We start from the raw sequence: 115,343 nt of genomic DNA, 5'->3' as shown, positions 1-115,343 counted from the left end.
GCTACCGGGTGAATACCAAAGCGCACTTTGATCCCACGGGCTTGCAGTTTTGCCGTAATTTCCGCAACGGGGTACTGAGCTTGTGCAACCGCCATACCATAGCCAGGGGTGATGATAACCGAGCTAGCATTTTTCAGCAGGTCGGCCACTTCTTCCGCTGTAGTTTCACGGTATTCGCCCATCTCTTCGGCATCACCAGTAGAAGAGCCATCAGTACCAAAGCCGCCGGCAATCACGCTAATAAACGAACGGTTCATCGCTTTACACATGATGTACGACAGGATCGCACCGGAAGAACCGACTAATGCACCGGTTACAATCAACAGGTCGTTGCTGAGCATGAAACCTGCTGCTGCTGCGGCCCAACCGGAGTAGGAGTTCAGCATCGAGACCACCACTGGCATGTCTGCACCCCCAATGGATGCAACCAAGTGCCAGCCGAAGCCCAAAGCAATCAAGGTCATCAATAGCAGTGCGACCACTTGCAGCGCGACGCTATCGGTTCTGACAAACAGAATCATCAGCAAGAATGAAACAACCAGCACGACCAAGTTCAACTTATGGCGTTGTGGCAGCATCAGCGGCTTGGAGGAGATAATCCCACGTAATTTACCGAAGGCAACAATAGAACCGGTGAAGGTCACCGCACCGATAAAGATCCCCAAGAACACTTCGGTCAGGTGAATATTCACCATCACCGCATCCATGACCACTGGGCCATGATCCAGATAGCTGTTAAAGCCAACCAGAACCGCCGCCAGACCCACGAAGCTGTGTAAGATAGCCACCAGTTCCGGCATTTCAGTCATTTCGACTTTCTTCGCCAGATAAATACCGATTGCCCCACCAATCACCATAGCAATGATAATCCAAGCAACATTGCCTGAGTCTGGCCCCAGAATGGTCGCGATAAGCGCGATGGCCATACCGGTCACACCAAAGGTGTTACCTTGTTTGGATGTTTCGTGGCGCGACAGCCCAGCCAAACTGAAAATAAATAGAATCGCAGCAACTATGTACGCAGCTGTAACAAGACCACTAGACATCAGTTACTCCTTTATTTTTGTATGACACTGTTTTCATCAGCAAAATTTTTTTAATCAACATTTTCATCAACTCAGCTTTACCCGCCTGCACTTTCGGCAAGCCCGGCTTTATATAAACCTAGTTTTTACGGAACATTTTCAGCATGCGCTGGGTGACGGTAAAGCCACCAAAAATGTTGATGCTGGCAATCAATACGGCAATAAAGGATAAGAAACTTACCCAGCCACCGTGGCCAATCTGCAACAATGCGCCCACCACGATAATGCCCGAGATTGCGTTAGTGACTGACATCAGCGGCGTATGCAGCGCATGGCTGACATTCCACACCACGTAATAGCCAACAACACAGGCCAATGCAAAGACCGTAAAGTGAGATAAAAATTCTTTCGGCGCGACATTTGCCAACCAGCCAAACAGTACGATGGCCAGAGCCATAATGATGTATTTAGGCCATGGCGATGACGGCTTAACCTCTTCTTTCACCAATGGCGCGGCTTTCGCTGCCTGAGGCTGTGCCGAAACCTGAATTGGCGGTGCCGGCCAGGTTATTTCACCGGTTTTAACCACGGTAACACCGCGAATTACGGTATCTTCAAAATCAATGTCGATCTCGCCGTTTTTCTCTTTGCAGAGTAATTTCAGCAAGTTAACTAGGTTTGTACCGTAAAGCTGGGATGACTGGGTCGGTAAACGGCTGGGTAAATCAGTATAACCAATGATTTTCACGCCATTTTCAGTGACAGTGACTTTATCGGCTACCGTCAGTTCACAGTTACCACCGGTCTGCGCTGCCAGATCGACAATCACGCTGCCCGACTTCATCGAGGCCACCATCTCTTTGGTGATCAGCCGTGGTGCAGGTTTACCGGGAATCAATGCCGTGGTGACGATGATATCTACTTCAGCCGCTTGTGCTGCAAACAGCTCCATTTCAGCTTTGATAAAGGCTTCAGACATCACCTTGGCGTAGCCGTCACCACTGCCCGCTTCTTCTTCAAAATCCAGCTCGAGGAATTCAGCCCCCATACTCTGAACTTGTTCTTTCACTTCCGGACGGGTGTCAAAGGCACGAACAATCGCCCCTAAGCTCCCGGCGGCACCAATGGCGGCCAACCCCGCAACACCGGCACCAATAATGACAACTTTTGCCGGTGGAACCTTACCGGCGGCGGTAATTTGCCCGGTAAAGAAGCGGCCAAATTCGTGTGCGGCTTCAACAATGGCGCGATAGCCCGCAATGTTAGCCATTGAGCTCAGCGCATCCATGGATTGGGCGCGAGAAATGCGCGGTACTGAATCCATTGCTAATACAGTGACTTGACGCTCTGCCAGCTTTTGCAGCAATTCAGGGTTCTGAGCCGGCCAGATAAAGCTGACCAAAGTGCTCCCCTCACGCATCAGGGCAATTTCTTCCTCAAGGGGGGCATTCACTTTGAGGATAAGGTCGGATTGCCACACATCGGTGGTATCCGTAATGGTGGCACCCGCTTCCAGGTATGCCGCATCGTCAAAACTGGCTAAATGGCCAGCTCCGCTTTCAATCGCCACGGTGAAGCCTAATTTCAGCAATTGTTCTACCGTTTTCGGCGTTGCTGCAACACGGGCTTCATTGGCCAACCGCTCTCTTGGTACACCAATACGCATAATGTTCCCTTTTTACCTGTCTTTGATGATGAGTATTGTCATACCCTGCATATTTGAAGCTGCAGGGGTGTTAGCTGCTCTCTTGCTCCCGAATCACTGACCTACGTCAGCTCACCGAGATTTATTCGTTTGCTGCCTACCCACTGTTTCAAATACTTTGGGTAATTGCCCTATGATAAAAACCTGCTTCGCTATAGCTCCCTATAACCTACTGAAAATGTGACTGATGATCCATATCTGTGTGCGCAACAGACGCAGTTTTTTCACTAAAACTGGCAGGTGGAAAGAACTCTGTATAATTCACTATAGAAAGAATAATTACTAGCGGCTTGTCCTGCAACTTTGCGCCAAAATAATAAGTTTTCTCAATGTGGTACAACCCAGTCACCGCGCGGGATTAAGTTAGAAAAATGTAAATAATCAGCACTTATGACGTTAAAGCCATTATTCGTAAAGCTTATATCGATTCTTAATGTAAAGTACCGGGCGGCTGAACTTCATAATTCATATACTAAGTCATATAAATTGCGGAGACACTCGCCATTATTACATGTAATAATCATCTGCTATTCTGTTACACATCAATTGTTCCGCACGTATCAACGTTAATGCGCAAGGCGAAAGGATTTTTTATGAAGCTGAAATACACGATCATCGCATCGGCATTGCTATCACTCACCGCGCTTTCTGCTGCACATGCGGCAAAAGAACTCGCTCCAGAGCAAGCAGCAGCCATCAAGCCCTTTGATCGCATTACTATTACTGGCCGGTTTAATGCAATCAATGAAGCAGCTGATGCGGTATCCCGCCGTGCTGATAAATTGGGCGCAGACTCTTTCTATATCCAAGATATCAACAGCAACAATAATGGCGGCAACTGGCGTGTAACGGCCGATGTTTATCATAATGATGCACCGGAAGTGAGCAAAGAGACCCAGTATCGCGTCTTTAATGGTGTTAAAGAATTACCAAAAACAGAAGCCTACGCGTTGCAACCTTATGACACTGTTTCTGTCAGCGGTTTCTTCCGTAGCCAACCTGATATCAGTGACGCCATTTCCAAAGCAGCAAAAGAGAAAGGCGCTTACTCCTTCTTCATCGTGCGTCAGGTCGATGCCAACCAAGGTGGCAACCAGTTCGTGACGGCCTATGTCTATAAAGAAGATGCAGCCAAACGTGTGGTACAAAGCCCGGATGTGATTCCTGCGGATTCAGATGCGGGTCGTGCTGCGCTGGCAGCCGGTGGCGCAGCTGCAGCGAATGTTGAAATTCCGGGTGTGGCCTCTTCAGGTACACCGAGTGCTGATGTTGGCCGTTTCTTTGAAACCCAATCATCAACTGGTAAACGTTACACCGTAACGCTGCCAGATGGCACTCAGATTCAAGAATTGAATAACACCACTGCCGCGCAGATGGTGCCGTTTGATTCTGTTAGCTTCACTGGTCACTTTAACAGCATGACGGATGTCTCTCACGAAGTCGCCAAACGTGCGGCGGCAAAAGGGGCTAAGTACTACCACGTGACTCGCCAATGGCAGAATAAAAGCGGCGGTAACTTGAGCGTGAGTGCTGACCTGTTCAAATAAATTTGTTTGAATAATCATCAAAAGGGCAGCCATTAGCTGCCCTTTTGTTATTGGCTCGTAATATACCCGCCGTTGATGAGCGTTGATTGAATAATTTTTTGCCGAAATCGCATAACCAATCATTGCATGATCGCTTCCCACTCCGTAAAATCTTCCAAAAATTTTGGGGCTATTATCTGTCAGGTCTTGATATATTCGCCTCATATAATGCTGCTTAAAAGCCAGTAACCATTCATTAATACTCTAAAAACCAGGATCCACAATTGGAAAAAAAACTCGGCCTGACTGCGCTAACTGCGCTGGTCCTCAGCTCTATGCTGGGTGCAGGTGTCTTCAGCTTGCCGCAAAATATGGCTGAAGTTGCCAGCCCGGCAGCCTTGCTCATTGGCTGGAGTATTACCGGCGTGGGGATCATTTTCCTGGCGTTTGCGATGTTGTTATTAACGCGCCTGCGCCCTGATCTGGATGGTGGAATATTCACCTATGCCAAAGAGGGTTTTGGCGACCTTATCGGCTTTTTCTCGGCTTGGGGCTACTGGCTGTGTGCGGTGATTGCCAACGTCTCTTACTTAGTGATTGTTTTTGCCGCCTTGAGTTTCTTTACCGATAAATCGGGCAGCGTTATCTTTGGTGAAGGAAATACCTGGCAGGCATTATTGGGGGCATCTTTCCTGCTGTGGTTGGTGCATGCTCTGGTGTTACGCGGCGTGCAAACTGCCGCCAGTATCAATCTGGCCGCCACATTGGCGAAACTACTCCCTATTGGTGGTTTTATTGTTCTGGCGGGTTTCGCCTTCAGCCTCGATACCTTCAGTTTTGATTTTACCGGTATTGCGCTGCACACCCCAGTATGGCAGCAAGTGAAAGACACTATGCTGATCACCTTGTGGGTCTTTATTGGTGTAGAGGGCGCCGTGGTGGTGTCTGCCAGAGCACGGAATAAAAAAGATGTTGGGCGCGCTACCATGCTGGCGGTGCTCTCCGCACTCAGTGTTTACCTGCTCATTACGTTATTGTCCCTTGGGGTGGTGCCTCGCGCTGAATTGGCTGGCATGCGTAACCCTTCGATGGCCGGTATTATGGTTGAGATGATGGGGTCTTGGGGGGAAGTTATTATTGCCACCGGGCTGATTATTTCTGTTTGCGGCGCATACCTGAGCTGGACCATTATGGCAGCAGAAGTGCCAATGGTTGCTGCTAACCACGGCGCATTCCCTAAAATATTCCGCCATCACAATCAACACAATGCTCCGGCCAAATCCCTGTGGTTGACCAACTGTGCGGTACAAGTGGCACTGATCCTTATCTGGCTGACCGGCAGTAATTACAATACTTTGCTGACGATCGCATCAGAAATGATCCTGGTGCCCTACTTTCTGGTTGGCGCATTTCTGTTTAAAGTGGCGTTAAAACGTCAGGATTGGCGGTTGATTGTGGTAGCCGCTGGTGCTTGCTTATATGGCTTGTGGCTGATTTATGCTGCGGGATTATTATACCTGTTGCTCTCTGTCCTGCTATACGCACCAGGACTGGCGGTATTCATTTATGCACGTAAAGGGCATGAAGGGCTACGGCTACTCAATACGTTGGAACGTGCGGCTATCTGCCTGGTGTTAATCGCCACTATCCCGGCAACCTGGCTCGCAATGCAATGAGTTGAAAATAGTAGCGAAATAAATATCTCAAATGGACAGGCCAGTTAAACGAGTTTGTCCATTTGAATATTTTGTTAACACCGCTAGTAATTTTCTGTTCCCAAGATGTCCACAGATAAGCATTCGCCCTTCTGACTCAGCCCCATCGACTGCGGAAATTTTTGCTTAATTTCTCCGAGTTGCGCGGTTTCCAAAGCATAAGGCAACTGAATATCCAGCGCGGTTATGCCCTGCAGCTCCGCTAGTCGAATCAAGCGAACAATATTCGTTTCATCACTAAGTTGGGTTGATAAAACCTGTAGAGCCAAGGCCGTAAGCCGCTCTTGCGGGGTTCTCTCCAATTCAGTTTGCGATTTTACCACCATCCCAAAAATCGGCATAACACCATAAATAGCATCAAGAAAACTCCAACGTTTTTTGCAAGAAGCGGCCAAAAATTCCGTGTAATCGAAGCAGACTTTCTCACTGTGCGCTGGCACACCAATGTGTTCGCCACTCATCCCTCAGTCCTTAGCTGATCGATACAGCTATTCATTAATCATAGATATTGATATATAAACGATGGGCGCAACCAGATAGAGATGACGATATAATCACTTACATTAATATAATGAAATGATTTGCCCGTTGTCTAGCAATCACTCACTAGCATTAATAACAAGTAGAATAAGTAACGTGCATAGTATTGCTGCCAACAGCGCGCTATGCTGAATTCCGGCCCTTTTATAAACTGAAAAACATGACCAAAATAGTTTTTGTAGAAGACGACCCGGAGGTCGGAAAGCTGATTGCAGCCTATCTGGGCAAGCATGACATCGATGTGTATGTAGAACCACGCGGTGATACAGCGCAAGCGGTTATTGAAGATCAACAGCCTGACCTGGTGTTGCTCGATATCATGTTGCCTGGAAAAGATGGGATGACATTGTGTCGCGACTTGCGACCAAGTTATGACGGCCCCATCGTGCTGTTGACCTCACTGGACAGTGATATGAACCATATTCTCTCTCTGGAGATGGGGGCCAATGACTATATCCTGAAAACCACACCGCCAGCGGTATTGTTAGCCCGCTTACGTTTGCATCTCCGTCAGCACAATCAGCAGCAGACTAAAGAGACTATCAGCCCGCCACTCACCAGCTATAACGCGATTCATTTCGGCTTACTTTGCATTGACCCAGTCAATCGGCAGGTCAATCTCAGTGATGAAGAGATTACGTTATCCACCTCTGACTTTGATCTGCTATGGGAGTTGGCAACACATGCTGGCATCATAATGGATCGCGAGGCACTCTTGAAAAACTTGCGCGGCGTCAGTTATGACGGGATGGACCGCAGCATCGATGTCGCTATTTCGCGTTTGCGCCGCAAACTCTATGACAATGCTCTTGAGCCTTTCCGCATCAAAACCGTGCGCAATAAAGGGTACTTGTTCGCCCCGAATGCATGGGAGTCTGTGCAGCAATGAGGAAGCTATTTATTCAGTTTTTCTTATTGCTATTCGTCTGTTTTTTGGTGATGGCGATGTTAGTCGGGCTGGTTTATAAAGTCACCGCAGAGCGCGCTGGGCGTCAGTCACTCGATGATTTGATGAAAAGCTCGCTGTCTTTAATGCGCAGTGAGTTACGCGAGATCCCGCTAAAAGACTGGAACAAAACCATCGCCACATTAGATTTAAATCTTTCTTTCCAATTACATATCGAGCCACTCGATAAACGTGACCTTGGCGAGCGGCTGAATAAGCGCCTACGGGCAGGCGAAATCATTGCGCTGGATGATGAATATACATTCCTGCAACGAATACCTCGCAGCCATTATGTCCTCGCGGTAGGCCCAGTCCCCTATCTATTTTATCTGCATCAGATGCGTTTGCTCGATTTAGCCTTACTCATTCTGATTGGCATGTCTTTAGCTTTACCCGTATTCCTCTGGATGCGCCCCCACTGGAAAGATTTACTTAAACTGGAAAATGCGGCCCAGCGCTTGGGGGCGGGTCATCTTGATGAGCGAACACATTTTGATCCCACGTCTAGCTTAAGCCGCCTGGGGGTCGCCTTTAACCAAATGGCAGACAATATCAGCACCTTGATTGTCAGTAAAAAGCTGCTGATTGATGGGATTGCACATGAGTTGCGCACCCCACTAGTTCGCCTACGCTATCGTTTAGCAATGAGTGATAATCTGACTGAAAGTGAACAACAGGCTTTGAATCATGATATTGGCCAGTTGGAAGCTCTGATCGACGAACTTCTCACTTATGCTCGTCTGGACCGCCCGCAAGTCTCCCTAAATCTTGAACCCATAGATCTGCCGGGCTGGTTAACCACAAAGGTTATGGATATGCGCTTGATTCATAGTGAGCGCGAGATTGAACTGGATATCCCCCATCACGGGGATTTTGGTGCGGTTGACCTGCGTCTGATGGAGCGCGTTCTGGATAATTTAGTCAATAACGCCCTACGTTACTCCACCAAACGACTGCGGGTTGGGTTATGGTTTGATGGCGATAACGCCTGTTTGCAAGTTGAAGATGACGGGCCAGGTATCCCACTGGAAGAAAGAGCTCGAGTTTTCGAGCCATTTGTTCGCCTCGACCCAAGCCGAGATCGCGCCACCGGTGGCTGTGGCCTGGGATTGGCTATTGTTCACTCCATTGCACTGGCTTATCAAGGCAGTATCTCTGTCGATGCCAGTTCATTAGGTGGTGCCAGCTTCAGATTCTGTTGGCCGGTAAAAAGTCTTTACTCACTGTCTACTGACCCAGATAGTCTTAATTAATTGCCACCAATGACATAAGTTGGCATATCAGATTTATGGAGTGTTCTATGACTAATGCTTATCAGCACCTGCGCACCACTTTCACTCGCCTTTCCCGTTTTGAGCATTTGTCGGCTATTGCCGGATGGGATATGCAAACCATGATGCCCGCCAAAGGTAACCTTGCTCGCTCAGAGGCTATGGCTGAGTTAAATGTACTGCAACATCAGATTCTAACCGCCAAACAGGTCGGTGAGTGGCTGCAACAAGCCGAGCAAGAAACACTCAATGACATTGAGCGGGCGAATGTGCGTGAAATGCGCCGCCATTACAATAATGCGGTGTTATTGCCAGAAGCACTGGTTGAAGCCAAATCACTGGCAGGAGCGCGCTGTGAACATGCCTGGCGGCAACAACGTATCGCCAATGATTGGAATGGCTTTGCAGAAAATCTGCGTGAAGTGGTCAAACTCAGCCGCGAAGAAGCGGCAATTCGCGCACAGGCCGCGGGTACATCGCGCTATGATGCCTTACTGAATTTATATGAACCGGGGACGAACAGCGCCGATCTGGACCGTATCTTTGGCGATCTTAAGCAGTGGTTACCTGAGTTATTACAGCAAGTCACCGCCAAACAAGCCAATGAACGTTGCCTGATCCCACAAGGGCCATTTGACCTAGAAAAACAGCGCCAGCTTGGCTTGAATGTGATGAAAGTACTGGGTTTTGACTTTGACGGCGGGCGCGTTGATGTCAGTGTGCATCCATTCTGTGGCGGTGTTCCCCAAGATGTACGCATTACTACCCGTTATAATGAGCAAGAGTTCCTCAGTTCATTAATGGGCATTGTGCATGAAACCGGCCATGCCCGTTACGAGCAAAACCTTCCCCGTGAATGGTTAGGCCAACCAATATCACATGCTCGCTCGACAGCAATTCACGAATCGCAAAGCTTGCTGTTTGAGATGCAATTAGCGCGCAGTGAGGAATTTCTACAAATTGTTCGCCCGCTGGTTATCCAACAATTTGGTGAACAGCCTGCTTTTGCCGAGCAAAATTTTGTGGCTCTCAATCAACGTGTCAAAACTGGCTTTATCCGGGTTGATGCTGACGAAGTCAGCTATCCTGCGCATGTCATTTTGCGCTATGAGATTGAAAAGGCATTAATTAGCGGTGAAATAGAGGTAGAAGATATTCCCGCGATCTGGAATGAGAAAATGCAGCAATATCTCGGGATTAGCACTGAAGGCAACTACCGTAATGGATGTATGCAAGATATTCACTGGACGGATGGCGCCTTTGGGTATTTCCCTACTTATACACTAGGCGCTATGTACGCCGCCCAATTATTCCAAACTGCCCGCAGCTCAATTCCTGACTTAGATAAAAATATTGCCAATGGCGACCTTAGCGCCCTATTCACTTGGTTGCAGCAGAATATCTGGCAACACGGTAGCCGCTATTTAACCGCCGAACTGATCACTAAAGCTACAGGTGAACCACTTAATCCGCGCTTTTTCCGTCAGCATCTAGAACGGCGTTATTTATAATCTGCTTTTGCACACAAACTAAACCTCAAAATACTGCCCTCACCCTGAGCGGCAGTATTCCTCTGCCAAGCTTAGATCCCAGCGTAATACCCAATTGGCACATGGCTAAAGAGTGCCGTTTTTTAACTCACAGCATACTGTATGTTGTAACTAAAGTTTGAGGTTTAAATAGAGTGAGAGATATATCGAGCGACTGATTACCGAGAACAATCAGCTCTGTACAATCGGTTACAAGCCGAAACCAATGACTCACGGAAGCTATTCATCATTTACTCTATTCTCATTACAACGACCCAACGGGGCCGATATACAAACAGAACACTGAGGAATAAATCATGAAAACAGTATTAGCTCTGATTGTTGCTGCAACTCTGGGTATGTCATCTGTCGCCTTCGCCGCAGACACTGTTGCACCGCCAGCAGCACCGATGGCAACTGCACCGGCTGCACATAGTGCTCCAGCTAAAACTATGCACCACAAAAAAGATAAAAAATCGATGAAGTCAGATTCGATGAAAAAAATGGATAAAGCCGCGCCAATGCAAAAAGCTCAGGCAGCCAAAAAACACCATAAAAAAGCAACACACAGTAAATCTGCACCGGCAGCAGTCCCTGCCGCAAAGTAGCAGCCTCTAGCTAAATAAAGCTGGAGCCAGCTCTCCACGATTGACTGTAACAGCTGATTCACTCAACACCCGGTTTTCCGGGTGTTTTTTATCAGGAGTGCTGAAAATGCTGCGTCGCTACTTATTTGAAATCACTTTAGCTACATTAGTTATTTGCGGTGTGATCACATTATTTTTTTATTTATAGTACCAGTGGCTGGTGCCGCGCTAAAATTATTGAAAAATCAATTATCGACAATGTTCCACACGGCTAATTATGTCTATAGTTAGCGATAGTGGGATTCATGATGAGCCGTTTAATCAACAGTTTTCAACTGTGTGTTGATAGATAACCTCTTGGTCGGTAAATAAAGGCAAGGCTAACTATTTATGCGTTTATCTTCATTATTGCTATTAAGTTTTTTACCTCTTTCTACCGCTATTGCCGCCCCTCCGACTGATACACAAGCTGCTGATAGCAGTGCTGCGGATCAAACAACCCTATTTTTTGGTAAAGATGACCGTACAGTCGTAACCGATAGTACCGAATGGCCATGGCAAGCCATTGGGCAAGTTGAAACCGCTAGCGGCAATCTTTGTACCGCCACGTTAATCTCCCCTCACCTTGCGCTCACTGCTGGTCATTGCGTATTAGCTCCGCCAGGGAAGATTGATCGCGCCATTGCCTTACGGTTTATTTCCCATAATGGCCATTGGAAATATCAAACATCTCATTTGGAAACTCTGGTCGATGCTAAGTTAGGTAAGAAACTTAAACCTGATGGTGACGGCTGGATAGTTCCGCCGGCCGCCGCTGCTTATGACTTTGCTCTTATTCGGCTAACCAATGCAAAAAGTATTCCGATCAAGCCGCTGCCATTATGGGATGGCACTGCTAATGAGCTGACACAAGCACTGAAGCAAGTTAATCGAAAAATAACGCAGGCAGGTTATCCACTTGATCACCTAGACACACTATACAGCCATGAGAATTGCCTGATTACTGGCTGGGCGCAGCAAGGCGTACTTTCACACCAATGCGATACTTTACCGGGCGATAGTGGCTCACCCTTACTGCTGAAAGATGGCGAGAACTGGTCTTTGATTGCCATTCAAAGTTCAGCTCCCGCCGCGAAGGACCGCTATCTTGCAGATAACCGCGCTTTAGCCGTTACTGCTATTAGAGATCGGTTAAAAGCACTGGCAAATAAAGTCACTAAGAAAGCCAAATAGAAAATTAAGCCACAAGGTTCAATATTCAATATTCAATATTCAACACCTGATTATTCTTTATTAACACTGTGGGGCTTTTGATTAAATTTAAACACAAAAGTCCCACCGAGTGCGGCGGCATATCGGCTTAATGTTGTCAGGTTTGGTGAAATGATGCCTTTCTCCATACGGCTGATATTTTGCTTCTTCAGCCCTGCGCGTTGGGCGACCTCTTCCTGTGTGAGATGGCATTGCTGACGGGCAGCTTTCAGCTCCGTCATCATCGCTTGCCGAATCTGTATATCTGAATAAGCTTCACTGACCTGAGGATGAGTTAAAGCCGCTGCTTTAACTTCAGCAAAAGGAATAATGTCAAAATCATCTTGTTTTTTCATGGCTGCAATCTCCGTTTGAGTTCCTTCATGCGCTGATAGGCCAACATCAGTGTCCTTCTTGGGGTCTTTTGCGTTTTCTTCTGCAAAATATGAATGACATAAACTTGTCGCTCAGCTTGATAAAAGAAAAAACCGCGCCCTACCCCCTCCTTTGCACTGACCCGCAGTTCTTTCAGGCCTCGCCCGATATCGCGAACTACTGGCTCTCTCAACTCATGTCCATATGCTTCAAGCTCATCCATGGCCTTAATCAAAGCCGCCTGTATACCTGCCGGTAATTTGAATAACTCTCGCTGCGACAACCGCAACAAATTAATCTTATACATAAGCAATCCTTGCTCTGAAAAAACTCTATCAAACTCACCAAATGTAATCAAACATGGTGACCCACAATCAGACAAACTTTGAACAACCCGCCCAATTGCCAAGACAGATATACCTGTAGTCAAAGACTCCAGGCAATAATGAAGCGGCGGGATGTGGGAGTTAATTAGTGACTCTCGATCGGCTTCGCAGAAGAGTTGAAACTCTTCATCGATTACATAGCAAAAATATAAATAACAATTGATAAATCATATGGATGTCGAGACAAACAGGGATTTAAGGGGAAAAGGGAGTGAAGCAAAGCTCCGCACGAAAAACAGTTATGTCTCAGCGCGGAGCGGTGCTAATTAGGCAGAAAGCTGTTCCATTGTTTGCAAAATACGCTTGTCGGAAATCGGATATGGTGTCCCTAATTGCTGAGCAAATAAGCTGACACGCAACTCTTCAATCATCCAGCGGACTTCTTTAACATCTTCATCTTGCTGACGTTTTGGCGGTAGCTTACTGAGCCATTGCTGCCACATCTGCTGCACATGTTCAACGCGTTGCATTTGTGCGCGGTCGCGATGAGGATCCACCGCCAGTTTTTCCATCCGGCGCTCAATCGCTTGTAAATAACGTAATGTATCCGGTAACCGCTTCCAGCCATTATTGGTGACGAAACCGCGATAAATCAGGCCCCCAAGTTGGGCTTTGATATCGGAAAGCGCTAAGGCCTGCGAGATATCGACCCGGCCTTTCAGCCGCTTATTAATACTGAATACCGTGGTAAGGATCTGCTCAACTTGCTTGGCAATATCGACCACAGTTTCATTCAGCTCGGCACGGACTTTTTCTTGTAGCCGAGCAAAATCAGCTTCTTGCCACACTGGGCCGCCATTTTGGGCGACCAGTTTATCCACCCCGCAAGCGATGCAATCATCAATTAAATCCATCACTTTGCCATACGTATTAAAATAGAGGCCGAGTTTGGATTTATTCGGCAACTTTTCATGCAAATACCTAATCGGAGAGGGAATATTCAGCAGCAATAAGCGCCGAGTTCCTTGCCACATGGCCTGTTGTTGCTGAGATTCTGTATCAAACAAACGAATAGCTACACTGTCTTTTTCGTCCACCAGGGCCGGATAAGCTTTGACTTCATATCCACCACGGCGCTGTTCATAGCATTCAGGCAAAGAGCCGAAGCTCCAGATATGCAAACCATTTTGTTCGATACCATCGTCAGCAACCGCAGAGAGCGTCTCCTGCACTTTCTCTTGTAGTTGCAACTTCAAGGCAGCAAGATCTTTGCCTTCACGTAGCGTTCGATTTTTGTCATCCAGCACCCGGAATGTCATCTTCAGGTGGTCTGGTACCTGCTCCCATTGCCAACTTTCACGTGACACCGTCACGCCAGTCATGCGACGAAGCTCGCGCTCTAAGGCATCTAGCAGCCCTGTTTCCAGTGGTGTTGCCCGTGCCAGAAAAGCTTCCGCATAATTAGGCGCAGGAACAAAGTTGCGGCGAACTGGTTTGGGCAATGACTTGATCAGTGCCACCACTAATTCGCGGCGAATCCCGGGGATCTGCCAGTCGAAGCCCTGCTCCTGAACCTGATTGAGAATAGGCAATGGAATATGCACCGTAACCCCATCGGCATCAGTACCCGGTTCAAATTGATAGGAAAGCCGTAACTTTAGTGAGCCTTGATACCAAAAATTTGGGTAATCCAGTGGGTTAACTTTGTTAGCGCCATCCTTGATAAGCATGGTTTTTTCAAAGTTAAGCAACTCGGGTTGGGTTTGACTGGTTTTCTTCCACCAGCTATCAAAATGACGCGCTGAAATAACATCGCGACCAATACGCTGATCATAGAAATTAAACAGTGTCTCATCATCAACCAGAATGTCGCGCCGGCGGGATTTGTGCTCCAGTTCTTCCACTTCGGCCAATAGTTTCAAATTGGCGCGGAAGAAAGCATGGCGCGTTTGCCAATCCCCTTCGACTAATCCATGACGGATAAACAACTCGCGACACAGTGGCGGGTCAATCGGGCCATAGTTTATTTTGCGCTCAGTCACAATCGGCAAGCCAAATAAGGTGACTTTCTCACTGGCCATCACCGCCCCTTGCGCTTTCTCCCAATGGGGATCGCTATAATGGTGTTTAACCAGATGCTGCGCCAAAGGTTCAATCCACTCTGGCTCAATGCGAGCCGCAATGCGGCCCCACAAACGGCTGGTTTCAACCAATTCTGCGACCATGCTCCATTTCGGCGGTTTTTTAAATAAGCCGGACCCGGGGAAGATAGCGAATCGGGCATTGCGCGCACCGGTATATTCTTGCTTATCAACATCTTTCTGACCGATATGAGATAGCAAGCCGGTCAGTATTGCGGTATGCACACTGCGATAATCCGCCGCGACACTGTTGACCGGGATTCCTAGCTCTTTCACGACCTGACGCAGCTGAGTATAGATATCCTGCCATTCGCGTACCCGCAGATAGTTCAGAAAATCGCTGCGGCATAACTTACGAAATTGTGCCGATGACAGCTCTTTTTGCTGCTCTTTCAGGTAATCCCACAAGTTAACAAACGCCAGGAAATCAGAATCTTTGTCGGCAAAGCGGCGATGTTTCTCATCAGAGGCTTGCTGTTTATCCATTGGCCGCTCACGCGGATCCTGAATAGATAACGCCGAGGTGATAATCATCAACTCCCGCACACTGCCACTTTTCTGTGCTTCAAGCACCATGCGCGCCAGACGAGGATCGACCGGCAATTGCGCCAACTGGCGGCCTAGTGGTGTTAATTGCTGATGACCATTATCCGCCGTTTGTATCGCTCCTAACTCTTCCAGCAGCCGCACACCATCTTGAATATTGCGTTTATCCGGCGCTTCCACAAATGGGAATGCAGCTATATCCCCCAGACCTAATGAGGTCATTTGCAGGATAACTGACGCCAAATTAGTGCGCAGAATCTCAGGATCGGTAAATTCAGGGCGTGAGAGAAAATCCTGCTCAGAATAAAGACGGATACAAATACCGTCCGACACACGACCACAGCGGCCTTTACGTTGATTAGCCGAGGCTTGAGAAACGGGCTCAATTGGCAACCGCTGGACTTTGGTGCGGAAACTATAGCGGCTGATACGCGCCGTGCCGGGATCGATAACATACTTGATGCCGGGTACAGTCAGCGAGGTTTCTGCGACGTTGGTCGCCAGCACAATACGCCGCCCGTGATGTGACTGAAACACCCTATTCTGCTCACTATTTGACAAGCGAGCATAGAGCGGCAGCACTTCGGTATGCGGCAGGTTCTGTTTTGTCAGCGCATCCGCGGTATCGCGAATCTCACGCTCACCGCTCATAAATATCAGAATATCACCGGGGCTCTCATGGCTCAGTTCATCTACCGCATCAAAAATAGCCTGCAACTGATCGCGCTCAACATCGTCGGCATCATCCACTATCGGGCGATAGCGCACTTCCACCGGATAAGTACGGCCTGAAACTTCGATAATCGGTGCATTATTGAAATGTTTAGAGAAGCGCTCGGGATCAATGGTAGCCGACGTAATAATGACTTTAAGATCAGGGCGTTTGGGTAATAATTCACGCAAATAGCCCAAAATAAAATCAATGTTCAGGCTGCGTTCATGCGCTTCATCGATAATTAAGGTGTCATATTGCATCAGCAGACGATCTTGCTGAATTTCAGCCAGCAGAATACCGTCGGTCATTAACTTAACCAGCGTATTCTCGCCAACCTGATCGTTAAAACGGACTTTATAGCCGACACAACCGCCAAGGGAAGTGTCCAATTCATCAGCAATACGGTTCGCTACCGTCCGAGCCGCCAGACGCCGTGGCTGGGTATGGCCGATGACCCCTTTAACACCACGCCCCAGCTCCAAACAGATTTTCGGCAACTGCGTGGTTTTACCCGACCCGGTCTCACCGGCGACGATAACCACTTGGTGGTCGCGGATAGCATCATAAATATCTTGTTTCTTCTGACTGACCGGCAAATTTTCAGGATAAGTGATGGTCGGACAAGCCGCTCGACGGCTGACAACCCGCTGCATCGCCGTGGCTATTTCAGCCTCGATTTCACGGGTAATGGCTTCTATAGCCTCAGGATTATTGACTTTTCGTGCGCCTTGCAGCCGACGCCGCATACGCTGTTGGTCACGGAGCATCAACTCACCGAGTTGGGAAGATAATGCTGCGAGTGAAGATTTCACGTTCAGTGTTCCTTGTTACGATGCGGCTGCACTCAAGGTATCAGCCCAATGATTTGATACTATGGATTTGATTAGCCGGTGTTTTTTATTAATAGACGGTAATTTTGACCTGCTAACGCTCTGTAAGAAATCCATAGCTTTTAATGATATAAACCTTACCGGATATGGTAACACAGACAGAGTTTGCCCCGTAACCCAACCGATATTGGCTCGCTGATTATCCTCATTCAATAAAATCGAACAAAGAACGCAAAATATTGCGCTATCACTGATAGAAAAATATGAATAAAGTGTATTCCATTGAAAGGGCGTATCGCCTAAGTCTCTGTTACCTTTTAAGGAATTACGATGAGCAAAGTTCTGGTCCTGAAATCAAGCATCCTGGCAACTTATTCACAGTCTAACCAACTGGCTGATTTTTTTGTTGAACAATGGCAAGCCGCCCACGCTGATGATGAAATCACGGTTCGTGACTTAGCCGCTCAACCGATTCCGGTATTAGATGGTGAACTGGTTGGTGCTTTGCGCCCTTCAGATGCAGCCCTGACGCCGCGTCAACAAGAAGCTCTGGCACTCTCTGATGAGCTGATTGCTGAATTGCAGGCCAATGACGTGATTGTCATGGCAGCACCTATGTACAACTTCAACATCCCGACGCAGTTGAAGAACTATTTTGACCTGATTGCCCGTGCTGGCGTGACTTTCCGTTACACCGAGAAAGGCCCGGAAGGTCTGGTTACTGGCAAACGCGCCATTATTCTGACCAGCCGTGGCGGCATCCATAAAGATACCCCAACTGACTTGGTGGTGCCTTACCTGCGTCTGTTCCTGGGCTTTATCGGGATTACCGATGTGGAGTTCGTGTTCGCAGAAGGTATTGCTTATGGTCCTGAAATGGCGACCAAAGCACAGGCAGATGCCAAAGAGTTATTGGCTCAGGTGGTTAGCGCTTAATTAGCCAATGTAAATAAACACTTAACTTTCGCGCACTGGCGGGTGTCTCCGCTAATGCGCGACTGAAATGACCTTGTATTACCCTCGTTTTACCCACTCGTTCATTTATTCAAGATAGTGTTTGTATTCAGCGCACCTTAGGGTGCGCTTTTTTTATGCTCTGGCAGCGGGCTCCTGCGCTAACAACGCCATGGCACTCTCTTCATCAGTCACTAATCCATTCACCCAATGGCCGCTGAGCACCGCTTTAATAGCCTGATGTTTCTCCTTACCCCCCGCAATGGCAATAACCGGCTTCTCTGGCTGAATACGCAGACTGGCGCTGGTCAAACGCTTATCTAATTCGTAGCTCACGCGTTGACCATTAATATCGATAAAGTTGCCCAGCATTTCTGCCACCACATTCGATCCCAGCAACGCATCAACATCAAGCTCGGAGATAAAACCATCTTTATGCAGTGGACAGTGATACCCCATGGAGCCGATACCGATAAACGTGACATCCGCTTGCGCGGCTTTCTCTGTCACCGTGCGATAAATACGGTGATTGCACCACAGGTCACGATCTGCGGCACTGTCGGCAAACAGTGGCGCGGGCAAAATAAAATAGCGCCCTTGGGTTTTCTCCGCCATCCACAGCGGAACGTCATAGCGGGTACAAGAACCATCAGCAGCAATCGCCCCGATAAGTGAAACGCAGCTGTGCTGCGGGCGCTCAAAATCAGGTAACTCGTCGATAGCCGCTTTCAAGCTACGCCCTGAACCGACACCAATAACCAGTGGCTGCTCTTGGCGTAAAAATTGCGCCATAACCTCGGCGCCCGCCACGGCGACAGCCCGCAGAATACCGGCGCTGTCCATTCCCAAACTGGGCACCACCTGACATTGATGCAAACCATACTGCTTTTGCAGTTGATCCGCTAACGCCATACAGCGGCCAACCGGATGAGCAATGTTGACACTGATTAGCCCATTATCAATCGCACAAGCCACCAGCCGCTGCGCAACCTGACGCGACACACCCAACGCATCAGCAATTTCATGCTGAGTCTGCCCGGCAACGTAATACATCCAGGCCGCTCTGGCCGCCTGATCCAATTTTTTATCACTCTTATGCATGGGATTATCTACGTGGATATCTGCGTGTGAAGTCACCATGTTAATCATTTTACGCCGCTCTTTGGCAGATTTTTATCTCTGCTGTCATTTATGTGAGCTAAAGCCCAACTAAAGGGCAAAAGTTACACTAATCTATCGCAATTAGAGCAAATGCCCCACTAAAGGGCTTATGCCCAAGATTTATCTTAACGCCTACTGTGATTGCGGAGAACATAATGAATACTGAGCTGAACTCAACCCCTGCTGTATGGCTACATATTGGCGCTGGCTCCTTCCATCGTGCCCATCAGGCCTGGTATTTACACCGTTTGCGGGCCATGGGAGATAACCGCTGGTCAATTGCGCTGGCTAATATTCGTGACGATGCCGCCCCTTTGTTAGCAGCACTCGCCGCACAAGATGGCGAATACACGCTGGAAACGGTCACCCCCGCCGGTGAGCGCCAGTACGAGAAAATCACCTCGCTGCGTAACATCATCCCGTGGGATAAAGAACTGAGTCATCTCGTGGAACAAGGTAGCCGACCAGAAACCCGCGTGATCTCCTTTACCGTCACCGAAGGCGGCTACTACCTAGATAACCAATTTAACCTGCAACAAGATAACGCTGATATTCAGGCCGATCTTAATGGTGATTGCCGGACAATTTACGGCGCGGTCAGCCGCATTTTATTGCAACGACAACAAATGCAGAGCGGCCCGGTGACACTGCTGAATTGCGATAACCTGCGCCACAATGGCGAGCGTTTCCGCCATTGCCTGCTGGAATTTCTTGCCCTGCGCGACCAGCAAAGCCTGCTGAGTTGGGCAACCAGCCAGACTCGCAGCCCCAATACCATGGTCGATCGCATTACCCCACGCCCCTCTGATGACATCGCCCCACGCGTATTGGCGCAAACCGGTTTTGCCGACCAAGTGCCCGTGATGGGGGAATCATTTATCCAGTGGGTGATTGAAGATGATTTTATTGCTGGCCGCCCGGCACTGGAGCAGGTTGGCGTAGAGATGGTGGCGTCCGTATTGCCATATGAAGAGGCCAAGATCCGCATTCTCAATGCCAGTCACAGCTGTATTGCCTGGGCCGGCACCTTGATGGGGCAAAGCTATATTCATGAAAGTACGCAAACCGAGGCTATTCGCCAGATGGCTTATGACTATGTCACTCAGGACGTCATTCCATCTCTCTCACCTAGCCCATTAGATTTAGCCAATTATCGTGATGTGGTGTTGGACCGCTTCAGTAACCCGTATATCCGTGACACTAACCAACGCGTCGCCGCTGATGGTTTCTCCAAAATTCCCGGATTTATCACCCCGACTTTAATGGAGTGCTACCAACGAGGCGATATACCAGCCGCCACAGCCATGCTGCCCGCCCTGTTCTTTGTCTTTATGGAGAGCTGGCATCAAGGCACCCTGCCATATGAATACCAGGACGGAATGCTGGATGCTTCTGCCGTTCACGCCATGTTCCAGTCAACCGACCCGGTCGGCCTGTTTGCCCGCGACAGCAAACTGTTTGGCCCTCTCGCCAGTGATCGTCAGTTTGAGCAGTTATTACGCCAATCCATTGACCGGGTAAATGCCTGGCTGGTAGCGAACCGTTAATTATCGATGAGGAATGGCTATGTATCTTGGACTTGACTTAGGCACATCAGAAATTAAGGCCGTGGTAATTGATGATCGGGGGCAAATTCTGGCCAGTGAGGGCGAGCCGCTCACGGTTCAACGCCCACATCCACTGTGGTCAGAGCAAAATCCAACTGACTGGTGGCAAGCCACACAGCGCGTAATGGCTCGTCTGCGCCATAAAATTCCGCAACGCTGGGGGGAAATTCTCGCCATTGGTCTATCTGGCCAAATGCACGGCGCAGTCTTGCTCAACCGAGAAGACCGCATCTTACGCCCGGCCATTTTATGGAATGATGCCCGCTGCGCCGAGGAGTGTGAGGAACTGACACGCAATGCGCCACAGCTACATCAAATTGCCGGAAATCTGGCGATGCCCGGTTTTACCGCGCCTAAGCTGCTGTGGGTGGCTCGCCATGAGCCAGAGATTTTCTCGCAGTTGGCAACTGTATTGCTACCCAAAGACTATCTTCGCTGGATGATGAGTGGCGATAAGGTCAGCGACATGTCTGACTCTGCCGGCACGCTGTGGCTGGATGTAGCAAAGCGCGATTGGTCTGACTCCCTGCTAGCAGCCTGCGGATTATCACGCGATATGATGCCAAGGTTGATTGAAGGTAATGAACCCAGTGGTTATCTGAAAGCTGATATTGCTCGCGAATGGGGTTTATCCGATAGAGTCGTGATTGCGGGTGGTGGTGGTGATAATGCTGCCAGTGCCGTCGGGATTGGTGCTATCAATCCTGGTGATGGTTTTATCTCGTTGGGGACATCCGGCGTATTGTTCGCCGTCAATGATTGTTACCGCCCGAATCCCCAATCAGCCGTTCACGCCTTTTGTCATGCTCTGCCACACCGCTGGCATCAAATGAGTGTGATGCTAACCGCCGCCAGTGCCCTGCGCTGGTTATGCCAACTGCTGGGTACCAATGAAACCACCTTGCTGTCAGAAGTGGCCCAACTTAGCCGGTCAGAGCAGCGGTTGGCCCCCATTTTCCTGCCTTATCTCTCCGGGGAAAGAACGCCGCATAATGACCCATTAGCTACGGGTGCATTCCATGGCATGACCCATGCGACCGACCGGGCAGCATTAGGCTATGCGGTGCTGGAAGGTGTCACTTTCGGTATCACGGATGGCTTAAGAGTCTTGCAAGCAGCCGGAACCCAACTCACTCAAGCCTCGCTGATTGGTGGCGGTGCTCGCAGCCTGTGGTGGGGGCAACTGATGGCTGACACCCTTAATTTGCCTATCGTCACCCACAGTGGCGGAGAAGCAGGCGGGGCTTTAGGCGCGGCGCGCTTAGGGTGGTTGGCGGCAGGTGGCGATGAGTTGCGAGTTTGCACTAAGCCGCCAATCGATCAGCGGTTTATTCCTGATATTAACCGGCAGGATGCCTTATTTTCCCGCCTGGAGCGCTTCCGGTTGCTGTATCAACAGCAAAAACAGCTACGCCAATCATTACTACAATAAAAACCTATTAGCTGTCCCTACAAACCTGTTTCTATCAACAACAAGCTAGCGCTGATGCGCCAAAGGAACTTGCCATGCAAAAAAAACCTACCCACTGGTTTGGTTTGCCGATGAATTTGTTCTGGGGTTACGTTGCCATTGCCATTTTTATGAGCGGTGATGGCTTTGAAATGGCCTTTTTATCCAAACACATCACGGATATGGGCTTCTCCCCAGCACAGTCAGCCTTCGTATTTACGCTCTATGGACTGGCCGCCGCGATAGCCGCCTGGAGTTCGGGTGTTGTTGCTGAAATCATTACACCACAACGCGCCATGCGGATTGGTTTTATCCTTTGGGTCGTCATGCACTGCCTGTTTATGGTGTTTGGTTTAGGGATCAAAAGTTATCCGCTAATGCTGTTGTTCTACGGTATCCGTGGTTTGGCATATCCATTATTTATCTATTCGTTTGTTATGCTTATCGTGCAAAACGTACCTAAGCAACAGCTCTCTTCGGCCATGGGCTGGTTTTGGGCGATGTATTCCATCGGGATTGGGGTGATAGGCAGTTATTTGCCAAGCTTTACCATCCCAATGATTGGCGAAACCGGTACTTTATGGTTTGCCATTGTGTGGGTTACGGTTGGCGGCATGATGGCGCTGATACTGCTGCGCAATGTCGGCACCGCCAGCCCCAAGGCCTCGCTCTCTAACAAAGAGAAAGTAAAAGAACTGTCGCGCGCAGTGACGATTTTATTTACCAATAAGAATATTTTCTTATCCTGCCTAATCCGCATCATCAACACGTTATCGCTGTTTGGCTTCGCCGTGATTATGCCGATCCTGTTTGTTGGCAGACTCGGTTTTACTATGTCCGAATGGCTACAAATCTGGGCTGTATTCTTCTTCGTGACTATTTTCACCAATATTATGTGGGGGATTTTGGGCGAAAAGATTGGCTGGATGCGGCAAGTGCGCTGGTTCGGTTGCATTGGTTGCGCCCTTTCCAGCCTGGCGTTTTACTATATTCCGATGCACTTCGGCCATAATTTCTGGGCGGCACTGATCCCGGCGGTGATGCTAGGGATAACCGTCGCCGCCTTTGTTCCAATGACCGCCGTGTTCCCAGTGTTGGAACCGGAGCACAAAGGGGCTGCTATTTCGATTTATAACCTGTCTGCCGGCCTGAGTAACTTTGCCGCTCCGGCGATAGCCTCTCTGGTGTTGCCATTCTTCGATATCGTGGGTGTAGTGTGGGTTTATACCGCCCTCTATCTGATTGCCGCAGTGCTGACCCTGATTGTCAAAGTGGAGCAACCGGGCCACGTCGATACTTATTATCGCCCAGAGTCACTCAATAGCATTAATGGTCATCCTGCGGCTGTCAGCTTACAAGTTGAGCGCTAACAGCACTATTTTTTGATCGAATGTAACCGTCTCCGCCATAAAAAAACGCCCGTTTCATGCGGGCGCTTTTTATCAATTGGATGAGGTCGGTACAGTAATGATCAGCGCTGCATCCATTGACCATTAATTCCGCGCACATATTCACCCGCTGCCGCACGGTTAACCAGCTTTTGCCCCGCCAGTTTGGCAACATCCTCGGTTGAGATATGATTTTTCTGCGCCACTTCTTGGTATTTCTCTGCTCTGGCGATATTGATTTGCTCCACCAGCGCCAACGTTTCAGCGTCTTTTTTCACCGGAGCTAAATAGCCGCTCAGTGTTTCTCCTACCCGGCCTTGCTGCTTGGCCTGTTCTAAGGTCAGCGCCAATACCCCCGAGCTAAACAACAAACTGCCACTCAGTACCACAAAGGCCAGAATCGCGTTAATCAACCGTTGCTTGCCACCAACCCAGCCTGAAGTTTGCTTTTTCATCGTGGCTCCTTAGAATAGATTGGATTGATTTTTAAGTAAATTTTCTACGTCTTTATCCACTCGGATCTGGATTTCATGCTCGATTTTGACGTTCATATTGATAGTGATAGGTTTTTCTGGCGTTGCTACCTCAAGGCGTAAACAGCCACTGAGCAGGAAAATGCCCAACACTATTGCCACACGTTCCCATGTTAAGATCTTCATTCCTTCGCCCTCGCCGGTATTGCTGTTGGTTGTAACGAGATAGTGGGTTTTAGCGAAATATTTTGCTGTAACCACTCTTGTAAATTGTCACCAAAACGCAGGCTACGCCAGAGTTGGAACACATTTTCCTCGTGTCGATAATTCAATACTATCTCTCGTTTTGAGTTTTTCTGCGTATTTACCCCATGGATCTTCGAGCGTAACGTCAATTGGCCCAAATTATCCAGATCCACCGTGGCATAAGATTGATAAATTTCCATATAGCGTAACCAGTCAATCGCCGCACCGGCAACAAAATTACTGTCACTGATTGAATTGGCCAAATCCTGATCCAAACGCAGTGTCACCATACCCTGATTGGCAAACCAGCCGTTACGCACCAGCCACTGCGGGTTATTAAGATACAGGGGCAATTCGCCGTTCACTTTACCCGACATGGCAAACTGCTTAGGTTGCAGCACGGTAAATAGCTCACTTAAGTCGATGGCGGTTAATTTCAGCACCGCCGCATCATGTTGCGGTAAACGCAAAGCAGATAAACTCAAATGGCCTTGCAGAATATCCATGCCAACATTACTTAAGGTCAATGGGGCATCTTCTGAATAAGGGTAAGTCCCTTGAAGGTCGGCGGTAATATTCTGCATTGTAAACAAGTTAGTCACCGAGGCAATGCGCAGCATAACCGGCTCTTTGGCCCCTAACTGCCAACGGTGATTTTGCAAGCGATACGACATGACGAAATCCAGCCCACTCAACTCGCCCTCTTTCAGCCACATCCCGCCATTCTTCACCACCCAATGCCCACCCGCCGTGAATCCTTGTTCACGGGCCGCAGAGAAGGCAGCTTGGGCATAAAGCTCCCCATCACGCAGCTTAATTCCTAACTCCGGCGCAATCAGCGGCTGGAAAACCGTTAGTGACTGTTTCGGCCACCAGCCCTCACCACGTAGACGCTCACCATCCCAACGCCCGCGCAGTGGAATGGGCCCAATGTTCTTGGCCTGTAATTTCCCCTGCCACAAGAAACTGTCCGGGCTCTGGCCATTGAGTTGCAGTGACAATAAAGCAGGAGGCAGATACCCGCCGCCATCACTGAACGCCACTTTTTTCGCGCCTAGCTCCAACCCGGCAATAAAGGCCGGATGATGGTTATCTCGCTGCCAGGTCAAGGGTTTCACCAAGGTCAACCGTGGCGCTTCAACCTTGACTAGCCCATATTGCAGATGGTCAAAACCGGTCGATAACTTCTCGAGCGTGATAAGCGTCCCCCGCCAATTCCCGGTGCCGCCCATATCCCAACGCGCAGCCAGTGGTGGTAGACGACCATTGCCCCAATAGCGCCATTGCCAGAGACCTTTATCAGGCCAAAACTCTTGCGCCTGGCCATCAAGATGGAGATTGAAATCACCCCAATAGCTGTCCTGTGCATCCACAATAGCTTGTAACCGGCCAGTCACACCGGCGGCGGTGACCTTGACACCCGCTAACGGCCAGCGGGCATCTCTGATGCGCAATTCCGGTGTCACATTACCATGCGCACGCAACAGTGCCCCCGGATGGAGAACCCATGTCGGGTTCAATACTGAACCACTCAGTAGCCCGGGAATAGTGGCATTGAGTATCATATGCTCCAGATTAGCTTGCCCACTGAGCTGAAACTTTAAATTGCTGTTGATCATGCTCAGATTACCCGGCCCGAGTGTCAGCACAGCATTACCTTTGCCACTTTTTCCCGAGGTTATCACGTTGATTCGGGCATCAATCGAGGTCTGATCCAGCCCCTGATCCCAATCATGCAAAGTGAGATTAATGCCACCACTTAAAGGCTGCTGAGCATATGGCCACTGCCATTGCCCAGCAGTAATCTGAATTTGATTGGGAGTGATGTGCCAGGGCAGCCGCGCCAGCGGAGTGTCATCGCCGCGCTCAGTGAGTGTCAGAACGCCCTGCAGCTGCGCCCAGCTCAAATTTAATAATAGCGGCTTAGACAGATAACCGGTCGTCAAGACACCGTCGAGCGCCCCCTGCTCTGGCCATTCATCCAGTGACAGGGGGATTTTGATTTTGCCACTCAGTTCAAATGGCTGCGGAGTGCCGGGCACTGCAATAGAGAATTGGTGCAGACTCAGCTGTTGCTGTTCATCCAAAGTGGCAGCAAAACTCAATTGTGGCCCTTGATAATGTAACTCTTGCAGCAATTTTTTCGGGTCGGGCGAGGTCAGCGTCAGTTTGCCAGCATATTGTTGCCACGGCGTAATTTGCAGATTGGCGATGTTCAAATCCAATACGGATAACTGCTGTTGCCAATTTGCCAAATCTTGCGCAGCGCTGTCGCCACTAACCGGTAATTGGCTAAGGCAAGCGGTATCCAAGGCAACCTGATTAGCGCCTAATAGCCAGCGGCCCTGATGATAACCTACACTCAATTGCTCAATATTAGCGAGCGTGCAATTTTGCACCTGATAGCGCAATTGGGGGACACGCAATGCGCCATCACGCCAAACCGGCGAGCTGGATAAAATAAGCTGGCTCCCCGCGGGCAGCCAATACTGTGCAATTTTGGGTAACCACTGCGGCAGGGTTTTCCATAATATCATCAGAGAAACTGCGCTGATTAATAACAACCAACCCACTATTTTTGCGCATTTAGCCATGACTTGCCTTGTTTTATACCCTACACGTCGTCCAGTGTGCTTTAATCTGTGCAGCTTAAAGTACTGCAAGATACCATAATCAATAACTCTGCCCTTGTGATATGCCTAGAACTGCTGCCATTGAAAAGCGGAATAAAAACCTTACCTCATTGGCATAGGAATGTTACAAGCGCCCCATTCACTTATTATTGTGGCAAATTGTATGATTTATTCAAATCTGTTAGATTGATCACAATATTTTAGCGGAGTAATCATGATGAAATTAGCCGTTTACAGTACTAAACAGTATGACCGCAAATACCTCGAATTGGTCAACAAAGATTTTGGCTTTGAATTAGAGTTTTTCGATTTTCTGTTGAGCCCAAAAACAGCAAAAATGGCTGTGGGTTGTGATGCTGTCTGCATTTTCGTCAATGATGATGGCTGCCGCGCGACATTAGAAGAGCTGAAAGATGCCGGTGTTAAAATTTTGGCATTGCGCTGTGCTGGCTTCAATAACGTGGATTTGGATGCAGCGAAAGAGCTAGGTATTCAAGTGGTTCGCGTTCCGGCCTATTCTCCAGAAGCGGTGGCGGAACATACTGTCGGTATGATGATGAGCCTTAACCGTCGCATTCACCGTGCCTATCAACGTACCCGTGATGCCAACTTCTCGCTTGAAGGTTTGATTGGCTTCAACATGCATAACCGCACGGCGGGGATTATCGGTACCGGTAAAATTGGTGTGGCAACCATGCGAATCTTGAAAGGTTTCGGTATGCGTCTGCTGGCCTTTGACCCGTATCCAAGTGAGCAAGCACTGGAGCTGGGTGCTGAATATGTTGATCTTAAAACCTTATATGCTGAATCTGATGTTATCTCGCTGCATTGCCCGATGACACCGGAAAATCATCATTTGCTCAATAAACAAGCGTTTGATCAAATGAAGAATGGCGTGATGATCATCAATACCAGCCGTGGTGGTTTGATTGATTCGACGGCGGCGATTGAAGCGCTGAAACAGCAAAAAATTGGCTCCCTCGGCATGGATGTCTATGAAAACGAACGTGACTTGTTCTTTGAAGACAAATCCAACGATGTCATTCAGGATGACGTTTTCCGCCGTCTGTCTTCTTGCCACAACGTATTATTTACCGGGCATCAGGCGTTCCTGACCGAAGAAGCGCTGACCAGTATTTCTGCAACAACCATGCAGAATATTGCTCAATTGGTAAAGGGTGAACATTGCCCGAATATCATTTCGGCCTGAGATTAAAAGAGCAGCACGGTAATACCTAATAATCTGGAGTTGCAGGTGGGCAGCAAGTGAATCAGCCGCCTGCAACTTCAAGGCCGAAAGCGATTAACGTGCCGGACACGCACCGCGCATTAATGCCCACTCTTCGCAACGTTTGCCGTCAGGTAACTGGCACATCCCCACACTGCCACCATTAAGTTGTTTAGCAACCGTCAAGACGCCCCCGGCATTGGCACAATTCACTGCCGCTGGATTCGACATATTAAGATTATGGTGAACATTGGCACTGGTGGCTTGTTGTACCGGTTCATAGGCATCATTATTATTTATGGCGGTATCCGTGGGATCATTGCTGCTGCAAGCGGCTAAAAAAAGCACAGCACCACCCACTAACCAAGATAATACTTTCATTCTTTTGCTCCGGCATGAGAAGTATATAGCGTTATATTTGGTTTATATAATATCTGTTATAATTAAAACACAACATAAATAAGCAAAAATGCACTAATTTAATTTAGCGCAGATCACCGTCAGCCGCCGAATTATCACGTTACTTTAGTGCTCGAGTTAAATAAAAATAATCAAAGCAATATTAATCAGAGTGTAAATCAAACACCTACAGTCTGAACGAAATACAATGGGAATAATTATGATCACTGATTTACTGCTACGAATTGCCTTGGCAGGTGCATTAGGCGGGCTAATTGGTATTGAGCGTCAATTACGTTCCAAAGAAGCGGGATTGCGCACCCATATTTTAGTGGGGATCGGCAGTGCCATGTTTATGATTGTGTCGAAATATGGCTTTGAGGATTTACTGACATTAGATCACGTCAGTTTTGACCCCAGCCGTGTCGCAGCACAGGTCGTCAGCGGTATGGGGTTCCTTGGTGCCGGGACCATTATGATTCAAAAACAGATGGTTAAAGGGCTGACAACCGCCGCAGGGATGTGGGTGACTGCCGCCATTGGTCTGGTGATTGGTAGTGGCCTGTACCAGATTGGCATTTATGGCACCCTGATGACACTGGTGGTGCTGGAGATCTTCCGTCAATTAAGCAACCGCCTGCTGGGTCAGCATCATTATGTCTATATCAAACTGTTACCGCAGAGCGTACCCCGCCTTTTGGTCGCCCTGGAGCAATTGCGTCTACGCCCGATTAACCTGTCGGTGACCCAAAAACCCGAACAGAGTGATGCGTGCTGCGAATTGACGATGGAAGTGACATTGTCACCCAGGAAAAGCTTGGACAAGGTGTATGCCACATTATTGGCCATTGAGGGCATACAGCAGTTAGATATTAAATAGCGGGATTGGCCACTGTCAGCCAGACTGGTTTGAAGGTAATAATAATGTGCCAACTTTCCGCGTTATCTTTTGATGGTGATAACGCGGAAAGCGGATGCGTACTCCCCGCATCCACTACCGATAATTAATGCATCGGTGTCTTGGACAGTAAGTTAATCACCAATACGCCAGCAATAATCAACGTCATACCGGCGATTGCGGCCCAATCCAGTTTCTGCTGATACATAAATGTGGCGGCAACTGAGACTAAAACAATGCCTAACCCTGACCAGATGGCGTAAGCAATCCCCAATGGCATGGTTTTTACTACCTGCGATAACCCCCAAAAGGCAACCCCATAACCAATAACCACCACCACTGAAGGCACCAAACGAGTAAAGCCATCCGAGGCTTTTAGCATGGTTGTTGCCACCACTTCAGCCACAATTGCCATCATTAAATACATGAAACCATTCATTATCACTCTCACATTTCAGTATTGAGGCGACATTATGCCCACTCATCATTAAATGTTCATTAAATCTATTTGTACTTCACAATTATTTCACAAACCAACTTAAACCCAGCGCAATATTTGCTCGCCATCATTGCTAACAAAATCTAATTACAGTCATAAATAGTTTTCTAATTGTAATAATTATTATCTGATAGTCACGATATAGCCTATCCCCAGCGAATTCCTTATTCCAGCATAAACATCGCCACACAAATGCGATAACTGGCAAAAATACTCTCTGCTAGAATTTCTCTATTAGTTCAAATAGCCAAATAGACCCAATAAATTTCAATATGCAGAAAGGCTGATTCGCTGCATGACAAGCAATGTGAAGGTATAAATTAATGATTACAACTGACGGTAACAGTGCAGTAGCTTCTGTGGCCTATCGTGCCAGTGAAGTTATCGCTATCTACCCCATTACGCCAAGCTCTACCATGGCTGAACAAGCCGATGCCTGGTCTGGTGACGGTAAAGTCAATATTTGGGGCGACGTTCCCCGCGTAGTTGAAATGCAGTCGGAAGGCGGTGCCATCGCCACCGTGCATGGTGCCTTGCAAACTGGGGCGCTATCAACCTCATTTACCTCTTCGCAGGGCTTATTGTTGATGATCCCCACGCTGTATAAATTGGCGGGCGAACTGACACCATTTGTCCTCCATGTGGCGGCTCGAACCATTGCCACTCACGCACTGTCTATTTTTGGCGACCACTCCGATGTCATGGCTGTACGCCAGACCGGTTGTGCCATGTTATGTGCCAGCAGTGTGCAGGAAGCGCAAGATTTCGCCCTGATTTCACAGGTAGCGACCCTCAATAGCCGCATTCCATTTATTCATTTCTTTGATGGTTTTCGCACCTCACATGAAATTAATAAAATCGTGCCGCTTAGCGACGATACATTGCGTCAGTTACTGCCGCAAAAAGGGATTGATGACCATCGTAGCCGTGCTTTGTCGCCAGATCATCCGGTGGTGCGCGGCACCTCAGCCAACCCTGATACCTATTTCCAGTCTCGTGAAGCGACAAATCCTTGGTACAACAATACCTATCAGCATGTTGCTGATGCCATGCAAGCATTTGCCGCCGCCACCGGGCGTGAATATAAACCATTTGAATACTATGGCCATCCACAAGCTGAGCGCATCATTATCTTAATGGGATCAGCGATTGGCACCTGCGAAGAGGTTATTGACACTTTGCTGACTCGCGGTGAGAAAGTCGGTGTGCTGAAAGTACGGTTATTCCGCCCCTTCTCCGCAGAACATTTTTTGCGTGTTTTGCCGCCATCGGTGAGTAAAATTGCAGTATTGGATCGCACCAAAGAGCCCGGCGCATTGGCGGAACCACTCTATCTGGATGTGATGACCGCGCTGGCCGAAGCCTATAGCCGTGGCGAACGAGCAACCTTACCGAAAGTGATTGGTGGCCGCTATGGTTTGTCTTCTAAAGAATTTGGCCCGGATTGCGTACTGGCGGTATTCAACGAATTGTCATTAGACTTGCCGCGCCCGCGCTTTACCGTGGGTATTTTCGATGATGTCACCGGTCTTTCATTGCCGCTAACGGATGAGAAAATCGAGCAGCGCGCCACCCTCGAGGCCTTGTTCTACGGCCTTGGCAGTGACGGTTCGGTTTCCGCGACCAAAAATAACATTAAGATTATCGGTAACAGTACCGCGCTGTATGCGCAGGGTTACTTTGTTTATGACTCCAAAAAGGCCGGTGGTTTGACGGTCTCACACTTGCGCGTCAGTGAAACACCGATTAATTCAGCCTATCTGGTCAGCCAGGCCGATTTTGTCGGCTGCCATCAGTTACAGTTTATTGATACTTACCAAATGGCCGAGCGGCTAAAACCCGGCGGTATCTTCCTGATTAATACCCCTTTCAGCGCCGACGAAATGTGGCAACGTTTGCCCCAAGAAGTCCAAGCGGTATTGCACCAGCGTAACGCCCGTCTGTTTGTCATTAATGCCGCGAAAATTGCGCGCGAGTGCAAGCTAGGCGCTCGCATCAATACCGTCATGCAGATGGCGTTCTTCCATCTGACACAAATATTGCCCACGGCAATGGCGCTGGAGCAATTACGGGCAGCGATTGACCGCAGTTACAGCAATAAAGGGTCAGAAATTGTCACCCGCAACTGGCAAGCACTGGATGCTACCCTTGATGCGTTGGTAGAGATCCCGCTGCAACCGATTGATGAAAACAGCCCGATGCGCCCGCCGATCGTCTCCGACCAGGCACCGGACTTTGTTAAAACCGTGACCGCAACCATGCTGGCGGGTTTAGGGGATGCATTACCCGTCTCCGCCTTCCCACCGGATGGCACTTGGCCGGTGGGCACAACTCAGTGGGAAAAACGCAATATTGCTGAAGACATTCCTATCTGGCAGCCTGACCTCTGTACCCAATGCAACCATTGTGTTGCCGCCTGCCCTCATTCAGCCATTCGCGCCAAAGTGGTGCCACCACAAGCCATGGCTGGCGCACCCGATAGTTTGCAGTCGCTGGATGTAAAAGCACGCGATATGCGCGGGCAGAAATATGTTTTGCAAGTAGCACCAGAGGACTGCACCGGCTGTAACCTGTGTTATGAGGTCTGCCCGGCGAAAGATCGCCAAAACCCAGAAATTAGAGCCATTAATATGAGGCCGCGGCTGGAACATCTGGTGGCAGAAAAAGCCCACTATGATTTCTTCCTCAAATTGCCGGAAATCGATAAAACTCAGATGGAACGGATTGATATTCGCACCTCTCAGCTGATATCACCGCTATTTGAATACTCTGGCGCTTGTTCTGGTTGTGGTGAAACGCCATATATTAAATTGCTGACCCAGTTGTATGGCGACCGTCTGTTAATTGCGAATGCCACCGGTTGCTCGTCAATCTATGGTGGTAACCTGCCAACCACGCCTTACACCACCAATGCAGAGGGGCGTGGCCCGGCTTGGGCAAACTCACTATTCGAGGATAACGCCGAGTTCGGTTTGGGCTTCCGCCTAACTGTCGATCAACATCGCCAGCGCGTTATTCGTTTAATCACTCAACTGGCGCCGCAACTGCCGTCAGAACTGGTCAGCCAACTGCTTGAGCAACAGGCAACACCTGAAGTTCGCCGTGAGCAAGTCACGCAACTGCGCCAGATTTTGCGGGAAATCCCGGGCAATGATGCTCAGCAATTAGCTACTGATGCCGATTATTTGGTGGATAAATCTATTTGGCTGATTGGTGGTGATGGCTGGGCCTATGACATCGGCTTTGGAGGTCTTGACCATGTCCTCAGCTTGACCGAAAACGTCAATGTGCTGGTGCTGGATACCCAGTGTTACTCCAACACCGGTGGGCAGCAATCCAAAGCAACACCTTTAGGTGCGGTAACTAAATTTGGCGAACACGGTAAACGTAAGGCACGCAAAGATTTAGGTGTCAGCATGATGATGTATGGCCATGTCTATGTGGCGCAGATTTCATTAGGTGCCCAGCTCAATCAGACGGTGAAAGCCATTCAAGAGGCTGAAGCTTATCCAGGCCCGTCCCTGATCATTGCTTACAGTCCTTGTGAAGAGCACGGTTATGATCTTGCCTATAGCCATGATCAAATGAAGCAATTAACCGCCACTGGCTTCTGGCCACTGTATCGCTTCGATCCGCGTCGCGCCGATGAAGGTAAAGTGGCGCTAGCGCTGGACTCCCGCCCACCCAACAGCGACCTGACCACCACACTGTTGAATGAGCAGCGCTTCCGCCGGCTCAATACCCAAGAGCCAGAAGTGGCGGCGCAACTGTATGCCGCAGCGGAAAAAGACCTGAAAAAACGCTATGACTTCTTAAGTTTGTTGGCCGGTAAGGCGGATAAAGCGCCAACAGAGTAATAGATTCGTGCGTGCCCCCACAAGCCAGTCGGTTTTTACTGACTGGCTTTTTATATTGTGACTATTTTTATTCCTCTTCATTTTAAAGTTGAAATTTCGCCGTGTTAAATAAAATGCTAACTTAGCATCAGTTAAAAATTTAACGTATTATTTTTATATGCATATCAAACTGATGACACTACTTAATATTATTTAAAATACCCTTTCAATGATAAGGAATACTTTATGCAGACCTGGATGTCTCATCTTAGCGATTCAATGTTATTAAGCCAAATATCCATACCTGGGACGCATGATTCGGCATCATTTAATATAAATGTTTCTGGTGCTGGTTTTACTCAAACTCAGTCATGGAACATTAAAGAGCAGCTTGATAACGGCGTGAGGTTTTTGGATGCCAGATGCCGTCTTATTGAGGATGTATTCACTATGCATCATGGGGCGGTCTTTCTAAAACAACAATTTGGCGACATGCTTAAAACCTGTGTTGATTTTTTAATTCGCCACCCTACTGAGTTCATTATTTTATCGGTTAAACAAGAGCATACAGCAGAGAACAGCATTACACAATTTCATGAAGTCATGCAGAAACGCTATGTTAAACAATATAGTAATCTATTTTATTTACAGAATAAAATACCTAGGCTTAACGAAGTCAGAGGGAAAATAGTTCTGCTACGGCGTTATTCTGGTGGCGACATTGGCATTAATGCGAATCCGTGGAAAGACGATACCACCTTTAAAATTAAAAATAGCGGTTTCAATATCCATGTCCAAGATCATTATGCTGGCTATAACGCATTAAATATAAATTTTAAAAGGAAATTTGTAGCCGCTTTACTCTCAGAAGCAAAAAATAAACGTCCTCAGGATTTGTTTATTAATTTTATCAGTGTATCGGGATTATTAATGCCGTATACCGGCGCTGCCGGTCATCATTTAATTGATGGCATGAACGTCTGGGTATGCAAGCAATACCGCGAGAAACAAACAATGGGCATTATTGTTGCTGACTTTGTCGATGTTGACGATGGGGACATTATTAAAACAGTCATAAATTCAAATATTTTTGTATAAGCGACTCTTCAGCCCTTCGCTAAAAAAGACTGACTCATAAATTAAAATACTAATATATACGCTTATTGAATGATAAACTTGTGCCATAGCGACAGTGCACCATTATGCCCCAACTGGATATGAGTCAAGAATAAATGCAAGAGAAACAAGTAGTTAATCAAAAAGAACAATACAATTTGAATAAATTGCACAAGCGCCTGCGCCGCAATGTCGGTCAGGCGATTGCTGATTTTAATATGATTGAAGAAGGCGACCGCGTGATGGTTTGCCTCTCTGGTGGTAAAGACAGCTATACCATGCTGGATATTTTGCAGAGTCTGCAAAAAAGTGCCCCAATTAATTTCACTCTGATTGCGGTCAATTTGGACCAGAAGCAGCCGGGGTTCCCTGAAGATATCCTGCCAGCTTACCTGGACAAGCAAGGTGTGGAATATAAGATTGTTGAAGAGAACACCTACGGGATCGTCAAAGAGATTATTCCTGAAGGGAAAACCACCTGCTCACTGTGTTCGCGTCTGCGTCGTGGCATTTTATACCGCACCGCCAGTGAACTGGGGGCAACCAAGATAGCCCTTGGTCATCATCGCGATGATATTTTGCAGACTCTGTTCCTGAACATGTTCTATGGCGGAAAATTAAAAGGTATGCCGCCCAAGCTGATGAGCGATGATGGCAAGCATGTGGTCATTCGCCCACTGGCCTACTGTCGTGAAAAAGATATTGAACGTTTCGCTGTTGCCAGAGAGTATCCGATTATTCCTTGTAACTTATGCGGCTCGCAACCTAACCTGCAACGTCAGGTAATCAAAGATATGCTGCGTGACTGGGATAAGCAGTATCCAGGGCGCATTGAAACCATGTTTAGCGCCATGCAAAATGTGGTACCGTCGCACTTAAATGACCATAAGCTGTTTGATTTTAAAAGCATTACTCATAATAGCGAAGTGGTGGATGGCGGTGATTTGGCTTTTGATCGCGAAGAATTACCCCTACAACCTGTTGGTTGGCAGCCCGAAGATGATGAAGAGAGTGAAAAACAGCCTCTGATTCGTCTTGATGTGCTAGAAATCAAATAAAGCGCGGATAGCTATCGCCTCGTTCCCTCCATGGTTCAGAGGCGAGTTCTCTTGTTTGTTTTAACTGCTGTTTTGCCAAAAAAAACATAAAAAAATGCCGATGTTGAGACAACATCGGCATCGTAACAATTATGTGCTATGCAGTAATTCAAAATAAAAGTATTACAAATATGGAGCGCAACGCCCATCGCTTGACGTTGCATTCACCTGCAAAGTGATAATGCCTGAGTCATAACCGCTGAATCTTGATATGGCTCAATTTTGCAGTGATTAACCCCTGCTCTGGCATACTCTTTTACTCACCTGTCTAGCACCCATTAGAGCCATTTACTGCGCTTTAACCACCAAGCAACAACCACCACCAAAACCACTAACATCATGCAGAATGTAGCGAAACCAAAAGAGTAGGTATTGCCGGGAATGCCGCCAAGGTTGACGCCAAATAGCCCGGTCAGAAAGGTAGTCGGCAAAAATACCATGGCCAATAGTGACATGGTATAGGTTCGCCGGTTCATAGCATCCGCCATTAACGAGCTAATTTCGTCGGACAACACTGCCGTGCGCGCAATGCTAGAGTCTAAATCCTCTAAACCACGCCCTAAACGCTCAGAAATTTCCTGCATTCGGCGGCGATCATCATCACTCATCCACGGCAAGCGCTCACTGGCCAGCCGGGAAAAAACATCACGCTGAGGTGCCATATAGCGGCGCAACACAATCAACTGTTTACGGAGCAGCGCCATCTGCCCGCGCTGCGGAATTTTTTGTTCCAGCAAATCATCTTCAAGATCGATAATTTTGTCATGCAGATCCTCGATAAACTCACTGGTATGGTCCGTCAGACCATCAACAATTTCCACCAGCCAATTGCCACTGTCTATCGGGCCAGTGCCACTTTGTAAGTCATTAAGTACATCATCGATGGAGTAAACTTTGCGGTGCCGGGTCGAGACGATTAACTTGTCTGTCATATAAACCCGGATAGTGACTAACTGATCTGGGCGGGCATCATTATTAAAATTAATACCTCGCAGAGTTATCATGGTGCCATCGCCCAAGCGAGTGACCTTAGGGCGGACACTCTCGCCAGCCAGCCCATCACGAACTACCTCTGGCAATAATGGGGTATTTTGCAGCCAAGCGGCACTTTCCGGGTAGGTGTAATCCAGATGCAACCAGCAAGGTTGCTGCGCAGTGGCGACAGCATCAGTGCTGATGGATGTCACTCCCCCTTTACCATCGAGCTGATAGGCATAAACTGCATCCGAGACTTGCAGTGCTTTCCCTTCGACTACATCCACGACAACATCCTCTATTTCGGCATTTATCATGCAATTAGCTCAGTGTAGCGCTAGCAACCTGATCTTTAAAGCCGATGTCCGCGGATAGCCGCTACCCCGAGTAAAATAGCGACTATTCGGCAAGAATTATCATCGATAACAGCTGAGCCTAATATATTCATCAAGATTCGTGGCATGAAAATATTGCCATTAAACCGATATAGTTAAGGATACATAAGGATAAAGTCAGCAGGCGCCGCTCAGGCTTTGAGGTACAATTTTCACTAGTTACCACGTTGTATATTCAAGGAATATTGATTATGGAAATCAGCTTCATTACGTTAATGAAAGCATTAATTGGTGGCGCGGGAGCAGGGTTTGCACTAACTGGGGGCTTATCATTTTTAGTCCCTGCATTGACGGTTACGGCTTCCCTTGCATTCACATTTGCAGCAATTGGAGGCGTACTCATAGCTGGTGCCTATCTGGGCAAAGTTTTGGTGAACTAAATTGGAGCTACTCTCCCCCCACTGGTACTCACCACAGACAACCGATGAGTTGACCAAGTTTTACTGTATTATCTGTATCTCTTACATGCTAATACATATTATTTGGGATTGTATTTCAAAAAAGACGCCACCATTTGCATTAGAAAATCTGCAATACAAACTTAATGAGTTATATTCATCATCAACTTTTGCGACCAGTTCATTCTTTTTTGTGATGATTATTGATATAAAGAATCCATTGAGATCTTCAGATGCTTTTATTTTTCCATTAATCGTGGCGTCATTGACTGGATTTATGATTTCCATCTCTGCTATTGTACCTAAGCGGCATAACATAAAATAGCCTTATATTCTTTACATCCTTAATTAACTATTGAATATAAAAAGCCACCGGTTAATACCAGCGGCTTATTTATTACGATAAAATTAATGTTTGATGATGTACATAGTGTGACTATATGCCACATCTTCAGGGTTAGTAATAGGATAGCCTTTTACCCATGGCTTAATTAAGCGTCCATTAGTGAATTGATATATTGGTGCTATCGGCACTTGCTCTGCAATAATTTGTTCGGCTTTATTATAGTCATCACTTAATGCTTTAGGGTTAGTCTGTTTACCCGCTTCACTCAATAAGCGGTCATAATCTGCACTGTTAAATTTGGCAATATTACCGCTGTGAGTAGATGTCAGCAGTGATAGAAATGTCGATGGCTCATTGTAATCCCCCACCCATGATGCACGAACCACATCAAAATTCCCGGTATTACGGCTATCAATGTATGTCTTCCATTCCTGGTTAATCATATTGACATCCACACCCAAGGTTTTCTTCCACATGGAGGCAATAGCAATAGCCAATTTCTGATTATTATCAGAGGTATTATACAACAGTGATAATTTTAGTGGTTTATCAGGGCCATAGCCTGCAGCATGTAATAGTGCTTTAGCTTGAGCATTTAATTCTTCCTGATCTTGCTGCTGCAACAAGTTCGCCACAGGGTGATAGCCCGCAGTAACGTCAGGCGTAAAGTGATAGGCTGGTTTCTCTCCGGTACCTAATACTTTTTCCGCAATAATTTTACGATCTATGGCATAAGATAGCGCTTTGCGCACTCGCACATCATTTGTTGGCGCACGCTGCGTATTGAATGCGTAATAATAAGTCCCTAATTGATCCGGTGTATAAACCTGCCCCGGAATATCTTTTAATAATTTTTGATATAAATTTTTCGGGAAGGACTCTGTAATATCAATGTCACCCGCTTGATAACGTTTAGTGGCATTGGCTTCCTGATTAATGGGAATAAACGTCACTTTAGTCAGCACAGTATGAGCATGGTCCCAATAATGGTTATTGGGGACTAACACTAACTTTTCATTCACTACCCTATCTTGTAATTTAAATGCACCATTTCCAACCAGATTACCCACTTTAGTCCAATCATTACCATATTTTTCAATTACAGTAGCGGGGACTGGGAATAAACTGAAGTTTGCCGTCAGGCTTGGGAAATAAGGTACCGGCTTGCTGAGTTTAACTTTAAGCGTATATTTATCAACCGCACTGACCCCAAGAGTCTCTGGTGGCATTTTCCCCGCAATAATCTGTTGCGCATTTTCCATTCCTGCCAGTTCTGCAAACCAGGCAAAAGGAGATAAACTTTTAGGGTCCACCAAACGACGCCAACTATAAACAAAATCTTGCGCCGTTACCGGTTCGCCATTGGACCATTTCGCATCTTTGCGTAAGGTAAATATATACGTTTGGTTATCTGCTGTTTGCCACTTTGCCGCCACGCCCGGAATTATTTGGCCGTGCGCATCTTGATTAACCAACCCCTCGAACAAATCTCTGGCAACCTGAGCCTCTATTAACCCGACCGCTTTCATCGGATCGAGGGAGGCTGGTTCATCTTTAATATGACGAACAATTTCTTGTTTTTCAGCCAGTACGGTGCCTGCAGGGACATCAGCAGCATTGGCTGCGCCCAGCGCTGTGCCAACTAATGCGGCACACAATGCATAACGGAAATAGCGCATAATTGATAACCTTTTCGTTGTTCCATTTCAGCGAAAGTGCAAAAGTCTAATAAGCATAAACTAGCAGATTAAACATCATAATAACGGCCGTCGAATACTCGATTTAGTGGCCATCTAATGCAGCCACAACCCAGCGCTACAATCACCAGCCAAATTTAACTTTCATCTTTTTTGAATCATTACCCAGTTTATTACCAAATATCTTATCTTATTGATTCAAAGTAATAATGTTAGATGCTATGTTGAATGTAATATAAATATATGCGAAATAACAGAGATTATCATGAGCCAACTTCGCCCCCGCACAGCACGGGGAAATCTGGTTACGCCAGGGAAACACTACGGCACATCCCTACTGGGAGCACCACTGCTTTATTTCCCTGCACTCAATCCATCAGTTGATACCGGCTTGATTATTGCTGGCACTCATGGTGATGAAAGTGCGGCAATTGTGGCCCTCTCCTGTGCATTGCGCAGCATCTCGCCACTACAGCAGCGCCATCACGTAGTCTTGGCGGTGAATCCTGACGGCTGCCAACTGGGGCTACGTGCCAATGCCAATGGCGTTGATCTTAATCGTAATTTTCCAGCTAAAAATTGGCAGGCCGGAGATACCGTCTATCGCTGGAATAGCGTAGCTGATGCACGCGACGTGGTGTTATCGACCGGGGAATACGCCAGTTCAGAACCGGAAACTCAAGCTTTGTGCACATTAATTGACCAGCTTTCCCCCAGTTGGGTCGTCTCATTTCATGAGCCGCTGGCCTGTATCGAAGATCCCGACAGTTCAGAGCTGGGAGCATGGCTCGCCGACAATTTTGAATTGCCACTGGTCACCAGTGTTGGCTACGCCACGCCGGGTTCATTTGGCAGTTGGTGTGCTGAGCGCAACTTACCTTGTATTACCGCGGAGTTGCCACCAATCTCAGCCGATGCAGCCAGTGAATGTTATCTGGCCGCATTGATTGATTTACTGACACTGACGGATTAAACCGATAAATCGATAGCCCCCGTAGAGAAGTGTAAGCCGTCATCGACATCGCGTTCCAACCAGGTTGGGCCGTCCAGATCGACAAAACGAGCGGCGGGTGCCAGTGGTAATGCGGCGCGGATCGCCCGTGACGTGCACAACATACAACCGAGCATAATGGCAAATCCCATCGATTTTGCCTGCTCGGCTAATAGCAACGCCTCAGTTAACCCGCCACTTTTATCCAGTTTGATGTTAACCATGTCGTAGCGACCAACCAGACCGGCTAAGTCAACCCGTGTATGACAGCTTTCATCGGCACAAATAGGCAGTGGATGGATAAAATTCTCCAATGATTCGTCCTTACCTGCGGGCAGTGGTTGCTCTAACATTGCCACGCCTAAATCTGCTAATAACTGGCAACGAGCCGCTAAGCCCTCTGGCTGCCAAGCTTCATTGGCATCGACGATTAAGGTCACTTCAGGGGCGGCACTGCGAATAGCGACTAAACGTTCAGCAATAAGATGGTCATCCAGCTTGATTTTTAATAGTTTAGCGCCAAGACGTGTTAATGCACTGGCACTGTATGCCATGGCTTCCGGCGTACCAATGCTGACAGTCTGGGCCATGGAAATTGCAGGGATCGCAGGGATATGGGCCCGCTGCCATAAACTTTGCTGATTCTGTAAGCACTCCAGTTGCCATAACGCGCAATCTACCGCATTCCTTGCCGCCCCGGCTGGCAAGAGCTGCTGCAGCTCCTCGCGTGAAATACCATATTCTATCGCACTTACCACCAGCGCCAACTGAGCCATCACCGAAGATTCACTTTCACCATAATGCGGATATGGCGTACATTCACCCAATGCACGGATACCCTCTTCCTCAATCTCGACCACCACAACTTTGGCTTCAGTACGGCTTCCGCGTGAAATAACAAACGCGGAGTGAAGAGGCCAGGCCTCAGGATAACAACGCATGGTTCTCATAAGGGTTCCTCGGCAGAATTCAGGCTTTGGCGTCAAGTGCGAGGACTTAACGTCAGTAAAATCTCAATTATTTGGCAAATTTCTCATATCCAAGCTGCCATTGTTACCTTAAACTGAACTTCGTGTTACACATCTGTAAAATGGAGCAAATAATGACACAGACAGTACATTTCCAAGGCAATCCAGTGACCGTTACCGGTCAACTGCCACAACCGGGCGATAAAGCTAAAGACTTTACTTTGGTAGCGAAAGATTTATCTGATGTTGCATTGAGCAGCTTCGTTGGCAAACGTAAAGTCCTGAACATCTTCCCGAGTATCGATACCGGTGTTTGTGCCGCATCCGTACGTAAATTCAACCAACTGGCTGGCGAACTTGAGAACACCGTCGTTCTTTGTATCTCCTCTGACCTGCCATTTGCTCAATCACGTTTTTGCGGTGCTGAAGGCCTGAGCAACGTTGTTACGCTGTCAACTTTACGTGGCGCAGAGTTCAAACAAGCTTACGGTGTAGCCATTACTGAAGGCCCATTGGCGGGTTTGACCGCACGCGCTGTCGTGGTTCTGGATGGTCAGGACAACGTGATCTACAGTGAGTTGGTTAACGAAATCACTACCGAACCAAACTATGATGCTGCTCTGGCGGCACTGAAGTAACCATCACGCCTTTGGTTTCATTAAAACTGAAGTCATGATGCAAACGGCTGACCCATTAGGTTCAGCCGTTTTTTTATCGCCACCGACGCTATTGTCTTTTTACTGAACGTTATGTGGCTTTAGCTATATCGCTAGCGAGCCAGCAACTTACTCTTCTTCACTTTCATCACTAGCAACTCGCTTACTGCTCAAGCCATATTCACGTAGCTTATTCGCAATGGCGGTGTGAGAAACCCCCAACCGTTTGGCCAGCTTACGTGTACTAGGATAATTGCGATAAAGGCGAGTCAAAACAGAGCGTTCGAAACGTTTGCTGATGTCATCAAGTGAGCCATCGAGAACTTCATCCCCAAGCGCAGCTTCAACTTCGAACTCCGGTAAAATGATATCTTGCGGCCGTAACTCAGACCCTTCCAACTGAGTCAGGGCGCGGTAGATAGCATTTTTCAACTGCCGCACGTTGCCAGGCCAGCCATAATTCGTCAGGAAGCTACTCAGTTCAGGGGCCAATTTGGGCCGCGGCACGCCTTGTTCGTCGGAAAAACGCGCCACAAACATCGCCGTCAGCGGCATGATGTCGGCCTGACGCTCACGCAATGGTGGCAAAGTGATGGTCAATACATTGAGGCGATAATATAAATCCTCACGGAATTCACCACGCTGTACCAACTCCACTAAATTCTTTTGTGTCGCGCAAATAACCCGCACATCGACATGCACCTCGTGCTCCTCCCCAACCCGGCGGAAAGTCCCGTCATTAAGGAAGCGCAACAATTTGATTTGCATGCGAGGCGACATTTCGCCGATTTCATCCAGCAGCACCGAGCCGCCATTAGCCTGCTCAAAGAAGCCCTTTTTGCCCTCAATGGCATTAGGATAAGCTCCCGCGGCATAGCCAAATAGCTCGCTTTCTACCACATCATCTGGCATCGACGCACAGTTTAAGCCGAGGAATGGCATTTTCCCGCGCGGGCTGCGCAGATGGCAGGCGCGCGCTAATAAGTCTTTGCCGGTGCCGGTATCCCCCACGAGCAATAAAGGTGCATCCAGCATGGCCAATTTACGTGCTTGTTCAAGTACCTGACGCATCTTCGTGCTGGTCGCAACAATCTGTTTAAATTCAGTATCGTCATTAACCGATAAAATTTGCAGCTGTTTGCCCATGCGCGCGGTGGATTTTAACATCACCACGGCCCCCACGGTCTGGCTCTGCTGATTTTCATCTTCAAGCTGAATCGGGGTGATTTCCATCAGGTAATCCTGATTATTGATCAACACCCGTTCAGTATGAGGCGCGGTTTCGCCCTCTTCAAACCAGCGGGCAAAGTTATACCCACCCAGCAAACCACCGGCCGTTTTATGGCGGATTTTCTCTTCATTAAGGGAAAATAACTCGCGAGCGGCAGGGTTGGCTAACTCAAGATTACCTTTCAAATCGATAGAAAATACAGGCTCGGGCATGGACTCAAGCAATGCCCGCAGCGAACGGTGTTCGCGCTCTGACGGCATGAAAGAGACGGTTCGGACATCAGTGACACCTTCAATGCGCCGAATATCCATCATTAAGGCGCTAAATACACTGAAGTCCAGTTGGGAGAAGTTCAGGTAAATGCGGCCAATCGGATCAATTTCGATCCCCCGTAAATCAATGCTGCGTAAAACCAAGAGATCAAGTAACTCTCTGGTGAGACCGAGTCGGTCTTCGCAAAAAACTTCCAAGCGCATCAGTATCGACCTTATATATGGCAGGTGCGGAATATCTGTCATGATAATACCCTGTCCCCCCGTGCTGATGAAGCAGTCTGTCAGCAAAAGTTGACAGGAATCGGCTTTTTGTTGTTTTTTTTGCTCGATAAAGCACAGAAAGGAAATATCATCAGCGCCTATAGCCGAACTATATAGCGGCATATTAGTTTTTATTCTAATAATTCAGAATAATATAATGCTTAATCGTGTCAAGCTCTTCGTCAAGCGCGAGTGACACTTTGCTTTGTATCGGCCAACTGGCTATAGTAGAGGTAGCCAATTGACCGAGGAGGTTACATGAGAGCATATCACCCAGCCCCAGCGACCAAAACAGACGCGCTATGGCGTGAGATTGGCTTGCCCGCCAGCCGCGGTCCTGTGTTGGTAGATAGCATCAAAATGGGTTTTTCTGTTGATGTTATCGACAGTATTCATCTATGGGCATCAATACCTAAAGCCGAAATATTACGTGCAACCGGGATTCCCAGCCGCAGCCTCACCCGCCGACGCACTCATGATGGTCGTTTTACCCCCGAAGAGAGTGAGCGAATTGCGCGTTTTGTCCGCGTAATGGATGCAGCCGTTGATTTGTTCGGTGGTGATAAAAACCGTGCCATCACCTGGATGTCGACCCCAATCAAAGGCTTGGGTCAGCGCAGCCCTGATTCTTTGCTGGAAACAGAAACCGGTGCACTGGAAGTTTGTGATTTAATTGGCCGGCTAGAGCACGGCGTATTTTCATAGTAGAAAGGACCGAGCTTTACGCATCGGGTACAGGGATAAGTAGTATTCTAACAGGGTGATTTTGCTATGAATGACCGCCTGATGGGCCGTTACTGATGATTTTCTACCGCATTGTGATGCGCCATTATCTGGCGTCAACCTGGACTGGCTACGGGGCAGAAATCTATGGCGGTCGCTGGAACCACAAGGGACATGCGGCTATCTACTTAGCCAGCAGTGTGTCGCTAGCGATGCTGGAAACCTTAGTGCATATTCAGGATAGCTCAACATTGAGTGAGTTCGAGCTATTCCAGATTGAGATAGATGACAGCAATATCATGTTGCTACAGCCGCAGGACTGGCCAACTGACTGGCGCAGTGATCCGGCACCGGTAGCCACAATGGATATTGGCACCGAATGGCTGGAGTCAGAATCATCACTTGGATTACTGGTTCCCTCTACTCTGGTGCCATCAGAAAATAACCTGCTGGTTAACCCTCGCCACCAAGACTTTCAAGCTTGCCTGACCAGTGTCAAGCCGCTCTCTTTTTCCTTTGACTCACGCCTAAAATAGTCTTCACAACCAAGGGTTAACGCTTATCACGGCTGACTAATCTTATCTTTTTTGGGCAAGGTGTTTTTCAGTTGGCTAATCAACTGGCGGCGGAAATCACCTAACTTAGGTTTATCCTCCCCCAACCAAGGTAATGGGCGACACAGTTCCATAGCTTTGATACCCAGTCTGGCCGTCAGCAACCCCGCCCCAATGCCTTGGGCAGCACGGGCTGATAGACGCGCAGCCAGATCCTGAGACAGCCAATCCATACCCACTTCACGCACCAATTCTGAAGCACCGGCAAAAGCAATGTTCAGCAGCACCAGGCGGAACAGCCTAATGCGGCTGAAATATCCCAGTTCAATGCCATACAAAGCCGCAATACGATTAATTAACCTGATATTACGCCAGGCAATAAAGGCCATATCCACCAGCGCTAATGGGCTAACGGCTATCATCAATGCGGATTCAGCAGCATAGCGGCTGATTTCGGCCCGCGCCTGATTATCCAGAGCTGGCTGTACCAATTTGGCATAAAGTTCAACGACTTCACGATCGTTATGGGTTTCATGCAGCGACGCTTGCCAGCGCTGTAATGCCGGATGCCCTTGATCCAGCCCAGCCTGACGTGCCAGTTTTTCACAAAACGCCCGCCCCTGACCAATCCCGTGGCTAACCAGCAGTTCGCGCGCGATATCACGTTCTTCAGCCCGTTGACGCAGCCGGTATAAGCGCCGCCATTCCGTCACTACCGAGCCAACGCCCGCCAACACAATCAGCCCCCCGGCAGTGGTAGCCCCCAGCGCTATCCAATCTTGTTGCTGCCAGGCTTGGTTAACCCATTGCACTGACTGAGCAATCACACTGACACCAAATAGCGCCACGCCGGCAGTGACCATTTTACGCCACAGACTACGTTTAGGTTTCAGTGCCGCATTAACTAGCCCTTCAACTCGGCCTTCTTCATTTTCTGCATCTAATTCCGGGGTGGCAGGATAGAAATTCTCGCTAGCTTGCTGGCTGAAATCCTGCGCCGCTTTTAATACCGGTTCATCCAGTGGTTGCAATGGCTGTTCAAAATCGATTCGAGGCTTTAACGGCTCGTTCATCGCAATTTATCTCCCAATAAAAATTCCATCACCGCATCAAGACGAATATGAGGCAATGGGCTGTCCACATTGACCGCCTGCGGGCGAAACTCATCAAAATGGAAGCCTTGCTGCTGCCAAAAAGCCGGGCCCGGTAAACGGGCTGGAACATCGCCGGGAAACACCGTCAGCGGCATACCATCACTCAGACGATGGCCCCGTAACGCCGGTATTTTCTGCCCTTGATGCTCGACAATGCCGCTCTCTGTTGCTTGTACCGAGGCCAACCCGACACAATCCATGCTAATCCCTTCGAAAGCCGCATTCTGCCAAGCTTCTTGCACCAGTTGCTGGAGCAAAGAAACCAAATTGGCATGTTGATCTGCCGTGACATGGTCAGCTTTGGTTGCCGCGAACATCAACTTATCAATACATGGTGAGAATAGGCGGCGGAATAAAGTACGCTTCCCATAATGGAAACTCTGCATCAATTGTGTCAGCGCCAAACGCATATCATTGAATGCCTGCGGCCCGCTGTTCAGGGGTTGCAAGCAGTCCACCAGCACGATTTGCCGGTCAAAACGCACAAAATGCTCTTTATAGAAACCTTTCACCACCGAGTTGCAATAATAGTTAAAACGAGCGCGTAACATCCCCAAATTGGAGTGTTTATCTGCTTGAGCTAACCGAGATTCACCTAGGCTGTTGACATCCGGCCATGGGAAAAACTGTAATGCAGGTGCGCCCGCCATATCGCCGGGTAACACAAATCGCCCTGGCTGAATAAAATGCAGCCCTTCATTTTTGCAACGAATCAGATAATCGGTATAGGCTTGTGCAATCGCTGCCAGTTGATTTTCGTCTGCCGGTGCCAGTGGATCACACTGCTGGCACAGTGCCAGCCAAGGCTCGGCCCACTTGGCACGATCACCTTGTAACAGCCCCGCCATCTGGCGCGACCAGCTTAAATAGTCCTGCTCCAGCATCGGCAAATCGAGTAACCATTCACCCGGATAATCGACAATTTCCAGATACAGCGTCGAAGTCTCTTTAAAGTGACGCAGCAACGAATCGCCAGAGCGAAAACGCAGCGCCAGACGAATTTCGCTGACGCCACGGGTGGGGGTTGGCCAGTTTGGCGGCGTGCCATATAAAGAGGCCAGCCCTTCATCATAAGTAAAACGTTGGATACCCAAGTCACGTTGCGGCACCCGTTTTACGCCGAGTAACCGCTCCTCGCGGACAGCAGAAAACAGCGGCAAACGCGCACCACTGTGGACATGAAGTAATTGATTCACTAACGAAGTGATAAAGGCGGTTTTCCCGCTGCGGCTCAGGCCGGTTACCGCTAACCGCAGATGACGGTCCATCCCACGGTTAACCAAAGACGTAATTTCATTTTGCAGTCGTTTCATGCTTCTCCTTGGCAAATTGGCCCGCAGCGGCCCCCATCGCCCGTTTTAACATAGGCTCCAGCATCATCAACAGCAACCAACGTAGGGGCTTACGGCTGACATTTTTTACTATCAAGCCTGCGGCACCGGCGGGGCCATAGGTCAGTGCGACAGTAAAAATAATTTTAGCTATTGTCGTTAATACTACACCGGCTCGCGTGCGGGCGAGGTTTTTGTTCATCTTCTTCCCCTCCGGCAAGCCGAAATTGGGATGACTCATCCCGTGATATTACAACTGACGAAAACGGCTGCGCACCCCGAAGGTCTCGGATGTGACATAGCGCTCGACCTGACGCAGACGCTGCTCACCTGCCCCCAACTCATACTCGAGCTGATCGAGAAGCTGCCTTGGCGTTGCTTCACGATGTTCGCTGAAACTGCTGGCGGGAGCCGGTTCCAACATAAAAGTCAGTACGATGTAGGCCACAATGGTAAACACGAACAGGCCGAAAAATAGTGATAAAACCACCATCACCCGAATCAAGCGTACCGGTATATCAAAATAGTGCGCCAAACCCGCACAGACCCCTTTGATCATGCCCTCTTCCGGTACCCGGTACAGTTTTTTGCTGCTGAGCCCATTAGCCATTATGACTGCCTCCAATCTGGATGCTGCGCATCAAGAATTTCTTCTAATGTCTGGATACGTTCGCGCATCCGGCGAGCATCATCAGTGAGTTGTGATAGGCGCTGCATATCCTGATGGCTGAGTTGAGCACCGCTTTGTTGGCGATTGCTGTAATGCAGCCATAACCAAATTGGTGCTACAAACAGCACAAAAATTGTCAGCGGTATGGCAAGAAACAGGATACTCATTCATTCCCCTTAATCATCTTTGCTAGCGGTTTTCCGCGTTTTATCATGGCAGGTCGTCGTTCGTTATCCCATCTGACGACCTGCACTGTGGTAGTAACATTACTCAGCTGAATTCATTTTTGCTTTCAGGGCAGCCAGTTGGTTGCTGATTTCGTCATCCGCTTTCAGCTCGGCAAATTGGCTTTCCAGTGATTTTTGTTTGCCAATCCCCACAGTTTCAGCCTCGGCTTCCATGTGGTCAATACGCCGCTCAAACTGCTCAAAACGCGCCATCGCCTCATCAAGTTTGCCACTGTCCAGTTGACGGCGAACATCACGGGATGATGCCGCAGCCTGATGGCGCAAGGTCAATGCCTGCTGTCTGGCGCGCGTTTCGGTCAGTTTGCTTTCCAGCTCGGTAATTTCATGCTTCATGCGGTCCAGTGTTTCATCCACTGTCGCCACTTCACGGGTTAGCGTGTCAATCAATGCCGCTACTTTCTGTTTTTCAATCAGTGCCGCACGTGCCAAATCTTCTTTATCTTTGCGCAGGGCCAGCTCGGCTTTATCCTGCCACTCTTGCTGCTGACTTTCGCTGTGATCAATGCGGCGCAGCAGCTGTTTTTTCTCTGCCAATGCGCGGGCCGATGTTGAGCGAATCTCAACCAGCGTATCTTCCATTTCCTGAATCATCAGCCGTACCAATTTCTGCGGGTCTTCGGCTTTATCCAGTAATGTATTGATGTTGGCGTTCACGATATCGGCGAAACGAGAAAAAATACCCATAATTTACATCCTCTTTTAACTTATTGGCTCTTTGAAATAGTGGCGTCTGATGACGCCTTGGCAGATAACTGTCTGGCAATAACACATTTCTTTCTTGGGTTAACTACAATCAAGAGTCGTGCCAACTTTTCACTAAAGTTAATGGACTGAAAAATAACAAAAAAAATTTTTGACTGTTTTAGGATAGAATGTAGATTAATAATTTTAACCAACTATTGGCGAATTTCACCATGAGTGAGCAATTAGAAAACCTGTTAGGCGAAGCAAACTCGTTTGTTGAGGTGCTGGAGCAAGTTTCTGGGCTGGCAAAGCTGAATAAGCCGGTATTGGTAATTGGCGAACGAGGGACCGGTAAAGAGCTTATTGCCCACCGCCTGCACTACTTATCCAATCGTTGGCAGGGGCCATTTATTTCGCTTAACTGTGCTGCCCTCAATGAAAACTTACTCGATTCTGAGTTGTTTGGTCATGAGGCCGGGGCTTTTACCGGGGCGCAAAAACGCCATTTGGGCCGTTTTGAACGGGCGGACGGCGGCACCCTGTTCTTGGATGAACTGGCAACCGCGCCGATGTTAGTGCAGGAGAAGTTATTGCGTGTGATTGAATATGGCCATCTGGAGCGCGTGGGGGGTAGCCAACCATTGCAGGTGGATGTGCGGCTGGTGTGCGCCACTAATGATAATTTGCCGGCGTTAGCGGCAGCAGGTAAATTCCGCGCCGATTTGCTCGACCGCCTCGCCTTTGATGTGGTGCAGTTGCCGCCTTTGCGCGAGCGCCAGCAAGATATCATGTTGCTGGCCGAGCACTTTGCCATTCAGATGTGCCGCGAATTAGGTCTGCCTCTTTTCCCTGGATTTACACCACTGGCGCAAGCCGAGTTATTGGAATACCGCTGGCCCGGTAATGTGCGTGAGCTTAAAAATGTGGTCGAGCGCTCGGTATATCGTCACGGCGACAGCAGCCAGCCACTGGGGAATATTATTATCAATCCCTTTGCCAGCCGCTTGGGTACTGAAAATGAGGCTATTGCGCATCATGATACCCATGGGGTGGCCGACTCATCGTCAGAGTTACCCACTCTTCCTATCGATCTTAAACAGTGGCTGCATAGCCGTGAACAACAGATGTTAAAGCACGCGCTAGAACAGGCGCGATTTAATCAACGTAAGGCGGCGAGTCTGCTGGGTCTGACATACCATCAATTACGCGGCATGCTAAAAAAACATGCCATGCTGGCAGGAGAAAATGATCAGCAGTAAAGGCGAGATTAGCTGGATAGCTTTATAGCAGGCAAAAAAAAGGCCAGCACCCGAGCTGGCTTAAAAAACACTGGAAGCAATGTGAGCAATGTCGTGCTTTTCTGTCAAAAGCCTAAAATCACTGACTTTATCCCGAAGAGCAAAATGATGATAATAGTTATCAATAGCACTTGCAAACACTTTGTTGAGAATTTTTCTCATTCCCATACTGATTCTGATGGAATTATGTGCAGCGAATACCCGAAATCCCCTCTCTGCTTGTTATGCCGCTATGATTTCCTATTGAGGAAACAATAATTTGCTTTTTATTTCACTCAATTGCTGTAATAAGCAGCAGATGGCGTATTTGTTGCTCTCAATGAATAGTTGTTTTGCTCAATGGATTGGGGGGCGTGCCAGATTACGGTACACTAAGAACATTGCTTACTGACTGCGAAAGCGTATATGCGTGCTTTACTGATTTGGATGCTGTCGCTGGCTTGCCTTGCGACTCCCGCGCTGGCGCAACCTGCCCCAGCCGCCGAACCCACTCAACCACTGCCGGATATCCGTCAGCGTGGTTTTGTTTATTGTGTCAGCGGGATACTCAATACCTTTAACCCACAGATGGCCAGCAGCGGATTAACAGTCGATACCTTGGCTGCTCAGCTTTATGACCGGCTGCTGGATGTCGACCCTTATACCTATCGGTTAATCCCGGAGTTAGCCGAAAGCTGGCAAGTGCTGGATAACGGCGCGACTTATCGTTTTCATTTACGCAAAGATGTCCCTTTCCAGACCACCGACTGGTTCTCTCCCACTCGGAAGATGAATGCCGATGATGTAGTGTTCAGTTTTCAGCGCGTGTTTGACCCGCAGCACCCCTACCATGACGTCAATGGCGGCGAATATCCCTATTTTGACAGTTTGCAATTTGCCGATGCAGTACAAAGTGTCAAAAAACTGGATGACTATACGGTTGAATTTAAACTAAAAGCGCCCGACGCCTCCTTCCTGTGGCATTTAGCAACCCATTATGCGCCGGTGCTGTCGGCCGAATATGCCGATGTCTTAACTAAAAAGGGGCGACAGGAGCAGATCGACCGCGAGCCTGTGGGTACCGGTCCATTCTTATTGAATGAATATCGCTCTGGTCAATATATCCGGTTATTCCGCAATAGTGCCTATTGGAAAGGTTTGCCGCGCATGCCTCAGGTGGTGATTGACTTAGGTGCCGGTGGCACTGGCCGTCTCTCTAAATTACTGACCGGTGAGTGTGACGTGCTGGCTTATCCCGCGGCCAGCCAGTTATCTATTTTACGTGATGACCCGCGCTTGCGGCTGACACTGCGCCCGGGGATGAATGTCGCCTATCTGGCCTTCAACACCCGTAAACCGCCACTCAATAACCAGCGCGTGCGCCAGGCCATAGCTTTATCTATTAATAACCAGCGTTTGATGCAATCTATCTATTACGGCACCGCCGAGACGGCAGCATCTATCTTGCCGCGCGCATCATGGGCTTATGATAGCCAAGCTCAAGTCACTGAATACAATCCGGAAAAAGCCAAGGAAATACTCAAAGAGCTGGGTATCACTAAGCTGCAACTCAATTTATGGGTACCTACCGCGTCGCAATCCTACAACCCTAGCCCATTAAAAACGGCGGAGCTAATTCAGGCGGATTTAGCACAGGTGGGAATTAGCGTGAATATTGTGCCGGTCGAGGGCCGTTTCCAAGAGGCGCGGCTGATGGAGATGAGTCACGACCTGACGCTATCTGGCTGGTCAACCGACAGTAATGACCCAGACAGTTTCTTCCGCCCATTATTAAGCTGTGCAGCAATTCGTTCGCAAACAAACTATGCTCACTGGTGTAACCCGGAGTTTGATGATCTGCTGCAAAAAGCATTACGTTCCCAGCAATTGTCGGCACGTATTGATTATTATCAGCAAGCCCAGCGTATTCTGGAGCAACAGTTGCCGCTGCTGCCATTGGCATCATCCTTGCGGTTACAAGCATACCGCTATGATATTAAAGGTTTGGTACTCAGTCCGTTTGGCAATTCTTCTTTTGCTGGCGTGTTCCGCGAGAGCGATGAGGGCAAAAAGCCATGATCATCTTCACCTTACGGCGCTTATTACTGCTAATGATAACTCTGTTTATGTTGTCGCTGGTCAGTTTTAGTTTGAGCTACTTTACCCCTCATGCGCCCTTAAATGGCGCAGCGCTGCTGGATGCCTATCGTTTCTATTTCAGTAGCTTGTTGCAGTGGGATTTCGGCGTTTCCAGCATTAATGGTCAGCCTATCAGTGAGCAGCTACGCGAAGCTTTCCCAGCCACCATGGAGCTGTGTGTTTTAGCCTTTACCCTGGCGCTGTTTGTCGGCATTCCGTTGGGCATTATTGCCGGGGTGATGCGCGGCAAATTTGCTGATATCGCCATCAGTTCTATTGCTCTCATCGGCTTCTCAATTCCCGTGTTTTGGCTGGCGCTGTTATTGATGCTGTTCTTTTCGCTGCATTTGGGATGGCTACCGGTATCAGGGCGTTTTGATCTGCTCTATCAGGTAAAACCGGTCACCGGGCTGGCATTAGTCGATGCCTGGCTCTCACCCTCACCTTATCGTAAAGAGATGATGCTCAGTGCGCTTCAGCATATGATCTTGCCCATCACCGCACTGGCGGTGGCTCCTACCACCGAAGTTATCCGCCTGATGCGCACCAGCACCGATGATGTTATCGGGCAAAATTATATCAAAGCGGCAGCCACCCGTGGCTTATCAAGATTCACCATTATTCGCCGCCACGTGCTGCATAATGCGCTGCCGCCGATTATCCCGAAATTAGGATTACAATTCTCAACCATGCTGACACTGGCGATGATAACCGAAGTGGTCTTTAACTGGCCGGGGTTGGGCCGTTGGCTGATTAACGCCATTCGTCAGCAAGATTACGCCGCTATCTCTGCCGGTGTGATGGTGGTGGGTTCGTTGGTCATCGTCATTAACGTCCTGTCAGATATTCTGGGCGCAATGATGACGCCGCTAAAGCATAAGGAATGGTATGCCCTTCGATAATGTCTACCGCGAGAAGAAAATGCCCAGCCCGTTGCTGTATACCTGGCGGCTGTTCTATTCTGATGGCTTGGCGATGGTGGGTTTCTACGGGGTTGTTGGCCTGTTGTTGCTGTGTGTGCTGGGCAGTACATTGGCCCCCTATGCCCTCGACCAACAGTTTTTAGGTTATCAATTACTGCCACCCTCTTGGTCTCGCTATGGCAATGTCTCTTTCTTCCTTGGCACTGACGATTTAGGCCGCGATATATTAAGCCGCTTATTGGCGGGTACAGCCTCTACTTATGGCTCCGCGCTGCTCGTCACTGTCGCCGCAGCACTGTGTGGCGTGGTGCTCGGTGTCTTTGCCGGTATTACTCATGGCTTCCGCTCCGCGATCCTGAATCATATTCTGGATACCTTGCTCTCTATTCCTTCATTACTGCTGGCTATCATTGTTGTGGCCTTTGTCGGCCCGAGTTTAGAGCATGCCATGTTCGCCGTGTGGCTAGCATTATTACCGCGAATGGTTCGGACTATTTATAGCGCTGTTCATGATGAGTTGGATAAAGAGTATGTGATTGCGGCCCGTCTGGACGGCGCTTCCACTCCGCATATTCTGGCCTATGCCATTTTGCCCAATATTGCCTCGGTGTTAGTGACGGAGTTTACCCGCGCCCTTTCGATGGCCATTTTGGATATCGCCGCCTTGGGCTTTCTCGATTTAGGCGCGCAGTTACCTTCGCCGGAATGGGGTGCCATGCTGGGTGATTCACTGGATTTAGTCTATGTTGCCCCTTGGACGGTGATGCTGCCCGGCGGTGCCATTTTAGTGAGTGTGTTGTTGGTAAACCTGTTAGGTGATGGTATGCGCCGAGCGATTAATGCGGGGGTGGAATAATGCCGTTACTTGATATTCGTAACCTCACTATTGAATTTATGACCTCTGAGGGCATGGTAAAGGCGGTTGACCGCATTAGCATTACTCTGACAGAGGGGGAAGTCCGTGGATTAGTGGGTGAATCTGGCTCAGGTAAGAGTTTGATTGCCAAAGCTATCTGCGGAGTCAGCAAAGATAACTGGCGCATCACCGCAGACCGTTTTCGTTTTGACGATATTGACCTGCTGCAATTGACCCCACGTGAGCGGCGTAAGGTGATCGGCCATAATATTTCGATGATTTTCCAAGAGCCGCAATCTTGTCTGGACCCTTCCGAAAGTATTGGCCGACAACTACAGCAAGCCATCCCCGGCTGGACGTATAAAGGCCGCTGGTGGCAGCGATTTCATTGGCGTCAACGGCGCGCGATAGAGTTGCTGCACCGGGTGGGGATCAAAGACCACAAAGATATTATGCGCAGCTACCCTTATGAGCTGACCGAGGGTGAATGCCAAAAAGTTATGATTGCTATCGCTCTGGCAAACCAGCCACGGCTGCTGATCGCCGATGAACCGACCAATGCGATGGAACCGACCACCCAGGCACAAATTTTCCGCCTGCTGGCGCGGCTGAATCAGAACAACAACACCACTATTTTGCTCATTAGCCATGATTTGCAGATGATGAGCAAATGGGCGACCCGGGTTAATGTGCTGTATTGCGGTCAAACCGTGGAAAGTGCCGTTTGTGAAGATCTGCTGGCGGCCCCGCATCATCCCTATACTCAAGCCTTGATCCGCGCCATGCCCGATTTTGGTCGTTCTTTGCCACATAAAAGCCGCTTGAATACTTTGCCGGGAGCCATTCCATCACTGGAGCATTTGCCGATCGGCTGTCGTCTGGGGCCACGTTGCCCGTATGCACAAAAAACCTGCATTGAAACGCCGCGCTTGCGATTGGTTAAAAACCACGCCTTTGCCTGCCACTTCCCCTTAAATTTGGAGGAGCAATAATGGCCGAGACGCTGCTCGAAGTCCGTAACCTGAGCAAAACCTTCCGCTATCGCACCGGGTTATTTCGCCGCCAACATGTAGAGGCGGTTAAATCCGTCAGTTTTACCTTACGTGAGGGACAAACACTGGCGGTTATTGGTGAGAATGGCTCGGGTAAATCCACACTGGCGAAGATGCTATCAGGCATGATTGAACCGACTGACGGTGAGTTGCTCATTGACGACCATCGTCTGGTTTATGGTGATTACGCCTATCGTAGTCAACGTATCCGTATGATTTTCCAAGACCCTAGCACCTCACTGAATCCGCGCCAACGTATTGGTCAACTGCTGGATGCGCCACTGAAGCTGAACACGGATTTAGACTCAGCCGCCCGTGAGCAGCGCATTTATCAGACTTTACGTCAGGTGGGGCTGTTACCTGATCACGCTAATTACTATCCTCATATGTTGGCTTCAGGCCAGAAGCAGCGTATCGCGCTGGCGCGGGCACTCATTTTGCAACCCAAAGTGATTGTTGCCGATGAAGCGCTAGCCTCACTGGATATGTCCATGCGCTCGCAGATTATTAATCTGATGCTGGAGTTACAGGAAAAGCACGGAATATCTTATATTTATGTGACTCAGCACTTAGGCATGATGAAGCATATCAGTGACCAAGTGATTGTGATGCATGAAGGGGAAGTAGTGGAACGTGGCAGCACCGCTGAAGTGTTGGCGGCGCCGCTGCATGACCTGACCAAACGCTTAATTGCCAGCCATTTTGGTGAAGCATTGACCGCCGATGCCTGGCGGCGGGATTCCGGCAATTTTTAATACTGCCACGCGACGAATTCTGCGTGGAGAGGCCTCAATACAGTACCGGCTCAATATCGCGCCCGGTTAATGTACACAAAAGGATTATTGCTATGGGTTTTCTTACCGGCAAACGCATTCTGATAACAGGTGTCGCCAGCAAATTATCAATTGCTTATGGCATTGCCCAGTCCATGCACCGCGAAGGGGCTGAATTGGCCTTCACCTATCAGAATGACAAATTAAAAGGTCGCGTTGAAGAGTTTGCGGCGGCACTCGGTTCCAAACTGATTTTCCCTTGCGACGTCGCGCAGGATGAGAGTATTGAGCAGCTGTTTACTGACTTAGGCCAAGCTTGGCCGAAATTTGATGGTTTCGTGCACTCGATTGGTTTTGCTCCAGCGGATCAGTTAAAAGGTGACTATATTGATGCCGTCACCCGCGAAGGTTTTGGCATTGCGCACGACATCAGCTCATACAGTTTTGTCGCTATGGCAAAAGCTTGCCGTACCATGCTCAACCCGAACGCGGCCCTGCTGACCCTGACCTATCTGGGTGCTGAACGTGCTATTCCAAACTATAACGTAATGGGCTTGGCAAAAGCCTCTCTGGAAGCCAACGTGCGCTATATGGCTAATGCGATGGGGCCAGAAGGCATTCGTGTCAATGGCATTTCTGCGGGGCCAATTCGCACACTGGCAGCTTCGGGTATTGATAGCTTCCGTAAAATGCTGGCACATTGTGAAGCGGTAACCCCTATTCGTCGCACCGTCACCATTGAAGATGTCGGTAATCCGGCCGCATTCCTGTGTTCCGATTTAGCCGCAGGCATCACCGGTGAAATCCTGCATGTTGATGGCGGTTTCAGTATTGCGGCAATGAATGAGTTGAACCTGAAGAAACCAGAGTAATCGCCCACCACCGGCTAAGTAAGGTCACGCCCCGCTTTGTCATCCGCGACCTATCCGGCGCGGATTTTTTCTATTTTCCTCATCCATTAGTCAATTACTGACTAACGTAACAACATTTTTGTTATATATAATAATATGTTATTACTTTTGGTTATGGATTATGGTTTAACATTATTTTATCTCGCAAACCCAATCAGCAATGATATCCACTGTGTTCACTCCTCAAAACAACAGGATATATTGCCGATGTCGAATCCTTGCACTTTGCATTGCTCCCAGCCAGATACCGCACTAATCCGCTACTCACATCCGGCCGGTCATTCAGTTGTGATTACCCCACTGCTGCCTTTCACACTGGCATGTTGCTGCCCCTAACGGAGGTCACTATGGTGCAATTTAGACGCCACGATAATGCCCATTGGTATCATGAAACTCAACGTAGCGGCGGGAGCCTCGCGGCGTCAGCCAGCGATGAAAGTTACTGTGCTAATAGTAGTAATATCAGCAACCGCCACCATGATGAGAACACCACTGAGCAAGGTATTTTTCTGCTCGGCCTAGCCGAGAGTGTTCCCGCCGTACTAGATGACGCATTGCAGCATCACGCCCTTATCTTACGGGCTTCAGATGCGATGTATCAGGCGCTTTTCCCGGCGATTGTCGAGCCAGATCACGACCATCGATTCTCGCTCTATGACCGACTAAGTAGCGCATTGACCGTCGCGCAGGTGACCGGCGTTCAACGTTTGTGCAGCCACTATGCCGCGCGTCTCACCCCGCTTTCCAGCCCGGATGCATCGCGGGAAAGCAATATGCGGCTAACACAAATTACCCAATATGCTCGCCAACTCGCCAGCCAGCCGACCTTAATCGATAGGCACGCACTGCAACAATTAGCCGACGTAGGCTTGAGCAACGCAGATATTATTGTTTTATCGCAGGTAATTGGTTTTGTGGGTTATCAGGCCCGAGTCGTAGCCGGTTTTTCGGCTCAGGCCGGCTATCCGACTGTCATGTTGCCCGGTTTCCCGCGCATGGAAGATGCCAGCGCAAGTCAGTTACCGGAGATTGACTCTCTATGGCAAGGTTGGTTGCCGGGATTAACAGCAACAGCGACTGAAGAGCCACAGGTTAATCCTGAGCTGACACTGAACCAATTATTGGCACTCCACCCACTCAGTTCACATGCTTATCATGCGATTACCGCGCAGGCTCAAAACCTTCAGTTAGTGACCGTCGATTCAGCTGCCACGGCTTGGCAACAGTGGATAGCACTGGTCAGTGGCCGGATCAACGGCAGCCGCTACTGTCAGGCGCGTCATCAACACCATTTGCAGCAATGGGCCGGGAATTCATCATTACTGGCGGCGCTACAGGCCGGGATTGATTGCGCGCTGGCAAGCCAAGCAGATAAGCAAATCACCCACCAGCTTATTTATGTTACTGCCGAATTGACCCGCGCACCGGAACGTTTTAGCCCGCAGCACGTCAGCCCATTGCTCGCCCTTGGCATCAGCAATGAACAATTACTGAGTATTATCTTTAACGTGGCAACCGCAGGCTGGACCAACCGCCTCCGCCACACGTTAGGGCAAGCCGTTTGATGCTCATCCATACTGCTGGTCATCAAGCTTCGTGAGTCGCTAGCCACGCGTGGGCAACATCAAAGAAATGCTGAGCCAGTGGTGTGACTCGCCCTGGCTCAGCCACGACCACGGCGGCATGTCGGCTCATCTTAGGAATATCCACTGGCCGCCGCTGTAGTGCTGGCGACATATCCGGCAACAAACTGCCCTGAGGGAACAACCCGCAGCCCAGCCCGACAAAAACACCTTGTAACAACTGGAAAATTGAGGTGCTTTCCAGCCGGGCATGCAATGACAGCCCCGCATCGCGAAAGCTGTTATCCATATAGCGGCGAAAATAGCGGCTAGGCTCCGTTAAACAGAGTGGTAAGGCGGCTGTTTGCGCCAATGTCAGCGGCTCAGTACCAACCAAATCAGGGAAATGCTCGGGATGAAACACCACATCAACACCGCTATCAACTAAAGGCTGAACCTGAAAATGCAATTCTTTCAATGTGTTCAGTTCAAAAAAGCCAATGCCGACATCCACTGAGTGACCGGTCAACGCCTCGAGCAGCTGATCCGCACTTAATACTGAAACCCGATAGTCCAGATGGGGATAGTGCTCGCTGGCGCTTTTCAGCAAACGCGCCAGTGAAATACTGCATTGTGGCACCACACCAATACGCAGCGTGCCATTTAACCCATTTTTGAGTGACTCAACTTCTAGTTTTAGCCCTTGATAGACCGAGACAATCTCCCGCGCCCAAGCTAAAACACGCTCACCTTCCGCCGTAAATCCTTCAAAGTTATTGCCACGGTTTATCAGGGCCACTCCCAGCTCCCGCTCCAGATTTTTCAAGCGCATCGACAGTGTCGGCTGACTAACGAAGCTGGCTTCAGCCGCGCGGCCAAAGTGTTTTTCGCGCTCTAAATTACAGAGATAGATAAGCTGTTTGATATCCATACAATACTCAGATTTTTACGATTACCGGCAGTATATCATTGTGCTCGCACCCTATGTTTTGCCCTTGGGGTGCTTTTAGGTGAAAAAATTTACACAACTCTCTGATCCAGATCCCAGTTTAACTCGCGGCTCAGGTTTTTACCTGGTTAACATTTAAGCTAACTTTGGATAATTTCAGACTTTTCCATATAAGCACAATATTGGTTTGGTTATTCACATACAGATAACTATATGAACCATAAATTAGCCAAATAGCAGAATATATCACTAAATAAAATCAGTTCAGCTTTTAATCAAAACAAAAATTCGCCAAACAGCCAAAACATAAACGTTAATACTGCATAACATTTGTAACATGGTTACATCGAACTGAGAGGGATATATGTAACAGAACATTACAAAAGCCTTGTCTCGTTGACAAAGATAGTGAACATTAACCGCCGCCAAACATCTTATAACAACGCAAAAGGATGCCATCCGCGCATTCACTTTTGTATTTCCTGTCATTTATGGCCGGTAGTGAAAAACAGAGGTTTCTCGTGTCAACAGCAAACAGCAATCAACAACCACCAAACAGTGAACAGCCCGAAAACATCAGCATGAATGCTTTCAAGCAGCCGAAAGCGTTCTATCTGATCTTTTCTATAGAGCTTTGGGAACGTTTTGGTTATTACGGCCTGCAAGGGATCATGGCCGTTTATCTGGTCAAAATGCTCGGGATGAGCGAAGCCGATTCCATCACGTTATTCTCTTCCTTCAGCGCACTGGTTTATGGCTTTGTGGCCATCGGTGGCTGGTTAGGTGATAAGGTTCTCGGCGCGAAACGTGTCATCGTGCTCGGCGCACTGACATTGGCTGTGGGCTATACCATGATCGCCTACTCGGGTCATGACATTTTCTGGGTTTATCTGGGCATGGCGACCATTGCTGTTGGTAATGGTTTGTTTAAAGCTAACCCATCCTCCCTGCTCTCAACCTGCTATAACAAAGACGACCCGCGTTTGGACGGTGCATTCACCATGTACTATATGTCCGTCAATATCGGTTCGTTCTTCTCTATGCTGGCAACACCATGGTTAGCCGCTAAATATGGTTGGAGCGTGGCATTCTCTCTCAGCGTAGTGGGGATGTTGATCACTCTGGTGAACTTCTGGTTCTGCCGTAAGTGGGTGAAAAACCAAGGTTCTAAACCTGACTTTGCACCATTGCAGTTTAAAAAATTACTGATGGTACTGATTGGCGTGGTTGCATTGGTTACCCTGTCTAGCTGGTTGTTACATAACCAAATTGTGGCGCGCTGGGCACTGGCACTGGTTTCACTGGGCATTATCTTTATCTTTGCCAAAGAGACGTTTTCTCTGCACGGGACAGCACGTCGCCGAATGATTGTGGCGTTCCTGTTGATGCTGGAAGCCGTGGTGTTCTTTGTGCTGTATAGCCAAATGCCAACCTCACTGAACTTCTTTGCTATTCACAACGTTGAGCATTCAATCTTTGGCATTGCTTTTGAACCAGAACAATATCAGGCACTGAACCCATTCTGGATCATGGTTGCCAGCCCAATATTGGCCGCTATCTATAATAAAATGGGCGACCGCCTGCCAATGCCACATAAGTTTGCTTTCGGCATGGTGCTTTGTTCTGCGGCATTCCTGGTCTTGCCATGGGGCGCAAGCTTCGCTAACGAGCACGGTATCGTCTCCGTCAACTGGCTGATTCTGAGCTATGCACTGCAAAGTATCGGTGAATTAATGATTTCTGGCCTCGGTCTGGCGATGGTTGCACAGCTGGTTCCTCAGCGTTTAATGGGCTTCATCATGGGGTCATGGTTCCTGACCACTGCGGCGGCAGCCCTGATCGCCGGTAAAGTCGCGGCATTGACCGCTGTACCAAGTGATATCACCGACGCCCATGCATCACTGGCTATCTACAGCCACGTGTTTATGCAGATTGGTATTGTCACCGCCGTCATCGCCGTACTGATGATGCTGACTGCGCCAAAACTGTATCGCATGACATTGGCACCGAGTGACAGCAAGAAAGCCACCCCGGTAACAGCAGCATAATTATCTGACTAACTAACAGCGCTCCTCTGGGGCGCTGTTTTTATTTTTACGCTTGCCAACGACGTTCCTACGCCAAACTGGAAATTTCCATCCTCCCACCTAATATTTCCTAAACACTGCCCCTGCTCAATCCTTTAAGTGACAACCATCCATTTAGAAAATACATTTGGTCTATAACAAGATTTTTTACTCACCTCTGAGGGTATCGATGAAGACTGCATTGCTTAGCAAAACAAAACTCCGCCAAACATTACTGGCGCTGTCAGTTGTCGGGGCCAGCACTCTGGCTCTCAGCCTGCCGACGATCAGTAGCGCCGCAGCGCCCGCCCAGCAGCAAACACAGGTTCCCGGCTACTACCGGATGGCATTAGGGGATTTTGAAGTCACGGCTATCTATGACGGTTATATAAAACTGGGCACTAATCTGCTGAAAGATATCAGCGAAAAAGATATCCAAACGCTGCTCTCCAGTATGTTTATTGATAGCACTAACGGCGTGCAGACAGCGGTAAATGCTTTCTTGATTAACACCGGCAGTCACTTGGTGTTAGTTGATGCTGGCGCGGCACAATGTTTCGGGCCGACACTCGGGGTAGTGGTGGATAATATTCGCGCCGCAGGTTATCAGCCGGAACAGATTGATACCGTGCTACTGACTCACCTGCACCCCGACCATGCTTGTGGCATCAACAATCAAGGCAAAGCCGTGTTCCCCAACGCCACGGTCTATGTGTCAAAAGGGGATGCGGATTTTTGGTTGAATAAAGACGTCGCCAGTAAGGCACCACCAGAGCACCGCCCAATGTTTGAAAAATCAATGGAGTCGGTTGCCCCTTATGTCGCCAATAATAAGTTAAAAATATACACGGCGGGTGAAACCCTACTCCCTGGCGTCAAAGTGGTGCCGACTCCGGGCCATACACCGGGCCATACCTCATATCTTTTCTCTTCAAAAGGTGACAATTTGCTGGTTTGGGGGGATATCGTGCACAGTCACTCCATTCAATTCGCACATCCGAATGTCTCTTTAGAGTTTGATTCTGATAGCAAACAGGCCATTGCAACCCGCAAAGCCATTTTTGCTGAAGCCGCGAAAGACAAACTGTGGGTAGCCGGTGCTCATCTTCCGTTCCCTGGCCTCGGCCATGTTCGGGCTGATAAAGTCGGTTACACTTGGGTGCCAGTGGAATACAGCCCACTGATTGAGAAAAAATAAAGCAATACGGCTTAATCCGCTGAGATTAAAAACCGCCTTTCACTCTTGGGCGGTTTTTTTCAAGTTGATCATGGGCAACTTAGTTATCTGACCATACCGCCAATTGATAACCATCTGGATCGGTAAAGTGGAAACGTCGTCCACCTGGAAAAGCAAAAATAGGCACCACAATTGGCGCACCCGCCGCTACCAGACGTTTTTGCGTCTGTTCTAAATTATCTGCATACAGAATAATTAGCGGCCCGCCATTAGGCTGAACCTCACTTAAGGTAGTAAAACCCCCAGTCAACCGGCCATCAGTAAACTCACAGTATCCCGGCCCGTAATCAGTAAACTGCCAGTTGAAAACCGTGCCATAAAACGCCTTCGAACGGGCAATGTCACTGACAGCAAACTCTATGTTGTCGATCCGACTATCATTTCCCTGAATACCCATTAGCTGCTCCTGTGGTGAGTTCATTGATATGGTTAATGACCTATCTTAGGTATTTAAGCTATTGATGTCTGCAATCCTCTCCCACTTGTGCGTGAACAGCATCACATTATGACAGTGTAAAAAACGAACTATACTGATCTTAGGTCGTGTGGCATTAAACCCCATCCCCCAGTGCTATGGGGATGATATTTGTCTGTTATTCGCGGCCGGTAGCGGGCAAGGAGGTGACTTATGATCAACCATGTATGGGGGCTTCTGACCCATCCCAGTCAGGAATTGCAGCAAATCAAGCATGAAGGTGAAAGTGTCCAGCACCTGTATGCTCATCACGTACTGTTGATGGCCGCTATTCCGGTGATTTGCGCGTTTATCGGCACCACGCAAGTGGGCTGGAATTTCGGTGATGGCCAGAGCATAAAACTGACACCCCTTACCGCGCTCTATTCCGCCATTATTTTCTATGTTTTGATCCTGGCCGCCGTCGCCCTGATGGGCCGCGTGATTTACTGGATGGCGCGCCGCTATGAAAGCCGCCCCAGTTGGCAAAGTTGTACCCTGTTCGCCGGTTATGCCGCGACACCGATGTTTTTAGCGGGTGTGGTGGCCCTCTACCCTATTATTTGGCTGTGTTTGCTGGTGGGGATTGTGGCACTTTGCTATGCCGGTTATCTGATGTATCTGGGGATCCCTACCTTCTTGAATATTGACCGACAAGAGGGATTTATCTTCTCCGGCTCCACCTTTGCCATTGGCGTTTTAGTATTAGAGTTACTCCTTGGCCTGACCGTTCTACTGTGGGGCTACGGTTCACGATTGCTATAGCCAATAGGCTTCGCACTCGCTTTTTCTTCACTCCTGGTCTTGCTACTACTACCCGCTTTGCGAAATTTTTCGTAAAGCGGGGTTCTTTATTTCCTATTTGAAACCGTTAACAGGCTTTTATGGTAATTAATGTCGCCTGGATCGCAATCTCTTACATCCCCGTACAGCATAAGGTTGTACACTGTGTAGGACTGATGCAAACAAGGCAAAAAAAATGAAAAAGCTGACATTAAAAGAAATGACCGAAAGTGAGCAACGTGACGTCAAAACGCAACTCGATAAAGCCAGGATCAATTTAGGAAGGGCATTAACCAATTCAGAACAAAATAAAGTCAAAGACGAAGCAATAGAAAAAATCATGCACGCCAGAGAACAAGTCGCCAAGTTAACCCGCGTCGAAAGAAAAACCAAAAAAACAGCACCAAGCACCACCACTTTTAGCTGGTCAGCATCGATCAGCACCCGTCCACCACGGTAATTAATTTCCACTGACAGAAATTAGCTGTCATGGATGACCTACAGCGGGGAAGTCCTCTCCGCTGCGGGCACTTTATTTCTTGCACCACATTGATTTCTATTCCCACTGTTATTTTCCGCATAATTATCTTACGTCGCTAGCTGCATTTTTCTCTCGTCTGCCTTAGGATTAAGGAAGCTTTTTTCTTTCAGTGCTCTATTAAGGAGTTTGTGATGAAATTGTTCTATAAACCCGGTGCCTGTTCTTTATCTCCGCATATCGTATTACGTGAAGCAGGATTGGACTTCAGTATTGAAAGCGTCGATCTGGCGACCAAAAAGACTGAAACGGGTGAAGACTATTTAAGCATCAATCCCAAAGGACAGGTCCCCGCGCTGCTGCTGGATGATGGTAGCCTGCTAACTGAAGGTGTGGCTATCGTGCAATATTTGGCGGATAAAGTGCCAGATCGCCATCTGATTGCCCCATCAGGTACCCTTTCCCGCTACCATGCCATTGAGTGGTTAAACTTCGTTGCGACTGAATTACATAAAGGTTTCAGCCCACTGTTTAATTCAAAAACACCTGAAGAGTATAAAGCGATTGCTCGTGAGCGGCTAGATAAGCAATTCAGTTATGTCGATAGCGTATTAGCACAGCATGATTATCTGTTAGGCAAAAAATTCAGTGTAGCTGACGCTTATCTATTTACCGTCACCCGCTGGGCCAATGCGTTGAAGCTTGAAATTAAGCAACGCAGCCATTTAGATAAATTTATGGCACGAGTGGCTGAACGCCCAGCAGTAAAAGCGGCATTAGCCGCCGAAGACGCGAAGAAATAAGAGATTAAATTAAGAGCAGCGCCCCTCTTTAAGGGGCGCTTGATATAAATGGCAGCTTATCTACCCAATAGATTTCGTATTGCAGCAAGGCGGCAACTGAACGAATCCACTGGAGCTTAGTTCACTAAGTCACTGGGATGAGTGCACGTAGCTAACAACTCTGCGACTTCAAATACTAAGGGGATTGGCGGTGAACTGGCATGACGGATTAACAATAGCATCCTGCGCTGCAACCACCTGAAGCTCATACTCACCCATTGCCTGAGTTTTCAGCATCACTTCATATACTGCCGCCGTCACATGCTCGAGCGCCTTATCCAGTGGCTCGCCTTTAAGCAGATTGACCAACAATAAACCACTGGTCAAATCACCGACACCCACCGGCTGACGAGCGCCAAAGTCCACCAGCGGGCGGCTAATGTGCCATGCCTCATCAGCGGTAACTAAGAGCATTTCAAAGCAATCAGCATGATAACCTGCTCGGCTCAGGTGCTTAACCAATACAATTTTTGGCCCTTTAGCACAAAGCTCGCGGGCAACGTTAACCGCCTGCTCGACATTCTCTACTCGCACACCGCTGAGTTGCTCAAGTTCAAGCAGATTGGGGGCAATAATATCACTGGCGGGTAATGCCTCTTTGCAGAAGAACTCAGCCACACCGGGAGCAACAATACAGCCCTTCTCAGGATGCCCCATCACCGGATCGCAGAAATACCAGGCTGCTGGATTGGCCTGTTTTACTTGCGCCACTGCCGCCAAAATATGGCCGCCTTGCTCGGGGGAACCAATATAACCACTCAATACGGCATCACAATCTTTCAGCCGATCAATATTGGCAATGCCTTGGACAATTTCAGTTAAATGGCTGGCGGGCATCACACATCCGGTCCAGTGACCATATTGTGTATGATTGGAAAACTGGACAGTATTCAGCGGCCAGACATTAACCCCCATCCGGCGCATAGGAAATTCAGCAGCGCTATTCCCTGCATGACCAAAAACAACGTGTGATTGAATCGAAAGTATATTTTTCATGGTACGGCCTAAAGTTAAGGGCGCTTAAAAAAAATAAGGGACATTTCTGCCCCTTATCTTATTTCATTCTTATAACCAGCTAATCAGGCAATAATGTTTTTTGCCACGGCGCAATAAGGTATAGCGGCCGAATAGGCGATCAGCATCAGTGAAAGTATATTCTGGATCTGACTGCTTCTCACCATTGATAGCAACGGCATTAGAGTTAATCATCGTGCGTGCCTGACCGCGGGACGGCACCAGCTCGGCATTCACCAGCGCTTGCTGCAAATCTGCATCGCGGCTCAGCTCAATCGTCGGCATCCCATCTTGTGCCAACTGGGCAAAGTCAGCCTCGGTCATGTCATGCAGATTGCCTGAGAACAAGCTATCGGTAATACGTTTGGCCGCTGCCAGACCTTCAGCACCATGGACCATAGCGGTCACATTTTCGGCCAGCACATACTGCGCCCGTGGTGCTTTGCCACTGTTTTTATCTTCTTCTTCCAGCGCATTAATCTCTTCCATGCTCATGAAAGTAAAGAATTTCAGGAAGCGATAAACATCAGCATCCGCAGTATTAATCCAGAATTGATAGAATTTGTACGGACTGGTTTTCTGCGGATCAAGCCATACTGCGCCACCTTCGGTCTTACCGAACTTGGTGCCATCTGCTTTAGTGATCAACGGCACGGTCAGACCATAAGCCTGCTGCTGGTGAAGACGACGAGTCAAATCGATACCTGAGGTAATGTTGCCCCACTGGTCCGAACCGCCAATTTGCAGGACTACGCCGTGAGCTTTGTTCAAGCAGGCGAAATCGTATGCTTGCAACAAGTTGTATGAAAACTCAGTGAATGAAATACCGCTGTCATCACGATTCAAGCGCTGTTTCACCGCTTCTTTATTAATCATCTGATTAACGGAGAAGTGTTTGCCGATGTCGCGCAGGAAAGTCAGCACGTTCATGCCACCAAACCAGTCATAGTTATTCGCGGCAATCGCACTGTTTTCACCGCAATCAAAATCCAGGAAGGGTGAAACCTGGCGGCGGATTTTCTCCACCCACTCATTGACGGTATCTTCGGTATTCAGCTTACGTTCGCTGGCCTTAAAGCTCGGATCACCAATCATGCCGGTAGCACCGCCAACCAAGGCCACCGGGCGATGCCCTGCCAGTTGGAAACGCTTTAGGCATAACAATGGAACCAGATGGCCCAAATGCAAGCTGTCTGCGGTAGGATCGAAACCGCAATACAGTGAAATTGGCCCTTGCGCCAGTCTCTCTGCTAACGCGTTTTCATCCGTAACCTGGGCAACGAGGCCCCGCTCTTGCAATTGTTTAATCAGGTTGCTGCTGGTCATCAACGACTCCATTGTCTTTTACGAAACATGTTCTTTTACGAGACATTGCTTGCTACAAAAATTCTCTGTGACAAACATTCTCTGTGACAAACATTGTCTGGTACAAAAATTGTATTTTACGAGGGGTGCTCAAGGAAGGTATAGAATAAAGCGCCCGTCCCGCGAGCGCTAGGTTTAACCACAACTATTTCATCATTCTCAAGGGGCTAAACGGTCAATTTTCCATGCATCTGCATCTCGCTGATAAATAAAACGGTCATGCAGACGATGTTCGCCACCTTGCCAAAACTCGACAGAGTCGAATTTAACGCGAAATCCGCCCCAAAAACTGGGGAGAGGGATATCACCGTGCTGGAATTTTTGTTTTAGCTCGAGGAATTTGCTTTCCAGCACTCCGCGGGCTGAAATCCGTGAAGATTGCTGGGATACCCAAGCACCAATCTGGCTATCTTTAGGGCGCGAGCTGAAGTATTTCAGCACTTCGAGGGTGGTAAGCCGTTCAGCTTTGCCAAGGAAAATGACTTGCCGGTCTAACATATGCCAAGGGAATAACAAGCTGATATGTGGATTCTCAGCTAATTGCTGCGCCTTGCGGCTACCTAAATTGGTGTAAAACACCATCCCTTGATCATCATAATGCTTGAGTAGCACAATGCGCTGATAAGGCTGGCCATTAGCATCAACGGTTGCCACACACATGGCGGTTGGGTCGGGCAAACGGGCATCACACGCCTGTTTTAGCCAGCGCTCGAATAATTCCAATGGATTTTCGGTTAAATCGCTACGGCGTAGACCGCCACGAATATATTCACGGCGCAAATCTGCAACATCAAATTCATTATTGTCAGTCATATAAGCTCTATAACGCGCAGGAAAGCAGTGATTATCATTCTGCCCTTGCAGCAACAGAATCACAATCACCCTGAACCGACAATGGCCCGATTACTTGATCAAAACACAATCATTGATAATGATTTTATCGCCACGTTCAACAAAAGCACTGTTGCCTTTCGACCAGAAAGTGTAATGCCCATCACTGTATTTACTGCCAGATGCCGCGCGCACTTGCGGTAGCGTCAACTGTTCACCGTCTAAAACAAAACTGACCTTATCTTGCTTATTGTCCTGCATTACCGTCAGCTTGGTAGTACCGCATTGATAATGCAAAGTTTCGTTCTTCGGTTGTACCAGGCTACACCCCGCCAGCGCCATTACCGCTGTTATGCAAAGAAAGCGTTTCATTATGATGTCGTCCTTATTGAGTGAATAAGCTGCCCTAATCTATGGCAGCTTAGCACCCTCATCGTGACGATACAGGATAGACTGCTCCTAAAATGGTCTCGCAACTCGCGCCGGTTACTGAGGGTAAATTACCCGGTTTGCCTGATAAAGTGCGAAATGCCAGCCAAGCGAAGGCCAGTGCCTCCATATCATCACCACTGACACCGAAATCATCCGTCACACACACTTCAGTGCCCGGTAACAGCGCCGACATCCGCGACATCACCAGCGGATTACGCGCGCCACCGCCGCAGACCAACAGACGATCACAACCTCCTGCCAGTTGAACCTGCTCTGCGATTGATAGCGCAGTTAACTCAGCCAGCGTGGCCTGGACATCTTCAGGTGCTATTGCCGGAGTTTTAGCCAGTTGTTTATCCAACCATCCGGCATTGAAATACTCACGCCCGGTACTTTTCGGGGCCGGTAACGCAAAGTAAGGGTCGCTGTACATTAGCTCAAGCAGTGATTGATTGACCTGCCCTTGCAGCGCCCAAGCCGCATCTTTGTCATAAGGCAGTGAACGGTTGCGCCAGATCCAGGCATCCATCAGCATGTTTCCCGGGCCGGTGTCAAAACCACGCACCGGTAAATCTGGCAGCAACATCGATAAATTCGCAATGCCGCCAATATTCAATACCATGCGCCGCTCTGTGGGGTGGGCTAATAAGGCATGATGGAAGGCGGGGACTAGAGGCGCGCCCTGCCCGCCATAAGCCATATCGCGGCGGCGGAAATCGCCAACGGTAGCAATGTGGGTCATCGCCGCAATGCGATTATTATCCCCTAATTGCATAGTAAAGGCGGGTTCTCCCAGTGGCTCATGCCACACAGTTTGCCCGTGGCAACCAATCGCCGTGATGTCTTGCGCCGTCAGTCCCTCTTTGGCCAACAAGGCCAGCACTGCCTCGGCAAATAATATCCCCAATTCGGCATCAAGCTTACCGACGGCCGATAAGGTGGTTGACTGGCCCTGACACATGCCAAGAATATTTTTTTTCAACTGTACTGGCATCGGGTGACTGTAACTGGCCTGCTGAGCCACCATGCGCTGGTCAATAGCCGCCAGCACCACATCAATCCCGTCCAGACTGGTTCCTGACATGACTCCAATAAAACGGCCTGATTTCATAGCAATGACCTTATTTCCCCTTAAGGGATAAAATAGTGACAAGACTTTCCGTGAACCATGTCGGAATAGTAAAATTAACACCATGAAAAGATATACTTTTTTAAGTGTATACCGCCATAGGGGCATGTCTTAAAGAATGCTTTCTATTTGTAGGAAAGGTCACATAAAAGTCATTAGTTCTTACGGTTTCATTTATTGGAGTGATATTTCTTACTTTAAGAAAGTTAAACTGCCGTTTAATATTGGTTGAAGGATAAACCGCTAAGCTGCGACCCATTGAAGTGGTAGAAAAATTAAGCACGTCGTCAAAAATCAGTTAAGTAGTGAAATAAACATTTGGGTAAGCCATACTTTATGCAGATACTAGGCCGTCAATGGACTGGATTTGGATATCCCTGGCATACTAAACCGTAATACGGTTATGCATTTTTAATAGGAGTTTTTATGATCAAGCCATTAATCGCCGTTGCTATTGCCGCAGTGACTCTAACCGGTTGTGCTAACAACAGCACGCTGTCTGGTGATGTATTCAGCGCCTCACAAGCGAAGCAAGTACAGACGGTGACTTACGGCACATTGCTTTCCGTGCGTCCTGTGACTATTCAGGGCGGCGATGATAACAATGTTATGGGCGCTATCGGTGGTGCCGTATTGGGTGGTTTCCTTGGCAATACTGTCGGCGGTGGCACAGGTCGTAGCCTGGCAACTGCAGCGGGTGCTGTGGCGGGTGGTATGGCTGGGCAAGGTGTTCAGGGGGCAATGAACCGTACTGACGGTGTGCAGCTTGAAGTTCGCAAAGATGATGGCACCACTATTCTGGTCGTTCAGAAGCAAGGTCCAACCCGCTTTAGCGTTGGTCAGCGTGTCATGCTCGCCAGCAGCGGCAGCACGGTGACTGTTAGCCCACGCTAATCGCCCTCAGGTCATCCCTAAATAAAAGCCAGGGCGGTAATGCGCCCTGGCTTGTTTTTTCAACGAAAAAATCTTTCTGCTGTGAATAGAAATCTAAAGCTTTATTATTACTTGCTTTGTAGTTGAATAATGTTTCTCTCGAGCTTATCAATCAAACCAGATAGCAATTCAATTTCATCTGGCGAAATTCCCCCAAGAATTTCTTTACGGGTGGAACAGATGACTCCATCAACCTGCTCTATTATCGGTGAAGACTGTTCCGTCAGTTTTATCCTCTTCGCACGTCGGTCATTTGCGCAGGTATGCCGCGTGATTAAACCTTTCTCCTCCAGTTGATCTAAGGTTCTAACCAGTGATGGTTGTTCGATACCAATCGCTTTTGCCAGTTGAATCTGTGATTGCTCAGGTGGTAAACGATTAATGTTATGCAAAGTAACCCAATGCGTTTGGGTCAGCTCCAACGGTTTCAGCCGATGGTCAATAAGTGCGCGCCAAACGCGAACTAATCGTGCTAAATCAGATCCTAATGTCGATTCCAATTGCCCCTCCTTTTATTTAGCGTGCTAGCATAACTACCAGAGTCCAGTCTATTTTGGGTAATTAACATTAAAAACACAAATGTATATATACCGTCGATGCTAGGACAATAGCAATAAATACGGGGAATCCTTTAGCAAAAATGATGTATTTACTAAAATTACCTCTTAAGGATTAACCTTATGTATGTATCTATATTATCCCCTAACGCACCACTTTCAGACTTGGTTTTAGGTGCCTCAATCTATTTCCCGCCAATGTTTAAGGCGGTTATGCTAGGTTTGGTGTTATGGCTATTGATCCATCATATGCTACGGAATTGGATCTACTCTGGTGACATCTGGCATCCAATATTAATGGATCTGTCAATTTTTGTCATTGCAGTCAGCGTTTCTTTATGGATATTAGCCAGTTGGTAAATTGATATGAATCATCAGTCTTTTAAATACTTCACCTCAGTCATTGTATTCGCCCTCGCACTTTGTGCTGGTTGGTGGATGTGGAATTATTACATGCAATCTCCCTGGACTCGCGATGGCAAAGTCCGGGCAGAATTAGTCAGCATCACCCCGGAGGTCTCTGGCCGGCTGGTTAACATACTAGTTCATGATAACCAGTTGGTAAGCTCGGGGAGCTTATTATTTGTGATTGACCCACAACCTTATCAGCTGGCGCTGGATAATGCCCAAGCGGCTGTCGTCAGGGCTCAGGCTGAATTAGCCAAAGCTAATCATGAAGCCGAACGCCGCCGAAACTTGCCGAAAAATATCATTTCTGGCGAAGATCTCGATATTGCCAATTTAACCGCAGAGAGTATGAAAGCGGCTTATCAAGGCGCCTTAGCCAACCTTGAACAAGCGAAATGGAATCTCAGCAAAACCCGTATTTATGCTCCAGCCAATGGCTATATCACTAACTTACAGACCCGCGTAGGCGACTACGCAACCACAGGAACTCCTTTAGTCGCGCTAATAGATACCGACTCATTCTATGTGATGGGCTATTTTGAAGAAACCAAACTGAGACACATTAGAGAAGGTAATGAAGCCAAAATTGTGCTGTATAATGGCAACATTCCTTTACGGGGAGTGGTGGAAAGTATTGGTCGCGCAATTTATGACCAGAGTGTCGATACCAGCGGCAATTTATTGGTCGATGTGAAGCCGAATGTCCCTTGGGTGCGTTTGGCGCAGCGGGTTCCGGTGAGAATTAAATTGCTGGATGTTCCTGCCGACGTCACTTTGATTGCCGGTACCACCTGCACTATCTCCTTGGTGCAATAAGCCATGCGCCTTGCTTTCCCCTCGTGGCAGCAAACCCCTTGGGGTAAAGCCAATGCTGGCCAATGGCGCTACGCGCTGCGCAATTCACTGGCGATGTGCTTATCGCTGTGGATTGCCTTTGCACTGAATCTGGATGAACCCTACTGGGCAATGACCTCTGCCGCGGTTGTCAGTTTCCCGACAGTCGGTGGTGTCATCAGTAAAAGTATTGGTCGGGTTATTGGTAGCCTCATTGGTGCCGCGGCATCGTTGATGATTGCCGGTCATTGCCTCAATGACCCTTGGTTGTTTACTTTTGTCATTGCCGCCTGGATTGGCTGCTGTACTTTTGTCTCAAATCATTACCAGAACAACGTTTCTTATGCTTTTGCATTAGCCGGTTACACCACCGCCATAATTGCTTTCTCGACTGTCAATATCACTGATACACAACAAATTTTTGATATTGCCCAAGCCAGGGTTTGTGAGGTCATTACCGGTATTCTCTGCGGCGGGCTGATGATGATGCTGCTGCCCAGTACCTCCGACGGCGAAGCACTGCTGACATCCCTGCGCCGGATGCAGTCGCGTTTACTGGAACATGCTGAATTATTATGGCAAACCGAGCTGACGCCACAGATTCGCACCTCACACGAGGGGTTGATTGGTCAGATCCTCACCATGAATCTGCTGCGAATTCAGGCGTTTTGGAGCCACTACCGGCTGCGGCGACAAAATAACGTATTGAATTTTATTCTGCATCGCCAGCTACGCATCACTAGCGTGATTACCAGTTTGCGCCGTATGTTGGTTAACTGGCCTTCGCCGCCGGAAAATTTGGCAACGGTTCTGGCACAATTACTGGCCGCCTTACAACAACCGGATTGTGATAAGTATCAGTTGGCCAAAATACTGCAACAAATCGCCCCTCATGATGAGTTTGACTATCGTCACCGGGCCTTCTGGTTACGATTACGTCATTTCTGCTGGCTCTATTTGCAAGTGAATCGCTGGCTGGCGCAATTGGATAAAGAGCCGGAAAGTGGCATGTTATCGCCGCCGCCAGTGGCATCACTGGCTCGCCATACCGACACCTATGAAGCGGCCTATAATGGCCTGAGAACCTTCGTTTGTATTGTTATCGGCTGCGCATTCTGGATCAACACACAATGGAGTTCTGGCAGTGCGGCACTGGCATTAGCCGCGGTCAGTTGTGTGCTCTACTCTGCCACACCCTCACCAACGGACAGCATCGCCACCCTATTGAAAGCCATTGTTTTGCTCTCTATCGGCTGTTTTATTCTGAAATTTGGCGTGATGGTGCAAATAGATGATTTTTGGCAATTTGCCGTGCTGCTGTTCCCGATTTTAATCACCATGCAAATGATGAAGCTCCAACATCCGTCTTATGCTTCGCTGTGGGGGCAACTGATTGTATTTATGGGGTCTTTCTTGAGTGTCACCAACCCACCGAGTTATGATTATCAAGAGTTCCTGAATGATAACATCGCTAAATTAGTGGGGGTTATGCTGGCCGGTGTCGCATTCCAGCTGCTGCGCCCCAGCTCTGATAAACGCAAAAGTCGCCGCATTATTCGCATGCTTCGCCGTGATTTTATCGATCAACTTAGCAGTCACCCGCGACAGAGTCAGCATCAATTCGAATCACTGATTTATCATCGCATCAGTCAGCTTAATCTTAGCAAGGACCAACCCGCCCGGTTATGGCTACTGCGCTGGGGGATGGTGCTGCTCAATTGCAGCCATGTGGTCTGGCAACTACGTGATTGGCAAACCACGTCAGCGCCCCTGTCTGCGGTGCGTGATGTGTGTATCCACTGTTTGAAGGGTTGTATGACCGAGAAAGGGATTCAACCGACGTCGTTGCAAGCCACGTTGCAAGAGTTGCAGCGGATGAGTGCTATTTTGGGGCAATATCCGGATGCCACGGGTCGAGAGCTGGCCGGGCTTATCTGGCGGCTATATTGCTCACTAACACAACTGCAATTGGCCGTACCCGCCGAGGGAAGCCAAGCTGCGCCAGCCTAAACTGGCGCAAAGAAAAGTCTTAAGGCACATCATAGCCCAGCGCGGCACGACGAATACGGAACCACTGCTGGCGAGTCATCGTCAGAGAGAGTGACGCCCAGGCAGTTTTCACCCGCTCAATCTTGCCAGAGCCAATGATTGGCAGCGGTGCCGATGGCAAACGCAGAACCCAGGCGTAAACCACTTGCTCAATACTTTCCGCGCCAATTTCATCCGCAACAGCTTGTAATTCATCACGTAATGTCTGGAACTCAGGATCACTAAATAAGCGACCGCCGCCCAAACAAGACCAAGCCATTGGTTTGATACGCAATTGTTGGCAAGCATCGAGTGTGCCATCGACAATCGCCGGCTGATGTAGCGGCGAAATCTCTACCTGATTAGTTACCAATGAGAATGGCAGGCGCGATTGCAGCAAACTAAATTGAGCCGGAGTAAAGTTTGAAACACCAAAATGTTTTACTTTGCCGCTTTTATGCAATTGAGTGAATGCTTCAGCAACTTCATCGGCATCCATCAATGGATCTGGGCGATGAATCAGCAATAAATCAAGATAGTCGGTATGCAGATGAGTCAGTGATTGTTCAGCACTTTCAATGATGTGTGAACGATCGGTAATATAATGCCCCAGCGCATGCTCCGGCTTCGCGGTGGTCGCAATACCGCATTTACTCACCAACTCCAGTTGGCTACGCAGGGAGGGTTTAAGACGTAATGCTTTGCCGAATGCCTGCTCGCATTGATAACCGCCGTAAATATCTGCGTGATCAGCGGTGGTGATACCCAATTCAATATGCTGTTCAATAAATACCAGCAATTGTTCAGGCGTCATACCCCATTCCATCAGGCGCCAATAACCGCAAATCATGCGGGAAAATTCAGGCCCTTGCGGAGCAAGTTGGCTACGTGTATCCATTATCAGCTACCTCATTTGTTTATTTGCCCATAAGCATACACAACCGACGAAAAGGATCATCATCCTTGGTCAATGAATTAGGGGTCAATTGGGGGCTGAGCCATAAAATCGCCAGAAACGTTAAAAAGGCAGCAAAGAATCAGAATAAAGAAGGTTGTTCTGGCAAAGATTCATCGGGCTGCTTGTTGGCGCGCTGCAAGCGCAATAAACGTTGACGACACAGACGCAGTACATCGCGCTTTTGCGGATCACTCAGCTGCATCCAATTAAAACGCTCTTCCCGGCTGCGCATGCAACCACGACAAAAACCACGGTCATCTGTTTGGCAGATACCGCGGCATGGGCTGGGGATGTCAAAAAACTCAAGTTGCTGAGCCACATAATCTCCTGATGCTGGTCCCTTAATTGAAGACTGCTTCACCGCCGCTGGCAAGTCCCTATTTCTGTCGGTAAGAAAAACCGACCATATCTGCCCCAGAGCGCACCTCAACCGCTAAGGTTATCTTAAGTTTCATGCGCTACTCTGCTGGCAATGAGTGAACTGTAGAGTTTGATTTTCATAATGAATGTACGACATAAGTTACAGTGTAACGGATTGGTTTTTATTCTGTCTTGCACACTGTTTTTTACCCTGTTCCAAAATGCACTATTTATTTATAAAGCCTGGTCGCTGATTCATTTTGACAGCAGTGACAGCTATTTCTTTGCTGCAACCATACCGGTAGTCATCTTCTGCGCCCTTAATATTATTTTTAGCTTGCTCGCGGTGCCCTTGCTGCGCAAGCCCATCATTATTCTGTTTCTGCTCGGCAGCGCGGTCGCTAACTATTTTATGTTCAGTTACGGTGCCGTGATCGACGCCAATATGATGCAAAATGCCTTTGAGACTAACTCACAGGAAGCCACCGCCCTGTTCACCCCGCGCATGGCGCTGTGGTTGCTGGTGTTAGGCATTATCCCTGCGGTTGTTGTCTGTTTTGTACACATCCGGGCCACTCGTCCTTGGTGGTATATGTTGGGGTTGCGCGCAGCCAATATTTTGCTCTCCACCGTGATTATCCTACTGGTCGCGACCCTGTTTTATAAAGATTACGCCTCATTGATTCGTAACAATAAAAGTATCGTCAAGATGCTAACGCCGTCTAACTTTGTCAGCGGCAGTTTTCAATTTGCGAAACATAAATATTTTGCCAGTAACATGGCATTGGTGACGATAGGTGAAGATGCCCATAAAGGCCCGCTGATTAGCGGGCAACAGAAAAAAACATTAGTTATCTTAGTGGTCGGCGAAACCGCCAGAGCAGAGAATTTCTCGCTAGGTGGTTATGGGCGAGAAACCAATCCTCGCTTGCAGAAACAAAACGTTACCTTTTTCAAGAATGCTTCATCCTGTGGCACTGAAACGGCGGTGTCGGTGCCGTGCATGTTCTCGAATATGCCGCGCAAAAATTACGATGCTACACTGGCTAGCCATCAGGAAGGGCTGATGGATATCCTGGCGCGCGCAGGGTTGAATGTCTTATGGCGGGAAAATGATGGCGGCTGTAAAGGTGCCTGTGATCGCATTCCTCATCAGGATGTGACACAGCTAAAGTTAAGTAATGATTGCGAAAATGGCGTCTGTCTGGATAATGCATTGCTCTATAAATTAGATAACTATATCAATGGACTACAAGGCGATGCAGTGATTGTATTGCATCAGATGGGCAGCCATGGCCCAGCATATTACCGCCGATCCTCGCCAGAGATGCGCCAGTTCACCCCAACCTGTGATAGCAACCAAATTCAGGATTGCACTCCCCAGGAGCTGGTGAATACTTACGACAATTCTATTCTCTACACAGATGCGATGCTGGATAACACCATTAAGTTACTGCAACAGCACAACAATAACTTTAATACCGCACTGGTCTATCTCTCCGATCATGGCGAGTCACTCGGAGAAAATGGCATGTATTTGCATGGCACTCCGTATATGTTCGCCCCTAGCCAGCAAACACACATACCTTTTTTAATGTGGCTATCTCCCGAATATACAAAAAACTATGGCATTGACCGCCAGTGTCTGTCCGACAGTGCGCAACATAATGAAATTTCTCAGGATAATCTTTTCCATACCCTATTGGGCATGATGAATATTCAAACTACCGAGTATCAAGCTGCAATGGATTTACTGCATAAGTGTCGCAGCCCAAACCCGTAAACAAAAAAGTGCTGTTAGACAGCCGATAATATCTGAAATTAATGCCAGCGCTCCTCTGTTGGCATTTTTTTCTTGACCTAGACCGATCGGTCTATTACGCTCTTTGGCATGAACAAAATACAGCATACACAGGTAGACACCCGCGAGCATCTATTGGCTACGGGCGAGAGTCTCAGCTTGCGCCTTGGCTTCAATGGTATGGGCCTTAGCTTGCTACTCACCACCGCGGGTATCCCGAAAGGGTCGTTTTATCACTACTTCCGTTCAAAGGAAGTTTTCGGTGAGGCGATGCTACAGCGCTATTTTGATCGTTATGATGCTGAGATGGAAAGTTTATTAGCCCAGCAACAAGGGGATAAGCGCCACCATCTACTGCGATATTTTGCTCAATCTATTGCTAACTATTGTGGCAGTGAATGCCACAATGCTTGTCTGGCGGTTAAACTATCAGCCGAAGTGAGTGATTTATCCGAACCCATGCGTCACGCGCTGGATATCGGCACTGCTCGCGTCATTGGTCGTTTGCAAGATGCCATCGAAGCCGGTATTGAAGAAGGCTCGCTGCGTATCACGCTTTCCCCTGCCGCAACCGCAGAAACACTCTATGCCTTGTGGCTTGGTGCGGCGTTGCGCGCCAAGGTGAAGCGATCAGTGACTCCGCTGACTTGTGCGCTGGAAAGTATTGAACTGATTTTACAACCCACTCAATGATCTCATAATCCAATGATTCTGAAGTTAATATTATTTATCTTCGGGATTTACCCAGTCACTAGTTGACCGGTCTATTAATATAGGACGCACCATGACAACTGCTAAACTGTTCTCCCCTTTGAAGGTTGGCGCGCTCACTTTGCCAAATCGTGTCTTTATGGCGCCACTGACTCGTTTACGTAGCATTGAGCCAGGTGATATCCCAACCCCTCTGATGGCGGAATATTATCGCCAACGAGCCAGCGCAGGTTTGATTATTACTGAAGCAACTCAGGTTTCTTTCCAGGCGAAAGGCTATGCCGGTGCGCCGGGGTTACATACCCAAGAACAGCTAAATGCATGGAAAAAAATCACTCAGGCAGTGCATGAAGAAGGCGGACATATTGCTGTGCAGTTATGGCACGTCGGCCGTATCTCACACAATAGCCTGCAACCGGGTCAGCAAGCGCCCGTCGCGCCTTCGGCTATTTCGGCCGACACCCGCACCACCATCCGTGACGAAACCGGTGCTTGGGTGCGTGTTCCCTGCTCGACTCCACGGGCACTGGAAACCGAAGAGATCCCCAGCATTATCAATGACTTCCGTCAGGCAACGGCGAATGCCCGTGAAGCTGGCTTCGACTATATTGAGCTGCATGCCGCCCATGGCTATCTGCTGCACCAATTCATGTCTCCAGCATCAAACCAACGTACCGACCAATACGGCGGCAGTATTGAAAATCGCACGCGCTTGACACTGGAAGTGGTCGATGCCACTGCCGCTGAATGGGGTGCTGAGCATATTGGGATTCGTATTTCACCACTGGGGCCGTTCAATGGCCTGGATAATGGTGAAGATCAGGAAGAAGCTGCGCTGTATCTGATTGATGAGCTGAATAAACGCCAGATTGCTTATCTGCATATCTCCGAGCCAGACTGGGCCGGTGGAAAACCTTATACCGCTGCCTTCCGTGACGCCGTGCGCGCACGCTTTAAAGGGGTGATTATCGGTGCGGGTGCTTATACCGCAGAAAAAGCTGAAGACCTGATTGAGAAAGGCTTTATTGATGCCGTCGCCTTTGGCCGCAGCTACATTTCCAATCCGGATTTGGTCGCTCGTCTACAACAGAAAGCGCCGCTGAATGAGCCAGATGGTGAAACCTTCTACGGCGGTGGCGCTAAAGGGTATACTGACTACCCAACACTGTAAGACTCTTTTATATAATTCATTAAATAACAGCTGGTTAGAAGATAATTCTGACCGGCTGTTTTGTTTTTGACCCGTAGAAGATTACCGAGCTAGTGAGTGTGATAATATTGCTATATGATTATAAATTAGTTTTTATTTATCATGACTTGTAAATTTAACCTATTGATTATAAGGGGCTTTGTAAATGCGCTTACTCCATACCATGATCCGCGTGGGTGACCTGCAACGTTCCATCGATTTTTATACCAAGGTATTAGGGATGCGTTTGCTGCGTACCAGCGAAAATACCGAATATAAATATTCGTTGGCATTCGTCGGTTACAGTGATGAGAGTGAAGGTTCAGTCATTGAGCTGACTTATAACTGGGGCGTTGATAGTTACGAAATGGGGACTGCATTCGGTCACCTGGCGCTGGGTGTTGATGATGTTGCCGCCACTTGCGACCAAATTCGCCACGCGGGCGGTAAAGTGACTCGTGAAGCCGGTCCGGTCAAAGGCGGTAATACCATTATTGCTTTTGTCGAAGATCCCGACGGTTACAAAATCGAGTTAATCGAGAATAAGAGCGCCGGACTGGGCCTCGGAAACTGATTAACTTAAAGGCACCGGTAAGGTGCCTTTTTTCTCATCGCGATATCCCCCTGCATCCCGCGCTAAAATTTGACATAATGTGCGCTGAATTCGATGAAGATAAGAAACTGATGGCAGATAAAAGTGACCTTAACGCCCTGAGTGGCCGTTTTCGTGGGTATTACCCGGTAGTAATTGATGTAGAAACCGCCGGTTTTAATGCTCAAACTGACGCATTACTGGAAATTGCCGCCGTCACCTTGCAAATGAACAAGGATGGTTGGCTGTTGCCAGATGAAACACTGCATTTTCATGTTGACCCTTTTGAAGGTGCCAATCTGCAACCTGAAGCGCTGGCATTTAATGGCATAGACCCGACCAACCCTTTGCGTGGCGCAGTCAGTGAATATGAAGCCTTACATGCCATTTTCAAAGCGGTACGCAAAGGTTTGAAAGATCAAGGCTGTAACCGGGCAATTATTGTCGCGCACAATGCCCACTTTGATCACAGCTTTGTGATGGCGGCGGCAGAACGTGCCAGTTTGAAGCGCAATCCATTCCACCCTTTTGCCACATTCGATACTGCCGCGCTCAGCGGGTTAGTGCTGGGGCAAACAGTGTTGGCTAAAGCTTGTCTGACTGCGGGTATCCCCTTTGACAGTAGCCAGGCTCACTCCGCGTTGTACGATACCATGCAAACCGCAAAACTATTTTGTGAACTAGTGAATCGCTGGAAGAAACTAGGTGGCTGGCCGGTACCGGCGGGTGAATCTGAGTAAGCAGATTTGAGGTGGGAATAGCGATTTCATGATTAAAAAAGGTGGCTTGCAAGCCACCTTTTGTTTGTTCCACTCACTCGCCAACCCATTATTCTGCGGCTGGTTTTTCTTCTTCTGCACGATATTTATCGGCAGTTTCTTTCAGTAACTTTTGCAGTTCGCCGCGTTGATACATTTCCATCAGAATATCGCAGCCGCCGACCAATTCACCATCAACCCACAGCTGTGGGAAGGTTGGCCAGTTGGCATATTTTGGCAGCTCAGCACGAATATCTGGGTTTTGCAGAATATCAACATAAGCAAAACGCTCGCCGCACGCGGACAGCGCCTGCACAGCCTGAGCAGAGAAACCGCAGTTTGGCAGCTTAGGTGAACCCTTCATATAAAGCAGGATTGGGTTTTCCGCTATCTGGCGCTGAATTTTATCAATCGTGGTCATTTCTTGCTTCCTCAAGCCCTGTGGCTACAATACTTATTGCTCAATTTAATTATTGCGTACGGCCTATTGTAGCGACTGTCACGACAGGAATAAAACGCCATCTTTTGCAGGGGCTTTACTCTGCCAGCAAATGGTTATATTGTCGGCTACAAATATATGCATTTATAATAACATTTTTGATCCCATCACTTCATTATTATCTTGCTTGTGGGGTGCTTGAAATAGGCGGTGGTTAACTCGTTGACGTATGGTTGATTTAAGGTCATTTGACGGGTGAAAAAACAACAATTGCGACGCCATTAACGTTTTCTCACAATATCGATTAGATTCTTGTAGTTCGCCGCTGTTTTATATCCGGAGTTTCGGCAATACTGTGACTCTTCATATTCATTTCAGGGCCAAGGTTGGTAGCGTTATTATGCGTTTAATTCTTACGCTGTTTGTGCTGCTGTTCACCCAGCTATTTCTAAACCTGGCGCATGCGTCGCCGCAGGCTCACGTCTCTGCTGAGCAAAAGAAAGGTCAGATTAGTCAGGCCAGCCCTGATGATCGCAAGAAACGTAAAGCAGATAAAAACATTAAGAAAGTTAAAGTCGACAACAATAAAAACACTACCAGTAAAAAAGTCCCAAATAAGATAGCCGCCAATAACGATAAAAAGAAAACAGCCGCCACTGCCAGTAAAACTATTAAGAAGAAAGCACCAGAAGTCAGCAAACCTACCGCTAAAAAATCAAACAACAGTAAAGCCACTGAGAGTAAAAAAACCGATATTAAAACTGCGGCCAATAAAAAGGCGACAGTTAAGAAAACAGAAAAAGTTGCTTATGGTCGCCATAGAAATAAAGCGGAAGGGAAAGCCAGCACCGAATTAGCCGCAAATAATAAAATGAAACTCAGCCCGGCACATAAAAAACGCTACCAACACGCCAAACAAACCGCTATGAGCAAACTGATGAAACAAGTCGGCAAACCTTATCGCTGGGGCGGCACCTCCCCTAATACCGGTTTTGATTGCAGCGGGCTTATCTATTACGCCTATAAAGATGTCATCAGAATAAAAATGCCGCGCACCGCCAACGAAATGTATCATTTGCGCGATGCAGCACCGGTTAAACGCGCTGAATTAGAAAGTGGTGACCTGGTGTTCTTCAATATTGCTAATCGTGGTGTGGCCGACCATGTAGGGGTCTATTTAGGCAACGGCAAGTTTATTCAGTCCCCGCGGACGGGCGAAGAGATCCGCATCAGCATGATGGATAATGACTACTGGCAAGATCACTATGTCGGCGCGCGCCGGGTAGTGACACCAAAAACCATCCGCTAATCCTTACTCTGGCACCCGGTAAATCTATCAGGTGCCTACCTCTCACCATCCCCACCAATCACATAACTCAATGCGTTTAATTTTCGTGCAATCCCCCATCTTGTAGTGTGGTTATATCTGTCATTCCTGTTGAAAGTTGTTAAGATTAATACCCACAACAAAAATACAACAATTATGATTTAACCGCTCTTCGCCGCATCATGGCTACAGCTAATGACCGGATTTGAGGAGCAAACACCCTGAGCAACCCCGAAAGGAGAGAGCTATGTCTTTTGAATTACCCGCATTACCTTATGCACAAAATGCACTGGAACCGCATATTTCGGCTGAAACACTGGAATATCATTACGGCAAGCATCACAACACCTATGTGGTGAATCTTAATAACCTGATTAAAGATACTGAGTTTGCTGCTAAGACGTTGGAAGAGATTATCAAAACCTCCAGCGGCGGCATCTTTAACAATGCTGCCCAAGTCTGGAACCATACTTTTTACTGGCACTGTCTGTCGCCGAATGGCGGTGGTGAACCAACGGGCAAAGTCGATGATGCCATTAAGCAATCTTTTGGTTCTTTTGCTGAATTTAAAGCGCAATTTACCGACGCCGCAGTGAAAAACTTTGGTGCAGGTTGGACGTGGCTGGTCAAGAAAGCGGATGGCACTCTGGCAATTGTCAGTACATCGAATGCAGCAACACCACTGACAACCAGCGATAAGCCGTTGTTGACTGTGGATGTGTGGGAACACGCTTACTATATTGATTACCGCAATGCGCGGCCAAAATATCTGGAGAACTTCTGGGCTTTGGTTAACTGGTCTTTTGTTGAGCAGAATTTAGCTTAATAGCGGCGTAATAATTAAGGGCGGGTAAACCGCCCTACTTATCACCGGCAAGCGGCTTAATTAATTCATTACCGCCACGAAGCTAAAGACAATAATCATTGCCAGCGCACCAACAGTCGTAATCAGCGACATCTTCAAATTGGTATCCATAAAAACTCCTCAGCCGGTTAATTTTAGTAGGGAAAAGGCACATAATTAGTGCGTTAAATTATTTTCCCACAGATAGGAAAAAAAATCTTGTGCTCATTACGCACTTTATAACATTGATTAGCTCTTCCACTTTCCCTCCAGATCAGACAAAATTCGCAGTTCATAACTGCATACCGACTAATAACGTCCAATAAAAACTCTCAGACGACCAGCTGACTCAACCATCCAGCCTACTATCGTGCTTCTGTCTGAGCGGTTTTCGAGTAATGCAGGCAAACGATTAACATAATACTTACCTGCTGTAACAGGTAAGCTTAGGAGTCATTTTTTTATGGCAACGATTAAAGATGTGGCCAAACACGCGGGTGTGTCCACCACCACCGTTTCACACGTGATCAATAAAACTCGTTTCGTCGCCGAAAATACCAAGGCTGCTGTGTGGGCAGCCATTAAAGAACTGCATTATTCGCCCAGTGCTGTGGCTCGCAGTTTGAAAGTGAATCACACTAAGTCAATTGGTTTACTGGCGACATCCAGTGAAGCCCCCTATTTCGCTGAAGTGATCGAAGCGGTTGAAAATAGCTGCTATAGCAAAGGCTATACCCTGATTTTATGTAACTCTCATAATAATCTGGATAAACAAAAAGCTTATCTGGCCATGCTGGCGCAAAAGCGTGTTGATGGGCTATTAGTGATGTGCTCAGAATATCCCGAGCAACTGTTAGGGATGCTGGAAGATTATCGTAATATTCCAATGGTAGTTATGGATTGGGGCACCGCGCGCGGTGATTTCACCGATTCAATTATTGATAATGCCTTCGAGGGTGGCTATATAGCTGGCCGTTATCTGATTGAGCGCGGCCATCGTGATATCGGTGCTATTCCCGGCCAGTTATCACGTAATACCGGGGGCGGTCGCCATCAGGGCTTCCTGAAGGCATTAGAGGAAGCCAATATCACGATACGCGATGAATGGGTGGTTCAGGGCGATTTTGAACCTGAGTCTGGTTATAAAGCCATGCATCAGATTTTGACGCAAAAACATCGTCCGACCGCGGTATTCTGTGGCGGAGATATCATGGCGATGGGCGCAATATGTGCCGCTGATGAGTTGGGTTTACGCGTGCCGCAAGATATTTCGGTGATCGGGTATGACAATGTGCGTAATGCCCGCTATTTCTCACCGGCGCTAACCACGATCCACCAGCCCAAAGAGCGATTAGGTGAAACCGCCTTTGCCATGTTGCTTGATCGTATTGTCAGCAAGCGCGAAGACCCACAAACCATTGAAGTACACCCGAAACTGGTAGAGCGCCGTTCTGTCGCTGATGGTCCGTTCCGCGATTACCGCCGTTAATCCTCTTCGGCCAGTCACATTCCACGTGACTGGCCGCTAGTGCTGCACGCCGCCGTCATCCGCTGCATTGCCATCCTTTAACCATTCGTCATTTAGCGTGACACTGTCACCTAAATAGTCCAGTAACCACGCTAAAGCTGGGGAGTGATTATTCTGTTCCCAGGTTAAGCAGCACGGGCTATCCGGCAGTGGTTCAGCTAACGTCAATGCCACCAACTGGCCATCGGCAATCAGCGGCGACACCATATGGGCTGGCACCATACCAATGCAAAGCCCTGCACACAGGCAGTCAATCCCCGTCGTCCAGTCCGGTGCTACTAATCGTTGCTGATTATCCAGCGTCCAGGTATCTCGCTTAGGCAGATTTCGTGCCGTATCTTCCAGACAAAGTGAAGGATATGGCCGCAACTGATTGTCGTTAAGTGGCCCGGTTAAACGGGCTAAAGGATGGTTCACACTGACTACACAATGCCAGGTCAAAAAGCCCATATCGCGAAATACAAACCGCCCTCTCACCGGGATGGCCCGGGTGGCACCAATGGCCATATCGGCTTGCCCATCGACCAAAGCATCCCAGACACCATTAAACACCTCATAGCGCACCCGCAGCTCCACGTCAGGGAAATGGCGATAAAAATCCAGCACCAGGCGGCGACTTCGCTGCGGTTTGACGATTTTATCTATCACGATATTTAATTGCCCCCGCCAGCCATTCGCCACCTGTTGGCACTGACGGCGCGTGTTATTCATTTTTTTGATAACATCCCGGGCTTCTTTGATGAAAACCACTCCAGCCTGAGTTAATTCGACATCGCGATGACGCCGCTCAAACAGGGGAACTGCCAGCCACTCCTCCAGTTGGCGCACGGTATAACTGACGGCAGACGGCACACGGTGCAATTCTTGAGCAGCCGCACTGAAGCTGCCGGTGCGCGCCACAGCATCAACCACCTCCAATGAGTATTCAGACCACATTATTTTCTGCCTCTCTATATTCAATTATTTGGTGTCAATTTTTTTGATAGCTTCTCGCAAATATTACCGTTTCACAACTGATTATCGTAGCGGATAGAATGCCCCCCGCTATAAATCCCTAATTATAAAGCTGTCTCAAGACAGCAAATTGCCTGCAAAATTATGATAAAGAGAAATAAAGTATGAAGACGTCAACAAGTTTCATGTTCTATCTGGCGGGTTTGAGCATGTTGGGGTACTTGGCCACCGATATGTATTTACCCGCCTTTGGTGCCATGCAACAAGAATTACAAGCCTCCGCTGGTTCCATTAGTGCCAGTCTCAGCATCTTCCTCGCCGGTTTCGCTATCGCCCAGCTTATTTGGGGGCCAGTCTCCGACAAGCTGGGCCGCAAACCAGTGCTATTAGCTGGATTGGGGTTATTTGCCATCGGCTGTTTGGGGGTGTTGTGGGTTGAGACAGCAACACAACTCTTGGTGCTGCGCTTTATTCAAGCTGTGGGGGTCTGCTCAGCAGCAGTGAGTTGGCAAGCATTAGTGGTAGACCGCTACCGTGACGGTAAAGCCAACCGGGTCTTTGCCACAATTATGCCGTTAGTGGCGTTATCTCCGGCACTCGCCCCATTATTGGGTGCTTGGCTATTGAACCACTTCAGCTGGCGCTCAATTTTCGTCGTACTGTTGGCCGTGACACTGTTACTTTTGATCCCCACTGCACTACTGAAAGAGCGGAAAAATGCCCCATCAGATAATACGGTGCAAAATAAAAGCGCCATTAGTTTCTGGCAGCTCCTAAAATCGCCAGTCTTTAGCGGCAACGTGATGATATTTGCGGCATGCAGCGCGGGGTTCTTCGCCTGGTTAACCGGCTCGCCTTTCATTCTGGGTGAGATGGGATATAGCCCCAATGCCATTGGTTTGAGTTATGTTCCACAAACTTTGGCCTTCCTGCTGGGGGGGTTTGGTTGCCGCAGCGCACTGACTCGGATTAAAGGCAATACCCTGCTGCCTTGGCTGTTGAGCGGCTATGCCATCAGCATGGTTGCGCTCTATTTGATCGCAACATTGACCACGCCAACGCTGATAACTTTACTTATTCCATTCTGCTTAATGGCGCTTGTGAATGGTGCCTGCTACCCTATTATCGTAGCAAATGCATTAACCCCATTTCCGGCCAATACGGGTAAAGCCGCAGCACTACAAAATACGTTGCAGCTCGGTTTGTGTTTTGTCGCTAGCATGGCGGTTTCGGCTTATATCAGCCAGCCCTTGTTGGCCACAGTCACAGTGATGTTATCGACCGTTATTTTGGCATTTCTGGGTTATGGCATTCATTGCTACGCTTTGCGCAAAGAAAAAAGCCACACTGACAGTACTGGCTATAATTGCGCTGAGTCATAATTACCAATAAAAATAGTCACTAACGAACATGCTGGCCGGGAACGATTTATTATTGAGAAAGCGTCCCGGCAAGCCTATACTCGATTTAACCGATAACGATATCATTAAAAAAAAGCATTATCTTAAGCATTTTCTGTGCGCGTGGATTGCGTCACATTTACTCTTATGGATGAGTCGCCCTAACTCCAAGAGTCATTAGGGTTTCTTCTTAATCTTCCTCTTTACCTGAAGTAATGGGAGCTGCAACAACACTGCAACTTCAAATACCAAGGGTATGTCCGTAAAGGACATCAGACACCAAGGTCACGACAACCTATTTGGTATGTATTCGCGTATATCGACAGTGGCGCGGGTCATAAGTCAGAAGAAAGTGATGGAGAAGCTATGAGTTCATCCTGTATTGAAGACCAGAGTATTCAAGAAAATCCGTGGTTCCGCATTGTGCAAGAAATGCTGACTCGGGCTGATATTGAAATCAATGGCTCACGCCCCTTCGACATTAGAGTTAATAACCCAGACTTTTTTAAGCGGGTATTACAAGAAGGATCTTTGGCATTAGGTGAGAGTTATATGGATGGCTGGTGGGAGTGCGACCGCCTGGATATTTTCTTCCAGCGAGTACTCAGAGCCGGCTTGGAAAAACAACTGCCACATCATCTCAAAGATACTTTACGTATTGCCGCTGCTCGCATTATCAATTTGCAATCAAAGAAAAGAGCCTGGATTGTCGGTAAAGAACATTATGACTTGGGTAATGACTTATTCAGCTTAATGCTCGATCCCAATATGCAATATTCTTGTGGCTACTGGAAAGATGCCACCACACTTGAGCAAGCGCAGGAAAATAAATTGCAGATGATCTGCGAGAAACTGCAATTAGCTCCGGGTATGAAGCTGCTGGATATTGGTTGTGGTTGGGGTGGGCTTGCCGCTTATGCCGCCCGTCACTTCGGGGTGTCTGTCACCGGTGTCACCATTTCTGCTGAACAGCAAAAATTGGCGCAAAAACGCTGCGAAGGGTTGGATGTCACGATTTTGCTGCAAGATTATCGTGACTTAAATGAACAATTCGACCGCATCGTTTCTGTTGGGATGTTCGAGCACGTCGGGCCGAAGAATTATCACACCTATTTTGATGTGGTAAATCGCAATCTAAAACCTGATGGTTTATTCCTGTTACATACCATTGGCGCCAATCGTACTGATCTCAGTATTGATCCGTGGATTAATAAGTATATTTTCCCCAATGGCTGCCTACCGTCAGTGAAGCATATTGCCAACGCCAGCGAACCTTATTTCATCATGGAAGACTGGCATAATTTCGGTGCAGACTATGACCGAACACTGATGGCATGGTATGAACGTTTTCAAGCTGCATGGCCAAGTCTGGCAGAAAACTATTCACCACGATTTCAGCGGATGTTTAGCTATTATCTGAATGCCTGTGCGGGTGCATTCCGCGCCAGAGACATTCAATTGTGGCAAGTATTATTCAGCCCAAATGGTGTCGAAGGCGGTATTCGGGTTGCTCGTTAATCTCTTCTCTTAAGTTAGCAAGGCAGCGGGCCATTAGCCCCCTGCTTTGCTCTCTGTTAACTAGCTCCGCACAGTTTTTTCTACTGCTGCTGCCGCAGTAGCAATATCGCGCTGTGCCAAAACTCGCTCGACAGTGTCAACTACCGCTTGGGTCTGTGGATCTATTTCGATATTAACCCGATGCCCTAAGCGCTTTTTACCTAATGTGGTCCGCGCCAGTGTTTCGGGGATCAAATGCACACAGAAACGATTCCCCACGACTTCACCGATAGTCAGGCTAATACCATCAATACCAATGAAACCTTTATGCAGTACATATTTCATTAAATCATCACTGGGCATGCGGAACCAGATCTGGCGGTTATTTTCTGAGGTGTATATCTTGGCAATTTCAGCAGTACAAATAATATGCCCGGACATAAGATGCCCACCAATTTCATCACTGAATTTAGCGGCCCGCTCCAGATTAACCACGTCACCAACCTTAATATCCCCCAGATTAGTAATACGCAGCGTTTCTTTCATTAAATCAAAACTGACCCGATTCCCATTCACTTCAGTCACTGTCAGACAGCAGCCATTGTGGGCCACAGAAGCGCCTAAAGCTAATTCAGGCAATAGCTCACTCGGCATTTCCACCACATGGGTGCGGAAGTTGGATTTTTCCTCGATTGCAACCACTGGCGCGGTGCCTTGCACAATACCTGTAAACATACGCCATGCCTCTTATCTGTTATCTATAGAAAGAAAAATGCTATGCCTTGATTTTGCCTCAGAAGATAAGGAAAACCAAACCACTTAGATGAAAAAGGCACTTCCGTGGTATTTCATTGATTAAGCTTGGCGAGTAGGTACAATCTTTATACCCTTTGTACTTGAAGTTACAGGGGGGTTAGCTACGCTCACTCCCCCGAATCACTTACTTGAGTAAGCTCCATCGGGATTCGTTCGCTTGCTGTCTACCTGTAACTCCAATTACTTTGGCTATATTTATTTCCCATTGCTTTATTTGTCGTAAATCGCACGATAAATAATCACTATTAAAATGATAAAAGGTGCATACGTGCAGAAGTATATTGTAGAAGCGCGTAGCTTATTGGCTCTCGCTATTCCCGTTGTCATCGCGCAATTATCGCAAACAGCCATGGGCGTGGTTGACACTATTATGGCCGGCTCTGTCAGTGCAACGGATATGGCCGCAGTGGCTGTTGGTACCTCAATTTGGTTACCCGCTATTTTATTTGGCCACGGACTATTATTGGCACTGACCCCGACGGTTGCTCAACTCAATGGCTCCGGACGGCGGAATCAGATTGCGCATCAAGTCAGACAAGGTTTTTGGCTGGCATTGTGTGTTTCGCTGCTCATTATGGTGGTGCTCTATAATAGCGACCACGTTATTAAGCAGATGCATAATATTGATCCGGTGCTGGCCGATAAAGCCGTGGGTTTCTTGCATGCCATTATGTGGGGTGCGCCCGGCTACCTATTTTTCCAGGTTCTGCGCAATCAGTGCGAAGGATTATCCAAAACCAAACCCGGCATGGTGATTGGCTTTGTTGGGTTATTGGTGAATATTCCGGTTAACTATATCTTCATCTACGGCAAGTTTGGTGCGCCAGCCTTAGGAGGCGTGGGTTGCGGGGTGGCAACCGGCACCGTTTACTGGGTGATGTTCCTGATGATGCGTTGGTACGTCAACCGCGCCCGCTCTCAGCAAGATATCAAGCTAGAAAAAGGTTTTGCCATGCCCGACTGGCAGGTGATGAAACGCTTGGGTGGTTTAGGGCTGCCGGTTGCATTAGCACTGTTTTTCGAAGTCACACTGTTTGCCGTCGTCGCCTTATTGGTGTCCCCACTGGGTATCGTCGCGGTAGCTGGGCACCAAATCGCCCTCAACTTCAGCTCACTCATGTTCATGCTGCCGATGTCACTGAGTGTAGCGGCGACAATTCGGGTCGGCTTCCGTCTCGGGCAAGGGTCGGTTGAGCAAGCTAAAGTCGCATCTTATACCGGCATCGCGGTCGGCTTAATGCTAGCGTGCGTTACCGCGATATTTACCGTGACTTTCCGTGAACACATTGCTCTGCTGTATAATAAAAATCCTGCCGTGGTAATGATGGCCTCCCACTTAATGCTGCTGGCGGCTATCTATCAACTATCTGATGCAGTTCAGGTTATCGGCAGTGGCGTGTTGCGCGGTTATAAAGATACTCGCTCAATCTTCTTTATTACCTTTACCGCATATTGGTTGCTGGGATTACCAAGTGGCTATCTGCTGGGGCTGACTGACTATATTGTTCCCGCCATGGGGCCAAGTGGTTTCTGGATAGGGTTTGTTATTGGTCTGACATCGGCGGCTATTTTGATGGCGCTGCGTATTCGTTGGCTACAAAAACAACCGCCCGCTTTTATCCTGCAAAAAGCGGCCCACTAACGGCTTAAAGTCTCTGGCGCTAATTGTTGCTATCGCCGCTAACAATTAGCGCCAGCCAAAGCAAAAAGATGGAGAAAAAAACAGCGCAATGGATAAAAGCACAGCAATTACGTGAGTTTGCGGTGAATATTATGTTTTTCCCCTTGCCAGCAGACGGGCAGCTCGTTAATATTCGTCCCCGCTGTCAGCATTGATGGCAAGTAATAAAGGATGCGTCCGTAGCTCAGTTGGTTAGAGCACCACCTTGACATGGTGGGGGTCGATGGTTCGAGTCCATTCGGACGCACCAACATTACTTTTGGCACTACTCGCAGTATGATTAATGAAGAGTATAATGTGCGTCCGTAGCTCAGTTGGTTAGAGCACCACCTTGACATGGTGGGGGTCGATGGTTCGAGTCCATTCGGACGCACCACTCTGCAATCCTCAGTTATTCTTGCTTCAGATTCTCTATGCGTTCTTAGCTCAGTTGGTTAGAGCACCACCTTGACATGGTGGGGGTCGATGGTTCGAGTCCATTAGAACGCACCACTCTGCAACCTCCCGACGTTATCATCTCTCGCAACCTGTCTATATTTTGACCACGACACTTTCGCTATTTATTATAAAAAGTTCGTAAAAAATGTTAAAACACACAGCAGTTGCGCAACAAACTAGGCATTATTCTCGGTGTTTGCGCGACGAATCGCCCCTTTTTATAAAAAACGGCAATGAGTTTCTGTTTTCTATTTCATTTCCGGCTACTTACCGCCTATAATACGAACCGTCGTTTCAGTTGAATGGTTTCAGCATCTTGATCTGTAGATACGCTAAAAAAATACAACTCGCATTTACGCCATCGTACTCCGATCATGCGTTTAGCCTCGTGCTAAAGTTTTCCGCTCAACTTCCGCAACTGTCATCTATTCTTAGTAATGTTTTGCTTCTTGGTAACGTTTCGCTACACCAGACACTAATCAGATCCCACTCCGTTGCCGTACGTAACGGAACTTTCGCTTTTTATCCATCACAACTTGTAGAAAAAATCCGTCATGAAAAAGACTAAAATTGTTTGTACTATCGGTCCAAAAACCGAATCTAAAGAAATGCTGACGAAACTGCTGAATGCTGGCATGAACGTTATGCGTTTAAACTTCTCCCACGGTGACTATGAAGAACATGGTCAACGTATCAAGAATATTCGTGCTGTTATGGCAGAAACTGGCCTGAAAGCCGGTATCTTGCTGGACACCAAAGGTCCTGAAATCCGCACCATGAAACTGGATGGCGGCAAAGATGCTGCACTGGTTGCAGGTCAGACTTTCACTTTCACCACAGATCAAAGCGTTATTGGCAACAACACCATCGTTGCTGTGACCTACCCTGGCTTCGCTGCTGACCTGAAAATTGGCAACACTGTGCTGGTTGACGATGGTCTGATCGGTATGGAAGTGACTGAAGTCACCGAAAGCACTGTGGTATGTAAAGTGCTGAACAACGGTGATTTGGGCGAAAACAAAGGCGTTAACCTGCCAGGCGTGTCTATCCAACTGCCAGCGTTGGCTGAAAAAGATAAAGCTGACCTGATCTTCGGTTGTGAGCAAGGCGTAGATTTCGTTGCGGCATCCTTTATCCGTAAACGTTCTGATGTATTGGAAATCCGCGAACACCTGAAAGCACATGGTGGCGAGCACATCCAGATCATCTCTAAAATTGAAAACCAGGAAGGTCTGAATAACTTCGACGAAATCCTGGAAGCCTCTGACGGTATCATGGTTGCCCGTGGTGACTTGGGTGTTGAGATCCCAGTAGAAGAAGTTATCTTCGCGCAGAAGATGATGATTGAGAAATGTAACCGCGCCCGTAAAGTTGTTATCACTGCAACTCAAATGCTCGATTCCATGATCAAGAACCCACGCCCTACCCGCGCAGAAGCAGGCGACGTTGCTAACGCCATTCTGGACGGTACAGATGCCGTGATGCTGTCTGGTGAGAGTGCTAAGGGTAAGTACCCATTAGAGTCTGTGACCATCATGGCGACCATCTGTGAGCGCACAGACCGTATCATGCCTAGCCGCATCGAAACGCTGAATGACAATCGCAAAATGCGTATCACTGAAGCCGTTTGCCGTGGTGCTGTAGAAACCGCCGAAAAACTGGAAGCCAAAGTGATTGTTGTGGCAACTGGCGGCGGTAAATCTGCTAAATCAGTACGCAAATACTTCCCTACAGCCACTATTCTGGCGCTGACCACCAATGAAACCACTGCCCGTCAGTTAATTCTGACCAAAGGTGTTGTCACTCAGTTGGTCAACGAGATTGCTTCAACGGATGATTTCTATCGCATCGGTAAAGAAGCAGCTCTGGCTAGCGGTCTGGCACAGAAAGGCGACGTTGTCGTTATGGTTTCTGGTGCTTTGGTTCCAAGTGGTACAACCAATACCTCTTCCGTGCACGTCTTATAATCCCGAACCGCACGCTAGAACACTAATTAAAAACGCCGCTTTCAATAGCGGCGTTTTCTTTTTAAACCACTGCAAAATAAACTTTCTGAAAAATCCACTTTATCCTAAGAGCGCTAAAGTTTTTTTCTCAGTAAGACTTATCTGAAAGAATCCGGCTGTTTTGCCTCGTTTTTTTAACTTTTTTTTAAAACAAGATGCTTCTTTGAGCGAACGATCAAAATAAACCCCTCTAATACTAAAAATTTATTCTCTTTCGAAAAAACTTTGTGTAATACTTGTAACGCTACATGGAGATTAACTTAATCTAGAGGGTGTTAATAATGAATCGTACTAAACTTGTACTGGGCGCGGTAATTCTGGCTTCTACTATGCTGGCTGGTTGTTCAAGCAATGCTAAAATCGATCAACTGTCTTCTGACGTTCAGACTCTGAACGCTAAAGTTGACCAACTGAGCAACGACGTGAACGCAATCCGTTCTGACGTTCAAGCAGCTAAAGACGATGCAGCACGTGCTAACCAACGTCTGGACAACCAAGCTCACGCTTACAAGAAGTAATATTACTTCCTGAATGAAAAATGGCGCACATTGTGCGCCATTTTTTTTGCTTCGCTAAAACCCGTTTCTGACAGTGACCTTCCTTGATGTCCCCTTCCCTTTTGCTACTCACTCATCAACACATTTCACAATACGACTGCGCTATAAACTTTGCCATGGCAAACATCTGGCTGCCACGGCAAAGGTACGACTAAGACTTAATTGGCGGCAGAGTAAACCGGGCCTGGCTGAACCAGCTTAGGAGCGGCTTCTTCAGTCGGTTGCTGCTCTTCGTTCTGTGGTTGTGCCTGAGGCTCGCTCTGAGGCGCTACAGTAGCCGGAGCTTGCACAGGGGCAGTCTTACCTACAGTGACGATAACTGGCATGCCAGCGCGGCGTACAATTGCATCCTGAACCACTTGTGCATCAGTCTGGCTGTCGTTGATAAACTTCTGCAAGCTACTGCTGATAGCAATTGGCATGGTTTGCGGATCATCACTGTCTACACGAGACAACGGCTGATGAACTTCCACATAACGTTTGCCATCGGGCTCTACAGAATATTTAACCGGCTCATTGATAATCTGGACGCGAGTACCTTTAGGTACGGATTTGAACAGCGCTTCAATATCATCTGGGCGTAAACGAATACAACCCGAGCTAACACGCATGCCGATACCAAAGTTGGCGTTGGTACCATGAATCAGGTACTCACCACCACCCGCAGCCAAACGCATGGCAAACAGACCCATAGGGTTTTCCGGACCCGCAGGAACTACCGCTGGCAAGGTAACACCCTCAGCCAGGTAGTGCTTACGGATATTCGCTGTTGGTGTCCAGGTTGGGTTCGGGATTTTCTGGCTGACAGACGTTGTCATAGTTGGGGTATTACGCCCTAACTGGCCGATACCGATAGGGTACACAATCACTTTGTTCTGGCCTTTAGGGTAATAATAAAGACGCAGTTCAGCCAGGTTGATGACGATACCTTCACGTGGGGTATCTGGCAGCAACATCTGAGTCGGGATTGTTAATACTGAGCCCGGTAATGGCAAATACGGGTCAGCACCTGGGTTAGCTTCCAGCATCCCCAACAAACCGATTTTATAATCGGCAGCAATAGCCTCAAGCGGACGGCCATCATTTGGAACGGTATAAGTAGTATTTTCACCAATCAGACGGCTATTGGCTGGAGGTAGAGGATACTCGGTCGCATTGGCAGCGGTGATACTTCCCGCCATACAAGTTGCGAATAACATACCAATCAAAGTTAATGCACGTTTCATGCTTAGTTCCTACATCACTTCTTAAAATTCGGTTTACACGGCTATCTACGTTAATTTTAGCAGCCAATAATAAGGCCACCATATAGTAACAGCCCTTATTATAAAGGCAATTTATATCTCTAAAAATCAAGGTGTTACAAAGTAATTTATTATGCTTCTTCCAGCAGGGAGGACGATTTAACCTGCTGAAATTTCACCATTTTAATACTGTGACTCATGACGCAAAATTGCTCAGTCACCTATGAATAAAGCACAAAATGTTGGTGCGGATCAGCCGACGTTTAGGGCTGCGGCTTTAGTACGAATAGCGCGGATCATCGCTTCAAGCCCTTGAGAGCGCGAAGGCGTTAGGTGCTGACTCAAGGCTAAATCTGCAAAAAATGGCCGAACATCCAAATCCACGATCTGTTGCGGGGTCAAACCCTGATAGAGAATAAACACCACGGCGACCAAACCTTTGACGATTGCGGCATCACTGTCACCGGTAAAAGTCACCTGCCCCGTTGGTGAAAGGGTCATGGCGATCCAAACCTGGCTCTGGCAACCAGAAATAAGATTCTCTGGCTGGCGCTGTTGCTCAGTTAGCGGCGGCAACTGTGCGCCCAGTTCGATCACATACAGGTATTTCTCTTCCCAATTTAAACAGCGGGAAAAGTTACGAATCAATTTATCTTTATCTGGCAAACCCGCCATAACATGCTTCCTATTACTGAAGTTACCCGTCATATTTCAAGCGCAGCGGTGTTGGCTGCCATCATTTACTCAAGTCGTTGAGTTCATTTTGTTACCGCCTACCGGCAGCTCAAAATCGATTGGGTATAAAAGCCAAAATAAAAGCCGACTGCTTAAAATGATAGTCGGCTTTAGGGGGCATTGTCGCGGACTGTCTGCGCTTAGCCCAGCAATTTTTCGATGCGTTGTAACCCACTCACCAGTCTATCGACTTCTTCCGGGGTATTATAAAGCGCCAGCGATGCACGGCACATACTAGGCACCTGATAGAATGACATCAGCGGCATCGCGCAATGATGCCCGGTGCGAATAGCAATGCCGTATTGATCAAGGAAGCTCCCTACATCATAAGCATGATGTGGGCCAAGGTTGAAGGCAATCACCCCGGCCCGTTTTGCCGGACCATAGATTTTCAGGCTCGGGATCTGCCCCAACTGCTGCAATGCATACTGCATGAGTGATTGCTCATATTGCTGGATAGAGGCAAGCCCCAACTGATTCACATAACTGATTGCCGCGCCAAGCCCCATAATTCCCGCGGTATTGGGAGAGCCAGCTTCAAAGCGCCACGGCGCATCAGCAAAAGTGGTGCCTTGAGTCAGACTCACGGTTTTGATCATCGAGCCGCCGCCTTCCCAAGGTGGCATTTGTTGTAACAAAGCACTCTTGCCATACAAGATGCCAATGCCCGACGGCCCATACAGCTTGTGGCCAGAGAATACATAGAAATCACAGCCCAAATCCTGCACATCGACACTCTGATGCATGATAGCTTGCGCGCCATCCACCAGCACCACCAAGCCAGCCGCTTTGGCCTGCGCGACCATCTGTTTGATAGGATTAACCGTTCCCAGCACATTGGAAACCTGGGTAATCGCCAGTAGCCGCGTAGTGTCATCAATCAAGCCCGCCAACGCACTTAACGCCAGCTCACCTGTTGCGGTTAACGGCCATACCCGAATTTCGACGCCCAGATCGGTTGCCAGCATCTGCCAAGGCACAATATTAGCGTGATGCTCCATTTCGGTGATGATAATGCTGTCGCCCGCTTTCAGACTATGGCGACCATAGCTGTTAGCCACCAGATTGATGGCCTCAGTCGTGCCCTTAACAAACACAATTTCTTCGGCAGATGCGGCATTAATAAACTCGGCAACCTGACTACGTACCGCTTCCATCTGTTCCGTTGCTTGCGCGCTCAGCGTGTGAATGCCCCGATGAACGGCTGCATAACCCTCACGATAGAAATTAAGTTCCCGGTCGATCACCACTTGTGGCTTCTGCGCACTGGCGGCACTGTCCAGATACACCAAAGGCTGCCCATTGACCTGACGACTCAGCAGCGGGAAATCAGCTCTTATTTTTTCTATAGGGAATGATTCACTAGGGAACCGTTCAGTAGGAATACTCATAGCGATGCCTCGGCCAGGCGCTCAGCAATGCGTGCTAAGACTATTTTGCGGATAGTTTCGTCATGGATGGCTTCGGTTAATTCAGCCGCAAAGGCAAAAATAATCATTTGCTGTGCATCAGCTTGATTGATACCGCGTGATTGCAGATAAAATAGCTGCTCGGCATCAATTCGCCCCACTGTGGCACCATGACTGCATTTCACATCATCAGCATAGATTTCCAACTGTGGCTTGGTATCCACTTCCGCCAGCTTGCTCAGCAGCAAGTTATTATTGGTCATCTGGCCGTCAGTTTTCAGAGCATGCTGAGCCACTTTAATCATGCCATTAAAGATAGCTTTGCCCCGCTCGCGAACAATGGTTTTGTGCAACTGGCGGCTTTCACAGTAGCCTTTGTTATGCTCCAGATAAGTACGGGTGTCGCAAATCTCACGCCCTATCGGTAACAACAGACTATTAATGGAGAGCGTCGCACCCTCGCCATTCAACTGAGCGCTGGTGTTATGGCGGGACAGCCCGGCACCGAGCAAGAAACTATAACTCCGCGCTCGCGCATCGCGCCCTAGCACTAAATCATTATGAGCAAAGTGGTAACTTTGTGCGGTTTCAAATGCCAGTTTGCAATGGCTCAATTCGGCATTATCACCGACAGCGATGGTCAGCCGCGCACCGGTAAAATGCGGCTGCTCATCAAGACTGACAAAATGCTCAATCACTTCAGCCTGTGCATTGGCTTCAATGGTCAGATGATGGCGATAGTGGCTGGTATTCACTACATCGGAATCATTACCTGAGCTGATATGCAGCAGATAAAGTGGTTTATCACTCTGTTTCCCTGCTGGCAGACGAAGGTGCCAGCTCTCTTGAGCCAGACTTTCGGTCAAATGCAAAAAGACTTCCGGCTGGATGGCGGCGGGAAGCTGTGCATTCTCTGTCATCGAGGTCAGTTGGTACGGGCCGCACTCACTGTCACTTAATTGCGGAGAATACCGCCCATCAATGAAGACTAACCGATGAGCATCTTGCACCAATGACAGGGCATCGCGCTGGGCGAGTGTTACCGCCGGGGCGCGGGCAAAATCAAAGTCATGGGCCAAGAGGCGCTCGAGTGGCGTGTATTTCCAATCTTCATGTTTAGCCGTAGGAAAACCTAATTGCAGCACCTGTTGCCAATGGCCGGCGGCTGCGGCGGAATAACCATTCTGGCGCTGTTTAAATAGCTGACCGAAGTGCTTTAATGCATCAATACGCTGTTGTTCCAGAATACGTTGTTGTTCCGAAAGGCTTTGCTGTTCCTGCATTTTACTGTTGGTCGGTAAGCCAGCCATAACCTTGCTCCTCCAACTGTTTTACCAGTGTAAAATCACCCGATTTGATGATTTTCCCCTGATACAGCACATGGACAAAGTCAGGTTTGACGTAGTCAAGGATGCGCTGATAGTGAGTCACAATAATAAATGCGCGGTTTTCATCACGCAGCGAGTTAACACCGTTTGCCACGATTTTAAGTGCATCGATATCCAGACCTGAGTCCGTTTCATCCAGAATGCATAAAGAGGGCTCCAGTGCCGCCATCTGCAAGATGTCGTTGCGTTTCTTTTCACCGCCGGAAAAACCTACGTTAACCGAACGGGTCAGCAGATCGGCTGGCATTTTGAGCAACTCAATTTTCTCTTCAATAAAGTCGGCAAAATCAAAGCGATCCAAAGGTTCCTGTTGGCGATATTTACGCACGGCATTAACCGCCGTTTGCAGGAAGAAATGGTTACTCACCCCGGGAATTTCCACCGGATATTGGAACGCCAGAAACACACCTTCACCGGCGCGATCTTCTGGGTCCAAATCGAGTAAATCTTTGCCTTTGAACGTCACACTGCCCTCGGTGACTTCATACTCTTCACGCCCAGCCAACGCCGCTGACAAGGTACTTTTCCCTGAGCCATTCGGCCCCATGATGGCATGCACTTCACCGGGTTTGATCTCCAGATCTAACCCTTTAAGGATTTCGTTACCTTCGACACTGACTTTTAAATTCTTGATGCTTAACATAGGTTTCCTTGGTGCGCCTGAGCGCAAAACTTTACTTATGCAGCGAACGCTTAGCCGACACTGTGTTCCAGGCTGATAGCGAGCAATTTCTGTGCTTCGACGGCAAACTCCAGCGGCAACTCAGAGAACACATCCTTACAGAAGCCGTTCACAATCATTGAGATGGCATCATCTTCACTGATACCGCGCTGCAAGCAATAAAACAGTTGGTCATCGCCAATTTTTGAAGTGGTCGCTTCATGCTCCAATTGCGCCGAGCTATTACGCACTTCCACATAGGGGAAAGTGTGCGCGCCGGAGTCTGGGCCAATCAGCATTGAGTCGCATTGGGTGAAATTACGGGCGTTATCCGCTCCGGGTAGAATTTTAACCAAACCACGATAGGTATTTTGGCTATGACCGGCAGAGATCCCTTTGGCAATAATGGTTGATTTGGTGTTTTTGCCGATATGGATCATTTTGGTGCCAGTATCTGCCTGCTGATGACCATTGGTCAGCGCTACCGAGAAGAACTCGCCAATTGAGTTATCCCCTTGCAGAATCACACTGGGGTATTTCCAGGTAATGGCTGAGCCTGTTTCAGATTGAGTCCAGGACATTTTCGACCCTGCCCCTTCACACAAGGCGCGCTTGGTGACAAAGTTGAGAATACCCCCGGTGCTGTCGGCTCCGGCAAACCAGTTCTGCACGGTTGAATATTTCACTTCTGCATTTTTATGCAGAATAACCTCGACCACCGCCGCATGCAGCTGATAGCTATCACGAACCGGTGCCGAGCACCCTTCGATGTAGCTCACGTAGCTGTCTTCGTCAGCAATCAGGATGGTGCGTTCAAACTGGCCCGTTTTCGCGGCATTAATCCGGAAGTAAGTCGATAACTCCATCGGGCAGCGCACCCCTTTAGGGACATAAACAAAGGTACCGTCAGAGGCCACCGCCGCATTGAGTGCGGCAAAAAAGTTATCTTTTGCCGGAACCACCGAACCCAGATACTTACGCACCAGATCCGGATACTCCTGAATTGCTTCACCGAATGAGCAGAAAATAATGCCCTGCTCGGCCAGCTTGCCACGATAGGTGGTGGCAACAGAAACTGAGTCAAAAATAGCATCGACCGCCACTTCTGCCCCTTCACGTACCGGAACACCTAACTGAGCAAAAGCAGATTCGACCTCGGCAGTGAGGTACTCGTTAATATTGTGCTGCGACATATCCTGCGAGGTGGTGCCATCCGCTGACGATTGTTGCACCGCTCCAGGTTGCGAATCACAGCTATCATCACAACTGCCGCAGGATGGCGCGGAGTAATAGCTATAATCCTGATAATCCAGGCTCTTATAATGTGCTTTCAGCCAGTGCGGCTCTTCCATTTGTAGCCAACTTCGATAAGCACCCAAACGAAACTCCAGCATCCATTCAGGTTCATTACGTTTCGCTGAAATGGCGCGAATGACATCTTCATTGATGCCTTTCGCCAACTCATCAGTAGCAAGTTGAGTAAAGAAGCCCTCTTTGTAGCGACCGTCGCTGACCCAAGCCTGCACATCATCTGGAACTTCTACATTGCTTCGTGTCATTTCGTTTACATCGCTCAAACGCCAAAACTCTCGCCACACCCGCAGGAATGCTGAGCTTTAGGGTTATTAAATTTGAAAATTTGATTGAGCCCTTCACGGACGTAATCCACCTCAGTGCCATCGATAAATGGCATCGCTTTGAGGGGGACGTAAAGTCTGGCGCGGCCATGCTCGAAAACCAAAGCATCGCTGGCTGGCTCTTTCGCCATATCCATAACATAGGCAAACCCGGCGCAACCGGATTGCTTGACCCCAAGCTGTAACCCTTTGACTTCCGGGTCCTGCTCCATGAGACGGGTAATTTGCGCAGCAGCGCTGTCGGTTATCGTTACGCCTTGCCAAACGTTGTCATCGAGTGAGAATGTCCCGACGGATTCCTGTTGCATATGCCCTACCTTTTTCTCGCTGATAATTGATAAATCAACACAGATTGATCACAATGGTAGTGATAATAATTATCACTTCAACCGTTTGTTTTGCAGGGATATTAAGAAAAGTGTCGTTTAAACCCCGAATGAGGCGGCAACGAAGATAACATGCTGCGATGGCCGAAGAAGTCGGGAGGAACAAGTACACTTTTATCACTATGAAATAACACGATAATTTCTACAGTGACACTCGAATCCCTTGCTGTCTCAGAGGCTAATCGCAGTCAGTCTCCGAGTTTTTTAAACATTCATAAAAAATACCTATTTCTCCATTAACTTTAGCTGAAAACCTCCGCAGGGGAAACCTATCGTAGAGATTCGCCGCATTTATCGGATAAACAAAATTGTCAGTCGATTGAGAGAAAAAGTAAGTGACTGGACGTTGAATTGCTCAAGGCCGCTGAATCGCCCTGAGCAAAGTAATGACTTGTATTTTATAGGGTTATTTATTGTTAACGGGTTAATACTGCGGTGGTTAAGCGGGAAGTGCAACACAGGTTATCCTGCTCGTCATAGATTTCAATCTGCCAAACTTGATGGCTGCGGCCAACATGAATCGCCCGACAACAACCACGGACTTTGCCAGATCGCACCGCCTTAAGATGGTTGGCATTAATTTCCAACCCCACCACTTGTTGCCCCTCGACAGTACACAGATAACCGGCCATAGAACCCAATGACTCCGCCAACACCACCGACGCGCCGCCATGCAGCAGACCAAAAGGCTGAGTTGTGCGGTTATCTACCGGCATAGTCGCTTCCAGTTCGTCATCTGAGAATCGGGTAAACTCGATGCCCAAATGCCCTACCATGCAGTTTTGGCTTTGCTGATTTAGTTGTTCTAGTGTCGCGGTGCGTTTCCACAGCATTCTGTCTCCCCTTTAGCCTTCGTTCTTGAAATTGCAGCGTTGTTAGCTGCTCTCACTCACCCGAATCACTGAGCCATGTCAGCTCATCGGGATGACTTCGTTTGCCGCCTACCTGCAATTCCAATGACTTTGGCTAATACCTTCGTTCTTGAAATTGCAGCGTTGTTAGCTGCTCTCGTTACTCGGCCCATCCATGGGCCTCGCCTCTGCGAGGCCGCTGCAAGCAGCGTTCAAATCTGCTCCCGGCAGATTTGTCACTTGAACCCACGAGTTAAACCAGCTCAAGCAAAGCCTGTAATGGATGGCGCAAGCCACTGCCTTCAACCCGCTTAACTTGGCTACGGCAAGAATAGCCGGTGGCTAAGCAACGTTTCCCCGGCAGTTTTTGCAATGCTTGCTGCCAGGATAGTGCATAGATACCCAATGAATTATCGATGTTTTTGGCTTCATGGCCATAAGTTCCGGCCATACCGCAGCATCCCACACTGACACTTTCCAGTTTGGCACCGTAACGGGAGAATATCGATATCCAATGCTGGCTACTGGCTGGCAGTGCGGTGGTTTCAGTGCAATGACCAAACAGATACCAGGATTCGCCACTCATTTGCTGTTCTGGACACTCCGGCTGCTCCGCCAGTGCCACCTGCAACCATTCATGCACCAATTGCACATTGAAGTCACCGCGGCTCTCACCCAGAATCTCTTTATATTCATCGCGATAACAGAGCACCAGCGCCGGATCAACCCCCACCATTGGCATGCCCAATTGCGCGATGCGATTCAGGAAATCCGCTGTCTTACGCGCGGTTTTCGCAAATCGTTGTAGGAATCCTTTGATATGCTGAGCTTTACCATTCGGCGAGAATGGCAGTAATACCGGATTAAAGCCCAGTTTTTCCACCAGCCGGACAAAATCAGCCACCACCTGAGCATCATAGTAGCTAGTGAAAGGATCCTGCACGACTAACACATGTTGGCGTCGCTCCGCCTCCGGCAGTTTTTCCAACTGCTCCAGTGTCATGGTGCTGGCATAATGCCCCGACAGCGACTGCTTCAACGTGGGGCTGGAAAGCAGGGGTAAATCCACCATTCCAATGCTTTTACGGCTTAATTCACTGACCCAAGGTTGCTTCAAGAAGAAGTTAAACAGTTTCGGCGTTTTCGCCATCAACGGAGCATAACTTTCAACCCCGGCAACCACATAATCGCGCAGTGGCCGATGATAACGAGTGTGATACAGCTGTAGGAAGCGCGAGCGGAAGCCCGGCACATCAATTTTTATCGGGCACTGGGTCGAGCAAGCTTTACATGCCAGACAGCCCGACATCGCCTCTTTAACTTCATGCGAGAAATCATAATCGCCTTGACGGGCGGCCCAACTATTGCGGGTCTTTTCAATCAAACTGCGCAGACTTGGGCGCTGGGTTGCCAGCCCTTTCTCCAATGCCACGGGATCAACACCTTGGTCGGACAGTAGCCGTAACCACTCGCGCACCAACGTTGCCCGCCCTTTGGGGGAATGAATTCGGTCGCCCGTTATCTTCATTGATGGGCACATTGGGCTGCGAGCATCAAAATTGAAGCATAATCCGTTGCCATTACATTCCATCGCCCCGCGGAAAGAGGTTCTGACCGCCAATGGAATACGTCGGTCCAGCGTCCCGCGCTTATCCGAGGTATCCACTTTCATCATCGGGGCATCACTGCCCAATGGCGAACAAATTTTCCCCGGATTCAACCGATTATCTGGGTCGAACGCGGACTTAATACGCCGCAGTTCGCTGTACAGCACTTCACCGAAAAACTCCGGGCTGTATTCTGCGCGGAAGCCTTTGCCGTGCTCGCCCCACAACAGGCCGCCATAGCGCGCCGTCAGTTGCACCACTTGATCAGAAATCTGCTTCATCAGCATCTCTTGCTGAGGATCGCACATGTCCAGCGCCGGACGCACATGCAACACCCCGGCATCCACATGGCCAAACATGCCATAAGCCAGATTATGGCTATCCAGCAGTTGGCGGAACTCAACAATATAATCGGCCAAATGCTGCGGCGGCACACAAGTGTCTTCGGCGAAGGGGATCGGCTTGGCCTGCCCTTTACTGTTACCGAGCAAACCCACCGCTTTTTTGCGCATACCATAAATACGCTCAATACCGACTAATTCGCTGCAAATCTGATAACCAATAACCCCACCCTCTTGGCTGGACATCAAATCGTCCAAACGTTGGCAAAGCGCCTCCATTTGGCTATCGATGAGTGCCTTATCATCACCAGCGAACTCAACAATATTCAGCCCCAGCATCTCTTTATTGGGAACATCAGTAATAAGTTCTTTGACCGAGTGCCAGACAATATCTTCTTTCGCCAGATTAAGGACTTTTGAGTCCACCGTCTCGACGGACAACGCTTTGGCTTCCACCATAAAAGGCGCATTGCGCAGTGCTGAATTAAAAGAGTCATACTTTACATTCACCAAACGGCGAACTTTGGGCAATGGCGTGATATCCAGCGTGGCTTCGGTGATAAATGCCAAAGTCCCTTCGGCCCCGGTTAAAATCCGCGTGAGGTCAAACGTTTGCAAGTCATCACTGAAAACATGGCGCAGGTCATAACCGGTGAGAAAACGGTTTAATTTAGGGAATTTCTCCAGGATCAGCGCTCGTTGGTCGCGACAGCGATTCAATACCGTCTGGTAGATTCGACCGATGACCGAATCCTCCTGCGCAATCGTTTCCGCCAGTGCCGTCGGCATAGCGCGGGTATCTAGCATCTCACCGCCGAGTAAAATGGCACGTAACCCCAGCACGTGGTCAGAGGTTTTGCCATAGACCAACGAACCCTGACCGGATGCATCAGTGTTGATCATGCCGCCCAATGTGGCGCGGTTACTGGTTGATAATTCTGGCGCGAAGAAATAGCCAAATGGCCGCAGATATTCATTCAGTTGGTCTTTAATCACCCCGGCTTCAACCCGCACCCAACCTTGCTCGGGGTTAATTTCCAAGATGCGATTCATATGGCGCGACATGTCCACCACAATACCGGTGTTCAGCGCCTGACCATTGGTCCCTGTCCCGCCGCCACGTGGCGTAAAGACTAAGGTTTTAAAATTATCCTGCCCAGCCAGACGGCCAATCAGTGCCACATCCGCCGTCGAGCGCGGAAAAACCACCGCATCGGGCAGCAGTTGATAAATACTGTTGTCCGTCGCCATGGTCAGGCGGTCAGCATAGTTAGTGGCGGTATCGCCGGTGAATCCGTTTTGCTTCAAAGCATCCAAAAAATCCAGCACCAACTGAACAACACCGGGTGCCTGAGAAATCTGTGGGATCATTAGTGTGACCCTATCTATATGTGTGTTTGTTTTAAGAACTGTTCCCTTGAGAGATTATCTGGTCGCGACAACCTTTGTCGAATAATTTATGCCAATTCAGAATGATGGGAAAGTGATGGCTATCGACCAAGGATAAATACGGCTATAAACTCTTGAGTATCAAAATTTTATATTGTGCAAATAATGTTCAAACCCTGTCAGGAGCGGATTATTTCGGCACATTTATGACTATCGGATTTTTATTATTCCAGGGACGTTGACCTTTTTTGATAAAATCGCGGCAGTAAAAACGTCAGCTTATCTGTTAAAAGCTGAAGAAATACACCATGATTACTGTTGATACTTAATTAGATTGTGCAAATAACTCATTAGCACAAACTCTAATGAGTTACAGTGCGATGGCCACCTTGCCATGATTTCCGAAGTGAGAACCCACTGATGAATTACCCGCAGCTACGTCGTTTCGATTTACCTAAACTGATGTTTGGGGTGATATTCATTATGATAATGATTGTCGCCAGTTTTTGGGTGGTGCAGCCCTTCGTGATGGGATTTGCCTGGGCTGGCATGGTGGTTATTGCCACCTGGCCGCTGCTGATTAGACTGCAAAAACTGCTCTGGGGTAAGCGCTGGCTGGCGGTGATTGTGATGACCCTACTGCTGATTTTGCTGTTCGTTATCCCCATTGCGTTGCTGGTCAGCAGTCTGGTTGAGAATAGTGGGCCGCTTATTCAGTGGGCCTCCAGCCCCTCTAATTTGCACATGCCGGATGTCACCTGGCTGAAAACAATCCCCATGGTCGGCAATAAACTGTATAGCGGCTGGCATACATTAATAGCCGGTGGTGGCAATGCCATCATTGCCAAAGTTCAGCCCTATATTGGTGCGTCCGTAACTTGGCTGGTGGCACAAGCTGCACATGTTGGCTATTTCTTGATTCATCTGGCATTGATGTTGTTGTTCAGTGTGCTGCTTTATTTCCATGGCGAGCAAGTCGGTTTAGCCATTCGACATTTTGCGGTGCGGGCTGCGGATAAACGCGGTGATGCCGTGGTGGTATTGGCCGCTAAAGCTATTCGTGCTGTGGCTTTAGGGGTGGTGGTGACCGCGCTGGTTCAGGCGGTGTTGGGTGGGATTGGCCTGGCGGTTTCCGGGGTGCAATATGCCACATTATTTACAGTATTGATGTTTGTCTGCTGTGTCGCCCAGCTTGGGCCACTGCTGATACTCATTCCTGCGGTCATTTGGCTCTACTGGACGGGGGATTCAACTTGGGGCACCATTTTATTGGTGTGGAGTTGTATCGTCGGGACAATGGACAACGTATTGCGCCCTTATCTGATCCGTATGGAAGCCGACATGCCCATGATTCTCATTCTCTCTGGGGTTATTGGCGGCTTGCTGTCATTTGGAATGATTGGGTTATTTATCGGCCCTGTGGTGTTGGCTATTTCCTACCGCCTAACTGCGGCTTGGGTCAGCGAAGCACCGGAGCCAGAAGAGAGTATTACCGAAGTCGCTAAACATTTAGAGGAACTTTAGTAATGACATCCTGTAAACTTTAAAATGACGGCGACAGGGGTTTGGTAGTTATGCTACTGAACCCCTATTCTCCAGCAACATCCGCTATTATAAATAAACAATAGCCGTTTAAATTCCCACATTCATATTCTTGACGACCAATTATATCAGGTATTAAATAAGATAATTATTAATAACCAAATGAAATCACTTCTTCCGTAAATATTTATTTAATCTATTTTATTCAGACAATTCTCAATGACTAACTCACGGAATTTATTTACTATTATGCTGTAGTAATGATTTCCCCTGAGACATTTAAATAAATCATCTCGTAATGGCTTATTTAAATATCTGTAATCGAATACACGTATTGCTGTGTGTAGTCTTTGCCTGTCACCTAAGACGGGCTTTTTTTTTATTATATCCTTTCTGCATGCGCGTTGGCTGCACTCAATCACCCGAATCGCTTACTCAAGTAAACTCATCGTGATTCATTCTCTTGCCGCCTTCCTGCAATTCGAATTATTTTGGCTATATTAGCTTTAATGACTATTTGCTCTTTTTTTAATTTATCTTCTCTGTGTCCTAAATTAAACCATTGCATGACTTTATCTTGCTAATGCAATTAATTGTCATTTAAAAATGATAAAAAAAAAATCCGCAACCTGAGCTGCGGATTAATCAATATATTGGAGAATTAGTGCTGAGTATGTTGCGCCAGACTTAACCAGGTTTGCACGACGGTATCAGGATTAAGAGACAAACTATCGATCCCTTGCTCCATCAACCACAAAGCAAAATCTTCATGGTCTGAAGGGCCCTGACCACAAATACCCACGTATTTCCCCTGCCGTTTAGCCGCTGTAATCGCCATTGATAACAATGCTTTTACTGCTTCATTGCGCTCATCAAACAATTCAGACACTACACCAGAGTCACGATCCAGCCCCAACGTTAGCTGAGTCATATCGTTAGAACCAATGGAGAAACCATCAAAATGCGCCAGGAACTGGTCAGCTAGCAGCGCATTCGATGGGATTTCACACATCATAATGATCTTTAAGCCATTCTCACCGCGTTTAAGGCCTTGTTTCGCCAACTCGGCAACCACTGCCTCAGCCTGAGCCACTGTGCGCACGAAAGGCACCATCACCTCAATGTTAGTCAGCCCCATCACATTACGCACCCGTTTCACCGCCTCACACTCCAGAGCGAAGCAATCACGGAAGCTATCTGCGACATAGCGGCCCGCCCCACGGAAGCCCAGCATTGGGTTCTCTTCGTGTGGCTCATAAGCTTCGCCACCGACCAAATTGGCATACTCGTTAGATTTAAAATCTGACAAACGCACAATTACACGTTTTGGCCAAAATGCCGCGCCCAGGGTAGAAATCCCTTCGGTTAAGCGACCAACATAAAACTCGACGGGATCGTCATAGCCGTTCATCAGTGCTTTGATCTCGGCTTGAATGGCCGGTGGCTGAATATCGAACTCCAGCAGTGCTTTTGGATGCACGCCAATCATGCGGTTGATGATAAATTCCAGCCGAGCCAACCCGACGCCTTCATTGGGCAGACGAGCAAAGTCGAAAGCCCGGTCTGGGTTACCGACATTCATCATGATTTTCAACGGCAAGTCGGGTAATTCTGTCACTTGTGAACTTTGAATCGAGAAATCGAGCAGTTCATGATAAACGTAGCCAGTATCCCCCTCCGCGCAGGAAACCGTGACGTTTTGCCCCTCATGCAAAATATCGGTGGCATTACCACAACCCACTACCGCAGGTATCCCCAATTCACGCGCAATAATGGCCGCATGACAGGTTCGTCCACCCCGGTTGGTCACAATAGCGGAAGCCTTTTTCATGATGGGTTCCCAATCAGGGTCAGTCATGTCTGTTACCAGTACATCACCAGCCTGAATGCGATCCATCTCGCTGATATCATGAATCACCTTGACGGGCCCTGACCCAATGCGATGCCCAATAGCACGGCCTTCAACCAGCACATTGCTTTGAGTATTCAATTGGTAGCGTTCCATCACCTGCTCGTTGGAGCGCACGGTTTCTGGACGTGCTTGCACGATATACAGCTTGCCGCTATGACCATCTTTTGCCCACTCAATATCCATCGGGCGGCCATAATGCTCTTCAATCAATAAAGCTTGGTGGGCCAGCGCTTCAACTTCATCATCACTTAGAGCGAAACGATTGCGTTGCAGCTCTGGCACATCTTCAATTTGCACTTGTTTGCCATGGTCTTGGCTATCGGCATAAACCATACGAATCTTTTTCGAACCCATATTACGCCGCACAATAGCCGGTTTGCCATTACGCAAAGTGGGCTTATGCACATAGAACTCATCTGGGTTGACCGCGCCCTGCACCACCATTTCCCCCAAACCATGGGCGGCGGTGATGAAGACCACCTGATCAAAGCCCGACTCGGTATCAATAGTGAACATCACACCGGAAGAGGCCAAGTCTGAGCGCACCATGCGCTGCACCCCGGCAGACAGAGCGACACCGCGGTGGTCATAGCCCTGATGTACCCGATAAGAAATGGCCCGATCGTTAAACAGGGAAGCAAAGACATGTTTGATGGCGATCATTACCGCATCAATGCCTTGTACATTAAGGAATGTTTCCTGCTGACCAGCAAAGGAAGCATCGGGCATATCTTCAGCGGTTGCAGAAGATCGAACCGCAAAAGAAGCCTCTGGCTCGCCCTCTGCCAACTGCTTATAAGCCTCGTGGATTGATTGTTCGAACTCAGGGTGGAATGGTGTCTCAATGACCCATTGACGAATCTGCGCACCGGCTTTGGCTAACGCGGCAATATCATCCACATTGGTTTGATCCAACAATTGATAGATACGCTGGTTAACGCCGCTTTGCTCCAGAAAGTCGTTAAACGCCTGAGCTGTGGTGGCGAAGCCGTTAGGCACCGAAACACCCAGTTCAGAGAGATTGGTTATCATTTCACCCAGGGAGGCATTCTTGCCGCCAACCCGATCAACATCGTGCATGCCAAGCTGGTTGTACCAAAGCACATTACACAGATTTAGGCCATTGTTGGACATCGAAACAATCCTTTTACATTATCGTTAATGACGGACTTATCGTTAATTACGAACATTCAGTAGGGTATAGCGAGAGATTATTGGGGCTGACGAATCAGCAACACCAGTGTCAGACTAGCACAATGCTCCATAGCCCATGGACAGGTGAATCGATCAAGCCAACAAGAAAAGTTTTTTTCAGGCTATTCTGACAGTGAACGCTTTACCACTATGCCGAATAAGGCACACTGGCTGCGCTACACTTATGGCATTCAGCAGTAAGTCACTAGCATGGTTCAATCAGCAAATACTCAGGAGTTAGCGTGGAAAGAAGTGTGTTTTATATTTCAGATGGCACAGCTATTACTGCAGAAGTCCTCGGCCATGCCGTTTTATCCCAGTTTCCGATTAAAGCCACTACCTTCACGCTGCCCTTTGTGGAAAGTGCAGCCCGCGCCCAAGAAGTCTGTGAGAAAATCAATGAAATATATCGGGAAACCGGCGTCAGACCACTGGTTTTCTATTCGATAATCAGCCCTGAAGTACGGGAACTCATCCAGCACAGTGAAGGATTTTGCCAAGATATCGTGCAGGCGTTGGTTGCGCCACTGCAAGGTGAGCTGGGGGTGTCACCCCAACCGGTACTCAACCGTACACACGGCCTAACTGAAAGCAATCTGGGTAAATATGATGCGCGTATCGCCGCTATCGACTATGCGTTGGCCCATGATGACGGTATTTCTCTGCGTAATCTGGACCAGGCGCAGGTGATTTTATTAGGCGTTTCCCGCTGCGGTAAAACTCCCACCAGCCTCTATCTGGCGATGCAATTTGGTATCCGGGCAGCAAACTACCCTTTTATTGCCGACGATATGGATAATTTACAGCTCCCTGCGGCATTAAAACCCTTCCAGCATAAGCTGTTCGGGTTAACCATTAATCCAGAACGACTGGCCGCGATTCGTGAGGAACGACGTGAAAACAGCCGTTATGCTTCCTTGCGTCAATGCCGCATGGAGGTGGGAGAAGTCGAGGCACTGTTCCGTAAAAACCAGATTCGCTATCTGAATTCCACCAACTACTCGGTTGAAGAGATCTCAACCAAAATTCTGGATATTTTAGGGATGAGTCGTCGGATGTTCTGACTCGAAATATTCACCAAGAATATTATTTATGGTTTATTTCATCAGAATTTCTATGAATCATGACTGTGGCGGTTGAATTCATTTAATTTTGGTTTATTGTGATCGCCATCACTTCCCGGTATTCCTGCCGTAGAGAAGAACAGATTTAGAGAATCTTCATGCACAAAACAGATGAACTGCGGACCGCGCGCATCGATAGCTTAGTCACGCCGCAACAACTGGCGGAGAAGTTACCGATTTCAGAAGCGGTAGCAGACAACGTGACAGCGTCACGTAAGCGAATTGAAAAAATATTGACCGGTGAAGACTCCCGCCTACTGGTGGTCGTTGGCCCTTGCTCTATTCACGACCTTGATGCTGCAATTGATTATGCCACGCGGCTGAATGTATTACGTGAGCGCTATCAAGACCGTCTTGAAATCGTGATGCGCACCTACTTCGAGAAACCTCGCACCGTGGTGGGCTGGAAAGGATTAATTTCTGACCCAGCACTCGATGGCTCGTGTCAGGTCAATCTGGGTATTGAGATGGCTCGTAGATTGCTGTTAGCAGTCAATGAGTTAGGACTACCAACCGCCACTGAATTCCTGGATATGGTGACCGGCCAGTATATTGCCGATCTGATTAGCTGGGGTGCCATTGGGGCGCGAACCACCGAAAGTCAAATTCATCGCGAAATGGCATCGGCTCTATCCTGCCCAGTCGGTTTCAAAAATGGTACCGACGGCAATACCCGCATTGCCATTGATGCAATCCGGGCGGCACAAGCCAGCCATATGTTTTTATCGCCGGACAAAACCGGCCAGATGACCATTTATCAAACTCGCGGCAATCCATACGGGCACATTATTATGCGCGGTGGGAAAACGCCCAACTATGGTGCGTCAGATATTGCCGCGGCCTGCGATAGCCTGCGTGAATTCGATTTGCCGGAACATCTGGTGGTAGATTTTAGCCACGGCAATTGCCAGAAAATGCATCGCCGCCAGTTAGAAGTCGCCACTGATATTGGTCAACAGATCCGCGCCGGATCAACCGCCATTGTCGGAGTCATGGCCGAGAGCTTCTTGGTTGAAGGCACACAGAAAATTGTTGCCGGGGTTCCTTTGACTTATGGGCAATCCATTACTGACCCTTGCCTGAACTGGGCAGATACCGAGCAACTATTAAGCTTGCTGGCCGATGCTGTTAGCAGCCGTTTTAATTAATTCCTGTTTTGCTTAAAATAAACACAGTGGTTGAATGGTATTTGATTGCCATTCAATCATTGAATTAATCCTCCTATCGCCTGCCGACTCTTTGTCTTATCAATTCCTCCCAAATCCTTAATCGCGCCAGTGATTAATGAAAAATAAGGCTTTGGAATAACCACTAATAGCGATTAGCTTGAAGTCACACATAAACGCAGATGATAATCATTATCAAATAAATAATGACATGAACTGCAAAAAACCTTATGCATAATGCTACGTATCAAACTCAAGCGCTAAACACTGCGACAGACCCAATACACTCGCTGGCGAAATCCCCATGTATTAATAGCCAACAACTTTTAGGGCAACATGATGTGGTGGCGATCAATCACCGAGGCCAGCTCTACTATTTACGCCAAACCAGAGCTGGAAAACTCATACTGACTAAATAATTTTTAGTCATCTTTTATTATCAACAAAACACCCCGCCAGCCACCTAATACTTAGCATTACGGCAGCCAGCAATCCATTGATTATATTAAACAATATATGGAGAGTTGCTTATGCCGCGTTTCTTTCGTTTATCCTCCTGCTGTCTGGCGGTCACCTTTGCCCTATCTTCGGTGGCAACGGCCAGTCTGGGAGCAAAACCTAAAAACGACACTTTAGTGGTTAAGGGCGCCCAAGTGGCCACAGACAGCTTTAATACCCCCGGCACTTTGACGGTCATTGATGCCTCACAGCCCCAAAAACAAACCGCCACCACCGCGGTGGAGATGCTCAAGAATCTCCCGGGGGTCAATGTTACCGGTGTCGGGCGCACCAATGGACAGAATGTCAATATCAGAGGCTATGATCAATATGGTGTTTTGGTGTTGGTTGATGGCATCCGCCAAGGGATCAATGGCACACATTTTAATGGCACCTTCCTTGACCCGGTTTTAATCAAACAAATTAAGGTCATTCGTAGCCCATCGACCTCATTATTTGGCAGTGGCGCTATGGGTGGCGTGATTGCCTATCAGACCATAGATCCTGCCGATTTACTGGCTAAGGATCAAAATTTCGGTTTCCGCGTCAGTAGCTATGGCGCGAGTGCTTATCATAGCCAAGGTATCGGAATGTCTGCTTTTGGTCGTACTGACAGTCTGGACGGAATCATTGCCTTGAATACACGTAAGGTTGGCAATATAAGTCAAAGTAATGGTTATGAGGCACCGAATCATGAAAACATTAATAACCTGATGATTAAGAGCACCGCCTACCTTTCTGACAGCCAATCATTAACCGCGGCCCTGCGCTATTACAATAATCGTGCCTTAGAACCAAGGATGGCTCATAAGAGTGTGCCAGACCTAATGATAAGTCCGATGATGAAACGCTCAACTATTCAACGCGACGCCGAACTCACTTACCGCCTGCAACCGCAGCAACTTAATTGGCTGGATGCTACCACTCAACTTTACGTTTCCGAGATTAATGTTAACGACGACGTACGCAGCGAGGGGTACGGCAGCCGGAAACAAATTAC

Annotated in this window: 104 protein-coding genes, 3 tRNA genes and 1 other RNA gene (2 of these 108 cut by a window edge); 62 read left to right on the top strand and 46 right to left on the bottom strand. The window is 48.3% G+C overall.

Annotated elements, in window-relative coordinates:
* Window positions 1-1,046, bottom strand: partial view of a Re/Si-specific NAD(P)(+) transhydrogenase subunit beta gene (gene pntB, locus N0H69_RS13905; RefSeq protein ID WP_050151188.1) — the 5' portion only. 346 nt of this gene lie to the left of the window's left edge; only the first 1,046 of its 1,392 coding nucleotides appear in the window; the start codon lies at window positions 1,044-1,046; its stop codon lies off the left edge, out of view.
* Window positions 1,047-1,164: 118 nt separating this feature from the next.
* Window positions 1,165-2,691, bottom strand: coding sequence for a Re/Si-specific NAD(P)(+) transhydrogenase subunit alpha (gene pntA / locus N0H69_RS13900; protein WP_050107080.1), 1,527 nt, complete (start codon window positions 2,689-2,691; stop codon window positions 1,165-1,167).
* Between the two features lie 632 nt (window positions 2,692-3,323).
* Between pntA and ydgH the strand changes: the two genes are divergently transcribed.
* Window positions 3,324-4,277, top strand: coding sequence for a DUF1471 family protein YdgH (gene ydgH, locus N0H69_RS13895; protein WP_050134491.1), 954 nt, complete (start codon window positions 3,324-3,326; stop codon window positions 4,275-4,277).
* Between the two features lie 263 nt (window positions 4,278-4,540).
* Complete coding sequence (locus tag N0H69_RS13890; protein WP_050151187.1) at window positions 4,541-5,932, top strand: amino acid permease; 1,392 nt, start codon at window positions 4,541-4,543, stop codon at window positions 5,930-5,932.
* Window positions 5,933-6,015: 83 nt separating this feature from the next.
* Here N0H69_RS13890 and N0H69_RS13885 read toward each other — a convergent pair whose 3' ends face one another.
* Window positions 6,016-6,432: a hypothetical protein gene (locus N0H69_RS13885; protein WP_050107088.1), complete on the bottom strand. Its 417-nt coding sequence runs from the start codon at window positions 6,430-6,432 to the stop codon at window positions 6,016-6,018.
* A 239-nt stretch (window positions 6,433-6,671) separates the two neighbouring features.
* On the opposite strand from N0H69_RS13885, the gene rstA reads away from it, so the two are divergent.
* The 6 genes from rstA (at window position 6,672) to N0H69_RS13860 (ending at window position 12,077) form a co-directional block, all read left to right on the top strand.
* Window positions 6,672-7,400, top strand: a complete 729-nt coding sequence (gene rstA / locus N0H69_RS13880) for a two-component system response regulator RstA (RefSeq protein ID WP_050151186.1) — start codon at window positions 6,672-6,674, stop codon at window positions 7,398-7,400.
* On the top strand, window positions 7,397-8,710 hold the full coding sequence (gene rstB / locus N0H69_RS13875; protein WP_050107092.1) for a two-component system sensor histidine kinase RstB: 1,314 nt from the start codon (window positions 7,397-7,399) through the stop codon (window positions 8,708-8,710). The genes rstA and rstB overlap by 4 nt, the downstream gene beginning before the upstream one ends.
* Window positions 8,711-8,757: 47 nt before the next feature.
* On the top strand, window positions 8,758-10,239 hold the full coding sequence (locus tag N0H69_RS13870) for a carboxypeptidase M32 (RefSeq protein WP_050151185.1): 1,482 nt from the start codon (window positions 8,758-8,760) through the stop codon (window positions 10,237-10,239).
* Between the two features lie 335 nt (window positions 10,240-10,574).
* Complete coding sequence (gene asr, locus N0H69_RS13865) at window positions 10,575-10,865, top strand: acid resistance repetitive basic protein Asr (protein WP_050134494.1); 291 nt, start codon at window positions 10,575-10,577, stop codon at window positions 10,863-10,865.
* Window positions 10,866-10,971: 106 nt separating this feature from the next.
* Window positions 10,972-11,052 carry a small membrane protein YdgU gene (ydgU, locus tag N0H69_RS22355; protein WP_491010438.1) on the top strand — a complete coding sequence of 27 codons (81 nt, stop codon included), beginning with the start codon at window positions 10,972-10,974 and terminating at the stop codon, window positions 11,050-11,052.
* Between the two features lie 182 nt (window positions 11,053-11,234).
* Complete coding sequence (locus N0H69_RS13860; RefSeq protein ID WP_050107096.1) at window positions 11,235-12,077, top strand: trypsin-like serine peptidase; 843 nt, start codon at window positions 11,235-11,237, stop codon at window positions 12,075-12,077.
* 50 nt (window positions 12,078-12,127) lie between these two features.
* Here N0H69_RS13860 and N0H69_RS13855 read toward each other — a convergent pair whose 3' ends face one another.
* From N0H69_RS13855 to hrpA, 3 genes are all read right to left on the bottom strand, one after another.
* Window positions 12,128-12,451, bottom strand: coding sequence for a helix-turn-helix domain-containing protein (locus tag N0H69_RS13855; protein WP_050107097.1), 324 nt, complete (start codon window positions 12,449-12,451; stop codon window positions 12,128-12,130).
* Window positions 12,448-12,777: a type II toxin-antitoxin system RelE/ParE family toxin gene (locus tag N0H69_RS13850; RefSeq protein ID WP_050107098.1), complete on the bottom strand. Its 330-nt coding sequence runs from the start codon at window positions 12,775-12,777 to the stop codon at window positions 12,448-12,450. The genes N0H69_RS13855 and N0H69_RS13850 overlap by 4 nt, the downstream gene beginning before the upstream one ends.
* 345 nt (window positions 12,778-13,122) lie before the next feature.
* Window positions 13,123-17,010, bottom strand: coding sequence for an ATP-dependent RNA helicase HrpA (hrpA, locus tag N0H69_RS13845; RefSeq protein ID WP_072077498.1), 3,888 nt, complete (start codon window positions 17,008-17,010; stop codon window positions 13,123-13,125).
* 348 nt (window positions 17,011-17,358) lie between these two features.
* Between hrpA and azoR the strand changes: the two genes are divergently transcribed.
* Window positions 17,359-17,964, top strand: a complete 606-nt coding sequence (gene azoR / locus N0H69_RS13840; protein WP_050134497.1) for an FMN-dependent NADH-azoreductase — start codon at window positions 17,359-17,361, stop codon at window positions 17,962-17,964.
* A gap of 153 nt (window positions 17,965-18,117) precedes the next feature.
* On the opposite strand, the gene N0H69_RS13835 is transcribed toward azoR, so the two are convergent.
* The gene (locus N0H69_RS13835; RefSeq protein ID WP_050145958.1) at window positions 18,118-19,083 is read right to left on the bottom strand and encodes a sugar-binding transcriptional regulator; all 966 of its coding nucleotides are present in this window, start codon (window positions 19,081-19,083) and stop codon (window positions 18,118-18,120) included.
* A 215-nt stretch (window positions 19,084-19,298) separates the two neighbouring features.
* On the opposite strand from N0H69_RS13835, the gene dalD reads away from it, so the two are divergent.
* From dalD to N0H69_RS13820, 3 genes are all read left to right on the top strand, one after another.
* A complete protein-coding gene (gene dalD / locus N0H69_RS13830; protein ID WP_050151184.1) occupies window positions 19,299-20,690 on the top strand; it encodes a D-arabinitol 4-dehydrogenase in 1,392 nt (463 codons plus the stop codon).
* A gap of 19 nt (window positions 20,691-20,709) precedes the next feature.
* Window positions 20,710-22,182, top strand: coding sequence for a xylulokinase (gene xylB / locus N0H69_RS13825; RefSeq protein ID WP_050107101.1), 1,473 nt, complete (start codon window positions 20,710-20,712; stop codon window positions 22,180-22,182).
* A gap of 74 nt (window positions 22,183-22,256) precedes the next feature.
* Entirely contained in the window at window positions 22,257-23,570 is a 1,314-nt protein-coding gene (locus tag N0H69_RS13820) for an MFS transporter (RefSeq protein WP_050107102.1), read from the top strand.
* Between the two features lie 101 nt (window positions 23,571-23,671).
* On the opposite strand, the gene N0H69_RS13815 is transcribed toward N0H69_RS13820, so the two are convergent.
* Genes N0H69_RS13815 through N0H69_RS13805 form a run of 3 tightly spaced genes read right to left on the bottom strand, consistent with a single transcriptional unit; the run spans window position 23,672 to window position 26,901 of the window.
* Window positions 23,672-24,043, bottom strand: a complete 372-nt coding sequence (locus N0H69_RS13815; RefSeq protein WP_050107103.1) for a YdbL family probable chaperone protein — start codon at window positions 24,041-24,043, stop codon at window positions 23,672-23,674.
* Window positions 24,044-24,052: 9 nt separating this feature from the next.
* Window positions 24,053-24,247, bottom strand: coding sequence for a YnbE family lipoprotein (locus tag N0H69_RS13810; protein WP_032910206.1), 195 nt, complete (start codon window positions 24,245-24,247; stop codon window positions 24,053-24,055).
* The gene (locus N0H69_RS13805; protein ID WP_050296559.1) at window positions 24,244-26,901 is read right to left on the bottom strand and encodes a YdbH family protein; all 2,658 of its coding nucleotides are present in this window, start codon (window positions 26,899-26,901) and stop codon (window positions 24,244-24,246) included. Before N0H69_RS13805 ends, N0H69_RS13810 begins: the two co-directional genes overlap by 4 nt.
* Before the next feature lie 256 nt (window positions 26,902-27,157).
* On the opposite strand from N0H69_RS13805, the gene N0H69_RS13800 reads away from it, so the two are divergent.
* Window positions 27,158-28,150: a 2-hydroxyacid dehydrogenase gene (locus tag N0H69_RS13800; RefSeq protein WP_050107196.1), complete on the top strand. Its 993-nt coding sequence runs from the start codon at window positions 27,158-27,160 to the stop codon at window positions 28,148-28,150.
* Between the two features lie 93 nt (window positions 28,151-28,243).
* On the opposite strand, the gene N0H69_RS13795 is transcribed toward N0H69_RS13800, so the two are convergent.
* On the bottom strand, window positions 28,244-28,549 hold the full coding sequence (locus tag N0H69_RS13795; RefSeq protein WP_050121302.1) for a putative hemolysin: 306 nt from the start codon (window positions 28,547-28,549) through the stop codon (window positions 28,244-28,246).
* Between the two features lie 238 nt (window positions 28,550-28,787).
* Between N0H69_RS13795 and N0H69_RS13790 the strand changes: the two genes are divergently transcribed.
* Window positions 28,788-29,447, top strand: a complete 660-nt coding sequence (locus N0H69_RS13790) for an MgtC/SapB family protein (protein ID WP_050107106.1) — start codon at window positions 28,788-28,790, stop codon at window positions 29,445-29,447.
* 124 nt (window positions 29,448-29,571) lie between these two features.
* On the opposite strand, the gene N0H69_RS13785 is transcribed toward N0H69_RS13790, so the two are convergent.
* On the bottom strand, window positions 29,572-29,904 hold the full coding sequence (locus N0H69_RS13785; protein WP_050107107.1) for a DMT family transporter: 333 nt from the start codon (window positions 29,902-29,904) through the stop codon (window positions 29,572-29,574).
* Between the two features lie 383 nt (window positions 29,905-30,287).
* Between N0H69_RS13785 and nifJ the strand changes: the two genes are divergently transcribed.
* From nifJ to ttcA, 3 genes are all read left to right on the top strand, one after another.
* Complete coding sequence (nifJ, locus tag N0H69_RS13780) at window positions 30,288-33,821, top strand: pyruvate:ferredoxin (flavodoxin) oxidoreductase (protein ID WP_050151182.1); 3,534 nt, start codon at window positions 30,288-30,290, stop codon at window positions 33,819-33,821.
* Window positions 33,822-34,046: 225 nt separating this feature from the next.
* Window positions 34,047-34,898 (top strand): phosphatidylinositol-specific phospholipase C, encoded by an 852-nt coding sequence (locus tag N0H69_RS13775; protein ID WP_050151181.1) that lies wholly within the window; start codon window positions 34,047-34,049, stop codon window positions 34,896-34,898.
* Window positions 34,899-35,032: 134 nt separating this feature from the next.
* The gene (gene ttcA, locus N0H69_RS13770) at window positions 35,033-35,974 is read left to right on the top strand and encodes a tRNA 2-thiocytidine(32) synthetase TtcA (protein WP_050107109.1); all 942 of its coding nucleotides are present in this window, start codon (window positions 35,033-35,035) and stop codon (window positions 35,972-35,974) included.
* 317 nt (window positions 35,975-36,291) lie between these two features.
* Here the strand turns inward: ttcA and zntB are convergent, their stop codons facing one another.
* Entirely contained in the window at window positions 36,292-37,275 is a 984-nt protein-coding gene (gene zntB / locus N0H69_RS13765) for a zinc transporter ZntB (RefSeq protein WP_050107197.1), read from the bottom strand.
* 299 nt (window positions 37,276-37,574) lie between these two features.
* On the opposite strand from zntB, the gene N0H69_RS13760 reads away from it, so the two are divergent.
* On the top strand, window positions 37,575-37,763 hold the full coding sequence (locus tag N0H69_RS13760) for a hypothetical protein (protein ID WP_050121298.1): 189 nt from the start codon (window positions 37,575-37,577) through the stop codon (window positions 37,761-37,763).
* A gap of 426 nt (window positions 37,764-38,189) precedes the next feature.
* Here the strand turns inward: N0H69_RS13760 and N0H69_RS13755 are convergent, their stop codons facing one another.
* Entirely contained in the window at window positions 38,190-39,806 is a 1,617-nt protein-coding gene (locus tag N0H69_RS13755) for a peptide ABC transporter substrate-binding protein (RefSeq protein WP_050151180.1), read from the bottom strand.
* 283 nt (window positions 39,807-40,089) lie between these two features.
* Here N0H69_RS13755 and mpaA point away from each other — a divergent pair, with 283 nt between their 5' ends.
* Window positions 40,090-40,797, top strand: coding sequence for a murein tripeptide amidase MpaA (gene mpaA / locus N0H69_RS13750; protein WP_050151179.1), 708 nt, complete (start codon window positions 40,090-40,092; stop codon window positions 40,795-40,797).
* Here mpaA and ycjG read toward each other — a convergent pair.
* A complete protein-coding gene (ycjG, locus tag N0H69_RS13745) occupies window positions 40,794-41,765 on the bottom strand; it encodes an L-Ala-D/L-Glu epimerase (RefSeq protein ID WP_050151178.1) in 972 nt (323 codons plus the stop codon). The two genes, mpaA and ycjG, sit on opposite strands and share 4 nt — an antisense overlap.
* Window positions 41,766-41,917: 152 nt before the next feature.
* Here ycjG and tpx point away from each other — a divergent pair, with 152 nt between their 5' ends.
* Window positions 41,918-42,421 carry a thiol peroxidase gene (tpx, locus tag N0H69_RS13740; RefSeq protein ID WP_050134508.1) on the top strand — a complete coding sequence of 168 codons (504 nt, stop codon included), beginning with the start codon at window positions 41,918-41,920 and terminating at the stop codon, window positions 42,419-42,421.
* Between the two features lie 147 nt (window positions 42,422-42,568).
* Here tpx and tyrR read toward each other — a convergent pair whose 3' ends face one another.
* Complete coding sequence (tyrR, locus tag N0H69_RS13735; RefSeq protein ID WP_050151258.1) at window positions 42,569-44,146, bottom strand: transcriptional regulator TyrR; 1,578 nt, start codon at window positions 44,144-44,146, stop codon at window positions 42,569-42,571.
* Between the two features lie 318 nt (window positions 44,147-44,464).
* On the opposite strand from tyrR, the gene xre reads away from it, so the two are divergent.
* Window positions 44,465-44,911 carry a type II toxin-antitoxin system antitoxin Xre gene (gene xre, locus N0H69_RS13730; RefSeq protein WP_050151177.1) on the top strand — a complete coding sequence of 149 codons (447 nt, stop codon included), beginning with the start codon at window positions 44,465-44,467 and terminating at the stop codon, window positions 44,909-44,911.
* 95 nt (window positions 44,912-45,006) lie between these two features.
* Window positions 45,007-45,465 (top strand): RES family NAD+ phosphorylase, encoded by a 459-nt coding sequence (locus N0H69_RS13725; RefSeq protein ID WP_050134509.1) that lies wholly within the window; start codon window positions 45,007-45,009, stop codon window positions 45,463-45,465.
* Window positions 45,466-45,491: 26 nt separating this feature from the next.
* On the opposite strand, the gene N0H69_RS13720 is transcribed toward N0H69_RS13725, so the two are convergent.
* From N0H69_RS13720 to pspA, 6 genes are all read right to left on the bottom strand, one after another.
* Window positions 45,492-46,556 carry a YcjF family protein gene (locus N0H69_RS13720; RefSeq protein ID WP_050151176.1) on the bottom strand — a complete coding sequence of 355 codons (1,065 nt, stop codon included), beginning with the start codon at window positions 46,554-46,556 and terminating at the stop codon, window positions 45,492-45,494.
* Window positions 46,553-47,950, bottom strand: a complete 1,398-nt coding sequence (locus N0H69_RS13715) for a YcjX family GTP-binding protein (RefSeq protein ID WP_050121288.1) — start codon at window positions 47,948-47,950, stop codon at window positions 46,553-46,555. The genes N0H69_RS13720 and N0H69_RS13715 overlap by 4 nt, the downstream gene beginning before the upstream one ends.
* Complete coding sequence (pspD, locus tag N0H69_RS13710; protein WP_050151175.1) at window positions 47,931-48,170, bottom strand: phage shock protein PspD; 240 nt, start codon at window positions 48,168-48,170, stop codon at window positions 47,931-47,933. The genes N0H69_RS13715 and pspD overlap by 20 nt, the downstream gene beginning before the upstream one ends.
* A 48-nt stretch (window positions 48,171-48,218) precedes the next feature.
* Window positions 48,219-48,578 carry an envelope stress response membrane protein PspC gene (pspC, locus tag N0H69_RS13705; RefSeq protein ID WP_050107119.1) on the bottom strand — a complete coding sequence of 120 codons (360 nt, stop codon included), beginning with the start codon at window positions 48,576-48,578 and terminating at the stop codon, window positions 48,219-48,221.
* Complete coding sequence (gene pspB, locus N0H69_RS13700) at window positions 48,578-48,805, bottom strand: envelope stress response membrane protein PspB (RefSeq protein ID WP_032910193.1); 228 nt, start codon at window positions 48,803-48,805, stop codon at window positions 48,578-48,580. Before pspB ends, pspC begins: the two co-directional genes overlap by 1 nt.
* 99 nt (window positions 48,806-48,904) lie before the next feature.
* Window positions 48,905-49,570: a phage shock protein PspA gene (pspA, locus tag N0H69_RS13695; protein ID WP_050107120.1), complete on the bottom strand. Its 666-nt coding sequence runs from the start codon at window positions 49,568-49,570 to the stop codon at window positions 48,905-48,907.
* Between the two features lie 230 nt (window positions 49,571-49,800).
* Between pspA and pspF the strand changes: the two genes are divergently transcribed.
* From pspF to N0H69_RS13655, 8 genes are all read left to right on the top strand, one after another.
* A complete protein-coding gene (gene pspF / locus N0H69_RS13690; protein ID WP_050145910.1) occupies window positions 49,801-50,829 on the top strand; it encodes a phage shock protein operon transcriptional activator in 1,029 nt (342 codons plus the stop codon).
* 444 nt (window positions 50,830-51,273) lie between these two features.
* The gene (gene sapA / locus N0H69_RS13685) at window positions 51,274-52,926 is read left to right on the top strand and encodes an ABC transporter substrate-binding protein SapA (RefSeq protein WP_050151174.1); all 1,653 of its coding nucleotides are present in this window, start codon (window positions 51,274-51,276) and stop codon (window positions 52,924-52,926) included.
* Window positions 52,923-53,888: a putrescine export ABC transporter permease SapB gene (gene sapB / locus N0H69_RS13680; protein WP_050107123.1), complete on the top strand. Its 966-nt coding sequence runs from the start codon at window positions 52,923-52,925 to the stop codon at window positions 53,886-53,888. Before sapA ends, sapB begins: the two co-directional genes overlap by 4 nt.
* Complete coding sequence (gene sapC, locus N0H69_RS13675; RefSeq protein ID WP_050107124.1) at window positions 53,875-54,765, top strand: putrescine export ABC transporter permease SapC; 891 nt, start codon at window positions 53,875-53,877, stop codon at window positions 54,763-54,765. The genes sapB and sapC overlap by 14 nt, the downstream gene beginning before the upstream one ends.
* Complete coding sequence (gene sapD / locus N0H69_RS13670) at window positions 54,765-55,757, top strand: putrescine export ABC transporter ATP-binding protein SapD (protein WP_050107125.1); 993 nt, start codon at window positions 54,765-54,767, stop codon at window positions 55,755-55,757. The genes sapC and sapD overlap by 1 nt, the downstream gene beginning before the upstream one ends.
* Complete coding sequence (gene sapF / locus N0H69_RS13665; RefSeq protein ID WP_032910189.1) at window positions 55,757-56,572, top strand: putrescine export ABC transporter ATP-binding protein SapF; 816 nt, start codon at window positions 55,757-55,759, stop codon at window positions 56,570-56,572. The genes sapD and sapF overlap by 1 nt, the downstream gene beginning before the upstream one ends.
* A 92-nt stretch (window positions 56,573-56,664) precedes the next feature.
* On the top strand, window positions 56,665-57,462 hold the full coding sequence (gene fabI, locus N0H69_RS13660) for an enoyl-ACP reductase FabI (RefSeq protein ID WP_050151173.1): 798 nt from the start codon (window positions 56,665-56,667) through the stop codon (window positions 57,460-57,462).
* Between the two features lie 386 nt (window positions 57,463-57,848).
* Window positions 57,849-59,066, top strand: a complete 1,218-nt coding sequence (locus N0H69_RS13655) for a CMD domain-containing protein (protein WP_050151172.1) — start codon at window positions 57,849-57,851, stop codon at window positions 59,064-59,066.
* Between the two features lie 22 nt (window positions 59,067-59,088).
* On the opposite strand, the gene N0H69_RS13650 is transcribed toward N0H69_RS13655, so the two are convergent.
* A complete protein-coding gene (locus tag N0H69_RS13650) occupies window positions 59,089-59,994 on the bottom strand; it encodes a LysR family transcriptional regulator (RefSeq protein WP_050151171.1) in 906 nt (301 codons plus the stop codon).
* Window positions 59,995-60,533: 539 nt separating this feature from the next.
* On the opposite strand from N0H69_RS13650, the gene dtpA reads away from it, so the two are divergent.
* The gene (gene dtpA, locus N0H69_RS13645; RefSeq protein WP_050107129.1) at window positions 60,534-62,060 is read left to right on the top strand and encodes a dipeptide/tripeptide permease DtpA; all 1,527 of its coding nucleotides are present in this window, start codon (window positions 60,534-60,536) and stop codon (window positions 62,058-62,060) included.
* A gap of 208 nt (window positions 62,061-62,268) precedes the next feature.
* A complete protein-coding gene (locus tag N0H69_RS13640; RefSeq protein ID WP_050121279.1) occupies window positions 62,269-63,276 on the top strand; it encodes an MBL fold metallo-hydrolase in 1,008 nt (335 codons plus the stop codon).
* 79 nt (window positions 63,277-63,355) lie between these two features.
* On the opposite strand, the gene N0H69_RS13635 is transcribed toward N0H69_RS13640, so the two are convergent.
* Window positions 63,356-63,712: a VOC family protein gene (locus N0H69_RS13635; RefSeq protein ID WP_050107131.1), complete on the bottom strand. Its 357-nt coding sequence runs from the start codon at window positions 63,710-63,712 to the stop codon at window positions 63,356-63,358.
* A gap of 231 nt (window positions 63,713-63,943) precedes the next feature.
* Between N0H69_RS13635 and N0H69_RS13630 the strand changes: the two genes are divergently transcribed.
* The 3 genes from N0H69_RS13630 to gstA all read left to right on the top strand — a co-directional run bounded on the left by N0H69_RS13630 (window position 63,944) and on the right by gstA (window position 65,833).
* The gene (locus N0H69_RS13630; protein ID WP_072077497.1) at window positions 63,944-64,534 is read left to right on the top strand and encodes a Yip1 family protein; all 591 of its coding nucleotides are present in this window, start codon (window positions 63,944-63,946) and stop codon (window positions 64,532-64,534) included.
* 214 nt (window positions 64,535-64,748) lie between these two features.
* On the top strand, window positions 64,749-65,012 hold the full coding sequence (locus N0H69_RS13625; RefSeq protein ID WP_050107132.1) for a YjbD family protein: 264 nt from the start codon (window positions 64,749-64,751) through the stop codon (window positions 65,010-65,012).
* Window positions 65,013-65,224: 212 nt separating this feature from the next.
* Window positions 65,225-65,833, top strand: a complete 609-nt coding sequence (gstA, locus tag N0H69_RS13620; protein WP_050107133.1) for a glutathione transferase GstA — start codon at window positions 65,225-65,227, stop codon at window positions 65,831-65,833.
* A gap of 168 nt (window positions 65,834-66,001) precedes the next feature.
* On the opposite strand, the gene pdxY is transcribed toward gstA, so the two are convergent.
* The 5 genes from pdxY to anmK form a co-directional block, all read right to left on the bottom strand.
* Entirely contained in the window at window positions 66,002-66,868 is an 867-nt protein-coding gene (gene pdxY / locus N0H69_RS13615) for a pyridoxal kinase PdxY (RefSeq protein ID WP_050151170.1), read from the bottom strand.
* A gap of 69 nt (window positions 66,869-66,937) precedes the next feature.
* Entirely contained in the window at window positions 66,938-68,212 is a 1,275-nt protein-coding gene (gene tyrS, locus N0H69_RS13610) for a tyrosine--tRNA ligase (protein WP_050107135.1), read from the bottom strand.
* Window positions 68,213-68,410: 198 nt separating this feature from the next.
* Window positions 68,411-69,064 (bottom strand): pyridoxamine 5'-phosphate oxidase, encoded by a 654-nt coding sequence (gene pdxH, locus N0H69_RS13605; protein WP_050107201.1) that lies wholly within the window; start codon window positions 69,062-69,064, stop codon window positions 68,411-68,413.
* Window positions 69,065-69,154: 90 nt separating this feature from the next.
* Window positions 69,155-69,454, bottom strand: coding sequence for an MliC family protein (locus N0H69_RS13600; RefSeq protein WP_050151169.1), 300 nt, complete (start codon window positions 69,452-69,454; stop codon window positions 69,155-69,157).
* A 58-nt stretch (window positions 69,455-69,512) separates the two neighbouring features.
* Window positions 69,513-70,625, bottom strand: coding sequence for an anhydro-N-acetylmuramic acid kinase (gene anmK / locus N0H69_RS13595; protein ID WP_050151168.1), 1,113 nt, complete (start codon window positions 70,623-70,625; stop codon window positions 69,513-69,515).
* A gap of 444 nt (window positions 70,626-71,069) precedes the next feature.
* Here anmK and N0H69_RS13590 point away from each other — a divergent pair, with 444 nt between their 5' ends.
* On the top strand, window positions 71,070-71,537 hold the full coding sequence (locus N0H69_RS13590; RefSeq protein WP_004706618.1) for an outer membrane lipoprotein: 468 nt from the start codon (window positions 71,070-71,072) through the stop codon (window positions 71,535-71,537).
* Window positions 71,538-71,644: 107 nt separating this feature from the next.
* Here the strand turns inward: N0H69_RS13590 and rovA are convergent, their stop codons facing one another.
* Window positions 71,645-72,076, bottom strand: a complete 432-nt coding sequence (gene rovA / locus N0H69_RS13585) for a virulence master transcriptional regulator RovA (protein ID WP_004706617.1) — start codon at window positions 72,074-72,076, stop codon at window positions 71,645-71,647.
* 180 nt (window positions 72,077-72,256) lie between these two features.
* Here rovA and N0H69_RS13580 point away from each other — a divergent pair, with 180 nt between their 5' ends.
* Genes N0H69_RS13580 through N0H69_RS13570 form a run of 3 tightly spaced genes read left to right on the top strand, consistent with a single transcriptional unit; the run spans window position 72,257 to window position 75,385 of the window.
* On the top strand, window positions 72,257-72,493 hold the full coding sequence (locus tag N0H69_RS13580) for a DUF1656 domain-containing protein (protein WP_050107138.1): 237 nt from the start codon (window positions 72,257-72,259) through the stop codon (window positions 72,491-72,493).
* Between the two features lie 6 nt (window positions 72,494-72,499).
* Window positions 72,500-73,357, top strand: coding sequence for an efflux RND transporter periplasmic adaptor subunit (locus N0H69_RS13575; RefSeq protein ID WP_050121275.1), 858 nt, complete (start codon window positions 72,500-72,502; stop codon window positions 73,355-73,357).
* A gap of 3 nt (window positions 73,358-73,360) precedes the next feature.
* A complete protein-coding gene (locus tag N0H69_RS13570; RefSeq protein ID WP_050107140.1) occupies window positions 73,361-75,385 on the top strand; it encodes an FUSC family protein in 2,025 nt (674 codons plus the stop codon).
* A gap of 19 nt (window positions 75,386-75,404) precedes the next feature.
* On the opposite strand, the gene N0H69_RS13565 is transcribed toward N0H69_RS13570, so the two are convergent.
* Window positions 75,405-76,301: an aldo/keto reductase gene (locus N0H69_RS13565; RefSeq protein ID WP_050134518.1), complete on the bottom strand. Its 897-nt coding sequence runs from the start codon at window positions 76,299-76,301 to the stop codon at window positions 75,405-75,407.
* 139 nt (window positions 76,302-76,440) lie between these two features.
* A complete protein-coding gene (locus N0H69_RS13560) occupies window positions 76,441-76,680 on the bottom strand; it encodes a DUF1289 domain-containing protein (RefSeq protein ID WP_050107142.1) in 240 nt (79 codons plus the stop codon).
* A gap of 183 nt (window positions 76,681-76,863) precedes the next feature.
* Here N0H69_RS13560 and eptA point away from each other — a divergent pair, with 183 nt between their 5' ends.
* The 5 genes from eptA to rnt all read left to right on the top strand — a co-directional run bounded on the left by eptA (window position 76,864) and on the right by rnt (window position 81,754).
* The gene (gene eptA / locus N0H69_RS13555) at window positions 76,864-78,504 is read left to right on the top strand and encodes a phosphoethanolamine transferase EptA (RefSeq protein WP_050107143.1); all 1,641 of its coding nucleotides are present in this window, start codon (window positions 76,864-76,866) and stop codon (window positions 78,502-78,504) included.
* Window positions 78,505-78,612: 108 nt separating this feature from the next.
* Window positions 78,613-79,215, top strand: coding sequence for a TetR/AcrR family transcriptional regulator (locus N0H69_RS13550; protein WP_050121270.1), 603 nt, complete (start codon window positions 78,613-78,615; stop codon window positions 79,213-79,215).
* 91 nt (window positions 79,216-79,306) lie between these two features.
* The gene (locus tag N0H69_RS13545; protein WP_050151167.1) at window positions 79,307-80,404 is read left to right on the top strand and encodes an alkene reductase; all 1,098 of its coding nucleotides are present in this window, start codon (window positions 79,307-79,309) and stop codon (window positions 80,402-80,404) included.
* Between the two features lie 184 nt (window positions 80,405-80,588).
* Window positions 80,589-80,996 (top strand): lactoylglutathione lyase, encoded by a 408-nt coding sequence (gene gloA, locus N0H69_RS13540; protein WP_050107146.1) that lies wholly within the window; start codon window positions 80,589-80,591, stop codon window positions 80,994-80,996.
* A 110-nt stretch (window positions 80,997-81,106) separates the two neighbouring features.
* The gene (rnt, locus tag N0H69_RS13535; RefSeq protein ID WP_072077513.1) at window positions 81,107-81,754 is read left to right on the top strand and encodes a ribonuclease T; all 648 of its coding nucleotides are present in this window, start codon (window positions 81,107-81,109) and stop codon (window positions 81,752-81,754) included.
* An 88-nt stretch (window positions 81,755-81,842) separates the two neighbouring features.
* Here rnt and N0H69_RS13530 read toward each other — a convergent pair whose 3' ends face one another.
* Window positions 81,843-82,193, bottom strand: coding sequence for a Grx4 family monothiol glutaredoxin (locus N0H69_RS13530; protein WP_050107148.1), 351 nt, complete (start codon window positions 82,191-82,193; stop codon window positions 81,843-81,845).
* Between the two features lie 418 nt (window positions 82,194-82,611).
* Between N0H69_RS13530 and N0H69_RS13525 the strand changes: the two genes are divergently transcribed.
* Window positions 82,612-83,520: a C40 family peptidase gene (locus N0H69_RS13525; protein WP_050107149.1), complete on the top strand. Its 909-nt coding sequence runs from the start codon at window positions 82,612-82,614 to the stop codon at window positions 83,518-83,520.
* A gap of 265 nt (window positions 83,521-83,785) precedes the next feature.
* On the top strand, window positions 83,786-84,364 hold the full coding sequence (sodB, locus tag N0H69_RS13520; RefSeq protein WP_050151165.1) for a superoxide dismutase [Fe]: 579 nt from the start codon (window positions 83,786-83,788) through the stop codon (window positions 84,362-84,364).
* A gap of 60 nt (window positions 84,365-84,424) precedes the next feature.
* On the opposite strand, the gene cydH is transcribed toward sodB, so the two are convergent.
* Window positions 84,425-84,514, bottom strand: coding sequence for a cytochrome bd-I oxidase subunit CydH (gene cydH, locus N0H69_RS13515; protein ID WP_019079325.1), 90 nt, complete (start codon window positions 84,512-84,514; stop codon window positions 84,425-84,427).
* 331 nt (window positions 84,515-84,845) lie between these two features.
* On the opposite strand from cydH, the gene purR reads away from it, so the two are divergent.
* A complete protein-coding gene (gene purR, locus N0H69_RS13510; protein WP_050107151.1) occupies window positions 84,846-85,871 on the top strand; it encodes an HTH-type transcriptional repressor PurR in 1,026 nt (341 codons plus the stop codon).
* 36 nt (window positions 85,872-85,907) lie between these two features.
* On the opposite strand, the gene punR is transcribed toward purR, so the two are convergent.
* Window positions 85,908-86,846: a DNA-binding transcriptional activator PunR gene (gene punR / locus N0H69_RS13505; protein WP_050151164.1), complete on the bottom strand. Its 939-nt coding sequence runs from the start codon at window positions 86,844-86,846 to the stop codon at window positions 85,908-85,910.
* A 182-nt stretch (window positions 86,847-87,028) separates the two neighbouring features.
* Between punR and punC the strand changes: the two genes are divergently transcribed.
* Complete coding sequence (gene punC, locus N0H69_RS13500) at window positions 87,029-88,246, top strand: purine nucleoside transporter PunC (protein ID WP_050151163.1); 1,218 nt, start codon at window positions 87,029-87,031, stop codon at window positions 88,244-88,246.
* A 384-nt stretch (window positions 88,247-88,630) separates the two neighbouring features.
* A complete protein-coding gene (gene cfa / locus N0H69_RS13495; protein WP_050107154.1) occupies window positions 88,631-89,782 on the top strand; it encodes a cyclopropane fatty acyl phospholipid synthase in 1,152 nt (383 codons plus the stop codon).
* A 60-nt stretch (window positions 89,783-89,842) separates the two neighbouring features.
* Here the strand turns inward: cfa and N0H69_RS13490 are convergent, their stop codons facing one another.
* A complete protein-coding gene (locus N0H69_RS13490) occupies window positions 89,843-90,496 on the bottom strand; it encodes a riboflavin synthase (protein WP_050107155.1) in 654 nt (217 codons plus the stop codon).
* Between the two features lie 349 nt (window positions 90,497-90,845).
* Here N0H69_RS13490 and N0H69_RS13485 point away from each other — a divergent pair, with 349 nt between their 5' ends.
* The 7 genes from N0H69_RS13485 (at window position 90,846) to N0H69_RS13455 (ending at window position 95,220) form a co-directional block, all read left to right on the top strand.
* A complete protein-coding gene (locus N0H69_RS13485; protein ID WP_050107156.1) occupies window positions 90,846-92,219 on the top strand; it encodes an MATE family efflux transporter in 1,374 nt (457 codons plus the stop codon).
* A gap of 68 nt (window positions 92,220-92,287) precedes the next feature.
* Window positions 92,288-92,413 carry a hypothetical protein gene (locus N0H69_RS13480; protein ID WP_259705556.1) on the top strand — a complete coding sequence of 42 codons (126 nt, stop codon included), beginning with the start codon at window positions 92,288-92,290 and terminating at the stop codon, window positions 92,411-92,413.
* Between the two features lie 18 nt (window positions 92,414-92,431).
* A tRNA-Val gene (locus N0H69_RS13475) sits at window positions 92,432-92,508 on the top strand.
* A 49-nt stretch (window positions 92,509-92,557) separates the two neighbouring features.
* Window positions 92,558-92,634, top strand: a tRNA-Val gene (locus tag N0H69_RS13470).
* Between the two features lie 39 nt (window positions 92,635-92,673).
* Window positions 92,674-92,750, top strand: a tRNA-Val gene (locus N0H69_RS13465).
* A gap of 500 nt (window positions 92,751-93,250) precedes the next feature.
* Window positions 93,251-94,663: a pyruvate kinase PykF gene (gene pykF / locus N0H69_RS13460; RefSeq protein WP_050107157.1), complete on the top strand. Its 1,413-nt coding sequence runs from the start codon at window positions 93,251-93,253 to the stop codon at window positions 94,661-94,663.
* A 320-nt stretch (window positions 94,664-94,983) separates the two neighbouring features.
* Window positions 94,984-95,220: a major outer membrane lipoprotein gene (locus tag N0H69_RS13455; protein ID WP_005165631.1), complete on the top strand. Its 237-nt coding sequence runs from the start codon at window positions 94,984-94,986 to the stop codon at window positions 95,218-95,220.
* Between the two features lie 197 nt (window positions 95,221-95,417).
* Here the strand turns inward: N0H69_RS13455 and N0H69_RS13450 are convergent, their stop codons facing one another.
* The 9 genes from N0H69_RS13450 to ydiJ form a co-directional block, all read right to left on the bottom strand.
* Window positions 95,418-96,485: a L,D-transpeptidase family protein gene (locus tag N0H69_RS13450; RefSeq protein WP_050151162.1), complete on the bottom strand. Its 1,068-nt coding sequence runs from the start codon at window positions 96,483-96,485 to the stop codon at window positions 95,418-95,420.
* A gap of 270 nt (window positions 96,486-96,755) precedes the next feature.
* Window positions 96,756-97,178 carry a cysteine desulfuration protein SufE gene (sufE, locus tag N0H69_RS13445; RefSeq protein WP_050151161.1) on the bottom strand — a complete coding sequence of 141 codons (423 nt, stop codon included), beginning with the start codon at window positions 97,176-97,178 and terminating at the stop codon, window positions 96,756-96,758.
* A gap of 200 nt (window positions 97,179-97,378) precedes the next feature.
* Window positions 97,379-98,629: a cysteine desulfurase SufS gene (gene sufS / locus N0H69_RS13440; protein WP_050145922.1), complete on the bottom strand. Its 1,251-nt coding sequence runs from the start codon at window positions 98,627-98,629 to the stop codon at window positions 97,379-97,381.
* Window positions 98,626-99,957, bottom strand: coding sequence for a Fe-S cluster assembly protein SufD (gene sufD / locus N0H69_RS13435; protein ID WP_050151160.1), 1,332 nt, complete (start codon window positions 99,955-99,957; stop codon window positions 98,626-98,628). Before sufD ends, sufS begins: the two co-directional genes overlap by 4 nt.
* The gene (sufC, locus tag N0H69_RS13430) at window positions 99,932-100,678 is read right to left on the bottom strand and encodes a Fe-S cluster assembly ATPase SufC (RefSeq protein ID WP_050151159.1); all 747 of its coding nucleotides are present in this window, start codon (window positions 100,676-100,678) and stop codon (window positions 99,932-99,934) included. The genes sufD and sufC overlap by 26 nt, the downstream gene beginning before the upstream one ends.
* Window positions 100,679-100,728: 50 nt before the next feature.
* Complete coding sequence (sufB, locus tag N0H69_RS13425; protein ID WP_050107161.1) at window positions 100,729-102,255, bottom strand: Fe-S cluster assembly protein SufB; 1,527 nt, start codon at window positions 102,253-102,255, stop codon at window positions 100,729-100,731.
* A gap of 14 nt (window positions 102,256-102,269) precedes the next feature.
* Window positions 102,270-102,641, bottom strand: coding sequence for a Fe-S cluster assembly scaffold SufA (sufA, locus tag N0H69_RS13420; protein ID WP_050107162.1), 372 nt, complete (start codon window positions 102,639-102,641; stop codon window positions 102,270-102,272).
* Window positions 102,642-103,135: 494 nt separating this feature from the next.
* Window positions 103,136-103,552: a hotdog fold thioesterase gene (locus tag N0H69_RS13415; RefSeq protein WP_050107163.1), complete on the bottom strand. Its 417-nt coding sequence runs from the start codon at window positions 103,550-103,552 to the stop codon at window positions 103,136-103,138.
* A gap of 271 nt (window positions 103,553-103,823) precedes the next feature.
* Window positions 103,824-106,889 carry a D-2-hydroxyglutarate dehydrogenase YdiJ gene (gene ydiJ / locus N0H69_RS13410; RefSeq protein WP_050151158.1) on the bottom strand — a complete coding sequence of 1,022 codons (3,066 nt, stop codon included), beginning with the start codon at window positions 106,887-106,889 and terminating at the stop codon, window positions 103,824-103,826.
* A 438-nt stretch (window positions 106,890-107,327) separates the two neighbouring features.
* On the opposite strand from ydiJ, the gene ydiK reads away from it, so the two are divergent.
* Window positions 107,328-108,431, top strand: a complete 1,104-nt coding sequence (gene ydiK / locus N0H69_RS13405) for an AI-2E family transporter YdiK (protein ID WP_050107203.1) — start codon at window positions 107,328-107,330, stop codon at window positions 108,429-108,431.
* A 291-nt stretch (window positions 108,432-108,722) separates the two neighbouring features.
* Window positions 108,723-108,831: antisense sRNA RprA (gene rprA, locus N0H69_RS13400), an RNA gene on the top strand.
* Window positions 108,832-109,110: 279 nt separating this feature from the next.
* Here the strand turns inward: rprA and ppsA are convergent.
* On the bottom strand, window positions 109,111-111,495 hold the full coding sequence (ppsA, locus tag N0H69_RS13395; protein ID WP_050151157.1) for a phosphoenolpyruvate synthase: 2,385 nt from the start codon (window positions 111,493-111,495) through the stop codon (window positions 109,111-109,113).
* A gap of 302 nt (window positions 111,496-111,797) precedes the next feature.
* Here ppsA and ppsR point away from each other — a divergent pair, with 302 nt between their 5' ends.
* The 4 genes from ppsR to N0H69_RS13375 all read left to right on the top strand — a co-directional run.
* Window positions 111,798-112,619, top strand: a complete 822-nt coding sequence (gene ppsR / locus N0H69_RS13390) for a posphoenolpyruvate synthetase regulatory kinase/phosphorylase PpsR (RefSeq protein ID WP_050107166.1) — start codon at window positions 111,798-111,800, stop codon at window positions 112,617-112,619.
* A 158-nt stretch (window positions 112,620-112,777) separates the two neighbouring features.
* Window positions 112,778-113,827: a 3-deoxy-7-phosphoheptulonate synthase gene (locus tag N0H69_RS13385; protein ID WP_050151156.1), complete on the top strand. Its 1,050-nt coding sequence runs from the start codon at window positions 112,778-112,780 to the stop codon at window positions 113,825-113,827.
* Window positions 113,828-114,075: 248 nt separating this feature from the next.
* On the top strand, window positions 114,076-114,264 hold the full coding sequence (gene hemP / locus N0H69_RS13380) for a hemin uptake protein HemP (protein WP_072077496.1): 189 nt from the start codon (window positions 114,076-114,078) through the stop codon (window positions 114,262-114,264).
* Between the two features lie 111 nt (window positions 114,265-114,375).
* Window positions 114,376-115,343: the 5' portion of a TonB-dependent hemoglobin/transferrin/lactoferrin family receptor gene (locus N0H69_RS13375; protein ID WP_050151155.1), read on the top strand. It continues 1,048 nt past the right edge of the window; only the first 968 of its 2,016 coding nucleotides appear in the window; its start codon is at window positions 114,376-114,378; its stop codon lies beyond the right edge, outside the window.

The sequence above is a fragment of the Yersinia alsatica genome (assembly GCF_025133195.1).
In the GTDB taxonomy this organism is placed as follows: domain Bacteria; phylum Pseudomonadota; class Gammaproteobacteria; order Enterobacterales; family Enterobacteriaceae; genus Yersinia; species Yersinia alsatica.
Note: the sequence above shows the minus strand (reverse complement) of the source record. Positions and strands in the feature narration are given on the sequence as shown.

Bases quoted from the DNA above. Each gene is read 5' to 3' on its own strand.
- xre (WP_050151177.1), top strand. From the start codon at position 44,465: ATGAGAGCATATCACCCAGCCCCAGCGACCAAAACAGACGCGCTATGG.
- anmK (WP_050151168.1), bottom strand. From the start codon at position 70,625: ATGAAATCAGGCCGTTTTATTGGAGTCATGTCAGGAACCAGTCTGGAC.
- N0H69_RS13525 (WP_050107149.1), top strand. From the start codon at position 82,612: ATGCGTTTAATTCTTACGCTGTTTGTGCTGCTGTTCACCCAGCTATTT.
- N0H69_RS13775 (WP_050151181.1), top strand. From the start codon at position 34,047: ATGCAGACCTGGATGTCTCATCTTAGCGATTCAATGTTATTAAGCCAA.
- pspF (WP_050145910.1), top strand. From the start codon at position 49,801: ATGAGTGAGCAATTAGAAAACCTGTTAGGCGAAGCAAACTCGTTTGTT.
- N0H69_RS13795 (WP_050121302.1), bottom strand. From the start codon at position 28,549: ATGAAAGTATTATCTTGGTTAGTGGGTGGTGCTGTGCTTTTTTTAGCC.
- N0H69_RS13755 (WP_050151180.1), bottom strand. From the start codon at position 39,806: ATGCGCTATTTCCGTTATGCATTGTGTGCCGCATTAGTTGGCACAGCG.
- gloA (WP_050107146.1), top strand. From the start codon at position 80,589: ATGCGCTTACTCCATACCATGATCCGCGTGGGTGACCTGCAACGTTCC.
- N0H69_RS13415 (WP_050107163.1), bottom strand. From the start codon at position 103,552: ATGCTGTGGAAACGCACCGCGACACTAGAACAACTAAATCAGCAAAGC.
- N0H69_RS13835 (WP_050145958.1), bottom strand. From the start codon at position 19,083: ATGCATAAGAGTGATAAAAAATTGGATCAGGCGGCCAGAGCGGCCTGG.
- sufS (WP_050145922.1), bottom strand. From the start codon at position 98,629: ATGAGTATTCCTACTGAACGGTTCCCTAGTGAATCATTCCCTATAGAA.
- N0H69_RS13480 (WP_259705556.1), top strand. From the start codon at position 92,288: ATGGAGAAAAAAACAGCGCAATGGATAAAAGCACAGCAATTACGTGAG.
- cydH (WP_019079325.1), bottom strand. From the start codon at position 84,514: ATGGATACCAATTTGAAGATGTCGCTGATTACGACTGTTGGTGCGCTG.
- pspA (WP_050107120.1), bottom strand. From the start codon at position 49,570: ATGGGTATTTTTTCTCGTTTCGCCGATATCGTGAACGCCAACATCAAT.
- N0H69_RS13885 (WP_050107088.1), bottom strand. From the start codon at position 6,432: ATGAGTGGCGAACACATTGGTGTGCCAGCGCACAGTGAGAAAGTCTGC.
- sapD (WP_050107125.1), top strand. From the start codon at position 54,765: ATGCCGTTACTTGATATTCGTAACCTCACTATTGAATTTATGACCTCT.
- asr (WP_050134494.1), top strand. From the start codon at position 10,575: ATGAAAACAGTATTAGCTCTGATTGTTGCTGCAACTCTGGGTATGTCA.
- punR (WP_050151164.1), bottom strand. From the start codon at position 86,846: ATGTGGTCTGAATACTCATTGGAGGTGGTTGATGCTGTGGCGCGCACC.
- N0H69_RS13450 (WP_050151162.1), bottom strand. From the start codon at position 96,485: ATGAAACGTGCATTAACTTTGATTGGTATGTTATTCGCAACTTGTATG.
- N0H69_RS13650 (WP_050151171.1), bottom strand. From the start codon at position 59,994: ATGGATATCAAACAGCTTATCTATCTCTGTAATTTAGAGCGCGAAAAA.
- N0H69_RS13570 (WP_050107140.1), top strand. From the start codon at position 73,361: ATGCGCCTTGCTTTCCCCTCGTGGCAGCAAACCCCTTGGGGTAAAGCC.
- tyrS (WP_050107135.1), bottom strand. From the start codon at position 68,212: ATGACCAGCAGCAACCTGATTAAACAATTGCAAGAGCGGGGCCTCGTT.
- xylB (WP_050107101.1), top strand. From the start codon at position 20,710: ATGTATCTTGGACTTGACTTAGGCACATCAGAAATTAAGGCCGTGGTA.
- sufE (WP_050151161.1), bottom strand. From the start codon at position 97,178: ATGGCGGGTTTGCCAGATAAAGATAAATTGATTCGTAACTTTTCCCGC.
- sufD (WP_050151160.1), bottom strand. From the start codon at position 99,957: ATGGCTGGCTTACCGACCAACAGTAAAATGCAGGAACAGCAAAGCCTT.
- N0H69_RS13455 (WP_005165631.1), top strand. From the start codon at position 94,984: ATGAATCGTACTAAACTTGTACTGGGCGCGGTAATTCTGGCTTCTACT.
- sapA (WP_050151174.1), top strand. From the start codon at position 51,274: ATGCGTGCTTTACTGATTTGGATGCTGTCGCTGGCTTGCCTTGCGACT.
- pdxY (WP_050151170.1), bottom strand. From the start codon at position 66,868: ATGAAAAATATACTTTCGATTCAATCACACGTTGTTTTTGGTCATGCA.
- N0H69_RS13725 (WP_050134509.1), top strand. From the start codon at position 45,007: ATGATTTTCTACCGCATTGTGATGCGCCATTATCTGGCGTCAACCTGG.
- fabI (WP_050151173.1), top strand. From the start codon at position 56,665: ATGGGTTTTCTTACCGGCAAACGCATTCTGATAACAGGTGTCGCCAGC.
- rnt (WP_072077513.1), top strand. From the start codon at position 81,107: ATGGCAGATAAAAGTGACCTTAACGCCCTGAGTGGCCGTTTTCGTGGG.
- N0H69_RS13545 (WP_050151167.1), top strand. From the start codon at position 79,307: ATGACAACTGCTAAACTGTTCTCCCCTTTGAAGGTTGGCGCGCTCACT.
- N0H69_RS13715 (WP_050121288.1), bottom strand. From the start codon at position 47,950: ATGAAACGACTGCAAAATGAAATTACGTCTTTGGTTAACCGTGGGATG.
- N0H69_RS13785 (WP_050107107.1), bottom strand. From the start codon at position 29,904: ATGAATGGTTTCATGTATTTAATGATGGCAATTGTGGCTGAAGTGGTG.
- N0H69_RS13590 (WP_004706618.1), top strand. From the start codon at position 71,070: ATGATCAAGCCATTAATCGCCGTTGCTATTGCCGCAGTGACTCTAACC.
- N0H69_RS13625 (WP_050107132.1), top strand. From the start codon at position 64,749: ATGAAAAAGCTGACATTAAAAGAAATGACCGAAAGTGAGCAACGTGAC.
- N0H69_RS13790 (WP_050107106.1), top strand. From the start codon at position 28,788: ATGATCACTGATTTACTGCTACGAATTGCCTTGGCAGGTGCATTAGGC.
- sufC (WP_050151159.1), bottom strand. From the start codon at position 100,678: ATGTTAAGCATCAAGAATTTAAAAGTCAGTGTCGAAGGTAACGAAATC.
- N0H69_RS13815 (WP_050107103.1), bottom strand. From the start codon at position 24,043: ATGAAAAAGCAAACTTCAGGCTGGGTTGGTGGCAAGCAACGGTTGATT.
- N0H69_RS13565 (WP_050134518.1), bottom strand. From the start codon at position 76,301: ATGGATACACGTAGCCAACTTGCTCCGCAAGGGCCTGAATTTTCCCGC.
- N0H69_RS13640 (WP_050121279.1), top strand. From the start codon at position 62,269: ATGAAGACTGCATTGCTTAGCAAAACAAAACTCCGCCAAACATTACTG.
- N0H69_RS13760 (WP_050121298.1), top strand. From the start codon at position 37,575: ATGGAAATCAGCTTCATTACGTTAATGAAAGCATTAATTGGTGGCGCG.
- N0H69_RS13630 (WP_072077497.1), top strand. From the start codon at position 63,944: ATGATCAACCATGTATGGGGGCTTCTGACCCATCCCAGTCAGGAATTG.
- N0H69_RS13805 (WP_050296559.1), bottom strand. From the start codon at position 26,901: ATGGCTAAATGCGCAAAAATAGTGGGTTGGTTGTTATTAATCAGCGCA.
- pspD (WP_050151175.1), bottom strand. From the start codon at position 48,170: ATGAACAAAAACCTCGCCCGCACGCGAGCCGGTGTAGTATTAACGACA.
- N0H69_RS13530 (WP_050107148.1), bottom strand. From the start codon at position 82,193: ATGACCACGATTGATAAAATTCAGCGCCAGATAGCGGAAAACCCAATC.
- pdxH (WP_050107201.1), bottom strand. From the start codon at position 69,064: ATGACTGACAATAATGAATTTGATGTTGCAGATTTGCGCCGTGAATAT.
- hemP (WP_072077496.1), top strand. From the start codon at position 114,076: ATGCATAATGCTACGTATCAAACTCAAGCGCTAAACACTGCGACAGAC.
- N0H69_RS13655 (WP_050151172.1), top strand. From the start codon at position 57,849: ATGGTGCAATTTAGACGCCACGATAATGCCCATTGGTATCATGAAACT.
- N0H69_RS13870 (WP_050151185.1), top strand. From the start codon at position 8,758: ATGACTAATGCTTATCAGCACCTGCGCACCACTTTCACTCGCCTTTCC.
- ttcA (WP_050107109.1), top strand. From the start codon at position 35,033: ATGCAAGAGAAACAAGTAGTTAATCAAAAAGAACAATACAATTTGAAT.
- sapB (WP_050107123.1), top strand. From the start codon at position 52,923: ATGATCATCTTCACCTTACGGCGCTTATTACTGCTAATGATAACTCTG.
- purR (WP_050107151.1), top strand. From the start codon at position 84,846: ATGGCAACGATTAAAGATGTGGCCAAACACGCGGGTGTGTCCACCACC.
- pspB (WP_032910193.1), bottom strand. From the start codon at position 48,805: ATGAGTATCCTGTTTCTTGCCATACCGCTGACAATTTTTGTGCTGTTT.
- pykF (WP_050107157.1), top strand. From the start codon at position 93,251: ATGAAAAAGACTAAAATTGTTTGTACTATCGGTCCAAAAACCGAATCT.
- mpaA (WP_050151179.1), top strand. From the start codon at position 40,090: ATGAGCCAACTTCGCCCCCGCACAGCACGGGGAAATCTGGTTACGCCA.
- N0H69_RS13820 (WP_050107102.1), top strand. From the start codon at position 22,257: ATGCAAAAAAAACCTACCCACTGGTTTGGTTTGCCGATGAATTTGTTC.
- sapF (WP_032910189.1), top strand. From the start codon at position 55,757: ATGGCCGAGACGCTGCTCGAAGTCCGTAACCTGAGCAAAACCTTCCGC.
- sodB (WP_050151165.1), top strand. From the start codon at position 83,786: ATGTCTTTTGAATTACCCGCATTACCTTATGCACAAAATGCACTGGAA.
- N0H69_RS13575 (WP_050121275.1), top strand. From the start codon at position 72,500: ATGAATCATCAGTCTTTTAAATACTTCACCTCAGTCATTGTATTCGCC.
- N0H69_RS13600 (WP_050151169.1), bottom strand. From the start codon at position 69,454: ATGAAACGCTTTCTTTGCATAACAGCGGTAATGGCGCTGGCGGGGTGT.
- punC (WP_050151163.1), top strand. From the start codon at position 87,029: ATGAAGACGTCAACAAGTTTCATGTTCTATCTGGCGGGTTTGAGCATG.
- pspC (WP_050107119.1), bottom strand. From the start codon at position 48,578: ATGGCTAATGGGCTCAGCAGCAAAAAACTGTACCGGGTACCGGAAGAG.
- N0H69_RS13860 (WP_050107096.1), top strand. From the start codon at position 11,235: ATGCGTTTATCTTCATTATTGCTATTAAGTTTTTTACCTCTTTCTACC.
- N0H69_RS13580 (WP_050107138.1), top strand. From the start codon at position 72,257: ATGTATGTATCTATATTATCCCCTAACGCACCACTTTCAGACTTGGTT.
- N0H69_RS13800 (WP_050107196.1), top strand. From the start codon at position 27,158: ATGAAATTAGCCGTTTACAGTACTAAACAGTATGACCGCAAATACCTC.
- pntA (WP_050107080.1), bottom strand. From the start codon at position 2,691: ATGCGTATTGGTGTACCAAGAGAGCGGTTGGCCAATGAAGCCCGTGTT.
- tpx (WP_050134508.1), top strand. From the start codon at position 41,918: ATGACACAGACAGTACATTTCCAAGGCAATCCAGTGACCGTTACCGGT.
- dalD (WP_050151184.1), top strand. From the start codon at position 19,299: ATGAATACTGAGCTGAACTCAACCCCTGCTGTATGGCTACATATTGGC.
- eptA (WP_050107143.1), top strand. From the start codon at position 76,864: ATGAATGTACGACATAAGTTACAGTGTAACGGATTGGTTTTTATTCTG.
- ppsA (WP_050151157.1), bottom strand. From the start codon at position 111,495: ATGTCCAACAATGGCCTAAATCTGTGTAATGTGCTTTGGTACAACCAG.
- rstA (WP_050151186.1), top strand. From the start codon at position 6,672: ATGACCAAAATAGTTTTTGTAGAAGACGACCCGGAGGTCGGAAAGCTG.
- N0H69_RS13810 (WP_032910206.1), bottom strand. From the start codon at position 24,247: ATGAAGATCTTAACATGGGAACGTGTGGCAATAGTGTTGGGCATTTTC.
- N0H69_RS13550 (WP_050121270.1), top strand. From the start codon at position 78,613: ATGAACAAAATACAGCATACACAGGTAGACACCCGCGAGCATCTATTG.
- rstB (WP_050107092.1), top strand. From the start codon at position 7,397: ATGAGGAAGCTATTTATTCAGTTTTTCTTATTGCTATTCGTCTGTTTT.
- nifJ (WP_050151182.1), top strand. From the start codon at position 30,288: ATGATTACAACTGACGGTAACAGTGCAGTAGCTTCTGTGGCCTATCGT.
- sufA (WP_050107162.1), bottom strand. From the start codon at position 102,641: ATGCAACAGGAATCCGTCGGGACATTCTCACTCGATGACAACGTTTGG.
- ydgU (WP_491010438.1), top strand. From the start codon at position 10,972: ATGCTGCGTCGCTACTTATTTGAAATCACTTTAGCTACATTAGTTATT.
- ydiK (WP_050107203.1), top strand. From the start codon at position 107,328: ATGAATTACCCGCAGCTACGTCGTTTCGATTTACCTAAACTGATGTTT.
- tyrR (WP_050151258.1), bottom strand. From the start codon at position 44,146: ATGCGCTTGGAAGTTTTTTGCGAAGACCGACTCGGTCTCACCAGAGAG.
- N0H69_RS13720 (WP_050151176.1), bottom strand. From the start codon at position 46,556: ATGAACGAGCCGTTAAAGCCTCGAATCGATTTTGAACAGCCATTGCAA.
- azoR (WP_050134497.1), top strand. From the start codon at position 17,359: ATGAGCAAAGTTCTGGTCCTGAAATCAAGCATCCTGGCAACTTATTCA.
- sapC (WP_050107124.1), top strand. From the start codon at position 53,875: ATGCCCTTCGATAATGTCTACCGCGAGAAGAAAATGCCCAGCCCGTTG.
- cfa (WP_050107154.1), top strand. From the start codon at position 88,631: ATGAGTTCATCCTGTATTGAAGACCAGAGTATTCAAGAAAATCCGTGG.
- ydiJ (WP_050151158.1), bottom strand. From the start codon at position 106,889: ATGATCCCACAGATTTCTCAGGCACCCGGTGTTGTTCAGTTGGTGCTG.
- N0H69_RS13850 (WP_050107098.1), bottom strand. From the start codon at position 12,777: ATGTATAAGATTAATTTGTTGCGGTTGTCGCAGCGAGAGTTATTCAAA.
- ydgH (WP_050134491.1), top strand. From the start codon at position 3,324: ATGAAGCTGAAATACACGATCATCGCATCGGCATTGCTATCACTCACC.
- ycjG (WP_050151178.1), bottom strand. From the start codon at position 41,765: ATGAGAACCATGCGTTGTTATCCTGAGGCCTGGCCTCTTCACTCCGCG.
- N0H69_RS13635 (WP_050107131.1), bottom strand. From the start codon at position 63,712: ATGGGTATTCAGGGAAATGATAGTCGGATCGACAACATAGAGTTTGCT.
- gstA (WP_050107133.1), top strand. From the start codon at position 65,225: ATGAAATTGTTCTATAAACCCGGTGCCTGTTCTTTATCTCCGCATATC.
- N0H69_RS13490 (WP_050107155.1), bottom strand. From the start codon at position 90,496: ATGTTTACAGGTATTGTGCAAGGCACCGCGCCAGTGGTTGCAATCGAG.
- sufB (WP_050107161.1), bottom strand. From the start codon at position 102,255: ATGACACGAAGCAATGTAGAAGTTCCAGATGATGTGCAGGCTTGGGTC.
- N0H69_RS13855 (WP_050107097.1), bottom strand. From the start codon at position 12,451: ATGAAAAAACAAGATGATTTTGACATTATTCCTTTTGCTGAAGTTAAA.
- N0H69_RS13385 (WP_050151156.1), top strand. From the start codon at position 112,778: ATGCACAAAACAGATGAACTGCGGACCGCGCGCATCGATAGCTTAGTC.